The organism is Gluconobacter cerevisiae (assembly GCF_015244675.1).
In the GTDB taxonomy this organism is placed as follows: domain Bacteria; phylum Pseudomonadota; class Alphaproteobacteria; order Acetobacterales; family Acetobacteraceae; genus Gluconobacter; species Gluconobacter cerevisiae.
Window position 1 is genome coordinate 1 of record NZ_JABCQO010000010.1, and the last position, 96,831, is coordinate 96,831.

Consider the following 96,831-nt stretch of genomic DNA (forward strand, 5'->3'; position numbering starts at 1 on the left):
TGTCGCTCTCTACATCGCCCTCGGCGCCGGATGGCAGGGAAAAGCCCTCACCGACACAAGACTCCCCGTCGAAGTCAAACAGCAAAACGCCTTCGTCAGAGCCTTCACTCGTTAAAGCAGCAAAGACGCCTGAGCAGGAGACGCAGAATGAAGTCGAAGATATTTCGTTTCCTCCTTCTCCTCTCAGGCGTCTGCGGTTTGGCGTCGCATGCATTGGCGGCTGAGAGCAACCCCATCACGGCCCCCGGCCCTCTGGGAGTGCTGGCCGGGACGTTCGTGAATGCAGGTTCTGGTACGCCTGTTGTGCTGATGATCCCCGGCTCCGGGCCGACGGACCGTGACGGAAATTCGGCTCTGGGGCAGAAGCCTGCGACGCTTCGACAGATTGCGGATGGTCTTGCCACTCACGGGATTTCTTCCGTCCGGATCGACAAGCGCGGGATGTTCGGCAGCAAACAGGCCGTGGCCGACGGTAATAACGTCACGATCGCGGAGTACGCGAGCGACGTGCGAAGCTGGATTACGCTCATCCGGGCCAAAACTGGTGCGAGGTGCGTCTGGGTGTTGGGGCATAGCGAAGGCGGCCTCGTTGCTCTTGCCAGCGCTCAGGGACAGGCGGATATCTGCGGACTGATCCTTCTGTCCACTCCGGGACGACCGCTTGGCGAAGTCCTGCGGGCGCAGCTTCATGCCATTCCGTCGGCCAAAACGGTTCTGCCGCAGATGGATGCTGCGATTGATGCGCTCGAAGCTGGACGCTATGTGGATGTCCAGACGCTACATCCGGGGTTGCGGGGTGTCTTTCATCCGCGGGTGCAGGATTTCATGATCGATCTTTTCCATCATGATCCAGCCTTGTTGCTCAAGGCATATCACGGGCCGGTCTTGATCGTTCAGGGCGGTGCCGATCGGCAAATCTGCGCTACTGATGATGTACCGCTTCTCAAGGCTGCTGATCCTGAGGCGACGGTTGTTCTGTTGCCGTCGGCGATTCATTCGCTGGCGGATTTGGATACGGTTCCTGCCACTGATGGGTCGCTTCCGCTGGATGGTGCTGTCGTGCCTGATATTGCAGAGTTTGTTCTGAAACATTGACCAGAAGCGGCAGTGGTCACACATCTGGAAATAACGGAGGATCAGAGATGGCAGACGACGGATATCCCGCAGAAGATTATCTGCGACCAAGACTGCAAGACCTGATCTCAGACGGTGTGCGGGCTGGCTTCCCGCAGGATGAAGTTATTGCGGTCCTAATTTCCCTGCTGGATGAGGGACCTGAAGAAGACGGGGAAATGAGATGAGCGACCCATATTCGGTACTGGGCGTTTCGAAAACGGCGACGGACAAGGACATTCGCAGCGCGTATCGGAAGCTGGCCAAGCAGTACCATCCGGACCACAACCCGGACGACAAGAAAGCCGAAGAGCGCTTCAAAGCGATCGGGCAGGCGTACAATATTGTTGGCGACAAGGAAAAGCGCGCGCGGTTCGACCGTGGGGAGATTGATGGCGAGGGGCAGGAGCGTGGGCCTTTCGGTGGTGGCGGTGGATATGGTCCGGGCGGGCCACGTCCGGGCGGACAGGGTTTTCAGGGCGGATTCAATCAGGAAGATCTCGGCTCCTTCTTTTCGGACATGTTCAGCGGCGGATTCAGCGGCGATTTCCAGCCTGGTGGTTCGGGCGGGCGTCGTGCTTCCAAGGGGTCAGACCGCCGTTTTGCGGTGACGATTTCGTTTCAGCAGGCTGTTCTGGGAACGTCGCTTGACCTGACGCTCGGCGAGGGAGGACATACGGAGGTCCGCATCCCGCCGGGGGTGGAAGACGGGCAGACCCTGCGTGTGCGCGGCAAGGGCGCGCCGGGACGGCCGGGTATGGATGGTCAGCCGGGCGTCGCGGGAGATGCGCTTCTGACGATTTCCGTCACGCCTGACAGCCGGTATGTCCGTGAGGGGCGGAACCTGCGGATGACGCAGAATTTGGACCTGAAAACGGCCGTTCTGGGCGGTAAGATTGCCGTTTCGACCCCGAAGGGTGACGTTTCGGTCAAGATCCCGAAGCACTCCGATAGCGGCAAGGTCCTGCGTCTGTCCGGACGCGGGATCGGAAGCGATAAAAAGCATCCGGCCGGTGATCTGCTGGTGACGTTGCAGGTCCATATCGGTACTGTCTCCCCCGAGCTGGAGGCCTTCTTCAGCCAGCAGGAGAGCTGAAGAGATGGGGATGGTGCGTCGTGTCCGGTCGAGACTGCCGGAATGGCCGTGGAGTGATATTATCGGCGGGATTGTTGCGCTGATCTTCGCGGTGGTTCTGGGGCTCATCAGTACGCACGCACTGATCCTCGCCGGGGAGTGGCATTTGCCTTAAGGTGCCGCCCGTCTTCTGGTTTCTGACGGGTTCTGCATGACTGCTTCTTCTCTTCCTTCCGCCCCTGGGATGCGCCGGAAGGCGTTTACCGTTGTTCTGGCCATCGAACTGTGGGAGCGGTTCGGATATTACGGCATGCAGGCCGTTCTTACGCTGTTCATGGTCGTGCATCTCCAGATGGGGGATGCCGCGGCCAACCTCATGATGGGTGCCTTCGGGGCCCTGACCTACATCATGCCGCTTGTTGGTGGCGTGATTGGAGACCGCGTGCTGGGTGCGCGGCGAACCGTCGTCATGGGGGCTCTTCTGCTGACATGTGGCTATGCCGTTCTGGCCGGAGCGCTGCAGTCCCACACTTTGCTCCTGGTCGCGATGGCTCTGATTTGCACGGGAAACGGGCTGTTTAAGCCTAATGCCGGAAATCTGGTCCGCCGGATATACAAGGGCGATGATGCCGCACTCGATGCGGCATTTACGCTCTATTACATGTCCGTCAATGTCGGTTCGACAGTCTCCATGCTGCTGACGCCCTGGTTGCAGATCCGTTATGGGGCGCCTTCTGCGTTTGCCGCATGTGCGGTTGGGCTTGGGATTGGGCTGCTGTATTATGTGCTGCGGTCCAACTGGCTTGATTCCACCACACCTGCTGCCGAAAAACAGCCTGTGCCGCTGCGCAGGTTTGGGCTGGTCGGGGTTGGCCTCGTCCTCATGACCGTTTTCAACGCATGGATTCTGGGCAGTGACACGCTGGCCCGGCTTTGCGTGATTGCAGCGGGAGCGACCCTCGCCGGCATCTGGACGGCATTGTATGTGCGGGCGCCGAAGATCGAGCGTCCGGGACTGCGGCTGACCTATATGCTGTGTCTACAGGGGACGATCTATCTCGTTTTCTATCAGCAGATGATGACGTCCCTGACGCTCTTTGCCCTTCGTGGTGTTTCGGGAGACTACCGCATTGGCAGCGTGACGCTGTTTCATATGTCGGCAGGGCAGTTTCAGGTGCTCAACTCCCTCTGGATCATGGCTCTCAGTCCCGTACTGGCCTTTCTCTACAACCGGATGGGACAACAGCAGAAACAGACTTCTCATGCCCGCAAGATGATTCTTGGCTATGCCATGGTCGCCGTGGGGTTTGGCGTGTGGTGGGCAGCGGCGGCCCATACAGATGGTCTGGTTTCCCCTTGGGTGATGGTGGTGGGATATGGCTTTCTGTCTTTGGCTGAGCTGCTGACGATTGGGCTGGGGCTGGCAGTCGTTGCCTGTTACTCCCCCGCCCGTTTGAGTGGCTTTATGATGGGAGCGCTTTATTTGCTGTGGGGCATTGCCATGTATGTGGGCAGTCTCGTCGCCAATCAGGCTGCGCTGTCTCCTGAAGTGATCGCCGGAGGTGGTGGGGCTTCGCTCTATGCCGGACTTTTTCGGACATTGTGTGAAATCGCTGCTGCGGTGGTCGTGTTACTGCTTTGTCTTGAACCCCTGACGCGGCGCTGGGACCGGGAACACGCAACTGTGATCGGGAGATAACGTGCCGAAACTGTAGCGTTAAACTTTTTGTAATCATGGAGAAATCCCCAGATTAAAAAATGACGTCAGCCGTCGTGAGCGTGTCCTGAAGGACATATTACGAAAACTGACGTCTTCCATGCTCTATTCTGGACCGTTTTCGGACTGTATGACATCTCCCGGCCGCATGATCGGGTTCTGGCGGCTGTCATGGTGTCACAGGGAGACGGTTGGAAAGATGGGGAAGCTCGGACAGGATTGGACGAAAACGCTGTGGACGGCCTGCGCCATGACAGCGCTGCTTTCCGGCTTTACGAACGCCGCATATGCCCAGACGACGCCCGCCGGTGTGGTGGACGGTCATCAGAAGGCGGCGGCCAGAACCAGTACGGCGACCATGGGCACGCCGCAGATCCGCACGAAATCCATTTCCCCGGTGCCACAGCTCGTCAAGCCGACACCCAAAGGCGTTGAGCCTGCAGCCACCACGTCCGATACAACCGAGAACCGTTTCTTTCCGGCGTCTTTTCACGACTGGCTGACCCAGAGCACCATGACGGGCGACTGGGGCGGTTGGCGGACATGGCTGACGGACAAGGGCATCAATATCGGGGGACACTATCTTGAGGACAGTGCCGGGAACCCGATGGGTGGCAAGACCAAGGCTGTGCGTTATGCGGATGAATTCGGCATCAATGTCGATTTCAACCTCAAAAAGCTCACGGGCCTGAATCTCGGCATGTTCCATACGCTGATCACGGCGCGTCAGGGACTGGGCATTGGCGCGACGCTTCCGGCGCTGGACAGCCCGCAGCAGATTTTCGGTTCGGGCGAGACGGTGCGTCTGACGCGTCTGTCCTGGGAAATGCCCTGGAACCGTTATGTGTCGACCGAAGTTGGTGAAATCAACACTGAGAACGATTTCGAGCAGTCGTCCATTTACTGGGGCATGAGCCAGTACTGCCAGTTCGAATCCAATGCGATCTGCGGTATGCCGCAGTCCATTGCGATGAACTCGGGCTATGGCTGGTATCCGACGGCGCATCCGGGCGCCTGGGTGAAGTTCTATCCGGCGGGCAATGACCATTATCTGGTGCAGTTCGGCGCGTATTCGATCGACCCGACGATCTCGAACACGCATAACGGCTGGAAGCTGAACCTTCACGACGCGATCGGAACCTATATTCCGTTCCAGCTCGGCTGGCATCAGGGCGGGAAGGACGATTACAGCGGTCCGCTCCAGACCAATGTCAAGATCGGCGGGTACTGGGACACGTCCGAAGTCAGCGATGTCTATTCCAAGCTCAGCATGTTCTCCGTTCCGGCAGAGTATCTGCTGTCTGCGCCGACCCAGAAGGTGCGTGGACGCTTCGGCGGCTGGTTCCAGTTTGACCGGATGCTGGAGCGCGATGCGGCCGATCCGAACCGTGGCACAACACTGTTCACGTCCTTCACATGGGGCGATCCGCGCACGTCCGTCGCGCCGTATTTCATTACTTGGGGTGTGACCCGCAAGGGCACGTTCCGTAACCGCCCGAACGATACGATCAGCCTTGGCATGAAGATGCTCTGGGTCAATCCGAAGCTCACGATCTGGGCACGCCAGATGCAGTCCTCGGGTGCACAGGGCATCAACAAGCCCTCCGGCGAACATGCGATCGAACTGAACTATGGCTGGCGTCCGACGCCCTGGCTCGTGATTCGGCCGGGTGCGCAGTATATCTGGAGCACGGGCGGCACGAACCGCTACAAGAACCCGCTGCTTCTGGATTTCGAAACGGGCATCACGTTCTGATCGCTCCCGATCAGGATGTCTGACATGAAAAACGCGCCGCTCCCGTATGGGAGGGCGCGTTTTTCGTTTCCAGCACTGTGGGACGGATTACAGATCCGTCGTGAAGGAGAACTTGAACGTGCGGGGCATGCCCTGCATCAGATAGCCGTTGAAAGCCGAGGACCAGTAACGCGTGTTGGCCAGGTTATCGACGCCGAAGCGGAGGGTGACTGGTGTATGATGCGTCACGAACGTATAGCGCCCTGCCAGATCGAAGCGCGTCCACACCGGGATGTGAAGCGTGTTGGCAGTGTTGACCCACTGCTTGCCGGTATTGACCACGCGTCCGACGACCGTAGCGCCCTTGAGGAACGGCAGGTCGTATTCGAGATTGCCGTTGATGGTGTAGTTCGGCACGCCGATAGCAGTATTACCGTCCTGAAGACCGTTTGCCGTATGCCGCAGATCGGCCTGAATGACGGTGCCGCCACCATTGAAGCGCAGGCCGGGCAGGATCTCGCCATTCAGCGTCAGTTCGATGCCCCGGTTCCGCTGTAATCCGTCTTCACGGAAGGCGAACTGGCCCGTATTGCCGAGTGCTACGGAATAGGCGTTGGGCTGTGAAATCTCATAGACGGCGAGCGCGGCGCTGAAGCGGCCCGTGTCGTATTTCGCGCCCACTTCATACTGTGTGGATTTGTAAGGCGGGAAAATTTCGCCCAGATTCACGACATTTCCCGAAGCTGTCGGCCCCTTTGACAGACCCTCGATCCGGTTGAAATACAGAGACGTCCGGCGCGTCGGATGAATGACCAGACCTACGACCGGGGTGATGGCGTCCTGATCGTAATGGTTGTTCATCGCGCCCTGACCGGTCTTGCTGTAGGCGTAACCTTTGATGAGCATGTTCTGGTACCGGAAGCCGCCTGTCAGGGCGACACGGTCGTGGAAGAAGGACATCGTGTCCGAGAAGAACAGGCTGTACAGGCGCGTGCGGTTGGTGGATTGCGGGTCATCAAGAACACCGCCGACGGTAGTTTCCGGCGGGGCAGCGAACTGCGGCGTGTTGTAGATGTTGGTCGCACCCGGTGTCCCTGCCATGGCGTAGGCGGCGGCGCTGTCTTCCCACAGTCCTGAACCGCCGGCATTGATTTCATGGCGGATGAAGCCGGTGCGGAAATGGGCGCGAACGCCCGCGCGCGTGCTTTCATTGGTCTGGTTGTAAGGCACATACATCGCGCCCGCCGTCCCTGCGCCGGTGTTAGGGTCTGTGACGGTCGGGTTGGAATAATTGCCCTTTTCATTGCTGGTGAGGGCACCAAACGCGCCATAGAGCGTGATGTTTTTCGTCAGGTCATGCTCGGCGTTCAGCATGCCGAAAACATAGTTCAGGTCATTATACGCCCAGCGCTGCCCGAAGTTATGTGATGGCGCGACAGGGCGGGGGACGGATGTGACGGCGCTGCCAAGGAAGATCGCCGGTCGTCCCCCGTCCACGCCTTGGTTCTCATAGTCGATATCCATTGTAACGCGGGTGCGGTTGTCGCGGTCGTGCCAGTCGAAATCAGCGCCCAGGGTCGTGGAATGGCGGTATTCGTCCGTGACGGCGTCTTGGCCGCTCTTGCCTGCGACATTCAGTCGAACGCCGAAATCCTTGTCCTGTCCGAAGCGCCGACCGACGTCGATGCTACCGCCGCCCATGGCGCTGCTGGTGTAATCGCCGGTGAGGCGGGTGAGGGGAGCATTCGTTGCGTGCTTGAACAGCAGGTTGATATTGCCGCCAATGGCAGAGCCGCTGGGCGCTGCCCCGTTGAGGAACGCGCTGGCGCCGTTGAGAACCTGTACCTGATCGTAGAGTTCGGGTGAGACGAGCTGCCGGGGCGTGATGCCATAAAGCCCGTTGATCGAAACGTCATCACCGTTCACGGCAAAGCCGCGGATGACGAACATTTCCGAGAAATTGCCGTAGCCGTATGTTGTGCGGACGGTCGGATCGTTTTCCAGCACCTCGCCGAGCGTCTGGGACTGCTGGTTCAGGATCAGGCTGGAATTGTAGCTGCGGATGTTGAACGGAACATCCAGCCCCTTTTTGTTGCCCAAGGCTCCGAGCTGTCCGCCGCTGCTGACCTGCATCTGGTCCCGGCGTCTGGCCCGGACAACGATTTCCTCGTCCTGACTGATCTGCTGCGCTTCGATTGGAGGCTTTGCAGGAGCCGTGGCTGTTGCGTCCGCGACGGTGGAGACAGGGGCTGCGAAAACGGGAAAAGCTGTTCCTGCCAGCAGCAGACAGAACAGACGCGCAACCTGGAGCGGGTTTGAGAAAGGTATGGAAAGCGATGCGCGCACGGAAACCTCGAAGCGAGAAGCGGTTGGAGGCGTTATTGCGATAATGAGATTTATTCGCAACTAAATTGTTGTCACCAGACGTGCTCGGATACGAAAAAGCAGGCTGGGATCAGGATTTTCCCGGCGTGATATCCGGCGGTGATTTGCCAAAGCCGGGAACTCCTGTAGCGTAAAAGTCAGAGTTTTTTTCATGACAGGAATTGCCTGATGTCCCTTCGCCCCCTGCTCGTCCGGAGTGTTCTGAGCGTCTCGCTGGCTGTTGCGTCCTTCGCCGGAACGGCTGCCACGGAGTATGCTTTTGCTGCGGTTCCGGCTCCGGATGTCCCGCTTAAGCTGATGAGTGTTGCCATTCAGGGGAACAGCCGCGTTCCGACCGCAGATATTCTTCAGGCGTTCGGATATCATGCGGGAGACAAGGTTACGCGCAACGATCTGGATGCGTCCCAGAAGCGTATCGGCGAGCTTTATTCATCCCGGCATGTCGGGACCAGTCTGGAGGAGCGTCTGCGGATTTCCGGTAATGGCGTGGCCGTCAAGGTCATTCTTGAGGAACAGGCCGCCAGTGCCCCGGCGCAGCCTACTGCTCTGGTTTTGGATCGGGTCGAGTTTCAGGGGAACAAGAAAGTTTCGACAGCTGATCTGGAAGCAGCGACGAAGCTTCGTGCAGGCGGGCCTGTTTCAAATGAGCTGATGTCCGCAGACCAGCAGGCTATTCAGGCGTTGTACAAGAGCAAGAATGTTGGGGGAGCTTTTCAGGCGCAGGCTACCTACCCGAACCATGACCAACATGTCGTGCTGGTGTGGATTATCAATGAACATGACAAGGCTGCGAACTGACGCAGCCTGACCGCGCAAACGCCGTTCAGCCCAGCGTATCCGGGTCGAGCGGCTCTGGCATGAGAATGGAAGGCAGATAAAGCGGATGTTCAGGACGTCCGCTCTTGCTCAGTCGCAGGGCTGTGACCCTGATGCCGTTTTGTCTCAGCAACCGTGCAACCTCGGTGCCCCGCGCGCGCAGGCCCTTGGCCTGCGGAGACCCGTAAGCCAGTACGACCAGATCGGCCTGTCGGGCCATCTCCAGCAGATGGGCATTGTTGTCCGGCCCGACTGGGTCATCCACCTCAAGCAGGCGTTTCTGGTCTGTGCACCGGTAAGCAAAGCTGTTGCCGACGAACATGCCGCCATAGCCCCATGCCCGGGCATAGCGCTGGCATTTGGCGACCGTGCGGTCATCGCCAAATTCCGTTGCGACGGACGGGTTCATCATCAGCCACATGACCATGGGGCGTTTGTCATCCCAGACGCGGCGCAGAGCGTAGCGGTAGCAGTCTTTCGGGCCACCATAGATTGCGGTGCTGGTGACATCCGCAGACAGTTTCAGAGGGCCTGAATCGCCCACATGATGGTGGCCGAACAGATCGGAAGGCGCTGAAGTGGAACGTGCGCTCACGGGGTCTGCTTCAGGGCCTTTACCGCGGCAAGCGCGCGCGAGACATGCTCGTCGGGAGACATCGAGGCATAGCTCATGACGATATGACCGTCTGGTGCGATGACATAGGAGGTTCGGCTCGCCATGTGTAGCAGGGGCATTTTGGCGGCGTAGTTGCGGGTAATCTTGCCTGTCGGATCGGCAGCGACAGCGAAAGCGCTACGGCATTCGCTAACCGAAAACCGGTTCAGCTTGTCGATCGGGTCCATGGAGACGCCGATGACGGTTGCACCCTGCGCCTTGAAGTCGGGAATGGCGTCCGCGAATTCATGGGCTTCAATCGTGCAACCTTTGGTGAAAGCTGCCGGATAGAAATACAGGACCACCGGGCCAGTTTTGAGGGCCTCGGCCAGATGATAGGTGAACTCGTGCCCTCCGAGGCTCGCAGGGGCCGAGAAATCCGGAGCATGGCTGCCGGTTTCGAGAGCGGCGTGAGCCGGAGTGATCGTCAGGGCGCCGGAGAGGGCGACAGCACAGAAAGCGGTCGTTGCAAGAAAGCGGCGCATCGGGGTTTTGTATTCCTGTCAGAAAAGCGGGCCAACATGCAGCCCGGCAAACGGATCAATAGGCGCCGGGCGGAACCACGACGCAGGGAGAACCGTGCGACAGACGGCGGCAGGCTGCAACCGCATTTTCATGTGTCAGCCCCGTCAAACGGGCGCGATAGAGATGGGCGTGGCCACTTTTGACACTCTCTACCTGAGATTTGGCGGACGCCACCACGACACCACCTTTGCTGTGAGCCGTCGAGGTGGCGAGGCTTGCCTGTCGGGCATTGGCGAAAGCGCCGACCTGAATGGCCCAGTTCCCGGCCGCTTTTCCCGTTATCGCTGGGCTCCGGGCCGGAGCGGATGCGGCAGGAAGCGCCATGCGATACTGGGGACGACTGGCTGGCATGACGGCCATGATCGGCTGGGGCTGAAGATGATGTCCGATCGGGATTTCCTGTGCCGTCACGCGGTTGTCAGCCACATCGTCTGCGGGCACAGAGGCCTGACGCACGAGAGGGTGAGCGGGTGCTGGAGCATAACCGCGGGCGGCCCAGGCGGCGCTGATGCTTGTCGGCGCTTCAGACCCCGCAGCGGAAGCGACCTGAACCGGAGTTTCGGCGGGCGATGCTGCACTCTGTGGCGTCGCATCCGGTGTGTCGGAGTCCGTATCGTCAGACGCCGTTTCGGCGGGTTTCCGGTGGCTCCATGCCGCGCTGACCGCCTGCTGTTCGGAGGGCGGTGTTGTCGGCGCTATATCTGCAGACTGGGTGTTCTGTGCCAGCATGACCTGCGCGTTAGGGTCGTGCTGTGCGACCAGAAGATCGGCGGCGGAGCGGTTATGGGGCGCAATACCGGCAATATGGGGGCCGATCGCGGCGACATACCGGCGTGTCTCACGCGGCAGGGCACGGCCGCGACGGAGATAGCGGTCAAGGCTGCCCGGACCGTCATTATACGCTGCGAGAAAGCCGGGAGAGCCATAGATGTCATACATCTGGCGCAGATAGGCTGTGCCTGCGAGAATGTTGTCATGCGGATCGAAAGGATCTTCGCCAAGCCCGTATTGCTGGCGCATATCGTCATAGGTCGGGGGCATGAGCTGCAGGAGGCCCATTGCACCGGGAACCGACGTGATGAAATTACCGTTATGATCGAAAAGATGACCGCCGGATTCCTGCTGCATTACGGCCCGGATCCACGCATCAGGCACGTCAAAGCGGTCTGAGGCTTCGCGGATATAGGGGCCCCACGGGTCACCGGGAGGGCCGGGAGGAGCGTAATAGGATTTCGCATGGGCACGGTAATTGGCCGCTTCCTGCGAGACCGGCATCTCCGAAGATGATCCCATATCGGCATTGTTGCCAGCGCAGGCCGCCAACAGCCCGACCAGACCGAATGCAGCTCCTGCACGGATGAGAGACAGGGTGCGGACGGGCGTCCGGGGCGGAAAGACGGGTCTGGGCATCGGGTCTGGGCACCTGAGGAAAACTGGTCTCATTGCGCCAAGCATACACGGGGATTGCGGCGAAACTAGGAAAAAGGGCTCTGGCGGGCAGATTTTCTGACGCAGGATTGTGCGTCGGACAGAGTGTAGCGGCAATTCATTTCCCGAATATGAACTTCCCGGAACATGAACATCACTGTAGCGTCTTCTTGCCGGGACATAGGGGATCGGGTAGGCGGACAGTATGAGTGTACCTTCTCCAGTTTCCGATGCTGCACGGAACGAAGCGCCGCGCAGACAGGCCCGTCGTGACACTCCTCGTAGCAGTCCTGCTGCGCGGGCCTGGGCGGACTGGAGGGAGACGCGACGTCTGTGGAAGCTGGGCGTGCGGCTCGGCTGGCTCGACATCCGGCTTCGGTATCGAGGGTCCGCGCTGGGACCTTTCTGGCTCACGATTACTTCCGCGCTGATGGTCGCCTCGATGGGCGTTCTTTACAGTCGGCTGTTCCATATGCAGCTTGCGACCTACCTGCCGTTTCTATCGCTGTCGCTCACCTTGTGGAGTGTGGGGCTTTCAAGCCTGATCCAGGAATCCTGCACCTGTTTTCTGGAAGCGGAAGCCATGGTGCGCTCCGTCCAGTTGCCGCTTCTGCTCTATGCGCTGCGGGTGGTGGTCCGGAACGCGATCGTGTTTGCCCATAATATTGTAGTGCCGCTTGCCGTATTCGCCATTTATCATGTCTGGCCGGGAGTGAATGCCGTTCTGGCGCTTCCGGCACTTCTGCTCTGGGCGCTGGACGGCTTTGCCGCCTGCATGGTGTTCGGCTCGCTCTGCGCGCGTTTCAGGGATGTTGCACCCATCGTCGGGGCGCTGTTGCAGATCGTGTTTTACGTAACGCCGGTCATCTGGATGCCGCAGCAGCTCGGAGCAAAAGTATCCTATCTGCTGTACAATCCCTTCTATCCGTTGCTGGAAATCGTGCGGGAGCCCCTGCTCGGGCATGTGCCGTCCTTGCAGATTTGGGGCATTGCGCTGGCGATCAGTGCTGTGTTCTGGCTGATTGCAGTGCGCGCATTCATCCGGACGCGGGCGCGTCTGGTCTTCTGGATCTGACATCATGGCCCATATCCGTCTTGAAGATCTCTCCCTGTCGTTTCCTGTTCTGCATGGCGGCTCGCGTTCGCTGAAAAAGACTCTGCTGGCTCGTGCGAAAAGCACCGTAGCTGCGCGGAACGGGGCTGTGGGCGGTCGAATGCGTGTCAGCGGTAATTCCGCTGAAGTCGTGGAAGTTCAGGCACTTTTCAACGTCAGTTTCACGATTTCCGAAGGGGAGCGGGTCGGGCTGGTCGGGCATAACGGTGCAGGAAAATCGACGCTCCTGCGCGTTCTTGCCGGAATTTACGAAACAAATCAGGGGACGCTGGATATTGAAGGCGACACCCATGCCCTCATCGATCCCAATGCGGGGATGAATGGCGAGCTGACGGGGCGCGAAAACATCCAGCTCTTTGCCTGCCGTATGGGGATGGGGCGGGTCGCGACAGAGGAACTGGAAAAGGATGTGGAGGCGTTCTCGGATCTGGGAGCGTTCTTCGACCTTCCGGTGCGACTTTATTCCTCTGGCATGTCTGTCCGTCTGGGGTTTGCACTGGCGACGGTTCCGCGCCCCCGGATCCTGCTGATGGACGAATGGTTCATGGCTGGCGACCAGAAGTTTCAGGACAAGGCCAAGGCACGGCTGGAAGGCATGGTCGATGCGGCTGAGATTCTGGTGGTGACGTCGCACGCGCTGCCGATTCTGCGTCAGTGGTGTACGCGCATCATCTGGATGGAAAGCGGAGAAATCCGCATGGACGGTCCGACCGAAGAAGTGTTGGACGCCTATGAAGCTGCGGTGGCGGTTACTCCGGTTTAAAAGCCTCTCTAACGTCATCTCGTGGGTAACAGAGTTGGTATGCTGGCAGACGTGGAGTAGGCTCCGAGGGGTCTTTTACAATTCAGGGAGACATTTCATGTCTTATGCCGCCATTGACGCTGCACGCGTCGCCAAAGCCTCCGAATCCGCTCTTCAGACCCTGTCGACCGTAAAGGAAACGTCCGAGGCCCATCAGCGCAAGACGATCATGATCGAACGGATTCATGCCCTTGCCAAGGCTGCAGCCGAAACCAAAGACTGCAATGCCATTACCCTCACATCCGAGGAATTCTGGCTGATTTCCAAAAACTGGTAACATTATCTGAAGGTGGTGGGGCGAGGCACCCCCGCCTTCAGCCGTTATAGGATGCAAGTTCGATCAGATTGCCATCCGGGTCTCGGCAATAGATGGATGTGATCGGACCAAGTGCGCCAAGACGCGCGACAGGGCCTTCAACGATTTCCACACCACATTTCTCCAGATGCTTGACGATCTGTTCGCTTGCGATGGCGGTTGTGAAACACAGATCCGATGTTCCGGGAGCGGCGGCCCCGGCGGTGTCCCATCCTTCTGTACCTTCGGGGCGAAGATTGATCTTCTGACCACCAAAGCTCAGGGCCACGCGGTTGTTACGGCCATACTCGTCGATATCCATGCCCAGAACCCGCTGATACCAAGACGCAGACAGGTCGCGGTTGCGGACGGTCAGCACGATATGGTCAAGGCGATCGACGGTAAAGCGCATGGGGATCCCTCATGAAAGCGACAGTCAGGCCATTGGTTCCAGTTAGTATAGGCCGGAACCACACACTCTGGCTAACGCCTAGCTGGGCGGACGCTTGCGGAATGCGGCGAGGCTGACGACTTCCGCGTCTTTCTTGCCGTCTTCCGAAGCAGAGGGTTCGGGCAGAACGTCCGGATGATGGGCAGGGTCGATGTCGTCTGGCTCCACGGCGCCTTCGGGAATCTCGATATCCTCATCGTCTTCAAGCGGAGAATGATTGAAGCGCAGGGCCATACGGATATGGGGGTCGGCAAAGGCCGTGATGGCATTGACGGGAATGCACAGGATGCTCCCAACGCCACCGAAGGACAGACCGACCGAAATCACGTTCTTGTCGCGGTCCAGCGCCAGATCCCAGAACTGATGCTGAAGGACAATGGTCATTTCTTCGGGGTACTGCGCTCGCAGACGGGCCGGGATGATCACATCCGGCCGGTTCGTGCGGAACGTCAGATAGAAGTGATGGGCTCCCGGCAGTCCCTCAGCCGCAACATGCTCGATCGCACGTAGCATGACTTCACGATAGGCGTCTTCCACCCAGTCATCATAGGGGAGGAGGCTCTCGGGAAGCTCGTGCTCGAAGCCGTCCTGGCCGTTGTGATCGTCGTCGCTCATGGTCGCAAGCCTGATGTTTCGGTCAATTCTTGCATCAGGGATGCGACAGACGGGCACAGATGGCAAGTCGTCTTTGAAAGGAATGTCGGAGACATGATGAGGTGGGAGGGCTTCTGTTGCCCGGTGCCCTCCCGAACCGCGCTTATCGCTTATGCAGCGACAGCGAGCACCTCTGAGTTATCGTTGGCACTTGTAAGTTTAGCCCGATGACGGTGGTACAATGCCGGGCAAAAGATAAGTCTTTACCGTGCGCGTCGAGCCTGTTTCGTCCCCACAGACCCCTTTTGCGAGGGGTTTTTCATGGTGGAGACGCCGGGCACTGCCCCCGGGTCCACAACACTTATTCCACTTACCGTTTATCGCCATAGCCGGGGACGAACCCCTTGCACTGACGAACATAGGAGTGCCGCTGCCCGCCCGCAAGGGAAAAGGCAGTGACGAAAAAAATTAAGGCGCAGGAATCGTGTCAATCCGATTCATTCGGATGACGCCAGCCGAAAGCCCATGCTAAAGCCGCCGCCATGGCACTCACATCCGAACAGCGCGCCGAGATCGAAGCTCAGCGCAGCGAACCCCAGCTTACGTCCCGTCCGACCGTGCCGGCGATGGAAAGCCTGCTCTTCACACCTTTCGAGGTGCTGGATCATGGTTTCCTGCGCGTGGTCGATTACATGGGCGACGATGGTGCGGTCGTGCAGGCTGCGCGTGTGTCCTATGGACGTGGGACGAAGAAAGTCTCCGAAGATGCGGGGCTGATTCGCTATCTGATGCGCCACCGTCACTCGACCCCGTTCGAGATGTGCGAAATTAAATTCCATGTGAAGCTGCCTGTGTTCGTCGCGCGACAGTGGATTCGGCATCGTATGGCGAGCGTGAACGAGTATTCGGCGCGTTATTCCATTCTGGACCGGGAGTTCTACCTGCCTGCTCCAGATCAGGTGGCGACGCAGAGCAGCTCGAACCGCCAGGGACGCAGCGATGCGTTGGATGCTGAGACGGCGCACGAGGTTCTCGAAATCCTGCGTCGGGATGCCAGCCAGTGCTATGACGATTACGAAAGCCTGCTGAACCCTGAAGGGACGGGTCTGGCGCGCGAGCTTGCACGGATCAATCTGACCCTGAACACCTATACGCAGTGGTACTGGAAGATTGATCTGCACAATCTGATGCATTTCCTCGCCCTGCGCGCTGATCCGCATGCGCAGTACGAGATCCGCGTCTATGCGGAAAAAATGATCGAAATTCTCAAGGCGTGGGTGCCTGCGACGTCTGCGGCGTTCGAAGAATATCGTCTCGGTGCCTTTACGCTTTCGGCCGGAATGCTGAAGGTTGTACGGCGACGTCTGGCGGGCGAAACCGTCACGCAGGAAAATTCCGGACTGACCAAGCGGGAGTGGTCTGAAATGATGGCGGTTCTGGATGGCCAATCCTGAACCTGGCCCCAGCTTGGCATCAGCCGTTCAAGATCTTGCTGAAAACGATCTTGAACGGCTGATGAATGAAGCGCGGGAAGCGCAGCTTGAAAATCCTGTTGAGGAAGCTTCTCTAAAGCCGCCGAATTTGCTCGTTTGGGCTATGGTGGCAGCGTTGCTTGTTCTGATATCTATTGTCATTCATTTTTTTTGGCCCGCGTCATAAAATATTCAATTCAGTAAACGATCAATAAAAATAAAAACTCCTTAGTTTTTTACTTTGAAGGATGCTGCGCTAGATTCAACGCGGATTCGCGTGAATTTTGCTACATCCGTCTCGCTGACTTTTACAAACAGACTTATCCACAAGAAAAATCAGCTTCTTAAAAGTGCTTCGAGTCGTGTGCCTACGCTCGTGTCTTGTGTTAAGTCGTTGATTTTATGAGATTATTTTAGAAAAGAATCGCAGGGGCTATCAGGATTCTGCCTCAGGCCTGTCAAGGGGATTTTTGGAATACCCACATTTCACCCTCTGTGAATGCAATACTTGTGCATTATTGAGATCGGCAAAGAATGCTAATTCTGTGAGGAAAATGCATGGCCGGATTTTATCCGAAACGGTCCTGACCGTTCGCCAAAATGCTGTTGCCATGCTTTTTGGAAAAGCTGGTGCCGGGTGAGGGATTTGAACCCCCGACCTTCGGTTTACAAATAGGACGCATTACGAAAAAAACCAGTAATATGCTGGATATTTTCAATGACAAGTTGTGCTGTGCTTTTTCTGTGCTACTTGGGCGCATTGCGAATCGCAAATGACCATCCACAGGAAAGTCCGAGCCTTGCGACTCGGACTTTCCTTCGCGGGTGAGATTACCTTAATGGGCTGAATGAGTGTTGTTTCCTTAAAATGTTATGGCTGCTCACTCGTTTCAGATGGCTTGGTGGGGGGTTGAACAAGTTTCCACACGAGATAACCCCGCGTTGTGATCTGGGTATCTATGCTGGGACTATACGGACCGCTCAAAACCGATGGAGGCGTAAGCCCGTGATATTTTATACACCCTAGTTCCATCAGGCGTTGGCATGAGTCCGCCAATATCAACTCATTGGCATCGTCGGCTTGCCCGATCCTTCTCTCGAACTCGATCCGGAGACCAAAGTGATTAACCTTCGCGTGGCTCTCTTTGGTCTCTTTGCAGCCGTACATGTCGAGAACCAGAGCATCAACGGGATCAAGCTGTTTGATGATCTTGATGACTGAGCTGGTGATACCGGTATCTTTTTGAACCAGCATCCTAGCGATCAAGGCACTCCAGAGCTTTTGCAGTTCCTCGCGATCTTCTTCCATCGCGGGCTCCAGAACCTGTTTGGCGGCTGTTGTGGAAACCTCTTCAAGCCGCTTTTGCCCCTCGATCATTTCTTCAGCCATAGCGAGTTCGTGTCGAAGGTTTCTCTTTCTTCGCCGGCGCATAATCGGATCGGTCCATACTAACCTGACCGTTTCATAAACAGCTTCTCCAAGGCCAGGTATTGCTTTCACGACATGGCCTAAAGCGTGAGTCGCTTGTTCTAGATCGGTGCTAAGAGGTGTCAGGTCGTTCATATGGTCCTCCATGAAGGATCATATCAAAAAGAAGCCCCGACTTGACGATAGGGGCTTCTTTTTTTGGAGACCTAACTTCTGCTCAATATTCGGTGTTGAGCATGATCACCCGGTTCTCTCCATCATCAACCCGATAGAGCTTGATCTCCTTCACGGGCATATCCGTATAGAGAACCTTCTGGCTCGTAAGCGTGACGGGCTCGCCTCCCTCTTTTCCTCCGTCAGTGCATGTCGCTATTGCGGTGTTGTCCTCGTATTTGCGGATGGTCCATGTCTGAAACTCCTCGGCTTTGACCTTTGTGTTCAGTTGGTGGCTACCGATCAGGTCAATGATCCACGAGCAGCCATTCTCTGCGATGAACTTTGCTCCGTCTGTCAGAAGTACTCCGGTTGGCAAACGCCACCATGTCGTCGATCCAGTGAACTGTCGGAGATCGGATTGTGTGAAGCTCATGCTATGCCCTCTTCAATGACGATTAGTTCTTGAAGGTCAGACAGTTCACGCTTGCGCTGTTCATACTCCCAAGGGGTAAGACAAAGTTCCTCGGTATGAATGATGGAATCATCAACGGGGGAAAGTGTTTCAAGAACTGCAAACAACATAAACTGTCTCCTTCGAGTAGTTTATTGCGAAGTTCTGAAAGTATTCCTATCGAAGACTTTGAGATTTATGGTTATTTATTAGTTGGCTATAGAATAAAATGAAGTGATGCTTTTGGTTATATCTGACTAGTTTACTGGTTCTGGTCTTCCTCATTTAACATATATTCTGCATTTCTTAGAGAAATCCCATTTAGTCACAAAAAAAGGCGCCGAAGCGCCTTTCTGTTATTGCTCTTTCGGGGATCAAGCAGAGGTGTGAAACGTGGCCTGTATCCCAAGTGCTCTCATGATGCCCATGAGGCTCGACAAACTGGGGTTCCCCTTATCGGAGAGGGCCTTGTAAAGAGCCGGGCGGCTGATACCAGCCTTGTTGGCTGTCTCGGACATTCCTCGTGCTTTAGCGATGACGGAGAGCGCGTGAGTGATCGCCGGGATATTACCGTCTTCCCATGCCATGTTGAGCAGTTCCTCTTGAACGAGAGGGTCTTGTGCTGCTTCAACACTGTTAAAGGTCTGTAGCTCTGAAACCTTCATCATTCCTCTAACTCCTGCGCCATCTGCTTCGCTGTCTCGATGTCCTTGCTTTGTGTCCTCTTAGTGCCTCCGCCGAGAACAACGACAAGGACCGCACCGCGCTGCACAAAGTATATCCTGTAACCCGGCCCATAATGTATGCGGCTTTCGGAAACACCCATTCCGCACGCCTTAACATCGCCAAATGAGCCGCCTTCCATCTGGATCAATCGGGCTCTGATTTTGGCAGCCCCTCGGCTATCCTTCAGCCCGTTAAGCCAACGTATAAAAAGAGGGCTTAGTTTGATTTCCATGTGTAAACTTTAGTAGACAGTGGGGGTTGCGTCAACCGAAAAGGTGGGAGGCGGATGGGAAGGCTAGTCGCCTTCCTCGACCTCAAACACCACCACGTCATCTTCGATTCGGTGCTCAACTTCTCCGCTGAGTAACTGGTGCGCTGCATCCTCGGGGATGCCGTATGCCTTTGCTAGAACCTGTCGCATCCCTGCACGGTCTTCCTCGAACGCGTATCCGTTCTTCGCCCAGGCGATTATCCCCGGCGTGTAGGCCGCTGCACTCGATCCGAGCCTGTATGTCTTCTTCGCCATGTCCCACCTCACAAAAAAGGGGAGCCTGCGCTCCCCGGTTGTTTCTCAGTGACCGCGACCAGTGCGGGCCTGTGCGCCTATGCGGGGTGTTTCCGGCTTTGCAGCTACAACCTCTTCCTCTTTGCGCTTGCGTTCGCTTGTTGCCAGCAGGGGCTTGTCGAGTTCCCCGGCCTTCGCTGCTACGATCAGCAGTTCAAGCACTGCCTTAACGTCATCTAACTTGGGACCGGTCTTAATAGCTGCTCCGCCTTCGGAAAGCTGGATCTTCTTCGAGCCGTATCGGGGAGAAACAAAGTAGGCGTTGTTGCCTTTCTCCCACCACGTCGCAAATCTCACAGACTTCTCGAACTTGTTGGTCTCGCCTGTTGCTTCGTCCTTCTCACGGCGTTCACGCATCAGATTGAAGGGCTTGCCTTCGACCTCTGCCTGTAGTGCCCGCAACTGCACTTCGACGCCTTCAACGAACCGCTTGCGGACGTGTGGTGCCCGATCATTCTCGGCGTCAACTTCTTTAACGAACTGTAGCTTGCTAAGAGCGGTCATTGTAAGTGTTCTCTGCTTTTTGGCTTTGCGTTATTGCTTGCCTACATCGCTAATATGTTTCCTTTCTGAATACCTTCCTATGTCAAAGATAGGCTTTTCTTATACTCTTTGGATATTGACGCGGAAAAGAAAAGACAAACCTACCTGATGGGCAAGTCTAGTATTGTCCTTATATTACTTGAATGTAGTGTGCTACTTGAGGGAAGCCAGAACCAACGGACTAGCCACACCGAGGACTTCTGCTGAATACAGAGAGCCCCTGAGAGCGTTATACAGTGCGGTCTAGGTCTTCTCGCTACACATTGTAGCCCAGATACTAAATGGCTCTGTACGACGCTCTATGAGGTTTGGGCGAGGTACCTCAATAGCTCACTGCGCTCGCCCTGAGGACCGAGTGCAAGTTGCGGAGTTTCAGACAGCAGGCCGACCTGCATAATCGGTGCGTTGACGTGGAAGACCAACACGTCTCCGCTTTTCATCCTGAAGGTGAACTCCAAGAAGTAAGTCGTGCTGTTGCTGCCTTGTGAAAGGGTAAAACTAACAACGGTTCCGGCTGCCGACGCCGGGCCGATGACTAGGCAGTTATCGCTAGACGCATCGCCGATGTTTCGTATCGAGCAACTGACCAGAGTGTCAGACGCCGATATAAGGTTTCGGATATCGAGAGAGTATGTGATCGAGGAGGACTGATCACGGCTCGCTAGATAAATGGCTTGCTGATCGAGGGCAGGATACCTTGCTATAACAATCTTGCTGTTTGTGAGATTAGACATCGCTTCTCCGTTTTTGTTTCAGTAGTTTTAGTTTGCAGATGGTGCGCTTGGGAGTGTTTTAGACTTTGTGTCCGTCCCATTATCGATTGCCATCAGTGCCTTTAAGTACGTTACCCACGCATCCGGCGTGGCCTCATTCAGCATCGTATAGTTGTTCTGCACGTATGTTCTTGCATCCGCCAGGGCAGTTTGTGCTTGATCGGAGAGAGGGGCAACGTAAACCGGTGCTGTGTAATCCACCACCCTCTTGCCCTTGACACCTTTTCCCACAGGCAGACGGAATGTTGGATCATTCCACTGAGCTTCTGTTAATGGAATCATGTTTGAGGCATCTGGTACATTGTCCAAAGACCCCATATCGCCCGTATCATACCATCCTGTTACGATAGTCGGCTGCGTAGCTGTCGTATCATACGAGGCATAATATCTTGCTGGATAATCTGCTGTTGTTTTTGTCATATCAATCTCCTTACTTTGGTCCAAAAGCTACTACTGAGAACTGAGTAGCACCTCTATTTACCACTCGGATTGTGAAACCCGAGGCATCCCAGTTATATGCTGCAAAATCGACGTCAATATCTTGGGCCGGTGTGATAAGGATTGCTACTGGTGCTGATCCAAATGCTTGCGGAAAGTTTACGCGCATATTGTCAGTTGCATTAACTTGGAATGGCTCCATTCTATTACCATAAGCAAAGTTCCAGATGTTTCCCGAGGAACCGAAATCACCTTGGTAAGAGCTCCACGGAACATAGTTGGCATTAACCCAGTTCGTTGTTCCATAACCCTGACTATTGACCCATGACTGAACATCATTGGCTTTTTGATTGGCTACGTTATGGGCGAAAGCTGTTGTGGCTATGTGTGTTCCATTATCTTCATTGCCGTGTGTCTGGTACCATGCTTCGCCACCTACACTTAGATTTCCATTGACCAAAACCCCGGCATTAAAAGCTACTGTTCCGTTATAGGAACCAATAGTATTCGTGTAGAGCCAGTTGCCCTGACCTACCCTGACATCACCATTCACGATTGCAGCGCCGTTGATGGTGGCCTGACCGGAAGTGATATTTCCACCTAGGTTCAGAGAGCCGTCAGGATTGAATATCGCAAAATGATCCGAGCCGTTGTTGGTATGGATTACAACATTTCCCTGATTTGTATCCTGATATACCGACGAGTTTCCGCCGTTGTTGAATGCAAGTGTCTTTAGAAAAGCACCTTGGAATGTCGGCGTTGAACTTGTTTGGAGTGTTTGGTTCGTAATCGTTCCGACGTAGTTGTGAACAAACGAGGTAGATGCTGCATTTTTAGAGTTATCGGATGTTGAAACAGTGGGAACCTGCAACCCTGTGCCGACTGACACGATGCCAGAGTTTCTGCTTATCGTGAGGGGTGTCGATAAGAGGGTATTGCTGTCCGAGTAAGCAGAAATAACCAGATCACCACCGGCGTTGTTGCCTGTCTCTGCTGCATTGCTTTTTCCGATGGTCCAGCGATTTTTGCCGCTATTGCTCAGGTAGATGGTTGCCCAGTCAGACCCATTATCAATGATGGATAGGTTAGACGTCAGGTTGGGGGTCGTTAGTGCTCCAGCGGTTATCTTGCCGCTTACGGAGAGAGGGCATGAAAAAATAGCGTTTGCGGCTTGGAAGTTCAGGGATGCCTGACCAGTAGCAGATGCTGAACCACCGCTTGCAGAAATGCGAGCGTCAAAGTCATGATTAACACCGAAGGAATGGAAATCCAGATAGGTGGTATTGTTCTGACCGTTAGTGGTATCGCCTAGTTCTATACCCATTGTGCCGCCCGACGACGCGCCGACACTCAACGCCTTACCGATAGTAGCCTGACCAGTAGTCGTTATGTCGTTCGCTGTTAGGGAGCCTGAAACGGCTAGAGGAGAATAAAGGGTGGAACTGGCGGGAGCGAGAGACAGAACTCTTGAAGCCATATCGCCGGTAGTGGAACTGTCTCTGAACATGAAATGACCACTGAAGTCAGTGAACGTCATTATATTGCCAGTACCCTGACTCCATGTTGTCGCGTCTGTTCGGTAAATGTCGTTATCCAAGGAGATTGAATGATAATAATGATCCCCTGCGTTCGAGATCACATGAGCGCTGGTTGAACTATCCTGCTGGAGCGAGATGCCGCCGATTGTCGCAGATTGATCGACCTTCAATGAACCGGATATCTCGCCACCGATGAGGGGCAGGTATTGTCCCTGAACCCAGTTCTGTTCAGCGAGATAGTGCCATGTCCCGGAACTGTCCTGTGCAGAGGTTGTGCCAGCAACATGATTGAAACCTATTTTGCGAATACCGTAGGTGTTGTCGTCTTCTTGCTGGAATACAAAGCCGCCTAGTTGCGTCTGATCGACCTGCGCGATCAACTCCGAACCTGTCCAGCCGATATAAACCTTGTTATTAGCCATCCAGTCACCACCGCCCTGCTGAACTGGCGTAAAGCCGACTGTCGCTTGCATGGCCTTCTGGTTCACATAATCTACGGTAGCGATCTGGTTAGCTGGCGCGGATGAACCCGGCTGCGATGTCAGAGGAGTGCCTGTTAGTGTCGGACTGTTCAGAGGCGCAAATGTCTTGTTCAACAAGTTGCTGATCTGGCCAGATGAGTTGTCGGGATTGACGCCATGTGACGTTAGGATTGCATTTAGCTCACTAACGATAGTGTTCATATCCGTGGTGGTAAGTTTTGTTCCCTGTTGTCCGATAGCCGGATTAGGGTCCTGATATGTTTTATTGAACATCAAATAACCTCTTAAAAATGAATATATTCAATCGTATTTAATGGTTTCCTTATTACGCGAAGTTTGGATTGTAGTAAAAATATGCTTTGCACATTGCAGGAACTAGGTCTGAGAACTCGCATTCAAGAAAAGCAATGTTCGGGTTGTCTGTGCTCACGAATGTAACGGCATAGACTTGGCTTTCGTCGTCCATCGTTCCAACGTCGTCACCGAAACGGTAAACACCCGGAACGATACCCCCATACTCAACTACCTTGATCGTGAAGCCCATTGCTCGTGCATGGTTGACGTAGAAGTCTTTCGAGATGCTGCCCGTCATCGTTAAGCGAGCAACGATCTGACCTCTGCGTTCATCATCACTGGAGTCTGCTGTTACGCACTTACTCGGCAGACCTACTGCCGTTTCCCACACGTCTATGAAGTTTGTTGTCGTCGCAGGGAAGAGATCAACAAGGAGATCACAGGCCGCATCATCGAACCTCTGTTTCTCTTGGTTCAAACCCTCAACGAACTTTGACATATTACTGCCGGGATTTTTGTTCCAAGCATCGCCATTAGGAAGAAGGTTCTTTGCAGCATTGATGTAGTCGGCTGCCTGTGTTCGGGTAATAAGGTTACTCATGGCGCCTCCTTAGTTGTAGGTAATGTTGCCGATGACAGGAAGCTGACCGAGCGTCGTTGTGACGTTCCCGGACGGCGCTGTCAGCGTGAAGTCAGTTGAGCCCGTCACACTGCTGATTGCAGCGATGATTGAGGCTTGCGAAATGACCGAGCCAAGCGGTGATCCCTGATTTTCAAATAAGGTTGTTAGTGAGGTTTTGATCGCACTTTGAATGGACGCCGATGCCGATTTGAGCCCAGACAAGGTGATGTCTGTTGAGACTTTGATCGGGGAGCAAACGAGCAACAACTCGGAGACCGGCTTCTGGGATTGCAGCGCATTAGCGACCGAGAGCTGATCCCCCGTCGCTGTCTGCCAGCGAGTATCGAGCGTTGAAGATCCGTCCGAGCCTTGCGGGAAGCCCTGATACTGGTTTGTACGATCCATCATGACATACAGGACCACTTGCCCTGGCATAACGGGTACGGGGTTAACCCATGCAGCGGTGACACCGGGAACGGCTAGAGCCCAGTCCACATGGTCTTGCGAAGAACCGCCTACGCTTCGGACTTTGAATGCGTCGATTACGCGAACGCGAAGCTGATCATCTGTTTCTAGTGGTGTACCATTTTCAATGGAGTTGGTTAGAGTAACGGAAGCGTTTACGCCCGCAATCGGGCTGATGAGCGAAAGCATTGAACCTGCGCTCGCATTGCCGGATGTGCCTGAAACGGTAGCTGTTATGGGAACACTGTTTCCAACATTGGAAAGAATGTTCGTCGTGTAGATGAAGCCATCGCTTCTTTGCAGGACCGTACCCGCTGGAATGGTCGCGTTCGTTGTGCCCGAGAAAGAAACCGATCCTGTTGCCAGAGCGGCAGACTTTCGCGTGATGCCTTTGAGGGATGCCCATTCCTCAAGATAAACGTCCGTAGCCGTCGCCGGGCTGGCCTGAAGGATCAAATATTGTAGGAATGCCCAAAGGTAGTAGATTTCTTTTGAGTCGGCTCTTGCTATTGTTCGTAGAACTGATTGGTCAGGAAGATTGACGCCTGTACTGTTTACGATGTCCTGTTCCATTCTTTTACGAATGGTTTCAAACGTAGGGTAGGCATATGCCATGGTAATACCTCTTATATTGGATAGAATATTCTCTCCGTATTTAGAGGCGTTTGGATTTATCGGCGTAAAGCAAGCGGGCGTCATATATGCCCGCAGAGGGCATTTAGTGATCCCGGGGCACTGTGTAACAAGCTGGGCGTTAAATGCGCTGTGCGGGCTTCTGAGGGCGTCTTAGGGACGCTATTCACAGGAAAGCCCCGACATTGCTGCCGGGGCCTCTTGTTTTTGGCTTATTCCGATTAGCCGTTGTTTGCACCGCTTGCACTTGTGCCTGCCTGACCCTTCTTCGCAACTGCGCCAGAAGCATCTGTGCCAGCCAAGTTAGGAGTGAAGATCGAAGAATCAACACTGGAAGCAAGAGCAGCGAAGTTGCCAAGGGACCAATCTTCAACAGTCATCTTCGCAATCGCGTTAGGCTGAACAGTGTTGAAATCGTGCCTCATGGAAGCCTTGAAGCTGTAGAGGTCCTGTCCCCAAGAGTGAACAGCACCGCTAGCGTTCGAATACGAACCAACGTCAGTACGGTCGAACTCATAAGAGGTAGCTTCACCGAAGCGCAGGTAGTCACCCTGAACCAAGTAGATATTGGACCCCTTTCCAGAAGTACCAAGATTTGTCGGGATCTGTGTCGTGGTCAAAATGTCCTTTCCGAATAGCTTGCCCGAAGCAAGCTCTTCCTTGAATGGGAACTGGTAGTCGTTAGCGAAGAACATCAGAGCATTCTTGACGTTCGGGTGCATAAGGAATGTCGAACCCTCGGCGTCAATCAACTTACCTTCGAGAGCAGCAATCAACTGAGCAAGGCTCTGGGAGATTGTCGTTACGTTTGTAAGGCCGGTCGTACCGGTCAACGAAGTGAAGGTGTTAGCAGCGGGAACGAGACCTTCAAGACCGATTGGCTTGTTGCCTGATCCGTTATCAAGGCTGTTGATCATAACGCTATCGACCTTAGCGGACATAACGCGACCAATCTGCTTTGCAACCTTAGCGGCAATCTCGAAAGGAGATAGGATATCAACTTCTTTGGTGATCGACGTTACGGCAGCAATCTTTCTCCAACGGAGATATACGCGGTCCCAATCGCCTTCGCTGTATGGGAACTGTTCGCCTTCGTCGATGTAAGCGGCGGTCACGGTGCCTGACTCACGAAGGATGGTCTTCTGACCAAGTGGCATAGATTCTTTCTGAGCAATCTTTACGATTACAGATTCAGGATAAAGCGCCTCAACGTATCCTTCCATTGCCTGTGGGATGATCGGCTCACTGGTAGTAGTGGTTGCCTTGGTCATAATGTTTGCCGCATCGGAAGCCTTAAAGCCGTTCGCCTTTAGCTTTGTTGCAGCATCACGGCCATGCTTCTCGGCAAAAATCTTACCAAGACCGCGATAACCAAACTCTAGTTTTGGATCGAGGCCCGAACCAATATCCTTGTTGATCGAGAAGGTCTTAACCTTGAACTCACCGGACTTCTCATCAGAGTCAGATGAAGCAGGCGAAGAGGTGTCTTCTTCAGCATCCTTTGCTTTCTTCGCATCAAGCTCTTCTGCACGAGCTAGGCGCTCTTCGAGAGTGCGAACGCGGTTCTGTAGATCCTCATATTCTTTCTCGGCTGGTGCTGTGTCTTCGCCTTCATCTTCTGCTTTGCAGAGAGCGATAAATGCCTTGTCGAGTTTCTTTACTGCTTCATCTAGCGAAGCCTTTACATCAAATGTGCGATTAGATGACATATATGTCTCCTTGAATGTTATTAGTGATAATCACCTTTGTATTTATTGATTGAATATTATATTCACTTGAGGCGAGATTTGATCTTTGCCAAGTCAATCTCGCGCTGTAATCTTTTGCGGTTTATTTTTTTCTTCTGCTCTGGAAGAATGTCACTAGCTTTATTATCGCTAGTATCAGGGTGGTTACTGTCTTCAGTGTCTGGGGCGTCATCTTCTTGTTTCTCCTTTACATTGACTAGAAGTGCCTCTTGGTTGCAGGGGATCGGCACAATGGAGAACTCAAGAAGTTCTGATTCCGTTATGGTCATTCCACCGGCATCATTGATGCTGTAGTTGAGGGGGCGGAAGCCGATGCTTACGGCGCTGATAAAGCCGTCTTTTAAGGCTCTGCGACAGAACTCTGCGTCTGGACCAACAACGGGATAATCCGCTGGGCAGAACTCAACAGTTCCCTGCCATCCATTACCGACGCGCTTCAGTTCAACGCATCGCCCGATAGGCCATTCGCCGTCGTTATGGATTTTGAGAACGCGGGGATTTCGTAGATACTCGGTAACGTCTAAGCCATCGGGATCAACGATATCGTTAGCTCTATCCAAGGCATCGTTTGTGATGACGAAAGTGAAAAGATCACTGCCGTTGTCTAATGCTTTAATCTGGAAATCGGCTGTAACTGTCTTTTCCAGAGCCGATACGTCTTGAGACTTAACGGCATCACGGAAGCTCTTAATGGATATATGTTTCCTCATGATTGGTTTTCACTTTCATCATTGTCGGTTGGTAGGGTTCCTCCCGGTGTTGTCTGCAAGCCGTCGGTCTGGCCGATCGCGCCTGTATTGAGTGGACGTAGAATCTCATCGCCTCCCTCGTATCCGGGGAGACCTTCTCTTGCGCGCCATTCGTTTGGAGATAGAAGACCGGCAACGACGGCTTTGGAGCCAGCGTCAACGCGATCCTTGTAAACAGGACTGACAGCCTGTGTGTAATCGTACTTCATGCGATATTGATCACGCTCGGAAGCGATGAAGCACTTATCCAGAAATAGCTCTTCAAACTGCGTTGTTACGGGTCCGCAAGTGTCGCTGTAGAAGGTGCGCTCTTTCTGCTCGATGGATGCAGCGGCGTCCTTGTCCTCAAGTCCCAATCTATGAGCAGGGTAGTTCGTGACGTTACAGACGTTTCGCTTTGAATCCTCACCCATTTCAGGAAGCATCAAGTCCTTGACGCTTAGGTTCATGGGAACAAGTTGAATGTCTGGTGGAAGAGCGGGACCCATGCCAACATTGGCCGTTCCTGCCATTCCCTTCATCAAGTTTTCACGGATCGTAGCAAGCTGTTCCGGCTTATATCGACCAGTCGTTGTGATGATATATTGGATAGAAGTTCCGTTGCGGAATGCACCTGCTCGCGTCTCTTGAATGGCAAGATCAATCCCGAAAACTTCCGGCGATAGATCAAGCGGCCCCTTACCGATTATGTTGTTCTCGAAGTTGGTGTGCATGAGATGAATGACATCTTCTTGCAGGAGCCTTCTTGTCTGGCCGGTTTCGGCTGCAAAGCTCGTCTTTCGGCCTTTGAACTGGTTGGTCGACGCCGTGTAGAGCCTGTCTCCGTCTTCCAGTTCCGTGACGCTCATACGGTCAGGTGTGATGGTGATCAGCTCAACGGGGCGTCCATCATTTCCTCGGATGATCGCCACATAAGCGTTTCCCCAGAGGACATAATGGATCATAAGATTGTTCATGAACTGGAACCACGAACGATCCTTGCTGTTCGGGGTTTTAAGCAAGCTGCAAAGCGGATGGTCCGTTGTGTTTGTCCATCCGCCGTTGGAATCTATCTTCTGAATGTTCGGTGGTAGTTTTGCGATTGCTGATGAATACCCCGTCACACACCCGAAAACAGTTGGTGACTTCATGACCGTGTAAGGGGTGACGACAACGCCTGAAAACGTCGATCCTGCTCCCACCATGCCGGGAGGTGGTCCCCAGTATTGAGGGGCTTCTATATATGCACCCGGCCCGAGTTTTGCTGGAGGATTATCGGAAGGGATCGGTGTTTCCACCGGGACGGCTTCGGCCTTTGTGATAGTTGGCGCGGCCCAACTACTCGTAGGTGTGGGGCTTGAATCCTCCCCTTTTATTAATCTTGAAAATATGGACACATGAATACCTCGTAAGAATACTTCTTTGAGGTATTTATTTCGTTACCATATCACTTCGGTTGAGAGCGGCTGACTGCCATCACGGATATAAGAATGAAGGGCATTACACGTTGCATGAACGCCGTCTATCTTGCGCGTAGACATCTTATTTTCTTTGGAAAGCTGTAGGTTCTCCAAGTGGTCATATGAGGCATAGACGTTCAGGCAGTTCCAACGGAAGATCGGATTGTTAAACTTGATCTTGTGTTCAAGGATGGACTCTTCAAAGAGCTTATTCGCAAGGTTTAGGTTCTTTCCCTGCGTTACAGGCCAGACTGTTAGGCCCTCGTCTTCAAGCTCTTCCATCATATTTTCAGAGCCCCATTTATCGACGTTTACCGTTTCGATTTCATATGTCTTGCTCAAGTCGATGATGTAGTCCCGCATTTCTCGATAGTCGATTGTTCGGCGGCGTTGCGTTGTTAGATATCCGTCACGGACCCAAGCAGGATAAAGCTCGTTTCCAGCACCTTCTACCGTGGCCTCTGGAAGCCAGTACTTCGGAAAGACATAGAAGGTATCATCGCGTTTGAAGACAGTAGACACGCAGGTCATATCTCGAACACTCGACATATCAACGCCGATCCAGCAGGGCTCTCCTTTGAAGTCCTCGATCTTCAAACTTGTATCCAGACCCGCATTAACGTCGCTGGATTCCAGCCACTGCGACGAACTGGATAGCCATATGTTCAGGTTAAATGTGAAGAATGATGCTCGTTCGGATTTAGAGCGTTTTGCATCCGCTGCGTTCTTCTCGAACTTCTTACGGTTAAATCCGAAGTCCCAAGAAGGATTGGCCTTGCGCCATGTGCTTTTCTCAAAGGGGTTATCGCCTTCATCAGCGGCCCATATGCAGCCGAAGAACGTTTCATCGACCAAGTTGCCTTGCAGAATATCGACGCATTTTCGGTGCATGGAATAGCCAAGCCCTTCCATTGAATCGCCTGCTGTCGTGATGATCTTGGTGAGTGTCTGGGGTCGATCTTTCAACATGCCTGTTTGAAATATGTCGTAGACCTTTCGTGTCTTGGTTGTGTGAAACTCGTCGAAAATCACCACACTTGGGTTCAATCCGTGCAGCCCATCAGCATCACTAGACACGGCGCGGAAGAACCCACGGTTGCCGATCTTGCGCCCATTTACGACGATCTCTTTGTCTAGGCGGATTTCTTCCTGCTTCGCTTCGATCCCCAGTTGAGACATGAGGGCAGGATGGTTCTGTGTATGCTGATAGGTGAAGCCGTAGAGGATGCGAGCCTGTGCTTCCGTAAGAGCACTGACATAAACCTGTGGGCCGCCTTCGCCATCGCAAGCGAGGAAGTAGATCGGCATCCCTGTGATGACTGAGGTCTTACCGTTTCCTCGTCCCATCTCGTCGTATGAGAAAGAGAAGCGTCGGTAGTCGTCTGAATCGTTAACCCATCCGAGCGTCTGGGATATCGACCATAGCTGATAGGGATACATCTCGAAGGGCTGTCCCATCTTGGTTCCTTCCAAGATGGTCAGGTAGCTCATGAGAGTTTGGTATCTTTTCCCTTTGCTCGGGTCATAGTGGTAAGGGAAGTCAGGTGTAGAAGCTCGCTCCAGATCACGGATAGAGCGTTCACACGCGAGCTTCGTATATTCACCTGTTATGATTTTCCCAGACAGGACATCCTTGACGTAGGCATACTGATCTTGCTGTTCGAGATTGCCAGCATCAATGGCGGCGAACTTTCCTCCGCACGACATTAGGTCAATCCGGGAAACTGCACGACTGTCACGGTGTCTTCGTCGGATGCGCCTTTCTTGAGGGACTTGGTGTCCATCGGCGTCATGCCAAACTTGGCATACAGACCTTTCAGGGAAGCCTGTGTGGCATGAAGGGCTGTCAGTTCAGGGTGCTGACGACGCATCTTCCCTGAGTCGTAGAACTTGCCATGTTCGTCGATATAGGCCCGATACTCTTCTTCATCGGTAATCAGGCAAACCATCTGAACCATCGCCGCTTCGTGGCGTGCCTCGTAATCAGGATGAGAAGTTAGCTGTTCAAACAACTCTTCTCTTCGAGGTTTGCCGTCAATGTTTTTTGGGAATGAGTTTTTCTTAATAGTCACGATAATAATCTCCAATGATGTGTCGGAGATATTTAGCTTTTGACTTTTTTACTTTTTCAAAATCAGGATTTTTACGGACTAGACTGGGTGTGCGCTCGTGTTTGGGTCCGCTCAACTTTTCGGAACGCGTTACCCCTTAGGTCATCAAGCCCTCAGAGCGTCGTAGAGCACGGTGTAAGGTGCGCGGGTGCAAGTAGTGCTGCGCTGGTGTGCGGGGGTCTGTACGGGCTTCTGAGGGGGAGACTTCGCCTACCTACCGCTCGCTGATGAGTACGAATCGAGTACATTCTCATTGAATGTAACAGTGGTGGCTGGTATCAGGGATGAAGCATTAGTAAAGGATAGACCCTAATGACTAACGTCTCAGAAAGAGTAATCGTTGCAGCTATAAAAAAGGTTGTCCGCCTAGAATCCGACGGCGAGTGGCGACTATCGCTCGATCTGACCGGTGAACCTGCAAACGATCTTCGTAACTTCCTTCAGGCGCACATAGAATCAGGCGAGCGTAGTGTAAGCGGTGTAGAAGGTTTTCTTTCGCAACAGATAAGTCAGATAGTTGAAACTAGGATTGCTGAAAAGAAACAAAACTTAGACGATTACGAACAATATGTAGTCGAGCGGTCGGGTCGAGGCTGCCTAGAGCAAGTCTGGCCTGTAGCGCAGGAGTTGCATAGATTTATAATCCCCTCAGCCAACTAAATCTCTATCGATCTCGGTGGTAGTGGGAAAGTTGCCATTGATGTCTTCAATCGTTGCTAGCAATCCGAAGAAAGAGAAGACGTCCTTGTTAAGGGTATGAATCGTCATACCGTTTTCTCTTTCTTTTGGGTGGGGGGCTATACGGGCTTCTGTGGCGCTCGCTGATGAGTACATTCGCGTTGAACGTAACAGCGGCGGCTGGCATTAGGAATGAACTAACATCAGAAAGGATTTAGATAATGGATACCGTATCGAACGAGGTAATATTTGGGGCTTTAAAAAAAGTTCTTCCGCCAGAAAGTGATGATTCTTGGGTTCTGAGGCCAGATTTTGAAGGGGTTGCTTCTAAAGATCTGAAAGACTTCATCAATGAAGGTATCAGATGTGCACAATATGAAACCCATCATATTAAAACTTGGCTTCGTACGGCTATCGAGGATTTGATAGATCAAAGATTTAAAGAGAAATCGGTAGGATTAGACCCTTATGAGCAGTACGTTATGAAGCGTGATGCTAAGTCAAGCCTGTCGGATATTCCTCGTTTAGTTGATCGAGTTTACAACTTTCTTTTCCTGTCAGGTCACTAAATCACTTACAAGGCCGGAGATAGTTCTCCTGTTGTCGCTGATCTTTTCAACCATTGCGGTCGTCACGTCGCTGGTGATCGCTTTGGCTGATTGGCTTGTAGAGATTGTACTCGTGATGTCGCTTGGCACGGAACTTGTTTGAGCAAAACGGCCAAGGGTCGCTGCTCCACCGAACAAGCTATCAATCCCCGAAATACTATTCGTTAAGCCCGTTGATCGGCTGATTAAGCCCGTCACACTTGCGCCTACTGTCGTGAGGGCGGAAGCAGGAGTTCCTAGTAGGCTCTTGGCCTGCATGGCTGTGTTGAAGGCCGCTCCGATTGTTCCAATGCCGCTCGCCTGGCTACCGGTTAGGACATTGGTGACTGTCTGGAAAATGCTGGTCTTCTGCTGGCTGGTCTTGCTGTGAGCGAAGAAGGATAGGCGGACTTGAACGATGCCGAGGCGTTCCTTGCTCTCACTAAATGGGCACTGGAGGATTGTTCCGTACCAACTGCCAAGGGAAGGGTGGACTAGTTCGATAAGGGCTCCGCTTGTGTCGGCCATTTCCTCCATGAGATCCGTGAGGTCTTGGTAGGCATCACCATTCATGATGGCTGTTAAAGCTCGTCCCAAGAGGCCGTTGTCGTTTACATCTAGCGAGCCTTCAATCTCGAAGATTGTAGGTCTCTGGCCTAGTGTCTCAACCATAGGAGTGAGGCCACCGGGATACTGATGGATAATGCGGTTGGCTCCGTAGCTAACTGTCTCATAACGATCCACGATGATTTTTGTGCCAGCTATCGTGCAGGTTTGAATGGTCATTTTACGGTACTCCATAGGTAGCTAAAGTTCTGCCGGGATGATCCTTTTGTGATCGTGACACTGATGTTCAGGCGTTTGCTGCTGACGAGTGTGCAGGCGATATCAATCTTGTCGCACATATTGTCGTCCAGCATGTCTTGCAGAGCTTCTCGGACGTAATCCGTTGCTCTTGCTTCGTAGTTTTCCTTGTCGGTGACGGGGAGGTGCCAAAGTTGCCAAAGGCGACTTCCGACCTTGCGCCCGTTCTCCTGATAGGCGTCGTACCAAAACCCTTCTTTGTTTTCGGTACGATCCCATGAGGTTTCCGCTCTTCTATTTGTAAAAAGGCGGAGGATCACGCATGTCTCAAGATCGTTGCTGGTGTCGATGTCCGTGACTGTCACGCCATTGATTACCGAGGTCGTGAAGGACCAATCTATCTGTTGTGTTTCTTCGTTAAAACAAAGCCTTATGTCAGCCATGCGTGATTTTCTCCTTAGTTGGTCTTCGAGTTCAGAGCCGCCTTGATCTGGTCGTCTTCTGCGCCTGCATCCTTCACGAGACTGATTATGTCGCTCCATTCATCAGCAGTCGGAGTTCTCTTCTCTGCGATGATGGAATAAACTTTCTCGATAAACTCGATGAATACAGGTGCTTCCTGAACAACAAGAGCGCCAAGGCTTGCGATTTCTGTAATCAATGAAGTGTTCATGTTATTTTCCTTCCGTTGAGGTCTTTCCGATTTTGTGATCGTCGAGATAAGTGACGAGTGCCGTTACGGCATCGTTTGCTAGAGTGTTTGCTGTGCTCGTTACGGTCGTTCCATTTGCATAAGCGGTGTCCACTGTTGCGAGGGCATCACTGGCATTTTTGTCCAAATCCAAGAGCGTATTGGCGATGTTCACATCGACCTTACCGAATGTGCCGCTTGCGTATTGAACGACAATCTTGTGAGCAACCACATAGGCAGAACTCGCCGTGTAGGCCGTTTCCTGTCTCTGCGTTGCCGAGCAAGCTGTTAGACTGATGGTGCCACCTAGCATCACTGCTGAAAGTAGAGCGCCTGTTATTACCTTTGTTTTCTTTGACATGAGGTTCCTTTCATGAGGTTGTTTCTCTGTGTATTTACTTGAAAGGAAGAAACCCCAGCCAAGAGGATGACCGGGGTTTCGACAACACACAGGATGCTACTTCTTGTAGCGTGGTATTTATGCTGGCGGACTTGTCTTTGAGCCCTTGCCGTTCTCCATGTGGGCATGAGACTGCAAGCTGATACCTGCGCCCACGACATCGCCGGACGCTGTAATCTTTCCGCTGACCTCAAGATCGCCGGTGATGGATACCTTGCTGCCATCGACCTCAATGACAGTCGTGCCGTTGATCGTGATGAATGTCTTGCTATTGGCTTCAATGTGGATGCCGTCTTGCGTGATCAGAACCTTCTGGTTTCGATGATCGTGCTGGCAGCTATCGCCTTGGCCGAGATTTGCCGGATGATAACGAGGGTCATGAGTGGCGATAACGAGCTTATTGTCATTGTGGCCTGTGCTGGAAACAGTCTGCCCGACTGCACCGGATAGGGCAGCGGACGCGAAACCATAGTTGCCGATGACCTGCACGTTATGGAGTTCGCCAGATGCGCCGTATGTCTGACACTGAGCCGTGTGGACCTTGCCGGTTGTGTTCGCATCCGTGGTGAAGAGGGTAGGCTTTGTCATATGGAGGATGCGGCTTTCCAGTACGGCAATCCTCTCCTGTAGGTTCGATATTGTTCTGTAATCCATGGCTTCTCCGTTCTGGTTACGATTTCGTATTGTAGTAGTCTGCCGAGGGATTGATGACGTTCGGCTGGATGCTGAATGCTTCACGCGGCATGAGCGTGATCTGGGTCGTTGATCCGTTTGTGAGGTCTCGAATCATCGTGTAGCCGGCGACAATCATCTTGCTATCTTTGATGCCTGTGAGGGGATCGGTCACGCTCACAAGGGTATTGATGTCCCAGAGATCGCCGCTGTCACTTTGGTAGCCTGTCATGACCAAGTTCATGACCATAGAGCGACCATAGTTCCGATTGGCCTGCCACTGGGCAATGTTCTGGGCATACTGGTGATCGGGAGAATCTAGGGAGTTAATCAGCAGGAGTTTGCGCTGTGTTCCCACAAGTTCTTGCTGTGGGTCTTTGCCAATGCCGGTAGGGATGGGGAGAGCAGGACCGCTGCTGTATTGATCATTCGGCTGAACGGCGACGACGTACTCCGAAAAGCGTCCGCTGATATCGAGGGAGAATGAGGTGTCCTCGATCATAGCAGTAGAGGTGTCGATTGTAGCAACGGGATTGCCATCTGCTACGTCTGCGATAACCAGTGCGCCACCCACGCTATCGTAGAGGATTTTGCCGTATATTCGCGCTGCTCTCTGCAAGATCGCATAAGGCGTTTCTCCTGCGTTGAGGTTCATCTGACTTAGCTGGTCTTGCTGATATGTCGAAGCCGCTGATGTGCCAGATTTCGCGTAGGTTTTAACCCCAAACGGGCTGCACAACGTCTGGGCCAAGCCGTTTAGGTCTTTGTAGGTTGCAACATATCCGGGGATCATGGCCGAGCAGTCGAAGAGGTCACGCAAGGCCGAGCGTCCCTGTATGACAACGGGGTGATCGCTCATGGAACCTGAGGTGTCCACACGTTCGAGGATGCCAGTGAACATGAGCTTCTTGGCTATGTAAAACGTCACTTTCTGATTTGCTTGGACGGCCTCTAGGAGTTCAGGAAGCCTCGCATAAGCAAGGGCGATAGTGATGGTGAAGTTGCCCGGTAGCTGCTCCATGGATCTGTTGAACTGGAATGATGTGTAGTTCAGGAGTTCGCGGTTCCCAACGTAGATATGAAACTCCATATCAGGTGGATGGAAGGCATTGCCTGTGACGGTGATGTTCTCGGTGCTCATCGGCTCAACACCTCATTCGTCAGGTCCATAAACAGCGGCCTGATAGGGGCATTTCGCATGATCAGTTCGTCATCTCGGGTGCCGTCGCCATATAGCTGCTGGGCTATCACGCAAGGCGGAAGGGATGTCTTCGTCGTGTATGTCGTGATGTCTGGAAGGCCATAACCTCGCGTCTGGATATCGAGAGAGATTTCAGCAATCGCATTGTTGAAATATTCGAAGATGTCCGTTTCGTTGGTCTGTCCCGCGTAGGTTATCTCTGCTGTGAACATGGGCAGGATCGTGTCACGGAAGTTGTAAGCATCAGTGGAAGAAGACCATGTGACGCTGGGCTCTGCACGGTAGATCGCTTCGAGGCAGGTTCGACGTGCCAGGGCGAAAACGGGATCATAAGAGGTGGCAAGAACGGACTGGGTGTTTACGTCATATCCGTACTGCGTGATGAGGTAAGTGAGCTGGGCCACATACTGTCCGGGATCGGTGTAGATGTTCCCTAGTGTCTCAACAATCTCCTGTAGGGTTGATGCTGCGCTGGTTATATCGCTCATAGTGTCTCCGGCTTGTTTTTGAAGTTTTTGGTGTTCCTTCTGTTCGCGGTCATAGCCACGTTGTCGTTCATGGATTTTTCTTGGAAGATCGCATGACGACTGTAGAGTTCGTAGTTCTCGTAATAGGTAGACTCTACCTTGTTGGCACATAGATAGAGGACTTCCCGAGATACCAGAGCCTCATTGCCTTCAATGTGCTTTAGCCATCGCTTTCCAGAGCCGTAGTAGCTCTTCCAGTTTGTGGCTTTTCCAGACGACGAGACGATCTGCTTTTTGCCAATATACCAGTACCCGTTGAACGTCATTTTATAGACGATTGCGACTTCTGTTCCCGGTGCGTAGAGGGTGTTTCCATGCTTCCAATCCATGCGAGTATTTATTGAGATTGGAATATCGGCGCTGATGTAGGAAACCCCACGGCACTTTTCCGTGGGGTCTATGAGTGAGTGCGTATCTGTTCTTCAGTTCACTGGATCAAGGCTTCTCTCTGATTTCTTGAGCCCATGCGTGACAGAACCTAATCAAGTCTGTTGCTGCATCAGTTAGAGCCGCTTGGCTCTTCTTCACGTTCAAGTCCCATATACTGTGGTCTACTCTTGAAGGCGCTTCCTGCTTTGGAAGCTCTTCTTCTTTGACGCCTATAAGGCCGAACGCCATTCTGGCTTCCTCAGGAGTAAGGTCGCCGTCTCTGATAGCGTCTGCGATTGTGTTCAATGTCTCGGGGGTCATAGCTGCAAGAGTTAGATCGTCCTGCGGTTCTGGATCGGGGAGGCTTACCGTTTTCGGTTCTTCGTTCAGTGCCTCGCTCACGATGATTGCTAGACAAGCTGGCATCGGATGCTTTTTGAGGCTTCTGTTTTTCTGGCTGTTATAGCGAAGACCTGTTGCTTCATCGGGGGTCACATAAAGGACGCCTTGCTTAAGGCGGTACTGGAGATTTCTCTTTAGGTCTTTCCAGCGCTTTTCGTATCCGCCTGTAGCAGTCTCGATTAGCAGGTTTAGATAATCTGTAAGCTCTGTATTCATATTTTTCATAACTTCTTCTCTCTCATTCTCAAATGAAGTTTCGGAGAACTGTTTTTGTTCTCTGTTTCTATTTATACTTTTGATTAAATGAGGCGCTGAAACAGCTAAATATCGGGGATTTTAACTTGGAGATATCCCATGAACTTACTTCTATCTATTTTAAGAACTCTCGCAGGCAAGCTCGCTGTGGCTCATAAGCTCACCGATAGCCAGATCATCGCTATCTGGTGTTCCGGCTATAACCCGCAGAAGATCATTTCTGCGTTGCCGAACGATGATGCGGACTTTGCAAACATTCTGGCTGTCGCTGCTATTGCGATAGACCTCCAGAATGGAACCCTGTCGGACACTGATGCCGTAGCTAAAGCGCAATACCTGGCCTCACGTCCGGTCGTTGTTGCTCCTGTTGCGACGCCGGAGCCCGCAACCCCTGAACCCGCTGCGCCTGAGCCAGAAACGACGACTGACGAAGAGCCTGCTTCCTCTGACGACAAGTCCTAATGGGAAAGTCGGTTTATGATCATCGCTGGCGCAAGGTGTCAGAGGCCATAAGACATGCGACGCCTTATTGCGAAGACTGCATGGACGAGGGCACTGTCACGACTGCTGAAGATATGCGCCTCGATGTCGATCACATCATTCCAATCGAGGTTGATCCCTCGAAAAAGTATGATGCCGATAACCTGCGCGTTCGTTGCATCCGGCATCACTCGATCAAGACCTGTTCGGAAAACAATCACTGGAATAACCGAGAACTCCGCAAGCCAAAGCAATGGTGGATGAGTGACGAATGGGACAGTGATGCCTCTTCTGAATGAATGTGGAAAAGCCCCGGCTGTTTGGCTCGGGGCTTTTTTATCGTCTGGCTTTCTCCCGTTGTTCGTGAATGGTGTTTGCACGTTCGATCCACCATTCCAGTTCGCCTAAAGGCATATGGTAAGGGGAATAGGGATCGTTTTCGTTTACGTGCTTCCAATCGAAAAAGAGGATCAGTTCTCTAATATTGCCCCTGAGAACATCAAGGGTTTCGGAGGTAACATTAGATCCCGTTAGTTTCCCAAGAAGTCGTCGATTGCTCGAATGACGTTACCGGGCATGATGCCGATATCGAGTGCCGTAAGCCCGGTTGCTTTCGTGTAGACATACATATTGGCTTCCGCGATGCCATTAGGCGTTCCGTCATTCATTCCTGATGCTACCTGCAACTCCGAATAGTTAGGCTTGCGAACAGTGACCTTGGAGTGTCCGCCAACGGCTGGCTTCAAAGTGATTTCTAGTTCCTCGTCCGTCTTGATCGTAATGCTCTTAGCCATTGGTTTCGTCTCCTGTGTTTCCTGCTTCTGCTGCTGGTGCTTCCGTTGTTGGGTAGAGCGCATCGACTGTGCTCAATACCGATGTGATTGCCACTTGGGGCTGATCTGCCACTGCTAGTAGGTGCTTCAAAACTAGGACGTTCTTCAATACGTCCTTCGGAAGCTGTCCGGCAATGTATAGGCTTACAATATCGTTCTGTGTCATGTTTTATCTCCATGTGTTTATGACACATCTATTTATTGTTCTGACATATGAAGGGAATAAGTATTCAAGAGGTGGGTTAAGTTTACCAAATAGATAAAATATTCCTACGAACATAGTGTTCAGCCTTGGCTCATCTCATGACGGAGTATTGTCATGGAGATTAGCGAAAAGGGATTATCCATTATCCAGCATTATGAAGGTCTGAGGCTCACAGCCTACAAAGACACAACCGGTATCCCAACGATCGGTTACGGCTCCACAGGCCCCGATGTTCACATGGGTATGACCATCACGAACAGTCAGGCGACCTCGTTGCTCAAAAATGACCTGGCGGTTTTCTCGCAGATGCTAAACAGCAAACTAGCAAAGCCCATTGAGCAGTGGCAGTTCGATGCCCTCATGAGTTTTCTCTATAACGTCGGTCCCGGCTCATCGAAGAAAGATGGCCTGTTTGTCCTTCGCAATGGAAAGGCTTCGACGTTGTGGTCATGCGTTCAGACAAACCGAATGTCTGCTGCTGCTACCCAGTTTGGCTTATGGAATAAAGCCGGAGGTGTCGTGTTGTCGGGTTTGTCTCACCGACGCCACACGGAAGCATGGCTGTTTTCAACCGGCAACGTGCAGTTCTTTAACTGAACGCATAGGCGGCCGTCACAACTAGCATCATCATGAACAAGCCCAAGAGCAAACTGCGTATGGCAAACAGGAGAAGTCCACCCAGATAGGCGACTTTCACTAAGGCCCAGACGTGTGCCTTGATCCATATCCATAAAAACCAAAAACGATCCATGTCATGTGTACCTCATACGATTGCGCTAGGGAGTGCTTGGTGAACGCGAGGCGGAGCGATTGTCATTCCGCCTCCGCTTTTTGCTCTTGCCTGAATGCGACCGTCAGCAACCTCGATGTTCATCTGGTGCGTAAAGGACTGTGACTGGCTTGCCGTTATCTGGGACTGGGTTGCTTTGGCTTCCGTTGTCGCCTGTTTGTTGTTGATATCAGCAAGGCGATTGTTTGAGTCCGTGAGCTTTGCCAGCATTGTATCCGAGGAAGCCGGGGAGGCTGATATGTTGCTAGCGATATCTGCACGGCCTCGCATTTCGCCCCATGTGTTTGCAGGTCTCTCGTAGAACTTGGAAACCGTTGCCGCTGCTAGGCGTGGGTCATTGTTGTTCTGCAACTTCTGGAAGACATTTCCGCCAGTCGCCGTCTTGGATTCTGCAACGTAGAACTTTTCCTGTTCTCGTCGTGCCTGATCGAGATCCGTTACGCTCTGCATGGAGTGACCAAACATCTTGGCGTATGCAGCCTGTCTGTCTTCGTGCCACTGTCCGATACCGTAAGCGTGACCACCATCACCACGAGCGAACGGGTTGAAGTTTGACTCCTTGAGCATGTTTGCCGCGTAGCCGGTTGCGTTGGCCTTGTTCAGACCTAGCCCCATAAGCTCACTGATAGCCTGCGGAGCCATCTTGTAGCCCTGACTGTTCTGGGGGATCGCTTTCGTTGTGGTTGAGCCTGCTGCTGCGTCTGTGGGTGATCCTGATGAACTTGCCTGCGCGACTTTCTCGGCTGTCAGGTTCTTATTGAAGTCATCGACAAGGGGTTTTGCAACGAACCCGATAGCCTTTCCTACTTTCGTTCCGGCGATCCAGTTAAGTGCGCCTTTAATCTTATCGAAGATCGGGCTGATGTATGACCATCCGGCATCGAACACGGCTTTAACGCCGTCCCACATTCCCGAGAACGTAGTCGAGACAAGATCGGTTAGCGGCTGTATGGCCTTTATCGCACCACCGAAAATGTCCTTAACAGTGTCCCATGTGGCTTTGAAGTAGGGACCAACTGTGTCCCAGTGCTGATAAAGCTCGTATGCCGCAACACCCAGAGCCGCAACCACACCGACTGCAATAGCAACAGGTGCCGCGATAGCTGCAATGGCTGTCCCAAGAGCACCGAACAACTCCGTAAGGGAGCCAAGTTCAGCGAGTTTCATAGCCACGGAGCCGAAGCGCATGAGGCTCGTAGTTGCTCTAACTGCCCAACTAGCAACCTTGAAGCCTACAAGGATCTCCACAATGCCTTTCAGGCCACCGAGACTATTCACAACCCCCATGGCGCCCTGAGCCATACCGGCCCAGTTAATACTGCCAACCCACTTCGCCAGACCCGCAATGCCGCTGCTGATCTGGTCGATAAGCTGATTGGCCTGCGGAGACGTTGCAAGCCAGTTCGAGAACTGATCAAGCATCGGAGTGAGGGCAGGGGTTAGTTTGCTGGCTATCGAGTTACCGAAGCCCTGGACTGCTAATCCGACACTTTGGAACGACTGCCGGAGTTGCGCTCCTGCGGCAGTGTTCTGCTCGTTGGTTCGCAAGAGCTTCTGCGCTCTTGCGTTCATATCATCGTAATACTGGCTTACTGATTTATGAGCGTTCTTCGCCTGTTCGATCAGTCCCATGAGAGCCGGATCAACACCTGCTGCACCCAGACGAGAGCGAGCCGTGGCGGCTGACATACCAGCGTTCATATCATTGCTGGTCTTCTGAAGAGCCGTCTTCGTCCACTGATCCGAAGACATGCGATTGCTCAGGCCCATGGAGTGGATTGCGGCCTGTTCATCGCCCGAGGCCGTGCCGTTTTTATATCGACGCTGCACGTCCTGAACGTGTTCCGTTGTGGCAACAAAACTGTTGCCCAGCCCTGTTAGCGATCCTGCTCCTTGCAGCCCTCGCAGAGCAGTCGAAGCTACGCCGAGTTTTCCGCTTAGGTTTTCCACCTGTTGCGACATATCGGAGAAGCCTTTGATCATGTCGGCTATGCCCGCGAGTGATCCCAGACCTACAAGTCCGCCAACTATCTTACTTGCTGTTGCCACCTTACCTGTGAGGTTGGAAACGTTCTTCGTTATGTCTTTGATACCGGCTATCTTGCCGAACTGCTTCAACTGATTGTTGAGAGCAATGCCGGGAGCCTGTGTGGCTTTAAGCTGGTTATTAAATCCCTTTAGAGCGTTTGTTGCGCCTTTTAGATCGAAGCCAAATGATAACTGATACGATCCCGTACTCGCCATAATCTAATCCTTAACTGCATTTATTCGTATCCGTATTTAGAGAAAAAGAACCCCCGTCCTTTCGGTACGGGGGTTTGTTAAAGATGTCCGTCGATGAGTGTTCCCGATTAGCTTTCGATGATCGACAAGCAGGAAATCTCTAGCTCACTGGTGTTTTCCTTTGGGGATACCTTGATGGAATCACCGAAGAGGCAGCCTGTCGCTGTTACGAGAACACCGAAACGAGTTGTGAAGGTCACAACGGCATCGGCGAGCCCTGCAAACATGCTCGGCTTATAGCCAGCAGGCCAACGAACGGTAACGCTAATGCTACCCGGCGTTGGTTCATACGAGGTCGTATTTTCAACGCCCTGCATAGAGTTAAGATATTCGCGCTTATTAACGGGAATGCTGTAGGTAAGCTCTGCATCCTGAGGGATCGCTAGAGCAATCCCGTTGATAGCAAAGTTGGAAATGCCAACTGATGTAGGTGAAGCCATTTATATTTCTCCTTAAAATGTTTTACTTAGAAAACTGAATGCCAACAGTGATCTGACGTAGAACGCCTGCGATCTTTGCTGGGTAGTAGACTTCAACAACGCCCGTACGAACGATTCTTGCCGAAGCTGTTTTGAGGAATGTCGCAAGGTCCTGACACAACAGATTGTCCACGTTCTCGCTGTAGTCAGCGATGATCTCGGACAAGATGATATTCGGGTTAACAGCGTTGCTTCCCGGATAAATCATCGTGTCATTGTCAACGAGCTTCTTGGAGTTTTCACCGAAGAAGCGTGAGTTCAAGCGTGCCTGTAGCTTCGTACGAACATACGCAAGAATGTTGAGCGCTTCGATGTCCTGATAACTGTCGTCAGCCGTGCCTTCTGCGTTCGTCTGATAGGTCATACGAGGACGTTCTAGGTAAACATTACCGGCAGTATCCTGCTTGGTAATACCGATACCAGCGTTAAAGATTGCTTCTCTTGCGCTCTGGCTGAATGCGTTTCCTAGTGGAGCGGCTGCTACGGCTAGGGCGATGCCCTGAATAGGATTTGCAGGGTCTGCACTCGCCTTCACGGCAACGGCTGCACCGACTGCTGCGGCAAGTTCAATGTCAGAATCTGTTCCGCCTGGAGCAAAACCTTCAACGCTCGAATATGGGCTGTTTACCGTGGAGCCAAGGGCAACGAGGTTAGCCATACTGTCTGCAATGGCTGTCACATGGATACCGTCTAGGCCGTTGTTGTAAGCCCAACGTGAAGCCAAGAAAGTATCAAAGGCTTTTACGGCGTCGCTTGTCGCAAACGGAGTGATGAAGAGGTTTGCAGGAATGTCACCGAGACTTGTTAGAGCGGCAGTGATGTCGGTTGCTGAGTCGGATGCTGCGTTTACGAGATAAACAGGCGTCACGGTGTCAACGGAACGATAGCGGGCATAACCCTTATAGATGTCCGAAGTTGAACCGAACGCTGATGCTACGTCCGCAAGCGATCCAGCGAGAACAGGCGTGTTCGTGTTGCCTGTCGAAGATGTTGCAACGAGAACGACCTGATAGGTCGTTGACGCTACACCACCTGTTGATGAAATCGTAATCCATGTCCCCGGTAGCGGAAAGGACTCTGGAATATTTGATATACTCATATGGAATATCTCCTTAAATGATCATAAAAGATGAATGGGTTTAACCTCTTTTATTTAGTTGGATTAATGATGTTGGGGAAAATGGTAGTAGATCCGTTATTGGGCATGGTTGTATCTATTTCGATAAGGTCAGTGCTGCCTTCTTGATATCCGTCTTCTTCTGTAATCGTGTATGTGAGAGTAAAATCGAATGAGTAGACAGCGCGCGAGTTTGAGCTATCGAGAGAACCAACGATCGAGCCGCTTTCAAACTGCATGGGATAGCCATTGCTTCGATCGGGTGTCGGGTCCCAACCCATCAGGCATTTGCGAAGGTCTGTTCTAGCTAGGTCATATGCGTCACTGGCAGACTGATAACCCGTATCGTCGCTTTCCATATTGAGGACGACAACACACTGAAACGTGGTTGTCTCAAGTGCTAGGTATCCCGGCATGTTCTGATTTTCAGTAGCCGTGACGTTCGGTATCCACACGCCGCAAAATGGCATGTCACTCTGTTTAATGTTCTGTTGGTTCATCATTCGGCTGATGTCGCCGATACCAGATACCTTCGTGAAATATCGCGTGTCTGTTCTGATCTGCTTGATAACGTCAACGCATCTTAGGATTGGGTTCATTTATCCACCTTTGTAAGTTTCAGGGCATTTTCTAGGCGCTTCTCGATTTCGGGTTTCATTTGTTCAAAGACGGTCGATAGGTAAGGGCGGGCCTCAAGTTTTGACCCGTTGTTCAGGGCTGCTCCGGCTTCCAGTGCTTTCGCTTGTCGTGCCGTGTCGATGAGTGTGACCCTGTTCCCTTTAATCCTGACCTTGAGCAACAAAGCGAGGCTTCCAGTCCAGCTTGCAGGTGCCTGACCAGGCTTGCTGGCGACGTGTGGGCTCGTGCTCGCATTGGCTAAAATGAGGGCTTGTGTCTTCTTCTTGATATCGTTTCCGATGGCACGAAGCTCTTTCTTGAGAGCTTTCTGATCGACTTGCAGTTGTCCAGGATTGCTTATCTGGAAGGATATCGTGGGCATTATCTCACCGTATCTTGTTTACTTAGGAAACATTCTAAATATCGGTTTTCCTGTTCCACCATCATCAGCCTCACCACCTGATATCGAACAGTGATCACCGAACGATCTGGCTGGCGAACTTCCTGCGTGACGTACTGGAATGAGTTGAGGTCCGGTCTATAACGAGTTCTCAAGATGCTCGTGTAATCCGTCATATTCTCCTGAACGCCGTTCACAACCATGAATGGGTTCACATCGAATAACTGACCATATTCGTAGCGAGCGTTGGTCATCTGGTACGAGTTGCCCCGACCGTCTTCCGTTTCCGTCTGCTCCCAGTCCCAGAAGGTGATCTTCTGGATGAACTGCGTCTCATCTATGCGGCTACTGCTCATGGGCGGCCACCGAAGTTGAATCTCTGATGCGGGGAAATGAGGCTGTCGATAAAGCTATTCGTTAGCTTTATCTCATCAGCACCTCTGTTCTTGTACATGCGCTTCGTCATTTCCTTAATCGCAAGGACCAAGCTAGTCGGAACGCTTGCTGCGTCCGCTGCGATGCCGCCTGTGTACTGAACGACCATATGGGAATGGTTTCGGTAGAGATCGTTGAGGTTGTAAGAGAATGAAAGCTGAATACGAGCAGGATCAGTCGTGAGATCGGGGAAGTAGTCTTGGTTCTCAACAAGAGCCACTTCGCCCTGGCCCCAGAAGGCTGCTGTTACGCTCTCGATACTCTGTGCGCCTGTTGGCAGATTGATCCACTGACCGCCGCCAGAGCCATAGCCAAAGCTACCTGAGCCGTTCGACAGGAAAGAGCGGAAGTAGAAATCATTCTGGGACATTTCATCTTTTGCCATGACCCATGTGATCGGTGTTGCGACGAGGTAGTCACCGATAATGTCTTGGATATAATCTTGAGCCGTCTGGGCGAGGGCTTGAATGAGGCTTGTCTGTGAGGGGTCGAGGACCATGCAATAGTCCATAAGGTCATCAACATCGACTACGAGGTCAGGCTTGTTGCCTCTGAGGTTTGATATCATGCGTCACCTCATTTCGTGATCTTGTCGGGTACTGGCCCGCAAGCGTCGATGAGTTCTGCATATCCTTGTTCAACGAGAAGCAATCCGACATGAGGGCGAACCACGCATGTCATGCCTTCGACGAACTTTGGATTATAGGTTTTGATGATTTTGATCTTCATTAGATACCTCAAATGGTTGTTTGAGGTATTTATTGAAGTTTAATCTCAATGATTATTGGGATTATGTGCTAGGGATTAGTTGGCGCGATTGATAAAAGTATCGAGACCTATTGACTGCCTCTATCCCTTATCCCATCGTACTTTTTTATCATCATTAGAGGTTACAATGATACTCGATATTCTCAAGGTATATGGATATGATGAGCCGTCTTACATGACAGAGACGGATCAGAATGTATATTGGTTTAGTCTAGACCAGTTCTGGGTCATAGACACCTCCGTTGCCCCGGTATTTAGACTTGTAGGTCCCTTTTCTTCCATTGAAGAGGCGCAAAAATGTGCAAAGCGGATCGAGGTGGAATATCAGAAACTTATCAGAAAAGAGATTGATCTTGCTGCCTTCAAGGCTTTTCTGGAGCAGGAAAATACCGAGAGAGAATGCGTGATGCGTGCGAGCCGTCAGGCCGATCTTGCAAGTTATACGCCCACAGCGAGCCCCCAAAAGAAGAGTACTCTTGAACCCTGAGTACACCATATAGCGCCGTCTCTCTGGGGCAGCACACAATGCACCACAGAGACATTATACCGCACTGTACGGGGCTATTAAATAATAGAAAACCCGGCTTGTTGGCCGGGTTTTCTATGTCCATCTTACTCTGCGACTAAGATGGGCCACGCACGCAAGCCATACGCTTTCGCATAGAGCTTATCGCCGGTGATGGGACATGTGCGCCAAGGGCGAAACACATACCGATAACCGGCTGGTGCGGGCGGAAAGGATTTCTTGGACATCCTCTTACTCCCACTAGGGTGGTGTGAGGCATTGAACAATACATGGGGATGTCGTAACGTAGCGGCGTTGAAACACACTGCGCTGGACTACCCGGTGCATTTGACAGCCATGCCTAACATAGTGGCTGCCCCGCAAAACGAGATAGGCCTGCTTTCGACTGGTACTCGAGGGCAGGCCTTTTTCATTTTTAAGGCCGAGATCAGATGTCTCATACTCCCTGATTGATTGCAAGCCTTCATATTCGCGGATTAAGATTTTTATTTGTTCCCGTATTTGTAGGTGCTATTGCTTTTTGTGGAGTGCGTTTGGCGCTTCAAAGGGGGTAAGTATGGCTGAAAATCCGCTTGTGATAGCGATGGAGAATATTGCAAATCGAAGAAGAAAGCTTCAAGCTGAAATGGCTGAGTTGGATAAGATGCTATACGATTTATCTAAGTATAGTGAAGTTTCCATAGAAACTATTTTCAAATATCTTGATGATATATATAATAACGAAATCGATGAAACGCCGTCTGATGGGTTGCAAAGGATTAGCGAAAAAGAACTAGAAGCTTTTGTTATACATTTTATTCAAATGAATGGCCCTATGGATGTTGATAGCATACTGCATTTACTAAGGATTCATGGCTATGATGCTGGTGGGGCTGACAAAAGAAAAAATCTAAATACCAGATTGTGGAGGATAACTAAAGAAAATAATCCTATAAGCAAAAGAGATGATGGGTTCTACATAGTAAATATGCCTAATGGAAATGGTATGATATGATATATAAAATATCATGTAGAATAAAAACCAAGTAATACTATGGTTTGTGGGGTATCCTATTTCATGTTTCTTGTTTGATTTGGTAGGAACCCCTTTTACGTCCCTTCATCGCTGCTACACGATTAGCCTTGCGTTCTTCACTCCAAGGGGCCTTAGGTCTGCGAAGTTTCGCCTTAGCTTTTTCGGTCTTCTTCTCACCTTGCTTCAAGCGGCAATCCCTCTTGGATTCCTCTGCTGATCTGATCCATGCTGTCTTGATGTTCATAGGTGATCCCGTTCTTACGAACTCAGGCTTCCATGTGAGGCAGTATGGGAGTTTGATTGTTTTGTTGATTCGATGTTCGACAGCATAAATGACCGCATTATTCAAATGGGTCAGGGCATCAACGTTCTTGATCCAGAGCTTCTTGTAATCTTCAAAGGTAAGATCGAACTGGATGTTCATTTTGCGTTGGTATGCTTGTGCGGATTGGAACTTCTTCTTCAGAAGTTCAACTGTGTTTTCATGTAAAATCATTGGTTAGTCCTTTCTAAATGCGCAGAACCCCTGATGAGGGGACCAACCACGGACTCATCAGGGGTTCTTTTAGAAAGAAGGTTTAGTGAACTAGGTCTGATGAGAACCAATGCGCGATGGCATTGGTTGGTCCCATCAGCTTTTGTTCTTATGTGTATTTATACTTTGATGCATCTTTGGACGTCATTATTCATCTGGCCCGGTTTACCTGCGCTCAGCGCGAGCGATTAATGCGGCTGCGCCGCAAGCCTTACGGAGCGCAGAGCGTAAGCGAGCGCCCGTAGAGCGACTACACGCCGAAGGCGTCCGTCTTTTAAAGAGCGAAAGCGAATAACCCGGATGACGCGACGCGTCTTTGAGCAAAGCGAAAAGACGTGGGCGTCAAGCCCGGTTTAGATTTGTCGTTATTCATCTAGGGGTGTTTACCGGGCTCTGTTACTACTTACAGTAGTAATAGTGTCTATTAAATATCTCTAGGTGAGTACCGACGGCTCTCCTTATATAATGGCCGAACATCAACCAGCAGAGACATCAAGGCTCAACTGAACCCTCATATGGCGATTGCCCTGATCGACTGACTGACACGACACCACACGGAAGTTCTCACGAATAATCGAGCGATCAGGACACCTAATCATCCGATGACATTTCATATTAGATGAGACAGGTACCCATAGCATGATTACCTGATGCCTAGCTCGACGGTAGATGTGCCATTGACCTTTTGGATTGTATTTTTACATTGCCCACTGATGTTACGGAGAAACCATCTGCTATGAACCGAGACCAAATGGAAAAAAATATCGTTATTATAGCTGCTATCTGCACAGCATCATTTGTTGGGATTTATATATGGCTTTCGATGGGAACTGAGGAAGTGCCTGATCTTATCAAGACAGTATCTCCCCTTATAGTCGTAGCAGTAACGGGATATTTTGCATGGTGTCAGTTAAAGATATCTCGAGCCCAGAAAGAGCTGAGCGAGCGACAAGCGAGCACCGCTCACACTAAGCTAAAGCTGGATCTATTTGATAAAAGATACGAGGCTTATCAAAATATCATTGAGCATTTTGTCTATTGTTATGACCTTCCTATGGGGATCATGGCCTATTACCGTTTAACAGAAGAAGAGAATATAGAATATCATAGGCTTCGTACATTTAGCAGAAGCGGAGACGATAAGATTAGATTTATAAGACCAATCAGGGAACGGGCTCTCGAGAAAATAGATAGTATTTCCGTTTATAATGTTGAAAGCAAAAAGAAGAGAGAACTTGATCTTGAGAGGGTTAGGTTCCTATATAGCGATGACGTTTATCATGTACTCTTTGATTTTTCAAAAGAGTGTCATGAACTTCTAGGGCATCAGCACCGGACTCTGATCGTGTGCTTGAACAGAGAAGTTGATTCCTTTCTCGGTATTCCGGCACTTGCTAATCCCAATATGGCTGATATCGAGAGTAAGAAATCAAAACTTGCAATCGAGTTTAAGACCAATATAGTTGATACTATGCGACCTTACCTGCATGTGCCGGAGAAATAAAAAAATGTTCTCCAACTGCGTTGTAGAGAGCTGGAACTACACAAAAGAGCCCCCTAGCTGATGCTACAGGGCTCTCATGGTATCCGAGTTAGCGACCCAGACGCTTCGATATTTCCTGCGACATCTTGATCAAGATATCATCGAACTCACCAGAATGAGCACTCTCGCGGACCTTTTCATAGAAGGCCAAGAGATTGTCATACCCCGTTCCAATGTTGATCGTCTGAGAGGCCGTCATACCGGGAAGAGCAATGGTCTTGCTACCATAACGCAAGTCGGTTGTGATATTTCCAGCGAAGTCCACTTTGAACCAAAGGCGGGTGGCCTTGCGACCCTTGGGTAGTTCTTCGTTATCACGAAGAGCTTCTACTGCGCTGATCTGCTTATCCAAGGCGTTGATGAAGGCATCTCGCGGAGACTTCTGAACAGTCGTTTTCTTCGTGACGAACTTCACGTCTTTGAGGAATGAAAACTTAGCTGGTGCTCTTCCCATGATATTTGACCTTTGTTTAATGATGTCTTGTTTTACTCTAATATTCTTAACAGGTTCTTAGGGTGATGATACCCCTAAGAAGCCCGCTGAGGGTGGTCTAGTGACTTGCTGCTATGCAGTTGCCCCGGAGGACCGAACGCGCTCTACGGGCTTCATTGAGCTTCCAACATTGGAAATATCAACATGAACAAAATGTAACAAAACCCCACAACCCGAAATCGAAAACTGATGTATTGTACAACCTAAGCGAGCAACGAAAGAAGCTCGTCGTTCTTTGAAAATCCAATAAGTCATTAGATCGATGATGCGATCTTGCGCGGAATGGCCGTCTTTCGAGAAGTGAGTTCGAGTCTCACACGCGCATCTGAGACCGATCAAGTCTTGCGTTTCGTGGGTTTTCCCGAAATGAACTTCGAGTAGGTTACGATGGCTCAGTCATCTTCACTAAAAAATACGACAATGGATCTCAGCAATCCAATGTCGAGCATCATCGATCGTTCAGACATGGCGGCTGTTAAAGGTCAGCCCTACGATGAGCTTGTTGCTTACGGCGTCTCGGGTATTTCCGAGATGTACAAGGGCTTCGATACAACTCGTAGTGGTTGGCTCAAGACGGTTGCTGTCTGTCTGACCTTGTATTCCCGACAGGACGAACCTGAGGTTCGAAAAGGACTCCTCGCTCACCAGAGCGAAGCGTTCGATAAAAGCCTCACCGATGTCCCTAACCGTCAACTAGATGTTGCTCACGTGATCGTTGCTCTCAACGGTCATGCGGCAGCCATTGGGGGGGCTGCAATCAGCGGTGCTGCGAAGACACGTCTCAAGCAGGGTGTGGAGTATCTCTGCAAACTGGGCGACACGCTGGAAGAGCGGATCAATGAACTCGGCGAGTTCGAGTCATTCAATGCGTTGATCAAGAAGGTTCGAGAAGACGAGGCTGGTCGCGTCACAAAACCCGTCGCTGTCCCAGCGCAGGCCGACAATCTCCTTAATGGAGAGCGTAAGTTTGCGGAGCGTTTCTACAAGGCTACTGCGCCTGCAAAGGCAAGGTTCGAAGTGGAAGATGTTAATGGGAGCAGTCCGATTGACGGACTGTGGGTTGCTCTTTGTCGGTCTTCGGGATCGGGGTTCGAGGTTGTTCGTCTGTCTCGGCAGAAGAACCTCATCGAACCGATGATCTCGGAGGCTCAGGAGCAGGATCGCCTGTTGCGTGATGAACTGGCTGCTCAAGCTACTGTTTCAAAAGAGGCAGCGGCGTGATGGTCATAAGGTCGCCGAGCGGGTGGGGGGATATCATTCCCCCACATTCAACCGCAAGAAGAGCAGGGGATGCCTTTGTAAGCGGGAGCCTTGACCGGCTCCTGCTTGAAGGTCCCCCGGGAAGCGGAAAGACTTCAGCGGCTTATGCCATGTTGTTTAGCCGTATCCCCGATCTACATAAGACGCAGAACGACATCTCTTATCTCAATGCGGCAGACTGTCGCACGGAAAGTGATGTTTTGCGCACAATAGAAGGTATGCGGATGTATGGGCAGAACTCAACAGGTCAGAGGTTTCTGATTATTGATGAGGTAGACTGCTTCGCGTCCGTTGCAGCTTCGACCTTGAAAGGCAAGTTGGACGGTCTCGAGACTAATGTTCCTGTGATCCTGACAACGAACCACATCTCAAGGTTGGACCCTGCTCTAGTGAGCCGTTTCAAAGCAGTTCACTGGAATCGCCTCAGTGTGGACCAGATGACTTCTTGGATTAAAGGTCAGTGTGCGAAGGCTGGTTACAGCCTGAAAGACACTGATCTTGCAACCATACTCGCTGATGGGACGGATTATCGTAAGGTGGTCCAGAACTTGGCTATGTTATGAGAAAAGGGGGAGCATTCCTGCTCCCCTTTTTTTGTTTTAAGTTTGCTTAAAAAGCCCCGCAAGGTATTGCCGTGTGCATCGTTGAAGGGGACTACAGGATCTATTCTTTCTTGTGCTGCAAAGTATAAAGGGGAGGCCGGAGAGCCCTGTACGGGCTTGACAGGGGCTCTCACGCTAAGTAGATGCGGGCTTGGGCCGGCGTAGCACAGCTGATAGTGCAGTCGATTTGTAATCGAAAGGTCGGGGGTTTGAATCCCTCCGCCGGCACCATTCAATCTTCCAGTTCAGCACCAAGGCGTTCAGCAAGAACCTTCCACTGGGGTTGAAGCTGATGGGCAAGATGTTCGCTTGTCGCATCCACATAAAAACTCTGGAGCATTTCGGGACTTGTTCCCATGTTCGCAGCCAGTGAATAGAACGGCACACCTGCGATAATCATCTGCGTGGCGAAAAAGTGCCGAAACGAATAAGCCGACCTTTTCGCTCCGGTGTAATCGTAAAGAAGGTCAGCTTCTTCCAACAAAGCATTCAGGCCATTCCTAAACGATGTCTGCACATTCCCGCGGCTGTTGATGAACGGGCTTTCGCTGGGTTCCGGGTCTCTTCCCAGTTCCTCACGACAAAGACCCCATAGCTGATTGATCGACCAATATATCTCGGGCATTGCGACGATAGGCCGCTTCTTCCCTTTTCCATGCACATGAAGTCGGATTGCCTTGCCGCAAGCCAGTCTGGCTTCGTCGTCGTAGCCGTCGATATCGGGCTTGAAGTGATGGATGTCCTGCCATTTTAGATTGGCTGCTTCTGGTGGTCTCATTCCCGAGAACGCCATCAGTTCGATATAAGCCCGAAGCCTCAACCGATCCCGCATGATCCTCGGATGAATGTCGGGGTCACCTAATGCACGCCGTGTCGATATGACGTTCAGCTTGCCAAACTCTTCCATCGTAAAACCGGGACGGGGATTAGGTTTCACCTTCTGCGACTCGACTTCGATGACCTCCTTCGTATGACCTTCTTTTCGGAGCCATGTGAAGAACGCCCGAAGAGCCTGTGCCTCTGTAGCTCTCGTTGAACTGCTAGGCGCTTTGCGTGATCGAGGGCTGATAGGCATTCGAACCTGTTTGCCATCGCGCTCATATTCTAAGTGAGTGACGGACTTGCCTGGCCCATCTGTCCAGTAGGCGTTCCGCCAGTCCCAGTACCTAGTGACCTTGTTTGAGGTCAGGTGTGCAACGCTTTCCTGCCGGAAGAACTCCCGAGCATATCGGTCGAGAATCGCATAGAAGCGTTTGAACTGTTCAGCTTTGATCACGCCTTGTTCTGTTCTGCGTTCAAGCTGCCGCAGAAACATATTCATGTACTCGTCAAAGCTCTTCGTTTTCGCTTTGAGGCCGAGTTTGGTGTTGTGCTTGGCTTCTGCATAGAACTCGAATGCGAGTCGTTTGGCTTCGTGTTCGTCTTTCGTTTTCAGTGAATGACGGACTTGTCCTTGCCCTTCAATCGAGAAGCGCATGTGCCAACTACTGCCTCGCTTAAACAGCGTGTAGGGCGCTTTGCTATCGTAATGCACCGGCATATTTTAGGTGTCCCGTATGTGCTTAACTCGTGCTAGCTTAATGTCGCGGTTTATCGTAGAGCAAGAGCTAATAAAACCGCTATTTTGTGCGGTTTTAAGGGGATTTTGCGCTCGTAAGTGCTAAACTTACAAAACCGCTGCACTACCACTGTGCTAACCCGGCATCGGCAGTGCGGCTTTTTCCATGTCCGGGCATGTCAGGTCAAGCGCCAGAGAACGATTCTCTGACCGTGTTTTGGATTTTAGCCTGGATTTGAGTGTGGGATGGGCGTGACGAGGTCTATGGGGGGCGGCAGATGCTGCGAGTTTTTCGTAAAGCCATAGCCATCGGACGAAAGACCCTGATGCGTGGCCGTATGGGAGCAGCCTGCCAGCGTCAGGCCAGTTCCTGTCAGGCAGGCGCCAATAAGAAGAATACGGATCATGACGGCTCTTTCGTGCTGTATTGAGAAGACAGGGACCGGGCAACAGCCTGTGCAAATCTTGTATAAGCCTGAGCTGCTTCGCTGTCCGGCGCGGACAGGATGATCGGGGTGCCCTCATCACCACTCGCGCGGATATCGGCGAGCAGCGGGATTTCCGCGAGAAACGGAACGCCCATTTTTTCGGCTTCGGCTTTTGCGCCACCGTGGCCGAACAGTTCCGTGCGGTGGTTGCAGTTTGGGCAACAGAAATAGGACATGTTTTCAACGACGCCGAGGATCGGAGTTTCCATCCGCTCGAACATGGCCACGCCGCGCCTTGCATCCAGCAGCGCAATATCCTGTGGTGTGGAGACGATGACCGCGCCGCCTGTCGCAAGTTTGGGTCCGAGCTTCTGGGCCAGCGTCAGCTGCGCATCCCCGGTGCCGGGGGGCATGTCGATCACGAGAACGTCGAGTTCGCCCCATTCGACTTCACCCAAAAACTGCGTCAGTGCGCCCATGACCATTGGGCCACGCCAGATCATGGCCTGATTTTCGTCCACCAGATAGCCGATGGACATGCTCTTCAAGCCCCAGGCTTCGATCGGAAGGATCGTGCCGTCCACGACGTCCGGACGTGCGTTGCGTCCCAGCATCCGGGGGAGGGAGGGGCCATAGATATCCGCGTCCAGAAGCCCGGTTTTCAGGCCTTCCCGTGCAAGACCGACCGCAAGATTGACGGCTGTGGTGGATTTGCCGACGCCTCCTTTGCCCGATGCGACCGCAATAACGGCCTTTACACCCGGCAGCAGCGTCTCGGGAGCATGTCGGCTCGCAGCGTTGCGCCGTTTGTCGCCCAGATTGAAGGGACGGTGCCCACCGCCGGACGCAGGCGCATTGGCGGCAGCTGGTGTTGCAGGGCGATGAGACGTGAAGGACAGGGTAGCGCCCGTAATGCCCGGCAGGCTCGCGATTGCGGCTTCGACACGGGGCCGGAGCGGTTCCACGCGCGAAGCATTGTCCCGCGACGTGGCTAGCGAGACATGGGCATGGCCGTTGCGCACCGAGACGCTTTCGAGGGCCGCAAAAGACAGGACGTTCGAGCCCTGACTGTCCTGCTCGGATTTCAGGATATCGGTGATGCGGGTTTCGGTGTTGGGAACATCCGTCTCGGGGGAGGCGGGCGGCATGTCGTTGGGGGGCGTGGTGTCAGTCATGCCGGGCTCTCATCAGGGGAATTATTGTATCGGAAAGGGGCATGAGCCTAACATCAATGGCCTGAAAACGCATCCTGAATGGCGGGATGGTGACGAAGGGCCATGTTCTGAGCTAGCGTGCGGGTATGAGAAACTCGTCTGTTCGTCTTTCTGTTTCTGCTCTGGTGCTGTCCCTTTCCGCGGGCTGGGCGCTGAGCGCGGCTTCGGCGCTGGCTCAGGATGCTGCTGCGCCGGTTGCAGGCCAACCGTCTTCAGTACCGACTCCTGCGCCGCGTTCGGTGCCGTCGAGCTTTGCGGATCTGGCAAACAGTCTCCTGCCGTCGGTCGTGAACGTCTCGACCTCCGCCGTGCTCAAGCCTGCGAAGACAGATGATAAGGGGCCAGATTCCAGCGATCCTGACGGCCCGCAGGTGCCCCCGTTCCAGCAGGGCTCACCGCTGGAAAAATTCTTCCATGACTATCTGAAGCACAAACCGGCCCCGAACCATCCGCCCCGCCGTCAGCAGGCGTTGGGTTCGGGCTTCATCATTGATGCGTCCGGAATCATCGTGACGAACAACCACGTCGTTGAAGGGGCGGATCAGGTCAGCGTTACGCTTCAGGACGGCACCGAAATGCCGGCGCGGATCGTGGGTCGGGACAGTCAGGTCGATCTGGCCGTGCTGGAAGTTAAGCCCAAGCGCCCGCTTCCGACCGTCCCGCTGGGCCGGAGCGACAAAGCGCGGATCGGGGACTGGGTTCTGGCGATCGGCAACCCGTTCGGGCTGAACGGGACCGTGACGGCAGGCATCATTTCCTCGCGTGGTCGAAATGTCGAACACGGTCTGTATGACGATTACATCCAGACTGATGCCGCCATCAATCGCGGCAATTCCGGTGGTCCGTTGTTCAATCTGTCCGGTGAAGTCATTGGCATCAATACGCTGATCTATGGCGGCTCGGGGGGGGATTCCATCGGCATCGGCTTTGCCATTCCGGCGGATGATGCGCGGGGGATCATCGACCAACTTCGGCGAACCGGGCATGTCTCGCGCGGCTGGATGGGGCTGAAGTTCCAGGATGTGACGAATGACATCGCCGAGACGCTCGATTTCCGCAAACCGGACGGTTCCAACGGCAAGGGAACCCTGATTTCGGAAATCGACCCGAAAGGCCCGGCTGCAAAAGCGGGCCTTGAGGTTGGCGATATCATTACCCGCGTCAACGATCAGGACGTGAGCGGCCAGACCATGCCGCGTATCATCGCGTCCATTCTGCCGGGGACGCAGGCGCAGTTGACGGTTTGGCACAAGGGGGCGCTTAAGACGCTGCCAATCACGCTGGCGCAGTCCCCCACGCCGCCGGATATGCCACCGTCCGACACGCACCAGCCAGAACATCGTCATGCGGCTCTGGGAGAACTCGGAGTGACTGTCAGTTCGATTGATGCGGATGCGCGCACGCAATATGCACTCTCCGATGATCAGCGCGGGGTTCTGGTCTCGCGTGTCGAAGCCGGAAGTCCCGCAGCATCGCGCGGGATTGCTGAGGGAAATGTGATCACGCAGGTGGGCCAGGACCAGATCAACACGCCGGACGATTTCGCCAAAGCCGTGCGGGGCCTGCACGAGCGCAAGAAGACGGAAGCCCTGTTGCTGGTGCAGGATGACGACGGGCTGCGCTGGGTGCCGGTGCCCTTTCTGGGGAATTGAGGATTTTCACCCACGTTGAAGCTCGGTCATGAGCGTTCTGATACGTCTGAGCCAGGTCTGGCTACCAGCACCGTCCCACAACAGTAGCTGGCGCGAGGTGATGCGCCCCGCAACCCGCCAGACTATCCGGGTTCTGGTGTCGGTGGTTGTGGCGTGGATCGTCGGATCGCTCATGCATCTGCAGGAAACGATCTGGGCCCTGGTCACGGCCCTGATCGTGACCCAGTCCAGCATCAGCCAGACCATGACGACGGCCCGCGACCAGATCAGCGGAACGGTGATCGGTGCCTTGGCAGGCGGTTGTGCGGTCGTGCTGGAAATCACGACGGGTCTGCGCTGGATTCCGTTCTGGATCATGCTGACACCCCTGGTGTTCCTGACGGCCATTCAGCCGACGCTGCGTTTCGCCTGTATCACGCTGATCATTGTGTATCTGTTTCCCAGTCAGGGTAGTCCATTCCTGCCGTTAATCACGCGGCTTCTGGCCATCGTGGTTGGTGTCACGGTGTCGATCGTGGTGTCGTTCCTCATTCTGCACAGTAGCGCGCGCAAACACGCGTTTCAGACGGCTGGACGTCTGCTGCGGCGCATGGATCAGCTTCTCAAAAGCGCGCTTGACCAGAATACGGGATGGACGGCGATCGAGCGTCAAAATGACGATTGTGTTGCTCTGCTGGCGGAACTTGAGGATGCGGTCACTGAAGCGCGGCGTGAGCGGCTGAAGGAACTGGAGAAGCGCGATCCGGTTCTTGCGGCCCTGCCAAGACTGATGCGGCGCCTGCTGAACGATACGATGCTGGTTGCACGCGCCATCGCGACGGGGCGCGCGGCGGGGAATACCGGCCTCATGCCGCTCTATAAAGGGCTGAGCCATGCGTTGCGGGCGCTGGCGCATGGCTGTGAAGAACAGCTTTTAGCGAAAAACAGCCGTCATCCACGGCAGGCGCAGGACGAAGAAATTCTTCATCTCCTGCCACGTCTGGAAGAACAGACGCGGCCGGAAATGCGTTTTGTGATGTCCCTTTTTCGTGAAGATCTGGAAAGGGCTGTCGGGGTGGTTATGCGCGAAGATGTGAGCGGCATGGAAGGGCTCTGACGTCTTTTTCCAAGGGTCTCCGTCAGGGACGGGGCCGAGGGCTATTGAAACCGTTATTCGGCTTTTGCGTTGTTCGGGGGCTATGATGGCACATGCCCGGCCTTATCGGTCCCCGTCAGAGACCGGCCCGAAACCACGGAGAAGTCCATGATTACGCGCGAAACCCTCAAATCTCTTCCCGCCAGTGTCCAGGCGCCCCCTTACGACATCGACGGCGTGAAACCGGGGATCGTGCATTTCGGTGTTGGTAACTTTTTCCGGGCGCATGAGGCGTTCTATGTGGAACAGATTCTCGAACATGCGCCTGACTGGGCGATCATTGGCGTTGGTCTGACGGGTAGTGACCGGTCGAAGAAAAAGGCCGAGGAATTCAAAAAACAGGACTGCCTGTATTCCCTGACCGAGACGGCGCCTTCCGGTAAAAGCACGGTGCGCGTCATAGGTGCCCTGCGCGATTATCTGCTGGCCCCGGCTGATCCGGAGGCCGTGCTGAAGCATCTTACTGATCCAGCGATCCGCATCGTTTCCATGACGATCACGGAAGGCGGCTACAACATTAACGAGACGACTGGCGCGTTCGATCTGGAAAATGCGGCTGTGAAGGCCGATCTTCAGAACCCGGAAAAGCCGTCCACGGTCTTTGGTTATGTTGTCGAAGCCCTGCGCCGTCGCCGGGATGCCGGGCACAAGGCGTTTACGGTCATGTCCTGCGACAATCTGCGCCACAACGGTAATGTCGCTCGCAAGGCTTTCCTCGGCTATGCGAAAGCGCGAGATCCGGAACTGGCGAAGTGGATCGAGGAGAACGCGACCTTCCCGAATGGAATGGTTGATCGTATCACCCCGACTGTTTCGACTGCCATCGCCAAGAAACTGAATGCGGCTAGTGGACTGGATGATGATCTGCCGTTGGTGGCTGAGGATTTTCACCAGTGGGTGCTGGAAGATCAGTTTGCAGATGGCCGTCCGCCGCTTGAAAAAGCTGGCGTGCAGATGGTCAAAGATGTTACGGACTGGGAGCATGTCAAAATCCGGATGCTTAATGCTGGACATGTCACGCTCTGCTTTCCGGGCATTCTGGTCGGCTATGAGAATGTGGATGATGCCATTGAAGACAGCGAGCTCCTTGGAAACCTGAAGAATTACCTCAACAAGGATGTTATCCCGACCCTGAAGGCGCCTTCAGGCATGACACTTGAGGGATATCGGGACAGCGTCATCAGCCGCTTTTCCAACAAGGCGATGTCCGATCAGACGCTCCGGATTGCCAGCGATGGTTGTTCCAAGGTTCAGGTGTTCTGGACGGAAACCGTGCGCCGGGCGATTGAAGGCAAGCGGGATCTGTCGCGCATTGCGTTCGGAATCGCATCCTATCTCGAAATGCTGCGTGGGCGGGACGAGAAGGGCGGGACGTATGAATCGTCCGAGCCGACTTATGGCGAAGCTGAATGGAAGCTTGCCAAGGCTGATGATTTCGAAAGCTCTCTGAAGCTTCCGGCGTTCGATGGGTGGCGCGATCTGGACACGTCCGAACTGGATCAGAAGGTCATCGCGCTGCGGAAGATCATTCGCGAAAAGGGTGTGAAGGCCGCTATTCCGGCCTGAAGACGCTTTTCGGTATTAAAAAACCGCGCTCCGTAGGGAGCGCGGTTTTTTTTATGTTCAGATCTGTCCTAGCAGGACGAGGATCACGACAATGACCACGATCAGGCCAAGTCCGCTGGACGGGTAGTAGCCCCACTTTGAACTGTACGGCCATGACGGCAGCGCACCGATCAGCAGGAGAATCAGAATTACAAGAAGGATCAGTCCCATGGCATATCTCTCTTGCCGGTTGAGACTGCTTTACGCGCGTTGGTGAACGAAAGTTTCCGGAATATTGCGAAAGATCAAAGCTGCCGGTCACGCTTGATGCGGTCCCAGGCGGCGTTGATGCGGGCGACTTTGTCCTGCGCCCGGCGGCGCTCGGCTTCGGACATGGGTTTTTGCGCCAGAACGTCCGGATGGTGCTCGCGGATCAAGGTCCGCCAGCGGACGCGCACTTCGGTATCGGTGGCGGTACGGGTAATGCCGAGAATGCGATAGGCGTCCGGCTCATTTGAACTGGCAGCACGGCTGTTCCCGTTCTCCGCCCGCTCCCACGCTCCTGCGGGAAGGCCGAAAGCCCGGTGGACGCGCTGGAGAAAGTCGATTTCCCTAGGGTGCAGCTTGCGGTCCGGCCCGGCATCGGCGCGGGCGATGCGGAACAGGGCCGTCATGAGGTTTTCAAGCGGTGCCGTGTTGTCGGCATAGGCCGCACCCATCTCGCGGGCATACATCTCGAAGTCGTCCGTCCGGTCCCGCGCGCGGTCGAACAGCATGCCGACTTCCTTGACGTTATCGGACGGGAACTGGAAGCAGGTTTTGAAAGCGTTGATTTCGTGCCGGTTAACCGGGCCGTCGATCTTGGCGAGTTTCGCACAAAGCGCAACAAGCCCAATGGCATAGAGTTGATCCCGCTTGCCCAGCGCTGCCGCGATTTTGGCCGCTCCAAAAAAGGCCGCGCTGTTGGGGTCAGGCCGACCATTTGCAGGAAAACGCTCGCTCCATCCCCCTGTCGAGGGCTTGAGCAGGGAGCCGCTATCGGCGGCATGACCCAAGGCTGCGCCCATCAGCGCTCCGAAAGGACCACCAACCGCGAAACCCGCGACACCACCGAACATCTTGCCCCAGATAGCCATAGGTTCAGCCTAGCACGCTCGTTCGTGGCGGCAAATGACAGATCGTACAGCCGCACTTTACGTGGGCTGAAAGCTTTTGCGTGAGGCGTGCTATGAAAGCGGAATGACGAACCCGACACAGCCTCAGGCTTTATAGTGTCAGGGTTTCAGATCGTTTAACGGATATTTGCATGACTTCTTCGCTGCCCCCTCGTACTGACGATGAACTGATGGAGCTTCTGATCCGCCGGCTGCCTGAGAAGTTGCAGACCGTGCTGAACTGGCTGCGGGAGCCGTCGCATAAATGGGTACGAATTCCGGCGGGCGTGCTGTTCATGCTGGGGGGCGTCCTGTCGATCCTGCCGGTTCTCGGATTGTGGATGCTGCCGGTTGGCGTGATGCTGCTCTCACAGGATATTGCGCTGTTACGCCGTTTGCAGGGCCGCGTCCTGCGTTGGGTCGAACGCAAGCACCCCGACTGGCTGGGGCTGCCAGCCGACAACGCCTAGCGGGAGGTTTCAATTCGCTTTTGCAGATGAAGAAGTGCGGCAACCCGAAGTGCTGAAGCCAGCGGACGTTCGGGCGGTCGCGTCGTGTCCAGCGAGGCGACGAGTGAGGCAAAGCTCTGCTGGCGCGTCGTGGCGATCATGTCCAGAACCGTCCAGAATTCGGGTTCGAGTGCCACGGACGTCCGATGACCGGACAGGGACAGGCTGCGTTTGACGAGATCGCTCATGCCGGATGGTCCTCAAGCTGTTTGATGGCCCAGTCTGCCGTTTCGGCAATATCCGGGTCCGGATCTGTCAGTAAGTCGCGCGCGGAGGGGACGAGCGACGGATCGGCGGAGTTGCCAATGGCGATCAGCACATTGCGTACAAATCTGTTGCGCCCGATCCGCTTGATGGGTGAGCCGGAAAAGAATGTCCGGAAGGTCGCATCATCCAGCCGAACCAGTTCGTCGAGCTTCGGGGCGATAAGTTCGGGACGGGCCTGAAGTTTGATATGTCGCGCGCTCTCTGCAAAGCGGTTCCACGGGCAGACGGACAGGCAGTCGTCGCATCCATAGATGTGATTACCAATTTTTGGGCGCAGTTCGTGGGGGATCGGGCCTTTATGCTCGATCGTCAGATACGAGATGCAGCGGCGCGCATCCATCCGGTAGGGGGCCGTAAACGCATCGGTCGGGCAGGCGGTCAGGCAGCGCGTGCAGGAACCGCAGCTTCCGCCTTTGGGAGCGGAAGGCGCGAGTTCCAGCGTGGTGTAGATCTCGCCCAGAAGCAGCCAGGAGCCATGCTCCCGCGAGACGAGACAGGTGTGTTTTCCCGTCCAGCCGAGCTGCGCCTTTTCCGCCAGTGCGCGCTCTGAAACCGGTGCTGTATCAACGAACACTTTTACCTGCGTCTCCGGTCCACCCAGCTTCACGACATACTGCGCCAGATGTTTGAGCATGCCCTTGATGACGTCATGATAATCCCGGTTGCGAGCATAGACTGAGATGTTGCCGCATTCTGGATCGGTCGTCGGGCCTTCCGCCGGGGCATAGGACAGGCCCAGCGAAATTACGCTCCGCACTTCGGGCCACAGCGCCTGAGGATGGGCGCGTTCTTCGATGCGCGTCTCCATCCACTCCATCGTCCCGTGATGGCCTTGTGCGACGAATTCCCGCAGACCCTGCGCGACTTCCGGTCCGAGTTCGGCCTTGCAGAACCCGACCGCATCAAAACCCAGATGACGCGCATGGTCCGCAATCCGGGTTTCAAGCCCTGTGTCGGGTGTCGGAAAATCAGGCATGAAAAGAGATTGGTCTCACCGGTGAACGGACATCTATTATGTCATCGGGTATGCAAATGGACCAGCTTTTCCACCGTTCTGGAGGCCCGTTTCAGACAGGGTTTGTCACGATTTGAAAATGGCTTGCCACGTCGGGGGCGGAGCGGCATCGTTGGGCCATGCGACATCCTTTCCGCTCCATTCTGCCCGCTGCTGTTCTGGGCATGACATCCGTTCTGGCACTGCATCCGGTCGCACAGGCTGTCCCGTCTGCCGCACAGGTCTACGATCACGTCCGGAACGATCCGGTGCGTCTGAACATGTTCCTGCGGGAATTTCCTAAAGGGGCGGATCTGCACAATCATCTGGCTGGCGCGATTTATGCTGAGAGCATGCTGGACTGGGCTGCGCGCGATGGGCTGTGCGTGTCCCTGACGGAAAAGCGCATTCTCGATCATGCGTGCACCCATCCGGGAGACGGCGAATTTCCTGCTGCCGACCTATCGCATCACGCAGGATCGGAAAATGCGCTGATCGATGCGCTGTCCATGCGCGACTTCGTACCGTCGCCGGGGGATGCTTCCGGCCACGACCATTTCTTCGCGACCTTCGCCCGATTTACCGCCATCGCTGACGCGCATGAGGGCGAGATGCTGGCTGAAGTCCGCGACCGTGCCGCGCGCGACCATGTGACGTATCTGGAGCTGATGATCTCGCCCGGCATCGGCTCCATGATCGGGGCGGGTTTCCATCATTCGTTGCAGGGCGAAGACCTCGCTGCCGCGCATCAGGCCCTCGTTCCGGAAATTCCGTCACTGGTGCAGAAAGCCAGAGCCGAGACGGACCGGATGGAGGCTCAGGCGCGGGACGTGTTGAAATGCGGAACACCGCAGGCCCATCTGGGATGCGCGGTCACGGTGCGCTACCTGTTCCAGACCCTGCGGACGCTGCCGCCTCAGGCCGTTTATGCACAGCTCGACGCCGGTTATGCGACCGTAAAAGCCGATCCGCGCTTCGTTGGGCTGAATATCGTCGCGCCCGAGGACGACGCGACCGCCATGCGCGACTACGACCTGCACATGAGGATGTTCCATTTCTTGAACGGCGTGTATCCGGGCGTGAAGCTGAGCCTGCATGCCGGGGAACTCACGACGGGCCTCGTGCCCACGGAGGGTCTGCGTCATCATATTCGCGCAGCCGTCGATGTGGCGGGTGCCAGCCGGATCGGGCACGGCGTGGATGTGGCGCTGGAGGACGATCCTGAATCGCTGCTGTCCGAAATGGCGCGGCGTTCTGTAATGGTGGAAATCAACCTGACCAGCAATGACGAAATCCTCGGCGTTAAAGGCGCGGCCCATCCGTTTTCGCTGTATCGCCGCGCCGGGGTGCCGATGGCGTTGTCCACGGATGATGAGGGCGTCTCACGCGGGGATCTGACGCAGGAATATGTCCGCGCGGCCCAGACCTATGATCTGTCCTATGCCGATCTGAAAACGCTGTCCCGCGTCGGGCTGGACTATGCGTTCGTGCCGGGCGAAAGCCTGTGGTCCGATCATCAGCCGGGGCAGTTCGTTCCGGCCTGCCGGACCTTGCCCATCACATCCGCAGCCTGCACGGCGTTTTTGAAATCCAGCGAAAAAGCCCGTCTGCAATGGGCGCTTGAAGAGCGGTTCGGGACGTTTGAAGCCGCTGTCACACATGAAGGTCTCTACCAGTGAAATCTGTCTCAACCGTTTTCGGGGCCACGCTCCTGTCCCTCTGTGCGTCTGGTCTGGCGTTGGCCAATGCCCCGATCCCTGTTCGCGTCGTCGTCGTCACGACCTTCGAGATCGGCAAGGATACGGGCGATACGGCGGGTGAATACCAGAACTGGATCGAAAAACTGCCTCTGCAGCAGACGATTCCGGCCCCCGGCACCGATCATGACGTGATGCACTACAATCCGGACCTGCATGTTCTGGGTATCGCAAGCGGCGAGGGGCCAGAGCACATGGCCTCGGCCATCACGGCCCTCGTACTCGATCCGCGGTTCGATCTGCGACATGCTTATTTCGTGTTGGCAGGGATTGGCGGGATTGATCCGAATTTTGGCACTATCGGTTCGGCTGTCTGGGCGCCGCGCGTTATCAATGGTGGCCTGTCCCATCTGGTGGACCCGCGCGAAATTCCTGCCTCATGGCCGGACGGGTTTACGCCTGTGCAGGGCAGTACCCCGGATGAAAAGCCGCGTCCTGCGCTGCATTCCGGCATGGGCGATGTGGAATACACGCTCGACCCGGCCCTCGTGCAGTGGGCCTATGGGCTGACGAAGGACATACCGCTGTCCGACAATGACGGCTTGAAGGCCTCTCGCCTGCGTTACACCGGCTTTGCCGCAGCCCAGAAGCCGCCTTCCGTGCAGCTTGGCGACACGATTTCGGGCGAGACGTTCTGGGTCGGCGCTAAAATGAACCAGTGGGCCGAGCGCTGGGTGAAATACTGGACGGATGGACAGGGCGTGATGGCCACGACGGCGGAAGAAGACGTGGCGTTCTGTCAGGCTCTGGCGCTTCAGGGCAAGGCCGGACGCGTCGATCCGAAGCGCGCGCTGATCCTGCGGACGGCCAGCAATTTCGACATGCCCCCGCCGGGACAGAGTGCGGCGCAGCTTCTGTCGGATGAAGCGCATGAGACGGGGTTTTCGGGTTTTCAGGCCTCGGTGGATGCCGCCTATACAGTCGGAAGCGTGGTCGTGAAGGAACTGGCGACACACTGGGACCGGTACGGCAAGGCCCTGCCATCGGCGCAATGAAGCATGTCTGATCAGCTGCCTCTCCAGACCGGTGTTCTTGAACGCCGGATGGGGAATTGGGCGCGAAATCGGCTGCCGCCTGTCCTGAGGGATGCCATCCTGTTCGTGCTCAAACAGGGTTGGGCGGCGCTGTTCGGCGGTCTGCTGCTGGGGGCGGCCCTGCTTACGCGCGTTTTCTGGCAGTCTGAATGGCCGGTGCACCGCTATGATGCGCTGTTCGTATTCGCCATCTTGGTCCAGCTTCTTTTTCTTGCTCTGAAGCTGGAAACCTGGACGGAAGCGCGTGTCATCGTGCTGTTCCATCTGACGGGAACAGCCATGGAGTGGTTTAAGGTCCGCGTAGGCGCATGGGGCTATCCCGAGCCCTGTTTCTTCCGTGTGATGGATGTACCGCTGTTTTCAGGCTTCATGTATGCCAGCGTCGGCAGTTACATGGCGCGTGTCATCCGTATTTTCGACATGCGGTTCATCCCTTACCCGCCGTTCTGGCAGACATTCGGCCTGGCGCTGTTAATTTACGTCGCCTTCATGACCGTTACGCTGTTGGATCGGGGCAGGTTCTATCCGACGACAAAAGAACGGTCTGCGACCGCCGGTCAGCGTGTCGGAATGTGGTCGCGATAGCGGTCCCAGTGTGACGCTAGTTCGCGCACGACCGGCTCTCCCGCGCGTTCGTTGTTATCATAGGCGACGGCCTGCCCCGGTCCCTCGTCCCCCATGGACGCCGTGACCGAAACGCCGGGCGGGGGCATATCGAAATTGCTGCCTGAGCGCAGGACCATGATCCGCTCTGGATCAACATAACCCAGCCGCGCCAGCATGCGCATGTCGTACTGGTAATGCTGGCTTTCCTCGTTGGTCATGACGAAATGTCCCTGACCCTTCGTCCACATCGAGACCCAGTTCTCGGCCCAGCGATTGCGTTCCGCGCCATGCCAGTAGCGTTCCGTTCCCAGCGTCTCGCCCATCAGCACCATCGGCGGCTTCTGCGCCTGCGGATAGCCGCGCCATGCCTTGCGACGCTCGGCAATCACCGAATCGTCCGCGAGTTTTACGTTCTGGCTCAGGGCAAAAGCCCAGCGCGCCAGACCACGATTGAGCGGATAGGCCTTGGTCAACTGCGCCACATCCGTCACCGAGCCATAATGGTTCGGATTGTCGGGCAGGGTGTCCGGACGGCTCGCACCAATGGCGTAAAGTCCGTAAGGCCAGCCTTTCGGAATGGTCCGGTCGTCGATTTCGCGCAGGGCGTCCGCATCCACAACCCATTGCGCCCAGGCCACGCTGCCGACCGACGCCATGTTCGGATTGACGCCGGAAATGCCGGTAAACAGCCAGTAGGTATGGTGTAGATTAAAGCGCGGGTCGAGTGCCAGCGCATGCAGGTCCATATCGCCATGTCGCAGGACGATGCCATACACGCCATCCGCATTGCGGCGGAGCTGGTCCGGTACGCCGCGGATGGGAACGGTTTCGTCCAGATGCAGCCGTTCCACCCAGTCCTGATATTCGCCGGGCGCGTCCCCGATATCGTGACCGACTTCGAAGTTCGCCACGACCAGAACGCGGATTTCTTCCGGCGCGGCGCAGGCTGTTCCGGTTGCGAGAGCGGTGCCTAGAATGAAAGCGGAAACGACGTTGCGCATGGAAGGGTCTTTCTGGGGTGATGCAGGGCTCTGCCCTGCACCCGGAAGGGGTCTTGACCCCTTCACCCCAATTTATTGAATCGGGATCAAAGGGACCGCGTCCCTTTGTGGGGTCTGGAGCAAAGCTCCGGATTAAAGGGCCAGATCCGGCATCGGCCATTCGTCTTCGGTCCAGTCGCCTTTGGCCCAGTCTTCGCGCAGCTTCACGGCCAAAGCGTCGAGCGTGCCGTCCACGATGGCGGCGCGGATCTGGCGCATCAGGCGCTGGTAATAGGCCAGATTGTGCCATGTCAGCAGCATCGGGCCGAGCATCTCGTTGGCGCGGAACAGATGGTGCAGATAGGCACGGCTGTAACGCCCGGCGACGGGCGTGTCGTCATGGGGTGTCAGCGTGCGGGTGTCTTCGGCGAAACGGGCATTCCGCAGATTGATGGCACCGCGCTCGGTATAGGCGCGGGCAGTGCGACCCGCGCGCGAGGGCATTACGCAGTCGAACATGTCCACGCCGCGCATGACCGCGCCCAGAAGGTCGTCCGGCGTCCCGACGCCCATCAGATACCGCGCCTTGTCCTGCGGCAGCATTGGCGTGGTGAAGTCTAGCGTCGAGAACATCAGTTCCTGACCTTCACCCACGGCCAGACCACCGATCGCATAACCTTCAAAGCCAATATCGGTCAGCGCCTTGATGGAATATTCGCGTAAGTCACGCTCGGTGCCGCCCTGCACGATGCCGAACTGTCCATACCCCTCGCGCGCGACAAACGCCTCACGGGAGCGGGCGGCCCAGCGCATGGACATTTCCATGGATTTCCGCAGGGCTTCGGGCGTGGCAGGCAGGGCCGGACATTCGTCGAATGCCATGGTGATGGTTGCGTCGAGCTTGAACTGGATGTCGGTCGAGATCTCTGGCGTCAGACGGTGCTTGCTGCCGTCGATATGCGAACGAAACGTCACGCCGTCTTCGTCAAGCTTGCGCAGCGCGCCGAGTGACATGACCTGAAACCCACCGGAATCGGTCAGGATCGGGCCGGGCCAGTCCATCATTCTGTGCAGGCCGCCCAGCTTCTGCACACGGTCCGCCGTGGGGCGCAGCATCAGATGATAGGTGTTGCCCAGAACGATGCCTGCACCCGTGGAGCGTACGGCGTCCATCGTCATGCCCTTGACCGTGCCGACGGTTCCGACCGGCATGAAGGTCGGGGTTGGGACCGTACCGTGGCGGGTGTGCAGATGGCCCGCGCGCGCCATGCCGCAGGTCGCTTCAGGTACCCAGGTCATTTTGGTGGCGTGATCGGTTTTATGATCGCTCATGGGGCGCGCTCCAGCAGGCAGGCATCGCCATACGAATAGAACCGCAATCCGTTGGTGATGGCGTAGGCATAGGCCTCACGCATGGTCTCGGTGCCGCTGAACGCGCAGACGAGCATGAACAGCGTCGAACGCGGCAGATGGAAATTGGTCATCAGGACGTCCACCGTTTTGAAGCGGTATCCGGGTTTGATGAAAATGGAGGTCTCACCGCGCCACGGAGCGACGGTCCCATCCTCGCGGGCCGCGCTTTCCAGCAGGCGCAGGGACGTGGTGCCGACGGCTACGATCCGACCGCCGCGGACGCGGGTTTCGTTGATGGCTGCTGCAGTTTCGGCGTCGATCTCGCCCCATTCTGCGTGCATCTTGTGCTCGGCAATAGTGGAGCGGACTGGGAGGAACGTGCCTGCGCCAACATGCAGTGTCAGGGTCCGACGCTGGATGCCTTTTGCGTCTAGTGCTGCGAGGACTTCAGGTGTGAAATGCAGACCGGCCGTGGGCGCGGCTACTGCGCCGCGATACTGCGAGAAGATGGTGCGGTAATCCGTATCGTCTTGCTTCGTCGGGCCGAAGGGACGCTCGATATAAGGAGGGAGCGCGAGTGCGCCGACACGTTCCAGAAAAGTGTCGAAATCGTCTCCCTCGACCGAAAAGCGGATGCTGACGGCGCCATCGCCTTCATTTTCCACAACGGTTGCCGTGACCGGATCGTCGCCGAAATGCAGGACGTCCTGCGGCTTCAGCTTGCGGGAATTGCGCGCCAGGGCATGCCAGCTTCCATCCGCCAGAATGCGGTCGAGTGTCAGCCCGATTTTCGCCTCCCCGCGTGTGGCGGCAAGCTGGGCGCGGATGACGGCCGTGTTGTTGGCAATCAGCAGATCGCCCTCTCGCAGGAGATCAGGCAGGTCGCGGATCACGCGCGGATCGGGTGGCAGGCCGGCTCGCACATGCAGCAGTGTTGCGCTGTCACGCGGGCGCGCAGGCTCCGTCGCGATGTGATCGCGGGGGAGTTCGAAATCGAATGGGGCGAGATCGTCCGTCATGGGAATGTTCTCTAGCAGGTTCGGCCCACATGAAAACGTCAGACCTGCAAGCCTGACGTATCTTTTTGAGTGAAAGACGACTTGAGAAGTTCTGAAAAAAATCTCTGCGGCATGCCGTCCGCACGCCGATAAAAGAGGAGTTCATGGAAAACCGTCCAAATCTAATGGTTTTCTTGAAAAATTTACGGGCATCAAAGAGAGCAGAAGGGGCTCGAATTCTAAAATAGCAGAGAGTGTGAATCTGCATTTTTATTCTTTTACTTGCATTTGTGTGTGAATTTTAGTATAGTATGTTATAGTTGCTTATTGAAGTATCTCACTCAATAAATTGCAATATTATCTCTGAATAGTTTTATTCAAGTAAATTGATTTATTTTCTGCAAAAAATTGAGAAACTCAATGTTGAAAAAACATATTTTGTTCGGTGTTTTGCTGTCTGGTTCTGCTCTGGCATCAACTACCGTTCCTCAAACATATCGTTCTTCTGACAACCAGTATCATGCAGTGAAAATTACTTCCGGTCTGAATGCGGAAGGAAGTCCTGTGGTCAACGCTTACAAGGGGAATGACGGGCAGTGGCACCCGACCACTGTACAGGTTCAGGCTTGTGGTTTGGACGCAGACGGTCATCCTACCATTTGCTCAGATAATGTGACGAGTTCGCTTCTGGCGAACTACATTCCAATAACAGAAATAGGTTCCGCAAACGGGATTGCAGGTCTGAATTCTGCGGGGCAGGTTACATCTCCCATCAGCACGACTGCCGGGCTGTGGAACAACCCTGTTTCCGTCGACTCTATCGTTCGTATTCAGCCTACCGTGGTTAACAGTGGACGATGGGCCATTGACCCGGATGGCATTCAGGTCGGGGGAGACTTCGTAGCAGACGTCAAGGGTCAAGGTGCTCCAAACGGCGCACGCGGTTCTCTGGGTTCAGAACGAATCAACTGTCATCCTTATGGCAATTACGACGCGGGAGCGTGTTTGGTTGTCGCAGATACTGCTCAAGGACGTGAAAATGCCCGGATGGGGATTGGAGCGGCGCTGGAGCAATCGACGTCACTTCTGGCTGATTATGAGGATTTTGAAAACGTCGGTATTGGGGTGAACATGGCCTCTGCCGCAGCGCGCTTGGTTTTGTCGGGGGTTTCTTACGACGCAACACATGTCTGGATGCCGGGATGTGGCCCTGCAGATACGAGCGGCAAGTCATGCGTGCCTTTGACGAAAGCACAGGTTGCCCAGCTGCGTGATGGTATGACCATCACTACGAACAGCTACGATCCGACAATTACGCGAGTGGCTCCAGGTTCTTCCAAAACGCTTCCCGTCAACGGGCTTTACCACGCTTTTGTTTCTGACTGGGACAAAACACAGGCGGACGGCAGTTCAAAGTATATCGTTATTGGCCCGGGCTGGATTGCTTATGGCGGTGCGAGTTCAGCCGCACAGCAGATTCCGGACACGACAAAACTTGACACTTACTGGACGGCTTACAGCACTCCGACAGTCCTGCTGGGTGCGGAAAATAAAGACTTCGGGCAGGTCGAGCAGATAGAATACAATCCGGCTTTGGATGCCAATGGTGTGCCAACGAGTTCTCTGGCGCACAAGCTTGAATATAACGAAGTCAATATGGTGAACTACGCCTTGCAGGATTACATGGTTTCCGTACACGGACTGACCATGGCCTACTCGGCGCCCAATAGTAAAAAACCGACTTCAGATAGTTACGGTGTGTTTGTTGCGGGTGGATTTGGTGGCAGTGGTGGGTCACTTTTGCGTTTAACCGGCGATGGCGGGGAAGCTGAAATTAACGCCAACGGACTCAAGCTGTTTGCACCTTATTCAGTTGGTTCTGATGCTGGCAATAATGCTGAAATTGCAGAGTTTATCGGGCAGGCTGATGGTAACCACATTCGTTTGGTTTCCTGGTTGAATCGCGAAAATGCCGGCGCGAACGGTTGGACCAACACGTCTCTCAATTTCGGCGGCTGGATTGACGGTACAACCGGAAATACCAAGGCTGGCACGACGTTGGGAGGATCGCCTCTTGCGCGTATAAGTTGGGATTATGGAACCAATCTCGGTGGGATGGATCTGATTGCCAATAATGGTACTGATATCCTGAGGCTGAAGGGGGACGGGTCCACAAATGCGCTTGGAGCGCTCAATGTAGCGGGCCAGCTTTCGGCGGATGCCAATTTTGTCATGCGTGGGACGCAATATTTTCAGACTACTGATGGAACCAATCAGTTTTCCGTCACCCCGGGAGCGAATGGAAATCTGGTTTTCAATCCTCTGCAGGGTGGAGGAAAGCTCACAATAAATGCCCAGGCGTCTGTAGGAAATTCCCTGACCGTTTCAGGGCAGATTACGAGCGGATCTTATGCCTTGAACAGCCTGCCAACGGCTATCGCGGATGGGTCGTATGTTTGGTGTAACAGTTGTGTTCTGAATGGCATTAAAGGTGTAGAAGCTTATTGGCACGCATCTGTAAATAAATGGACAGATAGTCAGAACAATACTCTTTCAGAATAAGATTTAACATTGTTCTGTAGGAGCAGATTGATGCTTCGAAAGCATCAATCTGCTCTCTGTTTCAAGGCGGAGCGTTATTTGTTTTTCTCTCTCGGGAATAATGCGAATTTTTGCACTGATTTTCTTCGGAGAGATGCGTTTTAATTAAAATATCACTTCATGCCGGGGAGCGTCTTCGCTTCCTGCCAGAGTGCTTCCATAGTCGGCAGATCCTGCTCAGCCATGGTCTGCCCCTTGCGTGCGAGCATGGCTTCCATTGCTTCAAAGCGGCGGGTGAACTTGGCGTTGCTCCGGCGCAGAGCCGCTTCGGGGTCAATATCCAGCTTGCGGGCCACACTTGCGACGGTGAACAGGACGTCACCCAATTCGTCCTCGATGCGGTCCCGGTCCCCGCCGAGTTCGGCTTTCAGTTCGTCAATCTCTTCATGAACCTTGTCGAGAATGCCGGTGGGGTCGTCCCAGTCGAAACCTACGCGGGCGGCGCGGCGGCTCAGTTTTGCGGCGCGCATCAGGGCGGGGAGGGGGAGGGCAACACCAGCCAATGCACCGTATTCGGCTTTGCGCTGACGCTCGGCGTCTTTTTCCCGCTCCCAGGAATCATCCTCCAGAGCCGCATCGCCGAAAACATGCGGGTGACGGCGCACGAGCTTGTCGGCAATCAGGCCTGCCACGGTCTCGAAATCGAAGTGACCCGCTTCCTGCGCCATCTGGGCCTGAAAGACGACCTGAAGCAGCAGATCCCCGAGTTCGTCGGGAATGGCCTCGCGGTCGTCACGGGCGATGGCGTCCATGACTTCATAGGCTTCTTCGATCGCGAAAGGGGCGATCGTGGCCGGGGTCTGCTCCACGTCCCAAGGGCAGCCGCCTTGCGGGTCGCGCAGGCGCTTCATGATGTCCAGCAGGCGATCGATCTGCCGCGGGGACGGCTGGGAGGACGGCCGGTTGGACTGGGGCATGGGAAGATCCTGCTGTTATCGTGCTTATGAGGTTCATAGCTGTGCGGCCCGGTGGATGAAAGCGCCGGATGGGCCCTGCGCGTGACAGCCTGACATTCCCGACGTAAAACGTCTTCCGGAACGGATTTGCAGACGGGGTTGCTGGCGCATGGCACGCATTTTCATTGATGGAGAAGCAGGCACGACGGGTCTGGGAATCCGCCAGCGGATCGAGGCGCTTCCAGCGTCCTATGGTCTGGAAATCCTGTCTATTGCGCCGGATCTGCGCAAGGACAAGGCCGCCCGTCGCTCCATGCTCGAACAGGCCGATGTTGCTATCCTGTGTCTGCCGGATGAAGCCGCCTGCGAAACCGTGGCGCTGGCCAAGGGGCTGGATGTCCGGATTTTGGATGCCAGCACCGCGCATCGGATCGCGGATGGCTGGATTTACGGTTTTCCTGAAATGGATGTGGAACAGGCGGCCGCCATCAAGGGCGCGCGGTTTGTCGCCAATCCCGGCTGCTATCCAACGGGCGCTATTGCCCTGATGCGTCCTCTGGTCCAGGCGGGACTGATCCCGGCCGATCATCCCGTCTCGATCAATGCTGTTTCGGGCTATAGCGGGGCAGGGCGTGTGGCGATCGAGGAGCATGAAAAGGACGGCGGTCCGGCTTTCTTCCTGTATGGGCTTAATCTCAAACACAAGCATCTGCCGGAAATCCGGCACTATTCTGGTCTGACGCGCCAGCCGATTTTCGTGCCGTCTGTCGGGCATTTTCCGCAGGGCATGATCGTGTCCATCCCGCTGCATCTGAACGACCTGTCCGGCCAGCCTTCGGCGGCCGAGATCGAAGCCGTGCTGCAGGATGCCTATGTCGGATGCGCCCATGTGCGTGTTGTCCCCGCCGAGACGCAGCTTGTGGCGGATACTCTCGCCCATACCGACGATATGGAACTGCGGGTGCATCATAACGGCGAACAGGTCGTTTTGACCGCGCGATTGGATAATTTGGGCAAGGGGGCTTCAGGTGCGGCTATCCAGAACCTACTGTTGATGCTGGGCCTGTAAGGCACGTTATTTCACACGGCCCGGATTTTGCACTCTGGCCCTTTTGCTGGGAATGCATTAGGGTCCGGGCTGCCCGCGCGAGAGTGGCGGAACGGTAGACGCAGTCGGCTCAAAATCGACCGCCGAAAGGCATAGGGGTTCGAATCCCCTCTCTCGCACCATGAACGGTCATTTTCTGCCGGAATGACCTCAGGACCGATCAGCCCGGAACGCGCATGTCCAAGCCGACTGTCAAACCTTCTCGCCCGTTCTTCTCCTCAGGTCCCTGCGCCAAGCGTCCCGGATGGACTCTGACCGGTCTGGATCAGGCTTTGCTGGGTCGCTCACATCGCGCGCCCGAGGGCCGTGCACGCCTTAAAGAGGTCATTACCCGCTCCAAAGACCTGCTCGGTATTCCGTCGGACTGGCGCGTGGGGATCGTTCCGGCCTCCGATACGGGCGCCGTGGAAATGATTTTGTGGGCCCTCGCTGGTGAGCGCGGAATCGACGTCCTGTCTTTCGAGAGCTTCTCCGGAACCTGGGCGCAGGATCTGCGCGACGTTCTGAAAATCGAAGATCTGCGCGTTCTGGACGCGCCTTATGGCGAACTGCCGGATCTGGCGGCCGTGGGCTGGAGCCGCGATGTCGTCCTGACATGGAACGGCACGACATCGGGTGTCTGTATCCCCAACGCTGACGCCATTCCGGTCGAACACGAAGGTCTGGTTATCTGTGACGCTACCTCTGCGGCGTTTGCGATGGATCTGCCCTGGGACCGGCTCGATATCGTGACTTGGTCCTGGCAGAAAGCGCTGGGTGGCGAGGCTGCGCATGGTATGGTGGCGCTCAGCCCGCGTGCTGCTACCCGTCTGTCGCAACCATCCCCGCGTCCGCTGCCCAAGATCTTCCGTCTGGCCAATAAAAAGGGCCTGATCGAAGCCATTTTCGAAGGCGATACGATCAACACGCCCTCCATGCTCTGCGTCGAGGACGCGCTGGATGGACTGCGTTGGGCCGAACAGATCGGTGGTCTACCCGCCCTGAAGGCGCGTTCGCAGCAGAATCTGGCGGCTGTTGCTCAATGGATCGAAACGGCGGGCTGGGTGTCGTTCCTTTCTGTCCGGGAAGAGACCCGGTCCAGCACGTCTATCTGTCTGAAAATCACGGCGCCATGGTTTGAGAGTTTGTCTGACGAGGTGAAGGGCAAGGCGGTCAAGCATCTGACCGGGCTCATTGCGAAGGAAGGTGCCGGTTACGACCTGGCAGCCTATCGCGATGCTCCATCCGGTCTGCGGATCTGGGGTGGGGCCACGGTCGAGAGGGCCGATATTGAAGCGCTGCTGCCCTGGCTCGACTGGGCGCATGAACAGACCCGTCTGGAGTTTTCGGCATGAGTCTGTATTCCGAAAGCCCAAGCTCTGCCCTGCTGCCGTCCGGTTTTGCCGACCTGCTGCCGGGGGAGGCCGAAGCCGAAGCCCGTGGCATTGCCAGCGTGATGGAAGCGTTTTCCCGTCACGGCTATCAGCGCGTTCGCCCGCCCTTGCTGGAGTTTGAAAGCTCTCTTCTGGGTGGTTCGGGGGAATCCCTCGCTCCCCAGACCTTTCGTCTGATGGACCCGAACTCGCATCGCATGATGGCGCTGCGTCCGGACATGACGACGCAGATTGCCCGGATCGCGAGCATCCGTCTTCAGGACGCACCTCGTCCCCTGCGCCTGTCCTATTCGGGAAGCTGCATCGTTGTCGGCACGCCGGGCCGTGAGGCCGACCGTCAGGTCTCGCAGGCGGGCATCGAACTGATCGGCCCCGACAGTGCGCAGGCGGATGCGGAAGTTATTGCGCTCGGCGCAAAGGCACTCGCGGAACTGGGGATCGAGGGCGTGTCGTTCGATCTGTCCATGCCCGCTCTGGCGCTTGGCCTGATCGAAGGCGTTATTCCCGAAGCCGACCGCGAACCCCTGCTCCATGCGCTGGACCGCAAGGATGCCAGTGCCGTGGCGGAACTGGGCGGACCGATCGCCGGAATGCTGGCCGTCATGCTCCGCGCCGCCGGTCCTGCCGATCGTGCGCTGGATCTGCTGGCTGAACTGGATTATCCCAAGGACATTTCCGGACATTTCGAACGTCTCGCAGCCTCCGTGGCAGCGATCCGCGAGCGCAGCCCCGATCTGCGCTTGACGATTGATCCCGTGGATTTCCGGGGCTGGCGCTATCATACCGGTCTTTGCGTGACGGTGTTTTCGACCGGTTCGCGCGAAGAGCTGGGCCGTGGCGGACGCTATCTGGCGGGGCAGGAGCCTGCCTGCGGTCTGACGCTCCGCCCGCAGGCCCTTTTGCGTGCAGCCCCGGTGTCTGCGTCGCGCCCGCGCTGTTATGTGCCGGTCGATCTGGACGCATCCCGTCTTTCGGGCTTGCACAAGGCCGGTTATGCCACCGTGTCCGCCCTGTCTCATGACGAGGACGCGCTCGCTCAGGCGCAGCATCTGCGCTGCACCCATGTCTGGAAGGACGAGGCGGCCCAGCCGCTCTGACCTGCCGGTCCCTTTCGTTTCTCCCGTCTCGTATTGTCAGTTCTAGGAAGTCAGCTCATGTCCAACGTCACCGTGATCGGAACCCAGTGGGGAGACGAGGGTAAAGGCAAGATCGTCGACTGGCTCGCCAGCCGCGCCGATATCGTTGTCCGCTTTCAGGGCGGCCACAATGCCGGTCACACGCTGGTCGTGGGCGAGCAGGTCTACAAGCTGTCCCTGCTGCCGTCCGGTCTGGTGCGTGGCAAGATCGGCGTGATCGGCAATGGCGTCGTTGTGGACCCGAAGGCCCTGATGACCGAGATCGACCGCGTAACCGCGCAGGGCCTCGTCGTGACGCCCGAAACGCTGTGGATTGCCGAGAACGCTCCGCTGATCCTGCCGGTTCATGGCGCGCTCGATCGTGCCCGTGAAGCCGCCCGCGGTGAGCATAAGATCGGCACGACCGGTCGTGGAATCGGCCCGGCCTATGAAGACAAGGTCGCCCGCCGCGCCATCCGTATCTGCGATCTGGCCGAACCCGAGACGCTGGACTGGAAGCTGGACGAACTGCTCCTACACCACAACACGCTGCTCGCCGGTCTGGGCGCTGAGACCTTTACGAAAGAGCAGCTCAAGGACTTCCTGACCGAGATCACACCCCGCCTTCTGCCGTTCTCCTGCCAGGTCTGGGACCGTCTGGACGAAGCACGCCGCGCCGGTCGTCGTATCCTGTTCGAAGGTGCGCAGGCTGTCATGCTCGACGTCGATCACGGCACCTATCCGTTCGTCACGAGTTCCAACACGGTTGCGGCGGTCGCAGCATCGGGCAGTGGTGTGAGCCCGTCTTCCGTCGGCTTCGTGCTCGGAATTGCCAAGGCTTACACGACTCGCGTGGGCGAGGGACCGTTCCCGACCGAACTGCACGACCAGACCGGCCGGACCCTCGGTGAGCGCGGTCATGAATTCGGCACAGTCACAGGCCGTCCCCGCCGTTGCGGCTGGTTCGATGCGGTTCTGATCCGGCGCGCCGTTCGCGTCGGTGGCGTCAGCGGCATCGCTCTGACGAAGCTGGACGTTCTGGATGGTCTGGACGAAATTTCGATCTGCGTGGGCTATGAACTGGACGGGCAGAAAATCGAAACCTTCCCGTCCGCTCCGGGCGCACAGTCCCGCGTGAAGCCGGTTTATGAGACGATGCCGGGCTGGAAGGAAACGACCGCAGGAGCGCGCTCCTGGGCCGAACTTCCCGCACAGGCCATCAAGTATGTCCGCCGTATCGAGGAACTGATCGAAGCTCCGGTAACGCTGCTGTCCACCAGCCCGGAACGCGATGACACCATCCTGATGCGCGATCCTTTCGAAGACTGATCTCTCACTGCTGGAATCGCATCTGGCATTAACGAAGTCTCAATCCCTGTCCGGCACAAAAGACCGGACAGGGAAACAGCGGGACTTCGATGGCCGACATTCAGGCAGATAACAGCCAGGAACTGCTCATTGCCGAGCGGTATCTGATCAGCCTGGAGCACAAACAGCCTGATTTCGGCGGCTGCGCGACATATGGCGCGCAGGATATGACGGCTTCCGGTGCCTCCTATCTTGCGTTGGCCCCTTTTGCACCCTCTCCCCGCCTTTCCGAATTCATGCTCTTTCGACATGAGAGCGCGATTCCGATCCAGACCCATGAATATTGCCAGGGCGCCTTGTGGTTGCTCTGCCCGCACCCTCCCGGTCCATCCCTCGCTGAAAATCTTGGCCTCTGGACGGAGAGCCAGCTGATTGACGGCGTCATCCGTCCGTTTGCCGGCCTTCTCCAGAAGCTCGAGGCCGCCAGTCTGACATGTCGCAGTATCCGCCCCGACAACATGTTTGTCGGACAGGGATTACATAAGGTTGTGCTCGGGCCGCTTGGAGTTACCGCACCCGCTGAGAAACAGCCTGTTCTTTTTGAGCCCCTGTCTTCGGCAGTCTGCCGTCCGTCTGCGCGGGGCGAGGGGACGACGGGCTGCGATATCTTCTCGCTGGGTGTGATCATTCTCGCGCTCGCGCTTGGAAAGCTGCCTCTTGAAGGGCTGTCCGACGCTGATATCCTCAAGCGGCGCTTTGAAATCGGCACTCCTGCGGCTTATATGCAGGATCAGAAAGTCCCTGTCGGGCTGCGGTCCCTTTTGACTGCCATGCTGGCTGATGATCCCCTCAATCGCCCATCTCCAAGGGATCTGGTGACGATAGCGCCGAGCAAGGTTTTTACCGTCCGTCCGGTCGTTCCCGCTCGTATTCCGCTCATGATTGGCGGAAATGCCGTGCATACGCCTCAGGCTCTGGCCTGGTATGCTGGACGGTATCCGGCAGAGTTTTCGGCGTTGCTGCAAAGAAAAGTCGTCAGTAACTGGCTTCATCGTGAGCTTGAGCTCTCCGTTATGTCGAGCCTGATCGAGCAGGCCAGCGCCTCGTTCCTTCCTGCTGGCGGCAGCAAGGCGGTAGATCCTGCGACGATGGTCATCACCCATGCGATCTCCGTTCTTGATCCTGCAGCACCAATGTTCTGGGGCGGGATCTGGTTCTGGCCTGAGGCGCTCCCCCAGATGTTGGTTCAGGCGATAGTCCAGCCCGTTACGCCTGATGATGAGCGCATGGTTCGCAACATCCTGAGTTTCATGGTGGGAAATGCTGAGGCCTTTATGTCGGCCCATCTCCCGTCGAGACAGGAGCGGCAGATCACGGCGTTGTCTGCGGCGGCGCGACGCATGGCTCTTAAGGGGGCGGAACTGGTCAGACGATTTCCTTATGAGAGAAACAGCTACCTTCCGTGTCTTTCAAAAAAATGCGTCGATGTGCGAATTTCTCTGCCTGAGGGGTTGTTGCGATGGCTGAACCATCATGTGGGAATCGAAGACCTTCCAGATGATATTCTCGCGCGGAGTGGCTTTCTGGACGAACAGATGCGCTCGTTCCTTGAGGCGCATTGCGCAAGACAGGGCATCATTCCCCTTTCACAGTCGAAGAAAGCGGGACTGCCGGGCTGGCTTGCGGATCTGACGCTGCTTGCCGCTGCACAAAGGAAATTTGATAACGCACCGCTCAGTTTTCTGGCGCAACGTGCCGTACCTCTTCTTGAGGCAGAGTTGCGTCAGTGGCGGAGCAAGACTTCACGTGCCCGGAGGCGCGTGCGTTTAGGCAAGGCTGCTGAAAATGGAAATCTGGGAACGTTTCTGGCAACAGTCAACGATCCGACCGGCCTGAGGCTGGACCAGAGACAGGCTCAGGAAGCCGAAGCCGAAATCAGCAATCTGATGCGTGTGCTCGATGAAGCACCTGATCGGAAAGCCGCCAATGATCGTGAGGCACGAAATTCTGGTGAATTCTTCTCCCTTCTGACGGGCATCGCAGTTGCAATGGCAAGTATCTGGCTGGAATTTTGCCAGTGAGGAAGATTTATGGCGTCCGCTAGGTCGGTAGGAGCAGAAACGCTCCGTGCTCCGGGATTTCGGTGGTGGCACGGAATCGTCATTGGCCTGATGCTGTCCTATGTGCCGGGAAGTCTGTTGGTCGCTGGTGTATTGCTGCTTCCTATGGTGGCTCTGAGGCTGTTTGATCCGAACGCGGATGGCCAGCGTCTCATGATCGTTCTGTTTTATGTTGGCGCGGTCATGGTGCGACCTCTGCATGAAGCCTGGGCCGCGAATGGAGACTGGGAGACCTGCATCGCGCAGATTACACAGCCGGTGACTTTGGCACTGGACTGGCTGGCGGCTGGCGCGGCGTGGCTTGTGGCGGAGGCTTCAGCCATTGGCGGTCGGCTCTGGAATGCGGAGGTCGCCCGGCGCGAGCGCAAATCCATTGAAAAGCGTATCGCCTATCTTCAGGACGAATGGCTGTCTTCGGACGAAGGTGTTCCTGCGAGCTAAGATTTCTCCCAGTCGCGGAGCCTGAAGTCTTATTCGACGGCGGACGTATCTTCGACCGGGGTCTCCATCAGTCTTGAGGCCAGATCGTTCGAACCACCAACCAGACCTTTGGCATAGTCCTGAGCCGAGAAGGGACGAAGGTCTTCGGCCTGCTCCCCGACGCCGACCATATGGACGGGCAGCTTGAACTGTTCGGCAAGGGCCACGACGATTCCACCGCGCGCGGAGCCATCCAGTTTGGTCACGATCAGTCCGGTCACGTTGACCAACTCCCGGAACACGCGCACCTGTTCGACGGCGTTCTGACCTGTCGTGGCATCCAGCACCAGCAGAACGGAATGCGGCGCTGTCTCGTCAAACTTTCGCATGACGCGGATGACCTTGGCCAGTTCCTCCATCAGCGCGCCCTTGTTATGCAGACGTCCGGCCGTGTCGATCAGAAGCAGGTCGGTTCCCGCTTCAGTTGCGCGCTTGAGGCCGTCATAGGCCAGCCCCGCTGCATCGGCGCCGTGCTTTCCGGCAATGACGGGCACATTGGCACGTTTGCCCCAGACTTCGAGCTGCTCGACAGCGGCGGCGCGGAAAGTATCTCCTGCCACCAGCATCACGGATTTGCCTTCTTCTGTGTACAGGCGTGCCATCTTGCCGATGGTCGTGGTCTTGCCGACGCCATTGACCCCGATCACCAGAACAACATGGGGCTTTTTCGTCGGATCGGGTTCGAAATGAACTGCGACGGGCTCCAGAACGCGGGCGATTTCGGTCGCGAGGGTTTCGCGGATTTCGTCGCTGGTCACGTCTTTGCCGAAGCGCGTGCTCCGGAAGCTTTCGATTACGCGTTCGGCAACGGCGGGGCCGAGGTCTGCCGCGATCAGTTCGTCTTCGAGCTCCTCAAGAGCCGTTTCGTCCAGCTTGCGATGGGTGAAGACGGCGCCGAGACGCGAACTCGAGCGTGAAAGACCTTGTTTGAGTCGTGAGAAAAATCCAGCCATGCATGGGAGTTCGGACAGGTCGGGCCGGACGTCAAGAGCGCAGGAAGATCTGAACGTGTTTCAGGTGCGGATTTCTGCCAGAAGTGTCCCGTTTTCCAGTCCCGTGGCCCGGACGGGGACGAAACTGCCCCGCATCGGCGCAGGCGCGTCGCCGACGAGGCGGATGGCGGCGAATTCGGGGGAATGGCCGCGATCGGGCGTTTCGGCGAGAATATCGAATTCCGTGCCGATGAGGCGTTCGAGAAAACGGTCGCGGTTTCTGTCTCCGACATCGCGGAGTCGGGCTGCGCGTTGCTGGCGTTCGGCGTTGGGAACGGCGGGCATTCTTGCCGCAGGGGTGCCGGGGCGTTCGCTGTAGGGAAAGACATGCAGGAAGGGAATCTGCTGCTCTTCGATGAAGGCGCGGGTTTCTTCGAAAAGTACTTCCGTTTCAGTAGGGAACCCCGCGATCAGATCGGCGCCCACACCTGTTTCCGGACGCATGGAGCGGACGCGACGCAGCGTGGCCGCAACGCCTGCGGTATCATGACGGCGCTTCATGCGCTTGAGAATGAGGTCCGACCCCGCCTGCAGGGAGAGGTGCAGATGCGGCATCAGGCGCGGTTCGTTTTCCAATAGCCACCAGAGATCCGCATCGCCCGTTTTCACATCCAGAAGAACAGGGTCGATGGACGACAGGCGGAGGCGCCGGACACCTTCAACACGGCGGAGCAGTTCCCGGCATAATGCACCTAGCCCCTTGCCTCCGGTGTCTTGCCAGGACGCGATGTCCACACCGGTCAGGACGATTTCCTGATGACCGGCTTCGATAAGGGCCTCGGCGCGGGCGATAGCATCCTCAATGGGCGTGGAGCGGGAATCGCCGCGACCATAGGGGATGATGCAGAATGTGCAGCGATGATCGCAGCCCTGCTGAACCTGAAGAAGAGCACGGGCGTGGCGTGACGGCGGTAGCCCTGTGCCGTGATCGCCCCAGATGGCGGGCTTGAGCTTGTCTTCATTGGGCACGACACGAACCACGCCCGGCAGTTCGGCCCAGCGATCCGGTGCAATGTCTGAGGCGCAGCCGGTTACGACGATTTTGGCGTCTGGATTTTCGCGATGCGCCCGACGGATGGCCTGTCGCGCCTGCCGTTCGGCTGTGGTCGTCACGGCGCAGGTGTTGACGATGATGGTGTCGGTCTGGCCGCGTGCATGATGGGCCATGCCGTCGCTTTCATGCGCGTTCAGGCGGCAGCCGAAGGTCAGGACGGAGGCTGTCACGCGGTTGTTCCATGGAAAACCGTGGCGGCGGGTCCTGTCATGAGGACATGGCCGTCCGCACGCCATGTGATGCGCAGATCTCCGCCATCCATGGTCACGGTGCAGGTGCGCTCCGTCAGGCCGCGACGCACGGCATTCACGACGGCTGCGCAGGCACCGGAGCCGCAGGCGAGTGTCAGGCCGGCACCACGTTCCCAGACGCGCAGGCGCATATGGGTCGGGGAGAGGATCTGTGCGAAACCGATATTGGCGCGTTCGGGGAACAGAGCGTCCTGCTCGAGCCCGGCGCCCAGCCCTTCAGCACGGGAGGTGTCGCCGAAAATTGTGGCATGCGGATTGCCCATCGAGCAGGCCGCTGCATCATGCAGGGGTAAGTGTAGTGTGTCACAGGCCTGCGAAAGCGGCACGTCCTGCCAGTCCAGACGGGGTACACCCATATTGATCGTGAAAAGATCGCCGTCGCGTATTGTGGGGAGAAGGCCGGCGGCAGTCTGTAGCGTGGGCGTGCCACCGACGAATTTTGCCACGCAGCGGGACGCATTGCCGCAGGCTCCGGCTTCAGAACCGTCGGGATTGAAGAAACGGACATGCACATCCGCGCCGTCCAGCGTTGGGACAGTCAGGAGCACGAGTTGGTCGCAGCCGATTCCAAAGCGCCGGTCGCACAGATGGCGGATGGTAGCGGTATCGAGCGCGGGATCGTTCTGGCGGGCGTCGATTACGACGAAATCGTTGCCCAGACCGTGCATTTTCGTGAAGGAGAGGCTCATGGTGGCCCCTCTCATAAAGCATCCCGCGGGTTGACGCACGGGGAACATGCCCTCATGTCCGCTGCTGGATCAGAAGGAGTGGATATGAGCGGCCCCGAACAGCTTGAAGGAATGCACGTCGCGGCGTTCACGCGCGCCAACAACGAACCTGACACGATTTTCCATGCGCAGCATATCCCGGATTCGCTGATGGATATGGGCGCGCAGACCGCTGTGACGGCATTGTATCAGACGGCTCTGCCAGTTGGGGGCGCTGTGCTGGAACTGATGGCCGGAGCATTGAGTCATTATCCGCAGGAGGCGCAGTTCCAGCGCGTAGTTGGGCTGGGTGTTGCGAAAGCCGCTCTGGAGGCCAATCCGATCCTGAACGAACGGATTGTGCAGGATCTCAATGACGAGCCGACGCTGCCTTTTGAAGATGACAGTTTTGATGCCGTGACGCTGTGTGACGGGCTGGCTTACCTGACGCAGCCTTTGGCGATCCTGATGGAAATTGTGCGGGTGCTCAAGCCCGGCGCGCCGTTGATTCTGACGTTTTCCGACCAGTTTCATGCGGCCAAAGCCGTTGCGATCTGGCAGGCGCTGGAGCCTGCGGACCGCGTGCGGCTGGTGAGCGTTCTCATGTCCCGCACCGGTCTGGCCGAGCTGGATACCGGCGAGGTCGTCCCGCCGGAGGACCTGACGGCATGGCGCGATACGGTTCATGCGGTGGTGGGTCGCAAGCCCAGAACCTGAGCTGGAAACGCAAGAAAAAGCCTGCCATACGTTCTTTCTGGTATTTTGAAGCGGAAGTCTTTATGCAGCGGCATTCCAGCCGCCGCATCCTGTCGTCGGCGTGACGTTTGCCGAGTGTTCATAAAATATGCCTTTTCCCGATACCCATCCTGCCCTTAAGCGCGCCCTTGAGGCACGTGGCTACGAACAGCTGACTCCTGTTCAGGAAGCAGTTCTTCAGCCGGGTCTGGACGAGCGCGACCTGCTGGTTTCCGCGCAGACGGGGTCGGGCAAGACCGTCGCCTTCGGCCTGGCCATCGCTCCGACCCTGCTCGGAGACGCCGATCGCCTTCCGCCGTCCCCTCAGCCCATGGCGCTCGTGATCGCGCCGACGCGTGAGTTGGCGCTTCAGGTCCAGTCCGAACTCAAGTGGCTCTATGCCGAAACCGGTGCCCGCATCGCGAGCTGCATTGGCGGCACCGATGCCCGTAGCGAAGCCCGCGAGCTTAATCGTGGCGTCCATATCGTTGTCGGCACGCCGGGCCGTCTGTGCGACCATCTGTCGCGTGGCTCCCTCGATTTGTCCGCCCTGCGCTGCGTCATCCTCGACGAAGCCGACGAAATGCTGGACATGGGCTTCCGCGACGAGCTCGAAAAGCTGCTCGATGCCGCTCCGACCGAGCGTCGCACCCTATTGTTCTCCGCAACGATCGCCCGCGAAATCGCGTCGCTGGCGCGCCGTTACCAGAAGAATGCCGAGCGGATCGACACGGTCTCGGGCGCGAAGCAGCATTCCGACATCACCTATCGCTGTGTTGTCACGCCGCCGCAGGAAATCGAACGCTCGCTCGTCAATGTGCTTCGTTTCTACGAGAGCCCGACCGCCATGGTGTTCTGCAACACCCGCATGATGGTCAATCAGGTTCAGGCGACTCTGCTTGAGCGCGGTTTTGCGTCCGTCGCCATTTCTGGCGAGATGGGCCAGAACGAGCGTAGCCGTGCGATCGAGAGCCTGCGTTCGGGTCAGGCACGCGTCTGCGTTGCGACCGATGTTGCGGCCCGTGGCATTGACGTACCGGCCCTGAACCTTGTGATTCACGCCAGCATCCCGACGGCTGCCGAGACCCTGCTGCATCGTTCGGGCCGGACCGGCCGTGCGGGCCGCAAGGGCACCAGCGTTCTGATGGTGCCGGTGAGCCAGCGTCGCAAGGCCGAGCGCCTGCTTCAGATGGCCAAGATTCAGGCGGAATGGGAAGCTGTTCCGACGGCTGCGGCGATTGCCGAGCAGGACAAGACCCGTCTGATGGACGATCCGATCCTGACGAACGCCGTGGACGACATGTCCGACGAGCTGGTCAACCAGCTCGCCGAGAAATACGACGCCACGAAGCTCGCTGCTGCGTTGGTGGGTCTGTACCGGGCGCGTCTGCCGAAGGTTGAGCAGGTCCGTCCGATGTCCGTCGAGGCCCCGCGTCACACAGAGCGTGGCGAACGTGGGGAGCGCGCGCCGCGTGAAGAACACGTCATGGCGGGTGAGTGGTTCAAGATGAGCGTTGGCCGCACTGAGCGCGCTGATCCGAAGTGGCTGATCCCGCTGATCTGCCGTTTGGGCGGCGTTCAGAAGCGCGAAATCGGCAGCATCCGCATCGATCAGGAACAGACCTATTTCCAGATCGCTGATGAGAGCGTGGCCCGTTTCAAGTCCTGCCTCGCTGGCGCAGAAGCCGACGAAGTGACGATCGAGCCGTCTGAAGCGCCTGCTGGCGGCATGGGGGCTCGTGGTCGCAATCCGGGTGAAGGCAAGCGCTTTGGCGGTGCCGGCGGTGGCCGTTCGGGTGGTGGCTTCAAGGGCGGCCCGCGTGGTGGTGCTGGCGGCGGAAGCGGTTACAAAGGTCGTGGCGGTTCGGGCTTTGGTCGTCCGAAGCCCGCAGGTGGCGACGGCCCGAAGAGTGATGGTTCGAGCCGTAAGCGCCGTTCCTGATCCGTCTTTCGGGATCTGAATGATCTAAAACCCCGCCGGAGCAGGTCTTCGGCGGGGTTTTGTTTTTTCAGGTCCAGGGGAGGCGGGCGATCAGATCCCGGACCCGGTCGAGGATGTCGGCGACAGGCAATGGAATGGAAGCGTCGTCCGTATGGTTTTCCTGTTCAGTGCCCGTCTGGAAGACATCTGCCCAGTACCGGAGGCCGCTCTGTGTCGCCATAGCTGCGAAGCAGGGATTGATGTGGTGGGACGGAACAAGTTCGTAAACGAGGGTTCCCGGCTGGCACCAGGCGATATTGGCCATCCCGGCGCCGAGCATTCCCATGACCATTTCGGCCTCGCTGAAGAGACGGATCTGTTCGGTCAGGGACAGAGTTTCAGGACGGACGCGCTCGAAACCAAGTTTTTCCAGATTATCCGCCAGTTCGGACTCGTTGGGAACATGCCGGTTGGCCGAGGCTCCCCGTTCGATATAGAGCCGCCGACCCGCAGGTTTGGCCGTAGTTCCGACGGCCTGCCGGAGACGGGTATAGGCGGCACGGGAGAGGTCTGAGATGGCGAAATCCGCGCTGCCATTGACGAAGGTGATGTAGTCCAGCGCCTTGAACGCGTACTGGCACCCCTGTTGCAGGCGGATATGGATATCGGATGTCAGGCCGAAAAGCTCCAGCGTCTCGAACTGCCAGGGATGCATGTGTTCGGGCAGGACAAGGCGGACAGCTTTATCTTGTAGGGACAGGATATGCAGGGTCGGGATCGTATGGGCGACCCAGTGATAGTAATTCGAGGCCCAGTGATCGACGCAGCTTGCCGTAAGACCCTTGAAAGGCGTGCAGCTTATCATGTCGGCCGGACGCAGTGTCAGGGCGCAGACGGCGTCCGGGGACTGGACATAGGCTGTTTCTGGGATGGGTCGGCCTGCATGCAGCAGGGTCATCAGCGGTTGATCCAGCACGACATTGCACAGGGCATAGTGCTGGACCGTGACGGGCATGCTTTCCCAATCCCGGAACGGATTTTGCTCCGGGTGAGGGAGGTCAGAAAGGCCCGGCGAAGAAACGCGCTTCACCGGGCAGGTTTCGAGCGCAGTCCCGCTTCGGGCTATCTCCGCCAGATCGGAAGATCCGGCGGACGGAGACAGAAAGCGCCTGAGACGGGAGAAAATCTGCATGGTCTGGCTCAGACGGTTTTGGCCGCACCTTTGAGCAGGGCCTGTTGGGCATCGCGCAGAGGATCGGACAGTTTCTGTTCCGGCTCCTTGAGATGCAGGCTTTCAAGCGTCGCCAAAAGCGCTTCGGCCACGAGCACGCGGGCAAGCCATTTATGGTCCGATGGAATGACGATCCACGGGGCTTCAGGCGTTGAGGTCGCGCGGATGGCCTCTTCGTAAGCGGCGGTATAATGCGGCCAGAACTCACGCTCCTTGATGTCAGACGGGCTGAATTTCCAGCGTTTTTCCGGGTGGTCCAACCGCTTGAGCAGGCGCAGGCGTTGCTCTTCCGGCGAAATATGGAGGAACAGCTTGAGGACGATGATGTTCTGCCGGTGGAGATAGCTTTCGAAGTTCCGCAGATCCTGCAAACGGTGATCCCAGAAATCCGGAAGGTCTGGATTGAGCCCGCGGGCCCGGACCATGTCCGGATGAACGCGCTCCACCAGAACGTCTTCATAATGGCTGCGGTTGAAAATACCGATTTCGCCACGGGAAGGTACGGCGAGATGGATGCGCCACAGATCGTCATGTCGCGTCGAAATTCCGGCGGGCGCCTTGAACGACGTAACGTGCACGCCCTGCGGATTCAGGCCCGAAAAGGCGTGTCGGATCGCGCCGTCCTTGCCGGCAGTGTCCATGCCTTGAAGCACGACGAGGATGCCGTGGGTCGCATAGGCTGCAAGTCGCTGCTGGAGAATGGACATCTGGTCCACGCAGTCGCGGATGCGGGTGCGGGACTCGTTTTTCTGGCGACCCAGCGTGTCGTTGGTGGCGATGGAGGACAGACGGAATTTTTTCCCGTCCGTAATGCGAAGTTTGGCAGGAAGTCCTGTTTCAGCCGACATGACGGTTCACCGCAAGACCGCCGGATGCCTGACAGACCGGCATCATTTCCAGATAATTGACATTCACATGCCAGGGCAGACCGATGAGCCAGGAGACTGTTTCGGCAATGTCGTCCGGTGTCAGCGGCGTCGTGTCCTTGTAAACGGCCGCCGCCTTGGTGTCGTCTCCCAGACGCACAGTGCTGAATTCGCTGCCGCCACACAGGCCGGGTTCGATATTGGTTACGCGGATGCGGGTGCCGAGTAGGTCTGTCCGCAGGTTCTGGGTGAACTGGTGTACGAAAGCCTTGGTCGCGCCGTAGACGTTGCCGCCAGTGTAAGGATAGGTCCCGGCCGTGCTGCCCAGAGCGATGATGTAGCCAGTATTGCGCTGGACCATGCCCGGCAGAAGTGCACGGGTCAGTTCGACGACGCCCGAGACATTGGTGGCGATCATCGATTCCCAGTTATCGGGTTCGGCGTCCTGTGCAGGGTCCATGCCAAGGGCAAGGCCTGCATTGTTCACCAGAACGTCGATATCCTGCCAGTCTTCAGGCAGTGCTGCGGGCAGTGCGCGGAGGGCGTCGCGATTGGTCATGTCGAGCGTGAAGGGCAGAACGCTCTCGCCGAGTTCGTCCTTGAGGGCTTCCAGCCGCTCCTTGCGGCGACCGGTGGCAATGACGCGGTGGCCTTCGCGAACAAGACGCGTTGCAATCGCGTGGCCGAAGCCTGCGGTGGCGCCGGTGACGAGGACGGTGAGAGGCATAACAATCTCCAGACGGACAGTCCGCACCCGGCAGGGGCGGTTCATGGGCGGTACGGGGCTCAGGTCAGTGACATTGGATGTCATTAACACTCCTGAAGGCAAACGCTTGCAATACAGGAAGGGATGCACCCATGTTGGCAGGCATGAAAAAAACACTCGATGGACGCAATGACAACCTGGCGGACCCTGCTGTGACGGCGATGGGCAGAGAGGCAGGCCTTACGGGACAGCTGCTCGTGGCGGCGCCTGCACTGGCGGAGACGTTTTTTGAGCGGACGGTGATCTATCTCTGCGCCCATTCTGAGCAGGACGGGGCGATGGGGCTGATCGTTAACAAGCGTCTGGCCCAGCCGGGTTTGGACGATCTGTTCGCGCAGCTCGGAATAGACCCCAATCCTCCCGAACGCCGGATCGGCGTGTGCATGGGCGGTCCGGTGGAGCATTCACGCGGTTTTGTCCTGCATTCGGCGGACTGGGCGGGGGAGGGTAGTCTGGCTGTTGATGGGCATACGACCCTGACCGCCAGTTTGGATATTCTGCGCGAAATCGCCGCCGGACACGGGCCGAAACAGGCGATGATGGCGCTCGGGCATGCCGCATGGGCGCCGGGGCAGCTTGAACAGGAAATCCTGCGGGACAGTTCGTGGTTTGTGGCCCCGGCAAGTGATGAGATCGTGTTCGGTACTGATCATGCAAAGAAATGGCGACAGGCGCTGGACGCCATCGAGATTGACCCGCTTCTTTTTTCTTCATCGGTCGGAGAAGCCTGAGACAGGCACCCGTCAGACACAGGAAGGCAGCATGAGCGCACCCTATACCCTCTATTTTTACGAACACTGCCCGTTCTGCACCAAAGCGCGGATGATCTTCGGGTTCAAAAAGATCCCCTATGAGAAGCGTATCCTGCTGAATGACGATGTGGACGGTCCGGTTCGCATGGTGGGCCGCAAGGTCGTTCCTATCCTTGAAGAGGATGGACATTTCATGCCCGAGAGCATGGATATCGTCATGCATATCGATGGCGTCGGAACGCCTGTTCTGACGGGCAAGACGCGTCCCGAAATTACGTCATGGCTCCAGAAGGCTGCCGCTCCGCTCTATCGCCTGTTTCTCCCTCGCGCGGCTGCCGCCCCGCTGCCGGAGTTTGATACGACATCCGCGCGTGCCGGCTTCATCCGTCGCAAGGAGCCATCCGTTGGGGCTTTTAGCGCACTGCTGGAAGAGAAAACCGAAGAACTGACGCAGCTCAATGCACTGCTGAAAGATCTGGCGCCACTGATCCGTTCGCCCGAAGCTGTGAATGGCGAACTCTCCACGGACGATATCCATCTGTTCGCGCATCTGCATAGCCTCTCGCTGATCCGTGGGGTGGTTTATCCCGCTGAGATCGAGGCCTACCGGCAGGCCATGGCGGTGCGGTCCGGTGTGGAACTGTTCGACGATATCGCCGTCTGAGCGCAGCTATATTTTATAGAAAAAGGGGGCCGGATCACGCGATCCGGCCCCCTTTTAATGTCTGCATTATTTTCCGGGCTGAAGAACCGTGTGCAGGAACTGCTCCCGCCGCTGGGCCACGCGGGCGCGGATGACAGGATCGGGCAGCATATGCGTGCCCGGCAGCAGAAGCAGGTCGTAGGGCTTGCCCGCATGGAGCAGGGCCTGCGTCAGCTTCATGGTGTTCTCGAAATAGACGTTGTCGTCCGTGATGCCGTGCATGAGCAGAAGCGGTTGTTTCAGCGTGTCGGCATAGGTCAGGACGTTGCTTTTGCGATAGCCTTCCGGGTCATCCTGCGGGGTGCCGAGATAACGCTCGGTATAGGCCGTGTCATAATCCGCGAAATCGACCGGCGGTGCGCCCGCCACACCGACCTTGAACACATCCGGACGACGGATGGTCGCCATAGCGGTGAAATAGCCGCCAAAGGACCAGCCATGCACGCCAACGTGGGAGAGATCCATTTCATGATGACGTTTGCCGAGTGCCTGAAGCCCATCAATCTGGTCCTGAAGCGGCAGGTCGATCAGGTTGCCCTTGATGGCGCGCTCAAAATCATGATCGCGTCCCGGCGTTCCACGTCCGTCGAGCGTGACGACAATGTAGCCCTGATTGGCGAGGCACTGCTCATCAAGATAGGACGTTGGCGTGTCGTGAACCATTTTGGAGCCCGGCCCTGCATAGACGGACAGCACAACCGGATAATGTTTTGAGGCGCTGAAATTCTCCGGCCGGATGATAGCGGCGTCCAGATCACGCGCCCCTGCGGTCGTGAACTCGACATGGACAGGAAGTTTCGGCGCCTGTGCCACACTCGGAAGTGTTGCCACGACATGACCTGCCGTATCCCGCACCAGCGTTTGGCGCGTACCGGCGGCGCTGGCGAACGTATCCACCATGGCCGTGTGCGTGCCGTTGGTGACATGGATGTTGTGAATGCCGCGTTCCGTCACGAACGGCGTGACGGCCCTGGTTTTCAGATCAATATGAACGACCTCGTTGTCCAGCCGGTTGGCGCGGACCGTGACCGTAAGGGTGTTATGTTCGGCGTCGTAGTCGTTGAGAGCGATATACGACAGGCCGGTCGGTGTCAGGACGCGCTGGAGCGTTCCGTCAGGGGCGTGCAGTTCGAGCTGCCAGTCTTTGCCCCGGTCTGCGGCCCAGAGAAATCCGGCATTATTATCAAGAAAGACGGGTAGGTTGTGGCCGCCGGACGTGGCGCGCGGGTCCAGTTCGATCCATGCCGGGTCGGACTGCTCCAGAAGGAGATGGGTGGCGCCGGTTGCGGGGTCGATCGTGAGAAGCTGTTCTTTCGTCTGGGCACGGTTGAGCAGGACGATGGCGAGGGGAGCATTCTTCCGCCAGACGACGCGACCGAGATAGGGCCATGCGTCGTGGTCCCATGAAATCCAGCGGACTGGGCCGCCTTTGGCGTCTACGAGGCCGAAGCGCGTCTTGGCGTTGTTCGTCCCGGCACGGGGATAGCGGAAAGTGACCGGCTCAGCCTGTGGAGCTTCGGGGTTGGTGATGTAGTGCTTTTCGACGTCGCTGTTATCGGCTTCCTCGAACAGGATGGTCTTGCTGTCGGGAGACCACCAGGCGCCATCCGCACGTTCCAGTTCCTCGGCGGCGGCAAATTCGGCTAGACCATGGCTCAATGTGTCGCTGCCGCCGGTCGTCAGGCGCGTTTGGCGTCCGCTGACCAGATCGACACTATAAAGGTCATTATCCCGCACGGCGGCGAGGCTTAGCCCATCTGGCGAGAGGCGGGGCGCGATCCACTGCCCCTCGATCGGTGTAACGCGGCCGTCATCCGTGGCGATGCGTTCAAGCTGACCGCCCTGTGAGGCGAGAACCGTGCCGCCATCCTCGCTCATCTGGTAGTCGGTGATGCCGGACATGCTCTGGCGCGCCCGTTCGCGCCGGGCCTTTTCCTCGACCGACAGATGTTCCGGCCCCGATGCAGGTGCGGCCAGTTCATGAATGGAGTGATCCGGCAGGTCGTAGCGATAAAGATGCAGATGCGTGTCGAACGGTCCCGAACGCAGGAACAGGACGGAGTGACCGTCCGGCGTGACTTCTGCGTGGTTCGGCAGGCCAAGCGTGCCGTTCCGGGTCTTGGCAAGATCGAGCATACAGGCTGCGGGATTGGCGGCTGCGGCAAGGCTGGGGAACAGCAGCGGGGACAGGACGGCGCAGGCCATAAGGGTTTTGCCCATAAAGGTTATGCGCAGGGGAAGGGACGGCGAGAGCATTGCATCTCCACAGGGATGGCGATGGACGGGATTTTGACGTCGATCATGGACCGCAGTGCCGTTTGTGAACAGAGTTTGTGGAAGGATCTGCGTAACCTTCTCACGTTTTCGGGAGTAGGGGCGATTTTACCGGGACCGATCCCGGTTTCGTGTGTTCTGCATTGCGGTACGTCTCAGCAAGAAGGAGCCTGATGGATATGCAGTATCGTCAGCTTGGTCGCTCGGGCCTGAAGATTTCAGCACTCAATTTCGGATCGGTTACATTCGGCGGGCAGGGCAATTTTGCCGCCACTGGCAAGGTGGACGTCGCGGAGGCCACGCGGATGGTGGACATCTGCGTCGAGCATGGCGTGAACATGTTCGACACGGCGGATGCCTATTCCGGTGGCGAGGCCGAGGAAATTTTGGGCCGTGTTCTTCAGGGACGCAGCCGCGAACTGCTCGTGACCTCCAAGGTGCGTTTTCCGACGGGGAAGGGGCCGAACGAACAGGGTCTGTCGCGCCATCACATTCTTAATGCCTGTGAAGACAGTCTGCGTCGTCTGGGGCGCGATCATATCGACCTCTATTATCTGCATGAATGGGACGGCCTGACGCCGGTCGAGGAAACGCTTGAGGCGCTCCAGACCCTGCGCGATCAGGGCAAGATCCGGTATGCGGGCATTTCCAATTTTGCAGGCTGGCAGGCCATGAAGCTGCTGGGCGCCGCAGAGCGGGATCGACTGATCGCTCCTGTCAGCCAGCAGCTCTACTATTCCCTTGAAGCGCGGGACGCCGAATATGAACTTCTGCCGCTTGCTGTGGATCAGGGGCTGGGCGTTCAGGTCTGGAGCCCGCTCGCCTGTGGTCTGCTGACGGGGAAGTACCGTCGCGGCAAGACGGCGCCGGAAGATTCTCGCCGGATTTCCGGCTGGCCGGAGCCCGAAGTCCGGGATCTGAAAAAGCTCTACGATACCGTCGAGGTTCTGGTGCAAATCGCGGAAGAGCACAGCGTTTCCGCGGCGCGCGTGGCTCTGGCCTGGACGCTGCACAAACCGGGGATCACGTCGCTGGTTCTGGGAGCGCGCAAGGAGAGCCAGCTTCTGGACAATCTCGCTGCCGCGTCGCTCCGTCTGACGCAGGAGCAGGTTCGCAGACTGGACGATGTGAGTGCGCCGGACCTGATCTATCCGTACTGGCATCAGAACCGGAATGCGTTCGACCGTCTATCCAAGGCGGATCTTGTGTTGCAGGGGCCGGCAAAACGTCATCGCGATGCTCTTGAAACGAAAAAATGACTGCCTAAATATTAGTCACAGGCCGTTGCCTCCGGGGGCGGCCAAGCACATCAATGCTGCCGTAACGGGGCATACGAGGACTTTAAGGCTATGGACATTCAGAATTTTACCGAACGCAGCCAGGGCTTTCTTCAGGCCGCACAGACCATTGCGCTTCGGGACTACAACCAGCAGCTCACGCCCGAGCATCTGCTCAAAGCCCTGCTGGACGATGAACAGGGCGCGGCATCCGGCCTGATCCGTGCGGCAGGCGGCGATCCAAAGGTGGTTCAGACCGCCAATGACGCCGCGCTTGCCAAACTGCCGAAAGTGCAGGGTGCCGGTGCTGGCCAGCCCCAGATGACGCCGGATCTTGCCCGTCTGCTGGACGGTGCGGAATCTGCTGCGAAAGTCGCGGGCGACAGCCATGTGGCGCAGGACCGTCTGCTTGTGGCAATTGCCGCCAGCAATACGGCTGCGGGCAAGGCGCTTGTAGAGGGCAAGGCCAGTGCCGGGGCTCTGGAGCGTGCTGTTGCGGAAATTCGCAAGGGACGTACCGTCACGAGCGCATCTGCAGAAAATACGTTCGACGCCCTGAAGAAATACGCCCGTGACGTCACGGCTGTTGCGCAGGCCGGTAAGCTCGATCCGGTTATTGGCCGTGACGAGGAAATCCGCCGGACCATTCAGGTTCTGGCCCGTCGCAGCAAGAACAACCCGGTCCTGATCGGTGAGCCGGGCGTGGGTAAGACGGCGATTGTTGAAGGTCTCGCACAGCGGATCGTCAATGGCGACGTGCCTGAGGCCCTGCGTAACAAGAAGCTGATGTCGCTCGACATGGGCGCGCTGATTGCTGGTGCGAAATATCGCGGTGAGTTCGAGGAGCGTCTGAAGGCTGTTCTCAAGGAAATCGAGACGGCTGAAGGCGAGATCATTCTCTTCATCGACGAAATGCACACCCTTGTCGGCGCTGGTCGGTCCGATGGGGCGATGGATGCATCCAACCTCATCAAGCCGGAATTGGCGCGCGGCACGCTGCATTGCGTGGGTGCGACGACGCTCGACGAATATCGCAAGTATATTGAGAAAGACGCGGCTCTGGCTCGTCGTTTCCAACCGGTTTTCGTGGGTGAGCCATCCGTAGCTGACACGATCTCGATCCTGCGTGGCATCAAAGAGAAGTACGAGCTGCATCATGGTGTTCGTATTACGGACAACGCCATCGTTGCGGCCGCAACCCTGTCGAACCGCTACATCACGGATCGCTTTCTGCCGGATAAGGCGATCGATCTGATCGACGAGGCTGCCAGCCGTCTGCGGATGCAGATCGACAGCAAGCCGGAAGCTCTGGACGAACTCGATCGCCGCATTATCCAGCTTAAGATTGAGCGGGAAGCCATCCGCAAGGAAGACGATAACGCGTCGAAGGATCGTCTGGTCGCGCTGGAGGCCGAACTTGCGGATCTGGAAGAGCAGTCCGATGCGATGGGCGCTGAATGGCATGCCGAGAAGGATCGGGTGAATGCGATTCAGAAGCTGAAAGAACAGCTCGATACCGCGCGTTCCGATGTGGAAGTGGCGCAGCGTCAGGGCAATCTCGGTAAGGCGTCTGAGCTGATGTACGGCCTGATTCCGAACCTTGAGGCCCAGATCGCCAAGGCGCAGGAAGAAGAGGACGCATCCTCCAAAAGTGGTCTGTTCGCCGATACCGTGACGGATCAAGGAATAGCCTCGGTTGTTTCCCGCTGGACGGGTGTGCCGGTGGACCGAATGCTCGAAGGCGAACGCGCCAAGCTGATCCGCATGGAAGACACGCTTCGTGATCGTGTTGTCGGGCAGGAACAGGCCCTTGTGGCCGTGTCGAACGCCGTCCGCCGGGCGCGGGCGGGTCTTCAGGACCCGAACCGTCCTATCGGCTCGTTCCTGTTCCTTGGGCCAACGGGTGTTGGCAAGACCGAGTTAACCAAGGCTCTGGCGCAGTTCCTGTTCGATGACGAGAAGGCCCTGCTGCGGATCGACATGAGCGAGTTCATGGAGAAGCATGCGGTTTCCCGGCTGATCGGCGCGCCTCCGGGCTATGTCGGGTATGATGAAGGCGGTGTGCTGACCGAGGCTGTGCGCCGTCGTCCCTATCAGGTGATCCTGTTCGACGAGGTGGAGAAGGCCCATGAGGACATCTTCAACATCCTGCTTCAGGTTCTTGATGATGGACGTTTGACTGACGGGCAGGGACGTGTGGTGGATTTCCGCAACACGATTATAGTCCTGACCAGCAATCTTGGGTCCGAGGTTCTGGCCAATCTGCCGGATGGTGAATCCGTGGACGAAGTCCGTCCGCAGGTGATGCAGGTCGTGCGTAATCACTTCCGACCGGAATTCTTGAACCGTCTGGACGAGATCATCCTGTTCTCCCGCCTGCAGCGAAAGGACATGGACCGGATCGTTAAGATCCAGATCAGCCGTCTCCAGAAGCTGCTGGAAGATCGTAAGATCGACCTGGAGTTGGACGAGAAGGGAACGGAATGGCTGGCCGCAGAAGGGTACGATCCTGTTTACGGTGCCCGCCCGCTCAAGCGTGTCATCCAGCGCAGCTTGCAGAACCCGCTGGCCAGCCTGCTGCTTGAAGGGACCATCCATGATGGTGAAGCCGTAAAGGTTTCGGCCACTGACAATGCCCTTACGATTGATGGAAAGCCCGTTTCAGCGGGCTGACCGCGATAAAAGCGGGTTTGAACCAAAAAAAGCGCCGTTTAGGTGCTTTTTTCATATTTTTATTATTTTGGTTTGTGAATGGATTATGGGGATAAGTTGGATTTGCGAGGGATTTTTGGGTGTTGGGAGTGTGAGTA

Annotated in this window: 100 protein-coding genes, 2 tRNA genes and 1 other RNA gene; 42 read left to right on the plus strand and 61 right to left on the minus strand. The window is 55.6% G+C overall.

Features of this window, described 5'->3' with window-relative positions; genetic code table 11:
• Nucleotides 1–147 precede the first annotated feature (147 nt).
• The 5 genes from HKD21_RS11285 to HKD21_RS11305 all read left to right on the plus strand — a co-directional run bounded on the left by HKD21_RS11285 (nucleotide 148) and on the right by HKD21_RS11305 (nucleotide 5,661).
• Nucleotides 148–1,095 (plus strand): alpha/beta hydrolase, encoded by a 948-nt coding sequence (locus HKD21_RS11285; protein WP_194255804.1) that lies wholly within the window; start codon nucleotides 148–150, stop codon nucleotides 1,093–1,095.
• 47 nt (nucleotides 1,096–1,142) lie between these two features.
• Entirely contained in the window at nucleotides 1,143–1,301 is a 159-nt protein-coding gene (locus HKD21_RS11290; protein WP_194255805.1) for a hypothetical protein, read from the plus strand.
• The gene (locus HKD21_RS11295) at nucleotides 1,298–2,209 is read left to right on the plus strand and encodes a DnaJ C-terminal domain-containing protein (protein ID WP_194255806.1); all 912 of its coding nucleotides are present in this window, start codon (nucleotides 1,298–1,300) and stop codon (nucleotides 2,207–2,209) included. The genes HKD21_RS11290 and HKD21_RS11295 overlap by 4 nt, the downstream gene beginning before the upstream one ends.
• 190 nt (nucleotides 2,210–2,399) lie before the next feature.
• The gene (locus tag HKD21_RS11300; RefSeq protein ID WP_194255807.1) at nucleotides 2,400–3,887 is read left to right on the plus strand and encodes a peptide MFS transporter; all 1,488 of its coding nucleotides are present in this window, start codon (nucleotides 2,400–2,402) and stop codon (nucleotides 3,885–3,887) included.
• A gap of 217 nt (nucleotides 3,888–4,104) precedes the next feature.
• Nucleotides 4,105–5,661, plus strand: coding sequence for a carbohydrate porin (locus HKD21_RS11305; RefSeq protein WP_194255854.1), 1,557 nt, complete (start codon nucleotides 4,105–4,107; stop codon nucleotides 5,659–5,661).
• 87 nt (nucleotides 5,662–5,748) lie between these two features.
• Here the strand turns inward: HKD21_RS11305 and HKD21_RS11310 are convergent, their stop codons facing one another.
• Entirely contained in the window at nucleotides 5,749–7,986 is a 2,238-nt protein-coding gene (locus HKD21_RS11310) for a TonB-dependent receptor (protein ID WP_194255808.1), read from the minus strand.
• A 207-nt stretch (nucleotides 7,987–8,193) separates the two neighbouring features.
• On the opposite strand from HKD21_RS11310, the gene HKD21_RS11315 reads away from it, so the two are divergent.
• Nucleotides 8,194–8,823 (plus strand): POTRA domain-containing protein, encoded by a 630-nt coding sequence (locus HKD21_RS11315; protein ID WP_194255809.1) that lies wholly within the window; start codon nucleotides 8,194–8,196, stop codon nucleotides 8,821–8,823.
• Nucleotides 8,824–8,848: 25 nt separating this feature from the next.
• On the opposite strand, the gene HKD21_RS11320 is transcribed toward HKD21_RS11315, so the two are convergent.
• From HKD21_RS11320 to HKD21_RS11330, 3 genes are read right to left on the minus strand one after another with little or no spacing between them, the layout of a single operon-like run.
• Entirely contained in the window at nucleotides 8,849–9,436 is a 588-nt protein-coding gene (locus tag HKD21_RS11320) for a DUF1643 domain-containing protein (protein ID WP_194255810.1), read from the minus strand.
• Complete coding sequence (locus tag HKD21_RS11325) at nucleotides 9,433–9,981, minus strand: peroxiredoxin (protein ID WP_194255811.1); 549 nt, start codon at nucleotides 9,979–9,981, stop codon at nucleotides 9,433–9,435. Before HKD21_RS11325 ends, HKD21_RS11320 begins: the two co-directional genes overlap by 4 nt.
• Before the next feature lie 55 nt (nucleotides 9,982–10,036).
• Nucleotides 10,037–11,431 (minus strand): transglycosylase SLT domain-containing protein, encoded by a 1,395-nt coding sequence (locus HKD21_RS11330; protein WP_194255812.1) that lies wholly within the window; start codon nucleotides 11,429–11,431, stop codon nucleotides 10,037–10,039.
• A 223-nt stretch (nucleotides 11,432–11,654) separates the two neighbouring features.
• On the opposite strand from HKD21_RS11330, the gene HKD21_RS11335 reads away from it, so the two are divergent.
• The 3 genes from HKD21_RS11335 to HKD21_RS11345 all read left to right on the plus strand — a co-directional run bounded on the left by HKD21_RS11335 (nucleotide 11,655) and on the right by HKD21_RS11345 (nucleotide 13,642).
• The gene (locus HKD21_RS11335; protein WP_194255813.1) at nucleotides 11,655–12,524 is read left to right on the plus strand and encodes an ABC transporter permease; all 870 of its coding nucleotides are present in this window, start codon (nucleotides 11,655–11,657) and stop codon (nucleotides 12,522–12,524) included.
• 4 nt (nucleotides 12,525–12,528) lie between these two features.
• Complete coding sequence (locus HKD21_RS11340) at nucleotides 12,529–13,326, plus strand: ABC transporter ATP-binding protein (RefSeq protein WP_194255814.1); 798 nt, start codon at nucleotides 12,529–12,531, stop codon at nucleotides 13,324–13,326.
• 97 nt (nucleotides 13,327–13,423) lie between these two features.
• Nucleotides 13,424–13,642 carry a hypothetical protein gene (locus HKD21_RS11345; protein ID WP_011252962.1) on the plus strand — a complete coding sequence of 73 codons (219 nt, stop codon included), beginning with the start codon at nucleotides 13,424–13,426 and terminating at the stop codon, nucleotides 13,640–13,642.
• Nucleotides 13,643–13,679: 37 nt separating this feature from the next.
• On the opposite strand, the gene HKD21_RS11350 is transcribed toward HKD21_RS11345, so the two are convergent.
• The 3 genes from HKD21_RS11350 to ssrA form a co-directional block, all read right to left on the minus strand.
• The gene (locus HKD21_RS11350; protein ID WP_194255815.1) at nucleotides 13,680–14,072 is read right to left on the minus strand and encodes a VOC family protein; all 393 of its coding nucleotides are present in this window, start codon (nucleotides 14,070–14,072) and stop codon (nucleotides 13,680–13,682) included.
• A gap of 78 nt (nucleotides 14,073–14,150) precedes the next feature.
• A complete protein-coding gene (locus HKD21_RS11355; protein ID WP_194255816.1) occupies nucleotides 14,151–14,726 on the minus strand; it encodes an SspB family protein in 576 nt (191 codons plus the stop codon).
• A gap of 102 nt (nucleotides 14,727–14,828) precedes the next feature.
• Nucleotides 14,829–15,153: a transfer-messenger RNA gene (gene ssrA / locus HKD21_RS11360) on the minus strand.
• A gap of 94 nt (nucleotides 15,154–15,247) precedes the next feature.
• Between ssrA and thyX the strand changes: the two genes are divergently transcribed.
• Together thyX and HKD21_RS11370 are read left to right on the plus strand one after the other, a co-directional pair.
• Entirely contained in the window at nucleotides 15,248–16,159 is a 912-nt protein-coding gene (thyX, locus tag HKD21_RS11365; protein ID WP_194255817.1) for an FAD-dependent thymidylate synthase, read from the plus strand.
• Complete coding sequence (locus HKD21_RS11370) at nucleotides 16,146–16,364, plus strand: hypothetical protein (protein WP_194255818.1); 219 nt, start codon at nucleotides 16,146–16,148, stop codon at nucleotides 16,362–16,364. Before thyX ends, HKD21_RS11370 begins: the two co-directional genes overlap by 14 nt.
• Before the next feature lie 684 nt (nucleotides 16,365–17,048).
• Here the strand turns inward: HKD21_RS11370 and HKD21_RS11375 are convergent.
• The 16 genes from HKD21_RS11375 to HKD21_RS11450 all read right to left on the minus strand — a co-directional run bounded on the left by HKD21_RS11375 (nucleotide 17,049) and on the right by HKD21_RS11450 (nucleotide 31,300).
• Nucleotides 17,049–17,741 (minus strand): Abi-alpha family protein, encoded by a 693-nt coding sequence (locus tag HKD21_RS11375; protein WP_167383487.1) that lies wholly within the window; start codon nucleotides 17,739–17,741, stop codon nucleotides 17,049–17,051.
• A gap of 82 nt (nucleotides 17,742–17,823) precedes the next feature.
• Nucleotides 17,824–18,195, minus strand: coding sequence for a DUF6876 family protein (locus HKD21_RS11380; protein WP_099287429.1), 372 nt, complete (start codon nucleotides 18,193–18,195; stop codon nucleotides 17,824–17,826).
• On the minus strand, nucleotides 18,192–18,344 hold the full coding sequence (locus HKD21_RS11385) for a hypothetical protein (RefSeq protein WP_167383488.1): 153 nt from the start codon (nucleotides 18,342–18,344) through the stop codon (nucleotides 18,192–18,194). The genes HKD21_RS11380 and HKD21_RS11385 overlap by 4 nt, the downstream gene beginning before the upstream one ends.
• Before the next feature lie 243 nt (nucleotides 18,345–18,587).
• Nucleotides 18,588–18,881, minus strand: coding sequence for an addiction module antidote protein (locus HKD21_RS11390; RefSeq protein WP_174694299.1), 294 nt, complete (start codon nucleotides 18,879–18,881; stop codon nucleotides 18,588–18,590).
• Nucleotides 18,878–19,171, minus strand: coding sequence for a type II toxin-antitoxin system RelE/ParE family toxin (locus HKD21_RS11395; protein WP_099287430.1), 294 nt, complete (start codon nucleotides 19,169–19,171; stop codon nucleotides 18,878–18,880). The genes HKD21_RS11390 and HKD21_RS11395 overlap by 4 nt, the downstream gene beginning before the upstream one ends.
• Nucleotides 19,172–19,234: 63 nt before the next feature.
• Complete coding sequence (locus HKD21_RS11400; RefSeq protein ID WP_099287431.1) at nucleotides 19,235–19,465, minus strand: hypothetical protein; 231 nt, start codon at nucleotides 19,463–19,465, stop codon at nucleotides 19,235–19,237.
• 45 nt (nucleotides 19,466–19,510) lie between these two features.
• A complete protein-coding gene (locus tag HKD21_RS11405) occupies nucleotides 19,511–20,008 on the minus strand; it encodes a hypothetical protein (RefSeq protein WP_099287432.1) in 498 nt (165 codons plus the stop codon).
• Between the two features lie 800 nt (nucleotides 20,009–20,808).
• Nucleotides 20,809–21,240, minus strand: a complete 432-nt coding sequence (locus HKD21_RS11410) for a hypothetical protein (protein ID WP_099287434.1) — start codon at nucleotides 21,238–21,240, stop codon at nucleotides 20,809–20,811.
• A gap of 10 nt (nucleotides 21,241–21,250) precedes the next feature.
• Complete coding sequence (locus HKD21_RS11415) at nucleotides 21,251–23,551, minus strand: autotransporter outer membrane beta-barrel domain-containing protein (RefSeq protein ID WP_194255819.1); 2,301 nt, start codon at nucleotides 23,549–23,551, stop codon at nucleotides 21,251–21,253.
• A 52-nt stretch (nucleotides 23,552–23,603) separates the two neighbouring features.
• Nucleotides 23,604–24,173: a putative phage tail protein gene (locus HKD21_RS11420; RefSeq protein ID WP_099287436.1), complete on the minus strand. Its 570-nt coding sequence runs from the start codon at nucleotides 24,171–24,173 to the stop codon at nucleotides 23,604–23,606.
• A gap of 9 nt (nucleotides 24,174–24,182) precedes the next feature.
• Complete coding sequence (locus HKD21_RS11425; protein WP_167383489.1) at nucleotides 24,183–25,274, minus strand: baseplate J/gp47 family protein; 1,092 nt, start codon at nucleotides 25,272–25,274, stop codon at nucleotides 24,183–24,185.
• 239 nt (nucleotides 25,275–25,513) lie between these two features.
• Nucleotides 25,514–27,001, minus strand: coding sequence for a phage major capsid protein (locus HKD21_RS11430; protein ID WP_099287438.1), 1,488 nt, complete (start codon nucleotides 26,999–27,001; stop codon nucleotides 25,514–25,516).
• A gap of 62 nt (nucleotides 27,002–27,063) precedes the next feature.
• Nucleotides 27,064–27,750: an HK97 family phage prohead protease gene (locus tag HKD21_RS11435; RefSeq protein WP_194255820.1), complete on the minus strand. Its 687-nt coding sequence runs from the start codon at nucleotides 27,748–27,750 to the stop codon at nucleotides 27,064–27,066.
• Complete coding sequence (locus tag HKD21_RS11440) at nucleotides 27,747–29,066, minus strand: phage portal protein (protein WP_145994770.1); 1,320 nt, start codon at nucleotides 29,064–29,066, stop codon at nucleotides 27,747–27,749. Before HKD21_RS11440 ends, HKD21_RS11435 begins: the two co-directional genes overlap by 4 nt.
• A gap of 141 nt (nucleotides 29,067–29,207) precedes the next feature.
• Entirely contained in the window at nucleotides 29,208–30,719 is a 1,512-nt protein-coding gene (locus HKD21_RS11445) for a terminase large subunit (protein ID WP_194255821.1), read from the minus strand.
• Between the two features lie 215 nt (nucleotides 30,720–30,934).
• The gene (locus HKD21_RS11450) at nucleotides 30,935–31,300 is read right to left on the minus strand and encodes a P27 family phage terminase small subunit (RefSeq protein ID WP_145994771.1); all 366 of its coding nucleotides are present in this window, start codon (nucleotides 31,298–31,300) and stop codon (nucleotides 30,935–30,937) included.
• Nucleotides 31,301–32,238: 938 nt separating this feature from the next.
• Between HKD21_RS11450 and HKD21_RS11455 the strand changes: the two genes are divergently transcribed.
• Entirely contained in the window at nucleotides 32,239–32,586 is a 348-nt protein-coding gene (locus HKD21_RS11455; RefSeq protein WP_099287444.1) for a hypothetical protein, read from the plus strand.
• Here HKD21_RS11455 and HKD21_RS11460 read toward each other — a convergent pair.
• The 9 genes from HKD21_RS11460 to HKD21_RS11500 all read right to left on the minus strand — a co-directional run bounded on the left by HKD21_RS11460 (nucleotide 32,575) and on the right by HKD21_RS11500 (nucleotide 37,895).
• Nucleotides 32,575–33,390: a DNA circularization N-terminal domain-containing protein gene (locus HKD21_RS11460; protein ID WP_167383490.1), complete on the minus strand. Its 816-nt coding sequence runs from the start codon at nucleotides 33,388–33,390 to the stop codon at nucleotides 32,575–32,577. The two genes, HKD21_RS11455 and HKD21_RS11460, sit on opposite strands and share 12 nt — an antisense overlap.
• A complete protein-coding gene (locus HKD21_RS11465) occupies nucleotides 33,387–33,851 on the minus strand; it encodes a phage GP46 family protein (RefSeq protein WP_167383491.1) in 465 nt (154 codons plus the stop codon). The genes HKD21_RS11460 and HKD21_RS11465 overlap by 4 nt, the downstream gene beginning before the upstream one ends.
• 14 nt (nucleotides 33,852–33,865) lie before the next feature.
• Entirely contained in the window at nucleotides 33,866–34,081 is a 216-nt protein-coding gene (locus HKD21_RS11470; RefSeq protein WP_062105891.1) for a hypothetical protein, read from the minus strand.
• A gap of 1 nt (nucleotide 34,082) precedes the next feature.
• A complete protein-coding gene (locus tag HKD21_RS11475) occupies nucleotides 34,083–34,460 on the minus strand; it encodes a hypothetical protein (RefSeq protein WP_145994772.1) in 378 nt (125 codons plus the stop codon).
• 117 nt (nucleotides 34,461–34,577) lie between these two features.
• Nucleotides 34,578–35,153 carry a phage baseplate assembly protein domain-containing protein gene (locus HKD21_RS11480; RefSeq protein ID WP_099287448.1) on the minus strand — a complete coding sequence of 192 codons (576 nt, stop codon included), beginning with the start codon at nucleotides 35,151–35,153 and terminating at the stop codon, nucleotides 34,578–34,580.
• A gap of 16 nt (nucleotides 35,154–35,169) precedes the next feature.
• A complete protein-coding gene (locus HKD21_RS11485) occupies nucleotides 35,170–36,312 on the minus strand; it encodes a phage baseplate assembly protein (protein WP_099287449.1) in 1,143 nt (380 codons plus the stop codon).
• The gene (locus tag HKD21_RS11490; protein WP_062105883.1) at nucleotides 36,309–36,860 is read right to left on the minus strand and encodes a hypothetical protein; all 552 of its coding nucleotides are present in this window, start codon (nucleotides 36,858–36,860) and stop codon (nucleotides 36,309–36,311) included. Before HKD21_RS11490 ends, HKD21_RS11485 begins: the two co-directional genes overlap by 4 nt.
• The gene (locus HKD21_RS11495; RefSeq protein WP_099287450.1) at nucleotides 36,857–37,228 is read right to left on the minus strand and encodes a hypothetical protein; all 372 of its coding nucleotides are present in this window, start codon (nucleotides 37,226–37,228) and stop codon (nucleotides 36,857–36,859) included. The genes HKD21_RS11490 and HKD21_RS11495 overlap by 4 nt, the downstream gene beginning before the upstream one ends.
• A 106-nt stretch (nucleotides 37,229–37,334) precedes the next feature.
• The gene (locus HKD21_RS11500; RefSeq protein WP_099287451.1) at nucleotides 37,335–37,895 is read right to left on the minus strand and encodes a hypothetical protein; all 561 of its coding nucleotides are present in this window, start codon (nucleotides 37,893–37,895) and stop codon (nucleotides 37,335–37,337) included.
• Nucleotides 37,896–38,024: 129 nt separating this feature from the next.
• Between HKD21_RS11500 and HKD21_RS11505 the strand changes: the two genes are divergently transcribed.
• Both HKD21_RS11505 and HKD21_RS11510 read left to right on the plus strand, forming a co-directional pair.
• Nucleotides 38,025–38,387, plus strand: a complete 363-nt coding sequence (locus tag HKD21_RS11505) for a hypothetical protein (RefSeq protein WP_099287452.1) — start codon at nucleotides 38,025–38,027, stop codon at nucleotides 38,385–38,387.
• Between the two features lie 80 nt (nucleotides 38,388–38,467).
• The gene (locus tag HKD21_RS11510) at nucleotides 38,468–38,704 is read left to right on the plus strand and encodes an HNH endonuclease signature motif containing protein (RefSeq protein ID WP_167383492.1); all 237 of its coding nucleotides are present in this window, start codon (nucleotides 38,468–38,470) and stop codon (nucleotides 38,702–38,704) included.
• A 231-nt stretch (nucleotides 38,705–38,935) separates the two neighbouring features.
• Here the strand turns inward: HKD21_RS11510 and HKD21_RS11515 are convergent, their stop codons facing one another.
• Nucleotides 38,936–39,199 carry a hypothetical protein gene (locus HKD21_RS11515; RefSeq protein WP_145994773.1) on the minus strand — a complete coding sequence of 88 codons (264 nt, stop codon included), beginning with the start codon at nucleotides 39,197–39,199 and terminating at the stop codon, nucleotides 38,936–38,938.
• On the minus strand, nucleotides 39,192–39,404 hold the full coding sequence (locus tag HKD21_RS11520; RefSeq protein WP_145994774.1) for a hypothetical protein: 213 nt from the start codon (nucleotides 39,402–39,404) through the stop codon (nucleotides 39,192–39,194). The genes HKD21_RS11515 and HKD21_RS11520 overlap by 8 nt, the downstream gene beginning before the upstream one ends.
• Nucleotides 39,405–39,557: 153 nt before the next feature.
• On the opposite strand from HKD21_RS11520, the gene HKD21_RS11525 reads away from it, so the two are divergent.
• The gene (locus tag HKD21_RS11525) at nucleotides 39,558–40,040 is read left to right on the plus strand and encodes a lysozyme (RefSeq protein ID WP_099287455.1); all 483 of its coding nucleotides are present in this window, start codon (nucleotides 39,558–39,560) and stop codon (nucleotides 40,038–40,040) included.
• Between the two features lie 166 nt (nucleotides 40,041–40,206).
• On the opposite strand, the gene HKD21_RS11530 is transcribed toward HKD21_RS11525, so the two are convergent.
• The 7 genes from HKD21_RS11530 to HKD21_RS11560 form a co-directional block, all read right to left on the minus strand.
• Nucleotides 40,207–42,477: a phage tail tip lysozyme gene (locus tag HKD21_RS11530; protein WP_099287456.1), complete on the minus strand. Its 2,271-nt coding sequence runs from the start codon at nucleotides 42,475–42,477 to the stop codon at nucleotides 40,207–40,209.
• A 107-nt stretch (nucleotides 42,478–42,584) separates the two neighbouring features.
• Nucleotides 42,585–42,956, minus strand: a complete 372-nt coding sequence (locus HKD21_RS11535; protein ID WP_194255822.1) for a phage tail tube protein — start codon at nucleotides 42,954–42,956, stop codon at nucleotides 42,585–42,587.
• A 22-nt stretch (nucleotides 42,957–42,978) separates the two neighbouring features.
• Nucleotides 42,979–44,094, minus strand: coding sequence for a hypothetical protein (locus HKD21_RS11540; RefSeq protein ID WP_099287264.1), 1,116 nt, complete (start codon nucleotides 44,092–44,094; stop codon nucleotides 42,979–42,981).
• A 50-nt stretch (nucleotides 44,095–44,144) separates the two neighbouring features.
• Nucleotides 44,145–44,711, minus strand: coding sequence for a phage tail terminator protein (locus tag HKD21_RS11545; protein ID WP_099287263.1), 567 nt, complete (start codon nucleotides 44,709–44,711; stop codon nucleotides 44,145–44,147).
• Entirely contained in the window at nucleotides 44,708–45,112 is a 405-nt protein-coding gene (locus tag HKD21_RS11550; RefSeq protein ID WP_099287262.1) for a hypothetical protein, read from the minus strand. The genes HKD21_RS11545 and HKD21_RS11550 overlap by 4 nt, the downstream gene beginning before the upstream one ends.
• Nucleotides 45,112–45,486 carry a hypothetical protein gene (locus tag HKD21_RS11555; protein WP_099287261.1) on the minus strand — a complete coding sequence of 125 codons (375 nt, stop codon included), beginning with the start codon at nucleotides 45,484–45,486 and terminating at the stop codon, nucleotides 45,112–45,114. The genes HKD21_RS11550 and HKD21_RS11555 overlap by 1 nt, the downstream gene beginning before the upstream one ends.
• Complete coding sequence (locus HKD21_RS11560; RefSeq protein ID WP_099287260.1) at nucleotides 45,483–46,133, minus strand: hypothetical protein; 651 nt, start codon at nucleotides 46,131–46,133, stop codon at nucleotides 45,483–45,485. The genes HKD21_RS11555 and HKD21_RS11560 overlap by 4 nt, the downstream gene beginning before the upstream one ends.
• Nucleotides 46,134–46,460: 327 nt before the next feature.
• Between HKD21_RS11560 and HKD21_RS11565 the strand changes: the two genes are divergently transcribed.
• A complete protein-coding gene (locus HKD21_RS11565) occupies nucleotides 46,461–46,820 on the plus strand; it encodes a hypothetical protein (protein ID WP_099287259.1) in 360 nt (119 codons plus the stop codon).
• 595 nt (nucleotides 46,821–47,415) lie between these two features.
• Nucleotides 47,416–47,853, plus strand: a complete 438-nt coding sequence (locus HKD21_RS11570) for a hypothetical protein (protein ID WP_099287258.1) — start codon at nucleotides 47,416–47,418, stop codon at nucleotides 47,851–47,853.
• Nucleotides 47,854–47,914: 61 nt separating this feature from the next.
• On the opposite strand, the gene HKD21_RS11575 is transcribed toward HKD21_RS11570, so the two are convergent.
• Entirely contained in the window at nucleotides 47,915–48,370 is a 456-nt protein-coding gene (locus tag HKD21_RS11575) for a hypothetical protein (protein WP_099287257.1), read from the minus strand.
• 790 nt (nucleotides 48,371–49,160) lie between these two features.
• On the opposite strand from HKD21_RS11575, the gene HKD21_RS11580 reads away from it, so the two are divergent.
• Nucleotides 49,161–49,913 carry a hypothetical protein gene (locus HKD21_RS11580; protein WP_145994763.1) on the plus strand — a complete coding sequence of 251 codons (753 nt, stop codon included), beginning with the start codon at nucleotides 49,161–49,163 and terminating at the stop codon, nucleotides 49,911–49,913.
• An 88-nt stretch (nucleotides 49,914–50,001) separates the two neighbouring features.
• Here the strand turns inward: HKD21_RS11580 and HKD21_RS11585 are convergent, their stop codons facing one another.
• Nucleotides 50,002–50,406, minus strand: coding sequence for a hypothetical protein (locus HKD21_RS11585; RefSeq protein ID WP_099287255.1), 405 nt, complete (start codon nucleotides 50,404–50,406; stop codon nucleotides 50,002–50,004).
• Nucleotides 50,407–50,832: 426 nt separating this feature from the next.
• On the opposite strand from HKD21_RS11585, the gene HKD21_RS11590 reads away from it, so the two are divergent.
• The 3 genes from HKD21_RS11590 to HKD21_RS11600 all read left to right on the plus strand — a co-directional run bounded on the left by HKD21_RS11590 (nucleotide 50,833) and on the right by HKD21_RS11600 (nucleotide 52,538).
• A complete protein-coding gene (locus HKD21_RS11590) occupies nucleotides 50,833–51,666 on the plus strand; it encodes a hypothetical protein (RefSeq protein WP_145994762.1) in 834 nt (277 codons plus the stop codon).
• A complete protein-coding gene (locus tag HKD21_RS14655) occupies nucleotides 51,666–52,268 on the plus strand; it encodes an AAA family ATPase (RefSeq protein ID WP_099287253.1) in 603 nt (200 codons plus the stop codon). Before HKD21_RS11590 ends, HKD21_RS14655 begins: the two co-directional genes overlap by 1 nt.
• 194 nt (nucleotides 52,269–52,462) lie before the next feature.
• Nucleotides 52,463–52,538, plus strand: a tRNA-Thr gene (locus tag HKD21_RS11600).
• A 1-nt stretch (nucleotide 52,539) separates the two neighbouring features.
• Here the strand turns inward: HKD21_RS11600 and HKD21_RS11605 are convergent.
• From HKD21_RS11605 to HKD21_RS11615, 3 genes are all read right to left on the minus strand, one after another.
• A complete protein-coding gene (locus tag HKD21_RS11605) occupies nucleotides 52,540–53,847 on the minus strand; it encodes a site-specific integrase (protein WP_099287252.1) in 1,308 nt (435 codons plus the stop codon).
• Nucleotides 53,848–54,089: 242 nt separating this feature from the next.
• Nucleotides 54,090–54,272: a hypothetical protein gene (locus HKD21_RS11610; RefSeq protein WP_194255823.1), complete on the minus strand. Its 183-nt coding sequence runs from the start codon at nucleotides 54,270–54,272 to the stop codon at nucleotides 54,090–54,092.
• Nucleotides 54,269–55,468: an Mrp/NBP35 family ATP-binding protein gene (locus HKD21_RS11615; RefSeq protein ID WP_194255824.1), complete on the minus strand. Its 1,200-nt coding sequence runs from the start codon at nucleotides 55,466–55,468 to the stop codon at nucleotides 54,269–54,271. The genes HKD21_RS11610 and HKD21_RS11615 overlap by 4 nt, the downstream gene beginning before the upstream one ends.
• Nucleotides 55,469–55,593: 125 nt before the next feature.
• Between HKD21_RS11615 and HKD21_RS11620 the strand changes: the two genes are divergently transcribed.
• The 3 genes from HKD21_RS11620 to HKD21_RS11630 all read left to right on the plus strand — a co-directional run bounded on the left by HKD21_RS11620 (nucleotide 55,594) and on the right by HKD21_RS11630 (nucleotide 59,860).
• Nucleotides 55,594–57,159, plus strand: a complete 1,566-nt coding sequence (locus HKD21_RS11620; protein ID WP_194255825.1) for a Do family serine endopeptidase — start codon at nucleotides 55,594–55,596, stop codon at nucleotides 57,157–57,159.
• Nucleotides 57,160–57,187: 28 nt separating this feature from the next.
• A complete protein-coding gene (locus HKD21_RS11625) occupies nucleotides 57,188–58,255 on the plus strand; it encodes an FUSC family protein (protein WP_194255826.1) in 1,068 nt (355 codons plus the stop codon).
• Nucleotides 58,256–58,402: 147 nt separating this feature from the next.
• A complete protein-coding gene (locus HKD21_RS11630) occupies nucleotides 58,403–59,860 on the plus strand; it encodes a mannitol dehydrogenase family protein (RefSeq protein ID WP_194255827.1) in 1,458 nt (485 codons plus the stop codon).
• Nucleotides 59,861–59,917: 57 nt separating this feature from the next.
• On the opposite strand, the gene HKD21_RS11635 is transcribed toward HKD21_RS11630, so the two are convergent.
• Nucleotides 59,918–60,070: a DUF3309 family protein gene (locus HKD21_RS11635; RefSeq protein WP_082790651.1), complete on the minus strand. Its 153-nt coding sequence runs from the start codon at nucleotides 60,068–60,070 to the stop codon at nucleotides 59,918–59,920.
• 74 nt (nucleotides 60,071–60,144) lie between these two features.
• The gene (locus HKD21_RS11640) at nucleotides 60,145–60,975 is read right to left on the minus strand and encodes a TerB family tellurite resistance protein (RefSeq protein ID WP_062106825.1); all 831 of its coding nucleotides are present in this window, start codon (nucleotides 60,973–60,975) and stop codon (nucleotides 60,145–60,147) included.
• Between the two features lie 170 nt (nucleotides 60,976–61,145).
• Here HKD21_RS11640 and HKD21_RS11645 point away from each other — a divergent pair, with 170 nt between their 5' ends.
• Nucleotides 61,146–61,463 (plus strand): hypothetical protein, encoded by a 318-nt coding sequence (locus HKD21_RS11645; protein WP_194255828.1) that lies wholly within the window; start codon nucleotides 61,146–61,148, stop codon nucleotides 61,461–61,463.
• On the opposite strand, the gene HKD21_RS11650 is transcribed toward HKD21_RS11645, so the two are convergent.
• A complete protein-coding gene (locus HKD21_RS11650; RefSeq protein WP_194255829.1) occupies nucleotides 61,460–61,690 on the minus strand; it encodes a ribbon-helix-helix domain-containing protein in 231 nt (76 codons plus the stop codon). The two genes, HKD21_RS11645 and HKD21_RS11650, sit on opposite strands and share 4 nt — an antisense overlap.
• Nucleotides 61,687–62,745: a tRNA epoxyqueuosine(34) reductase QueG gene (queG, locus tag HKD21_RS11655; protein WP_194255830.1), complete on the minus strand. Its 1,059-nt coding sequence runs from the start codon at nucleotides 62,743–62,745 to the stop codon at nucleotides 61,687–61,689. Before queG ends, HKD21_RS11650 begins: the two co-directional genes overlap by 4 nt.
• A gap of 158 nt (nucleotides 62,746–62,903) precedes the next feature.
• On the opposite strand from queG, the gene HKD21_RS11660 reads away from it, so the two are divergent.
• Genes HKD21_RS11660 through HKD21_RS11670 form a run of 3 tightly spaced genes read left to right on the plus strand, consistent with a single transcriptional unit; the run spans nucleotide 62,904 to nucleotide 66,139 of the window.
• On the plus strand, nucleotides 62,904–64,442 hold the full coding sequence (locus HKD21_RS11660; RefSeq protein WP_194255831.1) for an adenosine deaminase family protein: 1,539 nt from the start codon (nucleotides 62,904–62,906) through the stop codon (nucleotides 64,440–64,442).
• Complete coding sequence (locus HKD21_RS11665; protein ID WP_194255832.1) at nucleotides 64,439–65,515, plus strand: purine nucleoside permease; 1,077 nt, start codon at nucleotides 64,439–64,441, stop codon at nucleotides 65,513–65,515. The genes HKD21_RS11660 and HKD21_RS11665 overlap by 4 nt, the downstream gene beginning before the upstream one ends.
• Nucleotides 65,516–65,518: 3 nt before the next feature.
• A complete protein-coding gene (locus HKD21_RS11670) occupies nucleotides 65,519–66,139 on the plus strand; it encodes a DUF817 family protein (protein WP_215748047.1) in 621 nt (206 codons plus the stop codon).
• Here the strand turns inward: HKD21_RS11670 and HKD21_RS11675 are convergent.
• The 3 genes from HKD21_RS11675 to queA all read right to left on the minus strand — a co-directional run bounded on the left by HKD21_RS11675 (nucleotide 66,112) and on the right by queA (nucleotide 69,512).
• On the minus strand, nucleotides 66,112–67,161 hold the full coding sequence (locus HKD21_RS11675) for a purine-nucleoside phosphorylase (RefSeq protein WP_194255833.1): 1,050 nt from the start codon (nucleotides 67,159–67,161) through the stop codon (nucleotides 66,112–66,114). The genes HKD21_RS11670 and HKD21_RS11675 overlap by 28 nt on opposite strands.
• A gap of 132 nt (nucleotides 67,162–67,293) precedes the next feature.
• Complete coding sequence (gene tgt / locus HKD21_RS11680; RefSeq protein WP_194255856.1) at nucleotides 67,294–68,439, minus strand: tRNA guanosine(34) transglycosylase Tgt; 1,146 nt, start codon at nucleotides 68,437–68,439, stop codon at nucleotides 67,294–67,296.
• 29 nt (nucleotides 68,440–68,468) lie between these two features.
• A complete protein-coding gene (gene queA / locus HKD21_RS11685; RefSeq protein WP_194255834.1) occupies nucleotides 68,469–69,512 on the minus strand; it encodes a tRNA preQ1(34) S-adenosylmethionine ribosyltransferase-isomerase QueA in 1,044 nt (347 codons plus the stop codon).
• A gap of 399 nt (nucleotides 69,513–69,911) precedes the next feature.
• Here queA and HKD21_RS11690 point away from each other — a divergent pair, with 399 nt between their 5' ends.
• Nucleotides 69,912–72,053 (plus strand): hypothetical protein, encoded by a 2,142-nt coding sequence (locus HKD21_RS11690; protein ID WP_194255835.1) that lies wholly within the window; start codon nucleotides 69,912–69,914, stop codon nucleotides 72,051–72,053.
• A 152-nt stretch (nucleotides 72,054–72,205) separates the two neighbouring features.
• On the opposite strand, the gene mazG is transcribed toward HKD21_RS11690, so the two are convergent.
• A complete protein-coding gene (mazG, locus tag HKD21_RS11695) occupies nucleotides 72,206–73,009 on the minus strand; it encodes a nucleoside triphosphate pyrophosphohydrolase (protein ID WP_194255836.1) in 804 nt (267 codons plus the stop codon).
• Between the two features lie 148 nt (nucleotides 73,010–73,157).
• On the opposite strand from mazG, the gene argC reads away from it, so the two are divergent.
• The 7 genes from argC to HKD21_RS11730 all read left to right on the plus strand — a co-directional run bounded on the left by argC (nucleotide 73,158) and on the right by HKD21_RS11730 (nucleotide 80,453).
• Entirely contained in the window at nucleotides 73,158–74,057 is a 900-nt protein-coding gene (argC, locus tag HKD21_RS11700) for an N-acetyl-gamma-glutamyl-phosphate reductase (RefSeq protein ID WP_194255837.1), read from the plus strand.
• Nucleotides 74,058–74,134: 77 nt separating this feature from the next.
• A tRNA-Leu gene (locus HKD21_RS11705) sits at nucleotides 74,135–74,218 on the plus strand.
• 54 nt (nucleotides 74,219–74,272) lie between these two features.
• Nucleotides 74,273–75,430: a phosphoserine transaminase gene (locus HKD21_RS11710; protein ID WP_194255838.1), complete on the plus strand. Its 1,158-nt coding sequence runs from the start codon at nucleotides 74,273–74,275 to the stop codon at nucleotides 75,428–75,430.
• Nucleotides 75,427–76,566: an ATP phosphoribosyltransferase regulatory subunit gene (locus tag HKD21_RS11715; protein ID WP_194255839.1), complete on the plus strand. Its 1,140-nt coding sequence runs from the start codon at nucleotides 75,427–75,429 to the stop codon at nucleotides 76,564–76,566. The genes HKD21_RS11710 and HKD21_RS11715 overlap by 4 nt, the downstream gene beginning before the upstream one ends.
• 57 nt (nucleotides 76,567–76,623) lie before the next feature.
• Nucleotides 76,624–77,913, plus strand: coding sequence for an adenylosuccinate synthase (locus tag HKD21_RS11720; RefSeq protein WP_194255840.1), 1,290 nt, complete (start codon nucleotides 76,624–76,626; stop codon nucleotides 77,911–77,913).
• A gap of 89 nt (nucleotides 77,914–78,002) precedes the next feature.
• Nucleotides 78,003–79,973: a serine/threonine-protein kinase gene (locus HKD21_RS11725; RefSeq protein ID WP_194255841.1), complete on the plus strand. Its 1,971-nt coding sequence runs from the start codon at nucleotides 78,003–78,005 to the stop codon at nucleotides 79,971–79,973.
• Nucleotides 79,974–79,982: 9 nt separating this feature from the next.
• Complete coding sequence (locus tag HKD21_RS11730; RefSeq protein ID WP_194255842.1) at nucleotides 79,983–80,453, plus strand: hypothetical protein; 471 nt, start codon at nucleotides 79,983–79,985, stop codon at nucleotides 80,451–80,453.
• Between the two features lie 29 nt (nucleotides 80,454–80,482).
• Here the strand turns inward: HKD21_RS11730 and ftsY are convergent, their stop codons facing one another.
• From ftsY to dapF, 3 genes are read right to left on the minus strand one after another with little or no spacing between them, the layout of a single operon-like run.
• Nucleotides 80,483–81,445: a signal recognition particle-docking protein FtsY gene (gene ftsY / locus HKD21_RS11735; protein ID WP_194255843.1), complete on the minus strand. Its 963-nt coding sequence runs from the start codon at nucleotides 81,443–81,445 to the stop codon at nucleotides 80,483–80,485.
• Between the two features lie 60 nt (nucleotides 81,446–81,505).
• A complete protein-coding gene (locus HKD21_RS11740) occupies nucleotides 81,506–82,708 on the minus strand; it encodes a MiaB/RimO family radical SAM methylthiotransferase (RefSeq protein ID WP_194255844.1) in 1,203 nt (400 codons plus the stop codon).
• Nucleotides 82,705–83,478, minus strand: a complete 774-nt coding sequence (dapF, locus tag HKD21_RS11745) for a diaminopimelate epimerase (protein WP_194255845.1) — start codon at nucleotides 83,476–83,478, stop codon at nucleotides 82,705–82,707. Before dapF ends, HKD21_RS11740 begins: the two co-directional genes overlap by 4 nt.
• A gap of 84 nt (nucleotides 83,479–83,562) precedes the next feature.
• Between dapF and HKD21_RS11750 the strand changes: the two genes are divergently transcribed.
• Nucleotides 83,563–84,213 (plus strand): class I SAM-dependent methyltransferase, encoded by a 651-nt coding sequence (locus HKD21_RS11750; RefSeq protein ID WP_194255846.1) that lies wholly within the window; start codon nucleotides 83,563–83,565, stop codon nucleotides 84,211–84,213.
• 127 nt (nucleotides 84,214–84,340) lie between these two features.
• Nucleotides 84,341–86,173 (plus strand): DEAD/DEAH box helicase, encoded by a 1,833-nt coding sequence (locus HKD21_RS11755; protein WP_194255847.1) that lies wholly within the window; start codon nucleotides 84,341–84,343, stop codon nucleotides 86,171–86,173.
• Between the two features lie 67 nt (nucleotides 86,174–86,240).
• Here the strand turns inward: HKD21_RS11755 and HKD21_RS11760 are convergent, their stop codons facing one another.
• From HKD21_RS11760 to HKD21_RS11770, 3 genes are read right to left on the minus strand one after another with little or no spacing between them, the layout of a single operon-like run.
• Nucleotides 86,241–87,344 carry a glycosyltransferase family 61 protein gene (locus tag HKD21_RS11760; protein WP_194255848.1) on the minus strand — a complete coding sequence of 368 codons (1,104 nt, stop codon included), beginning with the start codon at nucleotides 87,342–87,344 and terminating at the stop codon, nucleotides 86,241–86,243.
• Between the two features lie 8 nt (nucleotides 87,345–87,352).
• A complete protein-coding gene (locus tag HKD21_RS11765; protein ID WP_194255849.1) occupies nucleotides 87,353–88,231 on the minus strand; it encodes a polyphosphate kinase 2 family protein in 879 nt (292 codons plus the stop codon).
• Entirely contained in the window at nucleotides 88,221–88,976 is a 756-nt protein-coding gene (locus HKD21_RS11770) for an SDR family NAD(P)-dependent oxidoreductase (protein WP_194255857.1), read from the minus strand. Before HKD21_RS11770 ends, HKD21_RS11765 begins: the two co-directional genes overlap by 11 nt.
• A gap of 143 nt (nucleotides 88,977–89,119) precedes the next feature.
• On the opposite strand from HKD21_RS11770, the gene HKD21_RS11775 reads away from it, so the two are divergent.
• Both HKD21_RS11775 and grxB read left to right on the plus strand, forming a co-directional pair.
• Nucleotides 89,120–89,746, plus strand: a complete 627-nt coding sequence (locus tag HKD21_RS11775) for a YqgE/AlgH family protein (RefSeq protein ID WP_194255850.1) — start codon at nucleotides 89,120–89,122, stop codon at nucleotides 89,744–89,746.
• Between the two features lie 31 nt (nucleotides 89,747–89,777).
• Nucleotides 89,778–90,431: a glutaredoxin 2 gene (grxB, locus tag HKD21_RS11780; RefSeq protein WP_194255851.1), complete on the plus strand. Its 654-nt coding sequence runs from the start codon at nucleotides 89,778–89,780 to the stop codon at nucleotides 90,429–90,431.
• Nucleotides 90,432–90,497: 66 nt separating this feature from the next.
• On the opposite strand, the gene HKD21_RS11785 is transcribed toward grxB, so the two are convergent.
• Entirely contained in the window at nucleotides 90,498–92,726 is a 2,229-nt protein-coding gene (locus HKD21_RS11785) for a S9 family peptidase (protein WP_194255852.1), read from the minus strand.
• 197 nt (nucleotides 92,727–92,923) lie between these two features.
• On the opposite strand from HKD21_RS11785, the gene HKD21_RS11790 reads away from it, so the two are divergent.
• Nucleotides 92,924–94,003 carry an aldo/keto reductase gene (locus tag HKD21_RS11790; protein ID WP_194255858.1) on the plus strand — a complete coding sequence of 360 codons (1,080 nt, stop codon included), beginning with the start codon at nucleotides 92,924–92,926 and terminating at the stop codon, nucleotides 94,001–94,003.
• A 90-nt stretch (nucleotides 94,004–94,093) separates the two neighbouring features.
• On the plus strand, nucleotides 94,094–96,694 hold the full coding sequence (clpB, locus tag HKD21_RS11795) for an ATP-dependent chaperone ClpB (protein WP_194255853.1): 2,601 nt from the start codon (nucleotides 94,094–94,096) through the stop codon (nucleotides 96,692–96,694).
• The last annotated feature ends 137 nt before the right edge of the window (nucleotides 96,695–96,831 follow it).

What these genes read in the sequence shown, in the direction of transcription:
- HKD21_RS11285 (WP_194255804.1), top strand. Translation starts at nt 148, where the DNA reads ATGAAGTCGAAGATATTTCGTTTCCTCCTTCTCCTCTCAGGCGTCTGC.
- HKD21_RS11290 (WP_194255805.1), top strand. Translation starts at nt 1,143, where the DNA reads ATGGCAGACGACGGATATCCCGCAGAAGATTATCTGCGACCAAGACTG.
- HKD21_RS11295 (WP_194255806.1), top strand. Translation starts at nt 1,298, where the DNA reads ATGAGCGACCCATATTCGGTACTGGGCGTTTCGAAAACGGCGACGGAC.
- HKD21_RS11300 (WP_194255807.1), top strand. Translation starts at nt 2,400, where the DNA reads ATGACTGCTTCTTCTCTTCCTTCCGCCCCTGGGATGCGCCGGAAGGCG.
- HKD21_RS11305 (WP_194255854.1), top strand. Translation starts at nt 4,105, where the DNA reads ATGGGGAAGCTCGGACAGGATTGGACGAAAACGCTGTGGACGGCCTGC.
- HKD21_RS11315 (WP_194255809.1), top strand. Translation starts at nt 8,194, where the DNA reads ATGTCCCTTCGCCCCCTGCTCGTCCGGAGTGTTCTGAGCGTCTCGCTG.
- HKD21_RS11325 (WP_194255811.1), bottom strand. Translation starts at nt 9,981, where the DNA reads ATGCGCCGCTTTCTTGCAACGACCGCTTTCTGTGCTGTCGCCCTCTCC.
- HKD21_RS11330 (WP_194255812.1), bottom strand. Translation starts at nt 11,431, where the DNA reads ATGCCCAGACCCGTCTTTCCGCCCCGGACGCCCGTCCGCACCCTGTCT.
- HKD21_RS11335 (WP_194255813.1), top strand. Translation starts at nt 11,655, where the DNA reads ATGAGTGTACCTTCTCCAGTTTCCGATGCTGCACGGAACGAAGCGCCG.
- HKD21_RS11340 (WP_194255814.1), top strand. Translation starts at nt 12,529, where the DNA reads ATGGCCCATATCCGTCTTGAAGATCTCTCCCTGTCGTTTCCTGTTCTG.
- HKD21_RS11345 (WP_011252962.1), top strand. Translation starts at nt 13,424, where the DNA reads ATGTCTTATGCCGCCATTGACGCTGCACGCGTCGCCAAAGCCTCCGAA.
- HKD21_RS11350 (WP_194255815.1), bottom strand. Translation starts at nt 14,072, where the DNA reads ATGCGCTTTACCGTCGATCGCCTTGACCATATCGTGCTGACCGTCCGC.
- HKD21_RS11355 (WP_194255816.1), bottom strand. Translation starts at nt 14,726, where the DNA reads ATGAGCGACGACGATCACAACGGCCAGGACGGCTTCGAGCACGAGCTT.
- thyX (WP_194255817.1), top strand. Translation starts at nt 15,248, where the DNA reads ATGGCACTCACATCCGAACAGCGCGCCGAGATCGAAGCTCAGCGCAGC.
- HKD21_RS11370 (WP_194255818.1), top strand. Translation starts at nt 16,146, where the DNA reads ATGGCCAATCCTGAACCTGGCCCCAGCTTGGCATCAGCCGTTCAAGAT.
- HKD21_RS11375 (WP_167383487.1), bottom strand. Translation starts at nt 17,741, where the DNA reads ATGAACGACCTGACACCTCTTAGCACCGATCTAGAACAAGCGACTCAC.
- HKD21_RS11380 (WP_099287429.1), bottom strand. Translation starts at nt 18,195, where the DNA reads ATGAGCTTCACACAATCCGATCTCCGACAGTTCACTGGATCGACGACA.
- HKD21_RS11385 (WP_167383488.1), bottom strand. Translation starts at nt 18,344, where the DNA reads ATGTTGTTTGCAGTTCTTGAAACACTTTCCCCCGTTGATGATTCCATC.
- HKD21_RS11390 (WP_174694299.1), bottom strand. Translation starts at nt 18,881, where the DNA reads ATGATGAAGGTTTCAGAGCTACAGACCTTTAACAGTGTTGAAGCAGCA.
- HKD21_RS11395 (WP_099287430.1), bottom strand. Translation starts at nt 19,171, where the DNA reads ATGGAAATCAAACTAAGCCCTCTTTTTATACGTTGGCTTAACGGGCTG.
- HKD21_RS11400 (WP_099287431.1), bottom strand. Translation starts at nt 19,465, where the DNA reads ATGGCGAAGAAGACATACAGGCTCGGATCGAGTGCAGCGGCCTACACG.
- HKD21_RS11405 (WP_099287432.1), bottom strand. Translation starts at nt 20,008, where the DNA reads ATGACCGCTCTTAGCAAGCTACAGTTCGTTAAAGAAGTTGACGCCGAG.
- HKD21_RS11410 (WP_099287434.1), bottom strand. Translation starts at nt 21,240, where the DNA reads ATGACAAAAACAACAGCAGATTATCCAGCAAGATATTATGCCTCGTAT.
- HKD21_RS11415 (WP_194255819.1), bottom strand. Translation starts at nt 23,551, where the DNA reads ATGTTCAATAAAACATATCAGGACCCTAATCCGGCTATCGGACAACAG.
- HKD21_RS11420 (WP_099287436.1), bottom strand. Translation starts at nt 24,173, where the DNA reads ATGAGTAACCTTATTACCCGAACACAGGCAGCCGACTACATCAATGCT.
- HKD21_RS11425 (WP_167383489.1), bottom strand. Translation starts at nt 25,274, where the DNA reads ATGGCATATGCCTACCCTACGTTTGAAACCATTCGTAAAAGAATGGAA.
- HKD21_RS11430 (WP_099287438.1), bottom strand. Translation starts at nt 27,001, where the DNA reads ATGTCATCTAATCGCACATTTGATGTAAAGGCTTCGCTAGATGAAGCA.
- HKD21_RS11435 (WP_194255820.1), bottom strand. Translation starts at nt 27,750, where the DNA reads ATGAGGAAACATATATCCATTAAGAGCTTCCGTGATGCCGTTAAGTCT.
- HKD21_RS11445 (WP_194255821.1), bottom strand. Translation starts at nt 30,719, where the DNA reads ATGAGCTACCTGACCATCTTGGAAGGAACCAAGATGGGACAGCCCTTC.
- HKD21_RS11455 (WP_099287444.1), top strand. Translation starts at nt 32,239, where the DNA reads ATGGATACCGTATCGAACGAGGTAATATTTGGGGCTTTAAAAAAAGTT.
- HKD21_RS11460 (WP_167383490.1), bottom strand. Translation starts at nt 33,390, where the DNA reads ATGACCATTCAAACCTGCACGATAGCTGGCACAAAAATCATCGTGGAT.
- HKD21_RS11465 (WP_167383491.1), bottom strand. Translation starts at nt 33,851, where the DNA reads ATGGCTGACATAAGGCTTTGTTTTAACGAAGAAACACAACAGATAGAT.
- HKD21_RS11470 (WP_062105891.1), bottom strand. Translation starts at nt 34,081, where the DNA reads ATGAACACTTCATTGATTACAGAAATCGCAAGCCTTGGCGCTCTTGTT.
- HKD21_RS11475 (WP_145994772.1), bottom strand. Translation starts at nt 34,460, where the DNA reads ATGTCAAAGAAAACAAAGGTAATAACAGGCGCTCTACTTTCAGCAGTG.
- HKD21_RS11480 (WP_099287448.1), bottom strand. Translation starts at nt 35,153, where the DNA reads ATGGATTACAGAACAATATCGAACCTACAGGAGAGGATTGCCGTACTG.
- HKD21_RS11485 (WP_099287449.1), bottom strand. Translation starts at nt 36,312, where the DNA reads ATGAGCACCGAGAACATCACCGTCACAGGCAATGCCTTCCATCCACCT.
- HKD21_RS11490 (WP_062105883.1), bottom strand. Translation starts at nt 36,860, where the DNA reads ATGAGCGATATAACCAGCGCAGCATCAACCCTACAGGAGATTGTTGAG.
- HKD21_RS11495 (WP_099287450.1), bottom strand. Translation starts at nt 37,228, where the DNA reads ATGGATTGGAAGCATGGAAACACCCTCTACGCACCGGGAACAGAAGTC.
- HKD21_RS11500 (WP_099287451.1), bottom strand. Translation starts at nt 37,895, where the DNA reads ATGAAAAATATGAATACAGAGCTTACAGATTATCTAAACCTGCTAATC.
- HKD21_RS11505 (WP_099287452.1), top strand. Translation starts at nt 38,025, where the DNA reads ATGAACTTACTTCTATCTATTTTAAGAACTCTCGCAGGCAAGCTCGCT.
- HKD21_RS11510 (WP_167383492.1), top strand. Translation starts at nt 38,468, where the DNA reads ATGGACGAGGGCACTGTCACGACTGCTGAAGATATGCGCCTCGATGTC.
- HKD21_RS11515 (WP_145994773.1), bottom strand. Translation starts at nt 39,199, where the DNA reads ATGGCTAAGAGCATTACGATCAAGACGGACGAGGAACTAGAAATCACT.
- HKD21_RS11520 (WP_145994774.1), bottom strand. Translation starts at nt 39,404, where the DNA reads ATGACACAGAACGATATTGTAAGCCTATACATTGCCGGACAGCTTCCG.
- HKD21_RS11525 (WP_099287455.1), top strand. Translation starts at nt 39,558, where the DNA reads ATGGAGATTAGCGAAAAGGGATTATCCATTATCCAGCATTATGAAGGT.
- HKD21_RS11530 (WP_099287456.1), bottom strand. Translation starts at nt 42,477, where the DNA reads ATGGCGAGTACGGGATCGTATCAGTTATCATTTGGCTTCGATCTAAAA.
- HKD21_RS11535 (WP_194255822.1), bottom strand. Translation starts at nt 42,956, where the DNA reads ATGGCTTCACCTACATCAGTTGGCATTTCCAACTTTGCTATCAACGGG.
- HKD21_RS11540 (WP_099287264.1), bottom strand. Translation starts at nt 44,094, where the DNA reads ATGAGTATATCAAATATTCCAGAGTCCTTTCCGCTACCGGGGACATGG.
- HKD21_RS11545 (WP_099287263.1), bottom strand. Translation starts at nt 44,711, where the DNA reads ATGAACCCAATCCTAAGATGCGTTGACGTTATCAAGCAGATCAGAACA.
- HKD21_RS11550 (WP_099287262.1), bottom strand. Translation starts at nt 45,112, where the DNA reads ATGCCCACGATATCCTTCCAGATAAGCAATCCTGGACAACTGCAAGTC.
- HKD21_RS11555 (WP_099287261.1), bottom strand. Translation starts at nt 45,486, where the DNA reads ATGAGCAGTAGCCGCATAGATGAGACGCAGTTCATCCAGAAGATCACC.
- HKD21_RS11560 (WP_099287260.1), bottom strand. Translation starts at nt 46,133, where the DNA reads ATGATATCAAACCTCAGAGGCAACAAGCCTGACCTCGTAGTCGATGTT.
- HKD21_RS11565 (WP_099287259.1), top strand. Translation starts at nt 46,461, where the DNA reads ATGATACTCGATATTCTCAAGGTATATGGATATGATGAGCCGTCTTAC.
- HKD21_RS11570 (WP_099287258.1), top strand. Translation starts at nt 47,416, where the DNA reads ATGGCTGAAAATCCGCTTGTGATAGCGATGGAGAATATTGCAAATCGA.
- HKD21_RS11575 (WP_099287257.1), bottom strand. Translation starts at nt 48,370, where the DNA reads ATGATTTTACATGAAAACACAGTTGAACTTCTGAAGAAGAAGTTCCAA.
- HKD21_RS11580 (WP_145994763.1), top strand. Translation starts at nt 49,161, where the DNA reads ATGGAAAAAAATATCGTTATTATAGCTGCTATCTGCACAGCATCATTT.
- HKD21_RS11585 (WP_099287255.1), bottom strand. Translation starts at nt 50,406, where the DNA reads ATGGGAAGAGCACCAGCTAAGTTTTCATTCCTCAAAGACGTGAAGTTC.
- HKD21_RS11590 (WP_145994762.1), top strand. Translation starts at nt 50,833, where the DNA reads ATGGCTCAGTCATCTTCACTAAAAAATACGACAATGGATCTCAGCAAT.
- HKD21_RS14655 (WP_099287253.1), top strand. Translation starts at nt 51,666, where the DNA reads ATGGTCATAAGGTCGCCGAGCGGGTGGGGGGATATCATTCCCCCACAT.
- HKD21_RS11605 (WP_099287252.1), bottom strand. Translation starts at nt 53,847, where the DNA reads ATGCCGGTGCATTACGATAGCAAAGCGCCCTACACGCTGTTTAAGCGA.
- HKD21_RS11610 (WP_194255823.1), bottom strand. Translation starts at nt 54,272, where the DNA reads ATGATCCGTATTCTTCTTATTGGCGCCTGCCTGACAGGAACTGGCCTG.
- HKD21_RS11615 (WP_194255824.1), bottom strand. Translation starts at nt 55,468, where the DNA reads ATGACTGACACCACGCCCCCCAACGACATGCCGCCCGCCTCCCCCGAG.
- HKD21_RS11620 (WP_194255825.1), top strand. Translation starts at nt 55,594, where the DNA reads ATGAGAAACTCGTCTGTTCGTCTTTCTGTTTCTGCTCTGGTGCTGTCC.
- HKD21_RS11625 (WP_194255826.1), top strand. Translation starts at nt 57,188, where the DNA reads ATGAGCGTTCTGATACGTCTGAGCCAGGTCTGGCTACCAGCACCGTCC.
- HKD21_RS11630 (WP_194255827.1), top strand. Translation starts at nt 58,403, where the DNA reads ATGATTACGCGCGAAACCCTCAAATCTCTTCCCGCCAGTGTCCAGGCG.
- HKD21_RS11635 (WP_082790651.1), bottom strand. Translation starts at nt 60,070, where the DNA reads ATGGGACTGATCCTTCTTGTAATTCTGATTCTCCTGCTGATCGGTGCG.
- HKD21_RS11640 (WP_062106825.1), bottom strand. Translation starts at nt 60,975, where the DNA reads ATGGCTATCTGGGGCAAGATGTTCGGTGGTGTCGCGGGTTTCGCGGTT.
- HKD21_RS11645 (WP_194255828.1), top strand. Translation starts at nt 61,146, where the DNA reads ATGACTTCTTCGCTGCCCCCTCGTACTGACGATGAACTGATGGAGCTT.
- HKD21_RS11650 (WP_194255829.1), bottom strand. Translation starts at nt 61,690, where the DNA reads ATGAGCGATCTCGTCAAACGCAGCCTGTCCCTGTCCGGTCATCGGACG.
- queG (WP_194255830.1), bottom strand. Translation starts at nt 62,745, where the DNA reads ATGCCTGATTTTCCGACACCCGACACAGGGCTTGAAACCCGGATTGCG.
- HKD21_RS11660 (WP_194255831.1), top strand. Translation starts at nt 62,904, where the DNA reads ATGCGACATCCTTTCCGCTCCATTCTGCCCGCTGCTGTTCTGGGCATG.
- HKD21_RS11670 (WP_215748047.1), top strand. Translation starts at nt 65,519, where the DNA reads ATGTCTGATCAGCTGCCTCTCCAGACCGGTGTTCTTGAACGCCGGATG.
- HKD21_RS11675 (WP_194255833.1), bottom strand. Translation starts at nt 67,161, where the DNA reads ATGCGCAACGTCGTTTCCGCTTTCATTCTAGGCACCGCTCTCGCAACC.
- tgt (WP_194255856.1), bottom strand. Translation starts at nt 68,439, where the DNA reads ATGACCTGGGTACCTGAAGCGACCTGCGGCATGGCGCGCGCGGGCCAT.
- queA (WP_194255834.1), bottom strand. Translation starts at nt 69,512, where the DNA reads ATGACGGACGATCTCGCCCCATTCGATTTCGAACTCCCCCGCGATCAC.
- HKD21_RS11690 (WP_194255835.1), top strand. Translation starts at nt 69,912, where the DNA reads ATGTTGAAAAAACATATTTTGTTCGGTGTTTTGCTGTCTGGTTCTGCT.
- mazG (WP_194255836.1), bottom strand. Translation starts at nt 73,009, where the DNA reads ATGCCCCAGTCCAACCGGCCGTCCTCCCAGCCGTCCCCGCGGCAGATC.
- argC (WP_194255837.1), top strand. Translation starts at nt 73,158, where the DNA reads ATGGCACGCATTTTCATTGATGGAGAAGCAGGCACGACGGGTCTGGGA.
- HKD21_RS11710 (WP_194255838.1), top strand. Translation starts at nt 74,273, where the DNA reads ATGTCCAAGCCGACTGTCAAACCTTCTCGCCCGTTCTTCTCCTCAGGT.
- HKD21_RS11715 (WP_194255839.1), top strand. Translation starts at nt 75,427, where the DNA reads ATGAGTCTGTATTCCGAAAGCCCAAGCTCTGCCCTGCTGCCGTCCGGT.
- HKD21_RS11720 (WP_194255840.1), top strand. Translation starts at nt 76,624, where the DNA reads ATGTCCAACGTCACCGTGATCGGAACCCAGTGGGGAGACGAGGGTAAA.
- HKD21_RS11725 (WP_194255841.1), top strand. Translation starts at nt 78,003, where the DNA reads ATGGCCGACATTCAGGCAGATAACAGCCAGGAACTGCTCATTGCCGAG.
- HKD21_RS11730 (WP_194255842.1), top strand. Translation starts at nt 79,983, where the DNA reads ATGGCGTCCGCTAGGTCGGTAGGAGCAGAAACGCTCCGTGCTCCGGGA.
- ftsY (WP_194255843.1), bottom strand. Translation starts at nt 81,445, where the DNA reads ATGGCTGGATTTTTCTCACGACTCAAACAAGGTCTTTCACGCTCGAGT.
- dapF (WP_194255845.1), bottom strand. Translation starts at nt 83,478, where the DNA reads ATGAGCCTCTCCTTCACGAAAATGCACGGTCTGGGCAACGATTTCGTC.
- HKD21_RS11750 (WP_194255846.1), top strand. Translation starts at nt 83,563, where the DNA reads ATGAGCGGCCCCGAACAGCTTGAAGGAATGCACGTCGCGGCGTTCACG.
- HKD21_RS11755 (WP_194255847.1), top strand. Translation starts at nt 84,341, where the DNA reads ATGCCTTTTCCCGATACCCATCCTGCCCTTAAGCGCGCCCTTGAGGCA.
- HKD21_RS11760 (WP_194255848.1), bottom strand. Translation starts at nt 87,344, where the DNA reads ATGCAGATTTTCTCCCGTCTCAGGCGCTTTCTGTCTCCGTCCGCCGGA.
- HKD21_RS11765 (WP_194255849.1), bottom strand. Translation starts at nt 88,231, where the DNA reads ATGTCGGCTGAAACAGGACTTCCTGCCAAACTTCGCATTACGGACGGG.
- HKD21_RS11770 (WP_194255857.1), bottom strand. Translation starts at nt 88,976, where the DNA reads ATGCCTCTCACCGTCCTCGTCACCGGCGCCACCGCAGGCTTCGGCCAC.
- HKD21_RS11775 (WP_194255850.1), top strand. Translation starts at nt 89,120, where the DNA reads ATGAAAAAAACACTCGATGGACGCAATGACAACCTGGCGGACCCTGCT.
- grxB (WP_194255851.1), top strand. Translation starts at nt 89,778, where the DNA reads ATGAGCGCACCCTATACCCTCTATTTTTACGAACACTGCCCGTTCTGC.
- HKD21_RS11785 (WP_194255852.1), bottom strand. Translation starts at nt 92,726, where the DNA reads ATGCTCTCGCCGTCCCTTCCCCTGCGCATAACCTTTATGGGCAAAACC.
- HKD21_RS11790 (WP_194255858.1), top strand. Translation starts at nt 92,924, where the DNA reads ATGCAGTATCGTCAGCTTGGTCGCTCGGGCCTGAAGATTTCAGCACTC.
- clpB (WP_194255853.1), top strand. Translation starts at nt 94,094, where the DNA reads ATGGACATTCAGAATTTTACCGAACGCAGCCAGGGCTTTCTTCAGGCC.